This window comes from Brevundimonas sp. (assembly GCF_035561115.1).
Lineage (GTDB): Bacteria > Pseudomonadota > Alphaproteobacteria > Caulobacterales > Caulobacteraceae > Brevundimonas.
On the sequence record NZ_DATMYH010000059.1, the window covers coordinates 1 to 93356 of the forward strand.

General features: G+C 68.6%; 92 protein-coding genes, 1 pseudogene and 1 riboswitch. Of the genes and pseudogenes, 42 read left to right on the forward strand and 51 right to left on the reverse strand.

Annotated elements, in window-relative coordinates; genetic code table 11:
• Positions 1-416: DUF2239 family protein (locus tag VN378_RS07315; protein ID WP_325742405.1), on the reverse strand; the 416-nt coding region annotated here is incomplete at its 3' end.
• Between the two features lie 217 nt (positions 417-633).
• Complete coding sequence (locus VN378_RS07320) at positions 634-1326, reverse strand: TorF family putative porin (RefSeq protein WP_325742407.1); 693 nt, start codon at positions 1324-1326, stop codon at positions 634-636.
• A gap of 130 nt (positions 1327-1456) precedes the next feature.
• Here VN378_RS07320 and VN378_RS07325 point away from each other — a divergent pair, with 130 nt between their 5' ends.
• On the forward strand, positions 1457-3109 hold the full coding sequence (locus VN378_RS07325) for a sensor histidine kinase (protein ID WP_325742409.1): 1653 nt from the start codon (positions 1457-1459) through the stop codon (positions 3107-3109).
• Between the two features lie 127 nt (positions 3110-3236).
• Complete coding sequence (locus VN378_RS07330) at positions 3237-3524, forward strand: CsbD family protein (RefSeq protein ID WP_325742411.1); 288 nt, start codon at positions 3237-3239, stop codon at positions 3522-3524.
• 59 nt (positions 3525-3583) lie between these two features.
• Here the strand turns inward: VN378_RS07330 and clpA are convergent, their stop codons facing one another.
• A complete protein-coding gene (clpA, locus tag VN378_RS07335) occupies positions 3584-5896 on the reverse strand; it encodes an ATP-dependent Clp protease ATP-binding subunit ClpA (RefSeq protein ID WP_325742413.1) in 2313 nt (770 codons plus the stop codon).
• Positions 5897-5908: 12 nt separating this feature from the next.
• A complete protein-coding gene (gene clpS / locus VN378_RS07340; protein WP_055832546.1) occupies positions 5909-6244 on the reverse strand; it encodes an ATP-dependent Clp protease adapter ClpS in 336 nt (111 codons plus the stop codon).
• Between the two features lie 176 nt (positions 6245-6420).
• Between clpS and VN378_RS07345 the strand changes: the two genes are divergently transcribed.
• Positions 6421-6909, forward strand: coding sequence for a nuclear transport factor 2 family protein (locus tag VN378_RS07345; RefSeq protein WP_325742416.1), 489 nt, complete (start codon positions 6421-6423; stop codon positions 6907-6909).
• 67 nt (positions 6910-6976) lie between these two features.
• Here the strand turns inward: VN378_RS07345 and VN378_RS07350 are convergent, their stop codons facing one another.
• Positions 6977-7480 (reverse strand): TIGR01841 family phasin, encoded by a 504-nt coding sequence (locus VN378_RS07350; RefSeq protein ID WP_325742418.1) that lies wholly within the window; start codon positions 7478-7480, stop codon positions 6977-6979.
• 289 nt (positions 7481-7769) lie between these two features.
• Between VN378_RS07350 and VN378_RS07355 the strand changes: the two genes are divergently transcribed.
• The 7 genes from VN378_RS07355 to VN378_RS07385 all read left to right on the forward strand — a co-directional run bounded on the left by VN378_RS07355 (position 7770) and on the right by VN378_RS07385 (position 15677).
• Entirely contained in the window at positions 7770-9212 is a 1443-nt protein-coding gene (locus tag VN378_RS07355) for a serine hydrolase (RefSeq protein ID WP_325742420.1), read from the forward strand.
• Between the two features lie 206 nt (positions 9213-9418).
• Positions 9419-9808 carry a 30S ribosomal protein S6 gene (gene rpsF, locus VN378_RS07360; protein ID WP_056615127.1) on the forward strand — a complete coding sequence of 130 codons (390 nt, stop codon included), beginning with the start codon at positions 9419-9421 and terminating at the stop codon, positions 9806-9808.
• A gap of 12 nt (positions 9809-9820) precedes the next feature.
• Positions 9821-10096, forward strand: coding sequence for a 30S ribosomal protein S18 (rpsR, locus tag VN378_RS07365; RefSeq protein WP_325742423.1), 276 nt, complete (start codon positions 9821-9823; stop codon positions 10094-10096).
• A 1-nt stretch (position 10097) separates the two neighbouring features.
• The gene (gene rplI / locus VN378_RS07370) at positions 10098-10682 is read left to right on the forward strand and encodes a 50S ribosomal protein L9 (RefSeq protein WP_325742425.1); all 585 of its coding nucleotides are present in this window, start codon (positions 10098-10100) and stop codon (positions 10680-10682) included.
• A gap of 109 nt (positions 10683-10791) precedes the next feature.
• Positions 10792-10902, forward strand: a riboswitch (SAM riboswitch).
• 279 nt (positions 10903-11181) lie between these two features.
• Positions 11182-13596 (forward strand): TonB-dependent receptor, encoded by a 2415-nt coding sequence (locus VN378_RS07375; RefSeq protein ID WP_325742427.1) that lies wholly within the window; start codon positions 11182-11184, stop codon positions 13594-13596.
• 94 nt (positions 13597-13690) lie between these two features.
• Positions 13691-14068: a hypothetical protein gene (locus tag VN378_RS07380; protein ID WP_325742429.1), complete on the forward strand. Its 378-nt coding sequence runs from the start codon at positions 13691-13693 to the stop codon at positions 14066-14068.
• A gap of 118 nt (positions 14069-14186) precedes the next feature.
• Positions 14187-15677, forward strand: a complete 1491-nt coding sequence (locus VN378_RS07385; RefSeq protein WP_325742431.1) for a replicative DNA helicase — start codon at positions 14187-14189, stop codon at positions 15675-15677.
• Between the two features lie 4 nt (positions 15678-15681).
• Here the strand turns inward: VN378_RS07385 and VN378_RS07390 are convergent, their stop codons facing one another.
• The 7 genes from VN378_RS07390 to VN378_RS07420 all read right to left on the reverse strand — a co-directional run bounded on the left by VN378_RS07390 (position 15682) and on the right by VN378_RS07420 (position 27796).
• The gene (locus VN378_RS07390; protein WP_325742433.1) at positions 15682-18936 is read right to left on the reverse strand and encodes a discoidin domain-containing protein; all 3255 of its coding nucleotides are present in this window, start codon (positions 18934-18936) and stop codon (positions 15682-15684) included.
• On the reverse strand, positions 18933-19748 hold the full coding sequence (locus VN378_RS07395) for a carbohydrate ABC transporter permease (protein WP_325742435.1): 816 nt from the start codon (positions 19746-19748) through the stop codon (positions 18933-18935). The genes VN378_RS07390 and VN378_RS07395 overlap by 4 nt, the downstream gene beginning before the upstream one ends.
• The gene (locus tag VN378_RS07400; protein ID WP_325742437.1) at positions 19745-20680 is read right to left on the reverse strand and encodes a sugar ABC transporter permease; all 936 of its coding nucleotides are present in this window, start codon (positions 20678-20680) and stop codon (positions 19745-19747) included. The genes VN378_RS07395 and VN378_RS07400 overlap by 4 nt, the downstream gene beginning before the upstream one ends.
• A 163-nt stretch (positions 20681-20843) precedes the next feature.
• On the reverse strand, positions 20844-22115 hold the full coding sequence (locus tag VN378_RS07405) for an extracellular solute-binding protein (protein WP_325742439.1): 1272 nt from the start codon (positions 22113-22115) through the stop codon (positions 20844-20846).
• Positions 22112-23554 carry a glucoamylase family protein gene (locus VN378_RS07410; RefSeq protein WP_325742441.1) on the reverse strand — a complete coding sequence of 481 codons (1443 nt, stop codon included), beginning with the start codon at positions 23552-23554 and terminating at the stop codon, positions 22112-22114. Before VN378_RS07410 ends, VN378_RS07405 begins: the two co-directional genes overlap by 4 nt.
• 88 nt (positions 23555-23642) lie before the next feature.
• On the reverse strand, positions 23643-26723 hold the full coding sequence (locus VN378_RS07415; protein WP_325742443.1) for a TonB-dependent receptor: 3081 nt from the start codon (positions 26721-26723) through the stop codon (positions 23643-23645).
• Positions 26720-27796, reverse strand: a complete 1077-nt coding sequence (locus VN378_RS07420; protein ID WP_325742445.1) for a LacI family DNA-binding transcriptional regulator — start codon at positions 27794-27796, stop codon at positions 26720-26722. Before VN378_RS07420 ends, VN378_RS07415 begins: the two co-directional genes overlap by 4 nt.
• 256 nt (positions 27797-28052) lie before the next feature.
• Here VN378_RS07420 and VN378_RS07425 point away from each other — a divergent pair, with 256 nt between their 5' ends.
• Positions 28053-29423 carry a GH1 family beta-glucosidase gene (locus tag VN378_RS07425; protein WP_325742447.1) on the forward strand — a complete coding sequence of 457 codons (1371 nt, stop codon included), beginning with the start codon at positions 28053-28055 and terminating at the stop codon, positions 29421-29423.
• Positions 29420-29821 (forward strand): GFA family protein, encoded by a 402-nt coding sequence (locus tag VN378_RS07430; RefSeq protein WP_325742449.1) that lies wholly within the window; start codon positions 29420-29422, stop codon positions 29819-29821. Before VN378_RS07425 ends, VN378_RS07430 begins: the two co-directional genes overlap by 4 nt.
• 3 nt (positions 29822-29824) lie before the next feature.
• Here the strand turns inward: VN378_RS07430 and VN378_RS07435 are convergent, their stop codons facing one another.
• Positions 29825-31312 (reverse strand): carboxylesterase/lipase family protein, encoded by a 1488-nt coding sequence (locus VN378_RS07435; protein ID WP_325742451.1) that lies wholly within the window; start codon positions 31310-31312, stop codon positions 29825-29827.
• A gap of 185 nt (positions 31313-31497) precedes the next feature.
• Between VN378_RS07435 and VN378_RS07440 the strand changes: the two genes are divergently transcribed.
• Entirely contained in the window at positions 31498-31875 is a 378-nt protein-coding gene (locus VN378_RS07440) for a response regulator (protein WP_325742453.1), read from the forward strand.
• Between the two features lie 106 nt (positions 31876-31981).
• On the opposite strand, the gene VN378_RS07445 is transcribed toward VN378_RS07440, so the two are convergent.
• Positions 31982-33565 (reverse strand): NAD(P)/FAD-dependent oxidoreductase, encoded by a 1584-nt coding sequence (locus VN378_RS07445; protein ID WP_325742455.1) that lies wholly within the window; start codon positions 33563-33565, stop codon positions 31982-31984.
• Between the two features lie 163 nt (positions 33566-33728).
• Positions 33729-34586, reverse strand: coding sequence for a DUF817 domain-containing protein (locus tag VN378_RS07450; protein ID WP_325742457.1), 858 nt, complete (start codon positions 34584-34586; stop codon positions 33729-33731).
• 165 nt (positions 34587-34751) lie between these two features.
• On the opposite strand from VN378_RS07450, the gene VN378_RS07455 reads away from it, so the two are divergent.
• From VN378_RS07455 to VN378_RS07465, 3 genes are read left to right on the forward strand one after another with little or no spacing between them, the layout of a single operon-like run.
• Positions 34752-36899: a TonB-dependent siderophore receptor gene (locus VN378_RS07455; RefSeq protein ID WP_325742459.1), complete on the forward strand. Its 2148-nt coding sequence runs from the start codon at positions 34752-34754 to the stop codon at positions 36897-36899.
• Positions 36809-37993 carry a PepSY domain-containing protein gene (locus VN378_RS07460; RefSeq protein WP_325742461.1) on the forward strand — a complete coding sequence of 395 codons (1185 nt, stop codon included), beginning with the start codon at positions 36809-36811 and terminating at the stop codon, positions 37991-37993. The genes VN378_RS07455 and VN378_RS07460 overlap by 91 nt, the downstream gene beginning before the upstream one ends.
• Positions 37990-38190 (forward strand): hypothetical protein, encoded by a 201-nt coding sequence (locus tag VN378_RS07465; protein ID WP_325742463.1) that lies wholly within the window; start codon positions 37990-37992, stop codon positions 38188-38190. The genes VN378_RS07460 and VN378_RS07465 overlap by 4 nt, the downstream gene beginning before the upstream one ends.
• Before the next feature lies 1 nt (position 38191).
• On the opposite strand, the gene queF is transcribed toward VN378_RS07465, so the two are convergent.
• The gene (queF, locus tag VN378_RS07470) at positions 38192-38653 is read right to left on the reverse strand and encodes a preQ(1) synthase (RefSeq protein ID WP_325742464.1); all 462 of its coding nucleotides are present in this window, start codon (positions 38651-38653) and stop codon (positions 38192-38194) included.
• A 110-nt stretch (positions 38654-38763) separates the two neighbouring features.
• On the opposite strand from queF, the gene VN378_RS07475 reads away from it, so the two are divergent.
• From VN378_RS07475 to VN378_RS07505, 7 genes are all read left to right on the forward strand, one after another.
• On the forward strand, positions 38764-39690 hold the full coding sequence (locus tag VN378_RS07475) for a nitronate monooxygenase family protein (protein WP_325742465.1): 927 nt from the start codon (positions 38764-38766) through the stop codon (positions 39688-39690).
• Positions 39691-39720: 30 nt separating this feature from the next.
• Positions 39721-40419, forward strand: coding sequence for a TorF family putative porin (locus VN378_RS07480; RefSeq protein ID WP_325742467.1), 699 nt, complete (start codon positions 39721-39723; stop codon positions 40417-40419).
• Positions 40420-40457: 38 nt separating this feature from the next.
• The gene (locus VN378_RS07485; RefSeq protein ID WP_325742469.1) at positions 40458-40670 is read left to right on the forward strand and encodes a hypothetical protein; all 213 of its coding nucleotides are present in this window, start codon (positions 40458-40460) and stop codon (positions 40668-40670) included.
• 161 nt (positions 40671-40831) lie between these two features.
• Positions 40832-41044: a cold-shock protein gene (locus VN378_RS07490; RefSeq protein ID WP_055828888.1), complete on the forward strand. Its 213-nt coding sequence runs from the start codon at positions 40832-40834 to the stop codon at positions 41042-41044.
• Between the two features lie 252 nt (positions 41045-41296).
• Entirely contained in the window at positions 41297-41509 is a 213-nt protein-coding gene (locus VN378_RS07495) for a cold-shock protein (protein ID WP_055828885.1), read from the forward strand.
• Positions 41510-41609: 100 nt separating this feature from the next.
• Positions 41610-41882, forward strand: a complete 273-nt coding sequence (locus VN378_RS07500; protein WP_325742472.1) for a hypothetical protein — start codon at positions 41610-41612, stop codon at positions 41880-41882.
• A 78-nt stretch (positions 41883-41960) separates the two neighbouring features.
• Positions 41961-42479, forward strand: coding sequence for a hypothetical protein (locus tag VN378_RS07505; RefSeq protein ID WP_325742474.1), 519 nt, complete (start codon positions 41961-41963; stop codon positions 42477-42479).
• 3 nt (positions 42480-42482) lie between these two features.
• On the opposite strand, the gene VN378_RS07510 is transcribed toward VN378_RS07505, so the two are convergent.
• Together VN378_RS07510 and VN378_RS07515 are read right to left on the reverse strand one after the other, a co-directional pair.
• Entirely contained in the window at positions 42483-43646 is a 1164-nt protein-coding gene (locus tag VN378_RS07510; protein ID WP_325742476.1) for a cystathionine gamma-synthase, read from the reverse strand.
• A 4-nt stretch (positions 43647-43650) separates the two neighbouring features.
• Positions 43651-45054, reverse strand: coding sequence for a cystathionine beta-synthase (locus VN378_RS07515; protein WP_325742478.1), 1404 nt, complete (start codon positions 45052-45054; stop codon positions 43651-43653).
• Between the two features lie 110 nt (positions 45055-45164).
• Between VN378_RS07515 and rnr the strand changes: the two genes are divergently transcribed.
• The 3 genes from rnr (at position 45165) to VN378_RS07530 (ending at position 49079) form a co-directional block, all read left to right on the forward strand.
• Positions 45165-47480: a ribonuclease R gene (gene rnr, locus VN378_RS07520; protein ID WP_325742480.1), complete on the forward strand. Its 2316-nt coding sequence runs from the start codon at positions 45165-45167 to the stop codon at positions 47478-47480.
• 66 nt (positions 47481-47546) lie between these two features.
• On the forward strand, positions 47547-48281 hold the full coding sequence (locus tag VN378_RS07525; protein WP_325742482.1) for a hypothetical protein: 735 nt from the start codon (positions 47547-47549) through the stop codon (positions 48279-48281).
• A gap of 84 nt (positions 48282-48365) precedes the next feature.
• A complete protein-coding gene (locus tag VN378_RS07530) occupies positions 48366-49079 on the forward strand; it encodes an NUDIX hydrolase (protein WP_325742485.1) in 714 nt (237 codons plus the stop codon).
• A 151-nt stretch (positions 49080-49230) separates the two neighbouring features.
• On the opposite strand, the gene VN378_RS07535 is transcribed toward VN378_RS07530, so the two are convergent.
• The 6 genes from VN378_RS07535 to VN378_RS07560 all read right to left on the reverse strand — a co-directional run bounded on the left by VN378_RS07535 (position 49231) and on the right by VN378_RS07560 (position 53552).
• Positions 49231-49851: a glutathione S-transferase gene (locus VN378_RS07535; protein ID WP_325742487.1), complete on the reverse strand. Its 621-nt coding sequence runs from the start codon at positions 49849-49851 to the stop codon at positions 49231-49233.
• Between the two features lie 16 nt (positions 49852-49867).
• Entirely contained in the window at positions 49868-51139 is a 1272-nt protein-coding gene (locus VN378_RS07540; RefSeq protein ID WP_325742489.1) for a NupC/NupG family nucleoside CNT transporter, read from the reverse strand.
• Between the two features lie 63 nt (positions 51140-51202).
• On the reverse strand, positions 51203-51655 hold the full coding sequence (locus VN378_RS07545) for a DoxX family protein (RefSeq protein ID WP_325742491.1): 453 nt from the start codon (positions 51653-51655) through the stop codon (positions 51203-51205).
• Entirely contained in the window at positions 51652-52410 is a 759-nt protein-coding gene (locus VN378_RS07550) for a putative DNA-binding domain-containing protein (protein ID WP_325742492.1), read from the reverse strand. Before VN378_RS07550 ends, VN378_RS07545 begins: the two co-directional genes overlap by 4 nt.
• Entirely contained in the window at positions 52407-53252 is an 846-nt protein-coding gene (locus tag VN378_RS07555) for a DUF692 domain-containing protein (RefSeq protein WP_325742494.1), read from the reverse strand. The genes VN378_RS07550 and VN378_RS07555 overlap by 4 nt, the downstream gene beginning before the upstream one ends.
• Positions 53253-53258: 6 nt before the next feature.
• Complete coding sequence (locus VN378_RS07560) at positions 53259-53552, reverse strand: DUF2282 domain-containing protein (protein ID WP_325742496.1); 294 nt, start codon at positions 53550-53552, stop codon at positions 53259-53261.
• Between the two features lie 160 nt (positions 53553-53712).
• On the opposite strand from VN378_RS07560, the gene VN378_RS07565 reads away from it, so the two are divergent.
• Both VN378_RS07565 and VN378_RS07570 read left to right on the forward strand, forming a co-directional pair.
• On the forward strand, positions 53713-54255 hold the full coding sequence (locus VN378_RS07565; RefSeq protein ID WP_325742498.1) for a sigma-70 family RNA polymerase sigma factor: 543 nt from the start codon (positions 53713-53715) through the stop codon (positions 54253-54255).
• Entirely contained in the window at positions 54245-54877 is a 633-nt protein-coding gene (locus tag VN378_RS07570) for a DUF1109 domain-containing protein (protein ID WP_325742500.1), read from the forward strand. Before VN378_RS07565 ends, VN378_RS07570 begins: the two co-directional genes overlap by 11 nt.
• 4 nt (positions 54878-54881) lie before the next feature.
• Here VN378_RS07570 and VN378_RS07575 read toward each other — a convergent pair whose 3' ends face one another.
• Positions 54882-55757 carry a branched-chain amino acid aminotransferase gene (locus VN378_RS07575; RefSeq protein WP_325742502.1) on the reverse strand — a complete coding sequence of 292 codons (876 nt, stop codon included), beginning with the start codon at positions 55755-55757 and terminating at the stop codon, positions 54882-54884.
• Between the two features lie 88 nt (positions 55758-55845).
• Between VN378_RS07575 and VN378_RS07580 the strand changes: the two genes are divergently transcribed.
• From VN378_RS07580 to VN378_RS07590, 3 genes are all read left to right on the forward strand, one after another.
• The gene (locus VN378_RS07580; protein ID WP_055828846.1) at positions 55846-56577 is read left to right on the forward strand and encodes a response regulator; all 732 of its coding nucleotides are present in this window, start codon (positions 55846-55848) and stop codon (positions 56575-56577) included.
• A gap of 7 nt (positions 56578-56584) precedes the next feature.
• A complete protein-coding gene (locus tag VN378_RS07585) occupies positions 56585-57928 on the forward strand; it encodes an ATP-binding protein (protein WP_325742507.1) in 1344 nt (447 codons plus the stop codon).
• Positions 57929-58009: 81 nt separating this feature from the next.
• Entirely contained in the window at positions 58010-58504 is a 495-nt protein-coding gene (locus VN378_RS07590) for a hypothetical protein (protein WP_325742509.1), read from the forward strand.
• Here the strand turns inward: VN378_RS07590 and VN378_RS07595 are convergent.
• From VN378_RS07595 to VN378_RS07605, 3 genes are all read right to left on the reverse strand, one after another.
• Positions 58501-59301: a pyrroline-5-carboxylate reductase family protein gene (locus tag VN378_RS07595; RefSeq protein WP_325742511.1), complete on the reverse strand. Its 801-nt coding sequence runs from the start codon at positions 59299-59301 to the stop codon at positions 58501-58503. The two genes, VN378_RS07590 and VN378_RS07595, sit on opposite strands and share 4 nt — an antisense overlap.
• A gap of 5 nt (positions 59302-59306) precedes the next feature.
• On the reverse strand, positions 59307-59810 hold the full coding sequence (locus VN378_RS07600; protein ID WP_325742513.1) for a YbjN domain-containing protein: 504 nt from the start codon (positions 59808-59810) through the stop codon (positions 59307-59309).
• A 64-nt stretch (positions 59811-59874) separates the two neighbouring features.
• The gene (locus tag VN378_RS07605; RefSeq protein ID WP_325742515.1) at positions 59875-60162 is read right to left on the reverse strand and encodes an accessory factor UbiK family protein; all 288 of its coding nucleotides are present in this window, start codon (positions 60160-60162) and stop codon (positions 59875-59877) included.
• A gap of 190 nt (positions 60163-60352) precedes the next feature.
• On the opposite strand from VN378_RS07605, the gene lgt reads away from it, so the two are divergent.
• From lgt to pgeF, 3 genes are read left to right on the forward strand one after another with little or no spacing between them, the layout of a single operon-like run.
• Entirely contained in the window at positions 60353-61225 is an 873-nt protein-coding gene (gene lgt, locus VN378_RS07610; RefSeq protein ID WP_325742517.1) for a prolipoprotein diacylglyceryl transferase, read from the forward strand.
• A gap of 18 nt (positions 61226-61243) precedes the next feature.
• On the forward strand, positions 61244-62317 hold the full coding sequence (locus VN378_RS07615) for a class I SAM-dependent methyltransferase (protein WP_325742519.1): 1074 nt from the start codon (positions 61244-61246) through the stop codon (positions 62315-62317).
• Between the two features lie 2 nt (positions 62318-62319).
• A complete protein-coding gene (gene pgeF / locus VN378_RS07620; RefSeq protein ID WP_325742521.1) occupies positions 62320-63090 on the forward strand; it encodes a peptidoglycan editing factor PgeF in 771 nt (256 codons plus the stop codon).
• A gap of 185 nt (positions 63091-63275) precedes the next feature.
• Here pgeF and lpxC read toward each other — a convergent pair whose 3' ends face one another.
• From lpxC to VN378_RS07690, 14 genes are all read right to left on the reverse strand, one after another.
• On the reverse strand, positions 63276-64175 hold the full coding sequence (gene lpxC / locus VN378_RS07625) for a UDP-3-O-acyl-N-acetylglucosamine deacetylase (RefSeq protein ID WP_325742573.1): 900 nt from the start codon (positions 64173-64175) through the stop codon (positions 63276-63278).
• A 187-nt stretch (positions 64176-64362) separates the two neighbouring features.
• Complete coding sequence (ftsZ, locus tag VN378_RS07630) at positions 64363-65958, reverse strand: cell division protein FtsZ (RefSeq protein ID WP_325742522.1); 1596 nt, start codon at positions 65956-65958, stop codon at positions 64363-64365.
• A gap of 260 nt (positions 65959-66218) precedes the next feature.
• Positions 66219-69215 carry a TonB-dependent receptor plug domain-containing protein gene (locus tag VN378_RS07635; protein ID WP_325742523.1) on the reverse strand — a complete coding sequence of 999 codons (2997 nt, stop codon included), beginning with the start codon at positions 69213-69215 and terminating at the stop codon, positions 66219-66221.
• Between the two features lie 189 nt (positions 69216-69404).
• Complete coding sequence (gene ftsA, locus VN378_RS07640; RefSeq protein WP_414642225.1) at positions 69405-70733, reverse strand: cell division protein FtsA; 1329 nt, start codon at positions 70731-70733, stop codon at positions 69405-69407.
• 14 nt (positions 70734-70747) lie between these two features.
• Positions 70748-71635, reverse strand: a complete 888-nt coding sequence (locus VN378_RS07645) for a cell division protein FtsQ/DivIB (RefSeq protein ID WP_325742527.1) — start codon at positions 71633-71635, stop codon at positions 70748-70750.
• Complete coding sequence (locus VN378_RS07650; RefSeq protein ID WP_325742529.1) at positions 71623-72558, reverse strand: D-alanine--D-alanine ligase; 936 nt, start codon at positions 72556-72558, stop codon at positions 71623-71625. The genes VN378_RS07645 and VN378_RS07650 overlap by 13 nt, the downstream gene beginning before the upstream one ends.
• A gap of 12 nt (positions 72559-72570) precedes the next feature.
• On the reverse strand, positions 72571-73488 hold the full coding sequence (gene murB, locus VN378_RS07655; protein ID WP_325742531.1) for a UDP-N-acetylmuramate dehydrogenase: 918 nt from the start codon (positions 73486-73488) through the stop codon (positions 72571-72573).
• On the reverse strand, positions 73485-73970 hold the full coding sequence (locus tag VN378_RS07660) for a hypothetical protein (protein WP_325742533.1): 486 nt from the start codon (positions 73968-73970) through the stop codon (positions 73485-73487). The genes murB and VN378_RS07660 overlap by 4 nt, the downstream gene beginning before the upstream one ends.
• On the reverse strand, positions 73967-75397 hold the full coding sequence (gene murC / locus VN378_RS07665) for a UDP-N-acetylmuramate--L-alanine ligase (protein WP_325742535.1): 1431 nt from the start codon (positions 75395-75397) through the stop codon (positions 73967-73969). Before murC ends, VN378_RS07660 begins: the two co-directional genes overlap by 4 nt.
• Before the next feature lie 197 nt (positions 75398-75594).
• Positions 75595-76254 carry an SMC-Scp complex subunit ScpB gene (scpB, locus tag VN378_RS07670; RefSeq protein ID WP_325742537.1) on the reverse strand — a complete coding sequence of 220 codons (660 nt, stop codon included), beginning with the start codon at positions 76252-76254 and terminating at the stop codon, positions 75595-75597.
• A 144-nt stretch (positions 76255-76398) separates the two neighbouring features.
• Positions 76399-77217 (reverse strand): ScpA family protein, encoded by an 819-nt coding sequence (locus tag VN378_RS07675; protein WP_325742539.1) that lies wholly within the window; start codon positions 77215-77217, stop codon positions 76399-76401.
• Positions 77217-78266 carry a beta-N-acetylhexosaminidase gene (gene nagZ / locus VN378_RS07680; RefSeq protein ID WP_325742541.1) on the reverse strand — a complete coding sequence of 350 codons (1050 nt, stop codon included), beginning with the start codon at positions 78264-78266 and terminating at the stop codon, positions 77217-77219. Before nagZ ends, VN378_RS07675 begins: the two co-directional genes overlap by 1 nt.
• 7 nt (positions 78267-78273) lie before the next feature.
• Entirely contained in the window at positions 78274-79047 is a 774-nt protein-coding gene (locus tag VN378_RS07685; protein WP_325742543.1) for an SPOR domain-containing protein, read from the reverse strand.
• 130 nt (positions 79048-79177) lie between these two features.
• The gene (locus VN378_RS07690) at positions 79178-80371 is read right to left on the reverse strand and encodes a deoxyguanosinetriphosphate triphosphohydrolase (RefSeq protein WP_325742575.1); all 1194 of its coding nucleotides are present in this window, start codon (positions 80369-80371) and stop codon (positions 79178-79180) included.
• 45 nt (positions 80372-80416) lie between these two features.
• Here VN378_RS07690 and erpA point away from each other — a divergent pair, with 45 nt between their 5' ends.
• Positions 80417-80794, forward strand: a complete 378-nt coding sequence (erpA, locus tag VN378_RS07695) for an iron-sulfur cluster insertion protein ErpA (RefSeq protein WP_325742545.1) — start codon at positions 80417-80419, stop codon at positions 80792-80794.
• A 15-nt stretch (positions 80795-80809) separates the two neighbouring features.
• Here the strand turns inward: erpA and VN378_RS07700 are convergent, their stop codons facing one another.
• Genes VN378_RS07700 through VN378_RS07710 form a run of 3 tightly spaced genes read right to left on the reverse strand, consistent with a single transcriptional unit; the run spans position 80810 to position 83863 of the window.
• The gene (locus tag VN378_RS07700) at positions 80810-81541 is read right to left on the reverse strand and encodes a prephenate dehydrogenase (protein WP_325742547.1); all 732 of its coding nucleotides are present in this window, start codon (positions 81539-81541) and stop codon (positions 80810-80812) included.
• The gene (locus VN378_RS07705) at positions 81538-82872 is read right to left on the reverse strand and encodes a dihydroorotase (protein WP_325742549.1); all 1335 of its coding nucleotides are present in this window, start codon (positions 82870-82872) and stop codon (positions 81538-81540) included. Before VN378_RS07705 ends, VN378_RS07700 begins: the two co-directional genes overlap by 4 nt.
• 28 nt (positions 82873-82900) lie before the next feature.
• The gene (locus VN378_RS07710; RefSeq protein ID WP_325742551.1) at positions 82901-83863 is read right to left on the reverse strand and encodes a glycosyltransferase family 9 protein; all 963 of its coding nucleotides are present in this window, start codon (positions 83861-83863) and stop codon (positions 82901-82903) included.
• 84 nt (positions 83864-83947) lie between these two features.
• Between VN378_RS07710 and VN378_RS07715 the strand changes: the two genes are divergently transcribed.
• Positions 83948-84739, forward strand: coding sequence for a folate-binding protein (locus VN378_RS07715; RefSeq protein ID WP_325742553.1), 792 nt, complete (start codon positions 83948-83950; stop codon positions 84737-84739).
• On the opposite strand, the gene VN378_RS07720 is transcribed toward VN378_RS07715, so the two are convergent.
• A complete protein-coding gene (locus VN378_RS07720; protein ID WP_325742555.1) occupies positions 84736-85695 on the reverse strand; it encodes a GlxA family transcriptional regulator in 960 nt (319 codons plus the stop codon). The genes VN378_RS07715 and VN378_RS07720 overlap by 4 nt on opposite strands.
• Before the next feature lie 85 nt (positions 85696-85780).
• On the opposite strand from VN378_RS07720, the gene VN378_RS07725 reads away from it, so the two are divergent.
• Positions 85781-86806, forward strand: coding sequence for a DJ-1/PfpI family protein (locus VN378_RS07725; protein ID WP_325742557.1), 1026 nt, complete (start codon positions 85781-85783; stop codon positions 86804-86806).
• Positions 86807-86867: 61 nt separating this feature from the next.
• Positions 86868-87524, forward strand: coding sequence for a cyclase family protein (locus tag VN378_RS07730; protein WP_325742559.1), 657 nt, complete (start codon positions 86868-86870; stop codon positions 87522-87524).
• Positions 87525-87594: 70 nt separating this feature from the next.
• Here the strand turns inward: VN378_RS07730 and VN378_RS07735 are convergent, their stop codons facing one another.
• Entirely contained in the window at positions 87595-87876 is a 282-nt protein-coding gene (locus tag VN378_RS07735) for a DUF6289 family protein (RefSeq protein WP_325742561.1), read from the reverse strand.
• A 161-nt stretch (positions 87877-88037) separates the two neighbouring features.
• Here VN378_RS07735 and VN378_RS07740 point away from each other — a divergent pair, with 161 nt between their 5' ends.
• Positions 88038-88625, forward strand: coding sequence for a DNA-3-methyladenine glycosylase I (locus VN378_RS07740; RefSeq protein WP_325742563.1), 588 nt, complete (start codon positions 88038-88040; stop codon positions 88623-88625).
• 83 nt (positions 88626-88708) lie between these two features.
• Positions 88709-89308 carry a ribonuclease HII gene (locus tag VN378_RS07745; protein WP_325742577.1) on the forward strand — a complete coding sequence of 200 codons (600 nt, stop codon included), beginning with the start codon at positions 88709-88711 and terminating at the stop codon, positions 89306-89308.
• Here VN378_RS07745 and VN378_RS07750 read toward each other — a convergent pair.
• The 3 genes from VN378_RS07750 to pyk form a co-directional block, all read right to left on the reverse strand.
• Positions 89305-89559 carry a hypothetical protein gene (locus tag VN378_RS07750; RefSeq protein ID WP_325742564.1) on the reverse strand — a complete coding sequence of 85 codons (255 nt, stop codon included), beginning with the start codon at positions 89557-89559 and terminating at the stop codon, positions 89305-89307. The genes VN378_RS07745 and VN378_RS07750 overlap by 4 nt on opposite strands.
• 61 nt (positions 89560-89620) lie before the next feature.
• A complete protein-coding gene (locus VN378_RS07755) occupies positions 89621-90661 on the reverse strand; it encodes a DNA adenine methylase (RefSeq protein WP_325742566.1) in 1041 nt (346 codons plus the stop codon).
• A 15-nt stretch (positions 90662-90676) separates the two neighbouring features.
• A complete protein-coding gene (pyk, locus tag VN378_RS07760) occupies positions 90677-92116 on the reverse strand; it encodes a pyruvate kinase (protein WP_325742568.1) in 1440 nt (479 codons plus the stop codon).
• A 150-nt stretch (positions 92117-92266) separates the two neighbouring features.
• Here pyk and VN378_RS07765 point away from each other — a divergent pair, with 150 nt between their 5' ends.
• Positions 92267-92449, forward strand: coding sequence for a DUF3606 domain-containing protein (locus VN378_RS07765; RefSeq protein WP_055828753.1), 183 nt, complete (start codon positions 92267-92269; stop codon positions 92447-92449).
• A gap of 124 nt (positions 92450-92573) precedes the next feature.
• On the forward strand, positions 92574-92930 hold the full coding sequence (locus VN378_RS07770; protein ID WP_325742571.1) for a hypothetical protein: 357 nt from the start codon (positions 92574-92576) through the stop codon (positions 92928-92930).
• Positions 92931-92962: 32 nt separating this feature from the next.
• Here the strand turns inward: VN378_RS07770 and VN378_RS07775 are convergent.
• Positions 92963-93356 (reverse strand): annotated as a pseudogene (locus VN378_RS07775) (efflux transporter periplasmic adaptor subunit); the annotation flags it as partial.

Here is a 93356-nt window from a genome sequence, read left to right on the forward strand (position 1 = left end):
GTCATGAAGCGGTAGGTCGCGTCCTTCGCCTTGCGCGCCCGGTCCGGCCCCTCCGCCTCGCGCAAAGCCCCCTCGACCAGTTTGCGCAGGGCCACCGAGGCGCCGCCGGGCTGGGCGGACAGCCAGTCCCAGTGGCGGGGCAGCAGGGTCACCTCGCGCGCCGTGACGCCCAGCTTCGGCCGGCCCGGCCCGCGCTTCTCCGCCTCCGGCGCCGGGGTCAGCCGGGCCTTCGCCTCGTCCAGGGTCCCGCGCAGATCCAGATCCACGACCCGGCCGGTCGCCAGATCGACGACCAGCGGCGCCGCGTCGTCGGCGACCGCCGCCCGGACCTCCGCCAGCACCTCCCCCAGCGGCCCGCGGGCGATCAGACGATGGGACGAGAAGACGGCGACGGGCAGGTCTATCGAAGCGGACATGGCGGGACTCCGGGCCGGACGCGGTACGTCCGGTTCTGACGTAGGGGCGTCCTATCCTGCCGTCCGGGACAGGCCCGGACCGGAGACGCGGTGGATCGATTGCACTCTTCATGGAGCGGACGGAGCGGACTCTTCGGACTCTTCGGACTGTGTTTTTTCAACGCCGACACTATTTACCCGGATGATATCGCCCCGTCAATATCGCCCGGGTAAAATATCAGAAGCTGACGAACAGCCCCGCGACCGCCGCGCCCTCGTCGACGTCGCTGTCGACCCAGGCGAGGCTGATCTCGACCGGCCCCAGCGGCGCCCGCGCGCCCAGCGACCAGTCCGTCTTGCCGTCGGGCGCCCAGGCGCCCTCCTCCCGGCCCACCGTGGCCTCCAGCGCCACCGGCCAGGCCTCCGGCGCCAGGGCCGCCCCGGCCCAGACATAACGGTTGTCCTCATCCCCAAGCGCCGACTGCGCCGGGGCGAAGGCGGCGCCCAGGGTCCAGGTCCATGGGCCGACGGTACGCCCGGCCTGCACCGGTATCTCGACATAGGCCACCTCCGAGCCGCCGGGATACTGATAGGCCGCGACCCCCGCATCGACGTCGAAGCCCGCCAGCGCCCCGGCCCAGCCCCCGGTCAGGGTCACCTCGACCTCCGCCCCGTCGCCGTCCGCCCCGACGCCGTATTCCTCGATCGAGGAAACATAGACGTCGCCATAGAAGCCGCTCGCATGGCTGACGGTCGCCCCCGCCTGCAACGCAGGGTCGCCGCCCGACAGGGACGCGCCGCGCCAGCGATAGTCGGACACCACGCCCGCCATCGCCTCGACGGTCCAGCCCCTGTCCGCCGACTGCGCCAGCGCCGGCGCGCCGGACAGGGTCAGGGCGGCGAACAGAGTCGCCGGAATGATATAACGCATTGGAAGAGCTCCCCCTTTTGGAGCCCAATATGGGAGATGCGCCTTAAGCATCCGGGTCCAGATACGGTAAAGGAGAGGGTAACTACCTTCCGACACCGGACTTTATTGGTCCGCGGCGCAGCCTCGCATCATGTCGGGGAAGGTCACAACCACAGAGCGCAAGGACCTCAGGCGGATCGTCACGATCACGCTTGCGGCGCTCGCCATCGTGATCGCCGGCGCCGTTGGCCTGATGGCCTACGCCGCCGCCAGCGTCGACAGGGTGCAGACCGCCCGCGAGCAGCAGCTGGCCGAGGTCCGGGTCGCGCGCATGCTTGAGGACCTGACCGAGAACATCAACTCCTCGGCCATCTGGAACGACTCCGTCATCACCCTGGCGGGCGAGCCGGATCTGGAATGGCTGCAGATCAATTTCGGCGATTACTACGCCGACTTCATGGGTCACGCCGTGACCCTGGTCTACGACCGGCGCGGCGACCTGATCCTGGCCTCACGGGACAGCGAACCCGTCGCGCTGGCCAGCGAACAGGCGTTTGTCGATGCGGTCACGCCGCTGGTGGCCCAGGTGCGGCGCGAGTCGGACGCCAAACGCGACCGGCCCCGGGCGGCCTTCGAGGCCTCGGTCAACCGCACGGCCATCGTCCGCGCCGGCGCGGACATCTATCTGGTCGGCCTGGGCACGGTGGTGCCCGAAGACATGTCCACGCCCCGCCTGTCCACCGACCCGATCATCGTTTCCGCCAAGCCGATTTCCGTGCTGCTGGCCTCGCTGGAAAAGGATCTGGCGCTTCAGGCCCCGGCGCTCGCGGACGCCGACGCGCCCCGCGACGACCGCGGCGGCATCGTCCTGGAAGGCCCGGACGGCGCGCCCCTGACCCAGGTCCTGTGGACGCCTGCAGACCCCGGCCGGTCGGTGCTCCTCGGCGCGGCTCCGGTCATCGGGGCCGTCATCCTTCTGCTGGCCGCCGTCGCCGTCGCCCTGTTTTTCCGCATCAGCCGCATCGTCCGACGGCTGGAAGAAAACGAGGAGGCCCTGACCGATGCGCGCGACCGGGCCGAAGCCGCCAACGGCGCCAAGAGCCGCTTCCTGGCGGTCATGAGCCACGAGTTGCGCACGCCCCTGAACGGCGTCCTGGGCATGGCCCAGGTCCTGGCCATGGGGAACCTCGACGCCAAACAACGCAGCCAGCTCGGCGTGCTGCAGCAGTCCGGCGAAAGCCTGCTGGAACTGATCGAACGCATCCTGACCGTGGCCCGGCTGGAAAAGGGAGAACTGGTCTCCCAGCCTGCGGGCGTCGATGTCGGGGTTCTCATCGAAGCGATCGCGGCCGAACATCGGCCCGCCGCCGACGCGGCCGGTCTGGCGCTGGAAACGGTCGTCGACAGCGCCGTCAACGGGGTCTGGCGGCTGGATGGCGGCTACGTCCGGCAGGCGTTGAACCATCTGCTGGACAACGCCATCCGGCACACGTCTCGCGGCGCGATACGGCTTGAGTCCCGTGCGACCGGCAAGGGACTCGAGTTTCGCATCATCGACACCGGCGTCGGCATCGCGCCGGAGCGGCTGCCCGACCTGTTCGGCAAATTCGTCCAGGCGGACGACTCGTCCACCCGGTCCAAGGAAGGAGCCGGCGTCGGCCTGACCCTGGCCCGCGGGCTGGTCGAAGCCATGGGCGGGACCGTCCGCGCCATGAGCACGCCGGGCCTTGGTTCGACCTTCGTGATCGACCTGCCCGCCGAGCGGGTCCAGGTCCCGCGCCAGTCCGAGCGCCAGGCCGCCTGACGCATCCGTCCGATCCGAAAGATTGGCCTTGCGGCAGGAACCTGCGGCCCCGACATGCACTACCGCAGCAGGCCTCCCCGCCCAGTTCCCAGCCAAGGATTCCGCATCATGACCGACCAACGCATCGATGGCGCCGCCGACGCCGCAACCGGCCCAGGCCCAGGCCGGCCTGGGCCGGCTGACCGGCGACAGCAAGCTTCAGTTCGAGGGCCGGTTCAACGAGGTCAAGGGCAAGGCCAGGGACGCCTACGGCCGCGTCATCGACGGGCTGGACGGCCTGGTCGAGAAGGCGCCCGCCCAGTACCATGAGAGCGCCCGCAAGGGTCTGGACTTCGCCCGCCGCAAGCCGCTGCTGACCACCGGCATCGTCGCCGGCCTGGCCATCCTGCTGGGCGGCGTCGGCCGCCGCCGCTAGGCCACTTCGGCTTCAGACGGACAGAAGGCCCGGGCGTCGCCGCCCGGGCCTTCTGCGTGTCAGTCCGCGGCCTGGGCCTCGACCGCCTTGACCTGGGCGGCGTTGGGGCCGGCGATGTCGAAGGCGATCTTGCCGTCGGTCAGGGTCACCTTCACATGGCCGCCGCGGGTCAGGCGTCCGAACAGGATGTCGTCGGCCAGCGGCTTCTTGATGTGCTCCTGGATGACCCGGGCCAGGGGCCGCGCGCCATACAGTTCGTCGAAGCCGTTCTTGGCCAGCCAGTCGGCCGCCTCGTCGGTCAGTTCGATGGTGATGTTCCGGTCCGCCAGCTGGGCCTCCAGCTGGATGATGAATTTGGTCACCACCGACTTGATCGTCCCGGCGTCCAGCGCCTTGAAGGCGACGATGGCGTCCAGGCGGTTGCGGAACTCCGGCGCGAACAGGCGCTGAATGGCCTTTTCGTCCTCGCCCTCGACCTTGCCCCGGCCGAAGCCGATGGAGGCGCGGGCGTTGTCGGCCGCACCGGCGTTGGTGGTCATGATCAGGATGGTGTTCCTGAAATCGACCTTCTTGCCGACCGCGTCGGTCAGCATGCCGTTGTCCATCACCTGCAGCAGGATGTTGTAGACGTCGGGGTGGGCCTTCTCGATCTCGTCGAGCAGGACCACGGCGTGCGGATGCTGGTCGACGGCGTCGGTCAGCAGGCCGCCCTGGTCATGGCCGACATAGCCCGGAGGCGCGCCGATCAGACGGCTGACGGTGTGCCGCTCCATGTATTCCGACATGTCGAAACGCAGCATCTCGATGCCCAGGGTCGAGGCCAACTGTTTGGCCACCTCGGTCTTGCCGACGCCGGTCGGGCCGCTGAACAGGAAGGCGCCGATCGGCTTCTGCGGGTCGCGCAGGCCGGCGCGGGCCAGTTTCATGGCCGCCGAGACCTGTTCGATCGCCGATTGCTGGCCGAAGACGACGCGGTTCAGGTCGGTTTCGAGCTGGCGCAGGCCCTCGGTGTCGGACTTGGAGACCGACTTGGCCGGGATGCGGGCCATGCGGGCGATGACGACCTCGACCTCCTTCTGGCCGATGACCTTCTTGCGCTTCGACTCGGGCAGCAGCATCTGGCTGGCGCCCGCCTCGTCGATGACGTCGATCGCCTTGTCCGGCAGTTTGCGGTCGGTCATGTAGCGGGCCGACAGCTCGACCGCCGTGCGCAGGGCCGCATCGGTGTAGCGGACCTTGTGGTGGCCTTCGTAGGAGGTCTTGAGACCCTTGAGGATCTTGATCGTGTCCTCGACCGTCGGCTCGTTGACGTCGATCTTCTGGAAGCGGCGGGCCAGGGCCCGGTCCTTCTCGAAATGCTGGCGGTACTCCTTGTAGGTGGTGGAGCCCATGCAGCGCAGCGAGCCCGAGGCCAGGGCCGGCTTCAGCAGGTTGGAGGCGTCCATGGCCCCGCCCGAGGTGGCGCCGGCGCCGATCACCGTATGGATCTCGTCGATGAACAGGATGGCGTTGTCGTGCGTCTCCAGCTCCTTGACGACCTGTTTCAGCCGTTCCTCGAAGTCGCCGCGATAGCGGGTGCCGGCCAGCAGCGCCCCCATGTCGAGGCTGTAGATGGTGGCGCCTTCCAGCACCTCCGGGACTTCGTGGTTGACGATCTTGCGGGCCAGGCCCTCGGCGATGGCGGTCTTGCCGACGCCGGGGTCGCCAACCAGAAGGGGGTTGTTCTTGGTCCGGCGGCACAGGATCTGGATCGCCCGCTCGACCTCGGCGTGACGGCCGATCAGGGGGTCGATCTTGCCATTGCGCGACTTCTCGTTGAGGTCGACGCAATAGGCCTCCAGCGCCTCTCCACCGGTCTTGGCGGCGGCCGCGTCGTCGGCGTCCTCGGGGGACGCTCCGGTCTTGGCCGGACGCGTCTCGCCGGAGCCGCCGGCCTTCTTGGCGATGCCGTGGGCGATGTAGTTGACCGCGTCATAGCGGGTCATGTCCTGCTCCTGCAGGAAGTAGGCGGCGTGGCTTTCGCGCTCGCTGAAGATGGCGACCAGCACATTGGCGCCCGTGACCTCCTCGCGGCCCGAGCTCTGGACATGGATCACGGCGCGCTGGATCACGCGCTGGAAGCCGGCCGTGGGCTTGGCGTCCTCGCCGTCGCTGGTGGCGAGCGCCGCCAGGTCGGTGTCGACATACAGGGTCAGGGCGGCCTTGAGGTTCACAAGGTCGACGTTGCAGGCGGTCATCACATTGGCCGCGTCGGGGTCGTCTATGAGGGCCAGCAGCAGGTGCTCGAGCGTGGCGTACTCATGCCGGCGCTCGTTGGCGTAGTGCACCGCGCGGTGCAGGGTCTCTTCGAGAGGACGAGAAAACGAGGGCATGGACAGATCCTCTCAGTCTTTTTCCATCGTGCATTGCAGGGGGTGCTGGTGGCGGCGGGCGGTCTCGATCACCTGTGCGACCTTGGTTTCGGCCACCTCGTAGGTGAAGACGCCGCAGACCCCGACTCCATGCTGATGCACATGCAGCATGATGCGAGTCGCGGCCTCGCGGTCCTTCTGAAAGAACCGCTCCAGCACATAGACGACGAATTCCATCGGCGTGTAGTCGTCGTTCAGGATCAGAACCCGGTACAGCGAGGGCTTCTGAAGTTTCGGCTTGGTCTCGGTGACGGTGGCGGCGCCGAGGCCTCCATCGTTCTGTTCACCTGGCCTGCGTGACGGCGGCATTCGTGGTCCAGTTTGGGGAGTGGATCGAGTAGATGGGGAATGATGGGCTGATTTGTAGAGGCGTCCAGTCACAGCTTGCGTGACGGGGGCGGATGGCCAAAGATTCACGGGACTTGGGGTCTTCCGGGGCACAGGCTCGTCCTGACCGTCCGCGCGACGCCGGAACCGAAAGACCCATGACCCTTCCCGCCCTGCTGGCCGCTCTCGCCATCCTCCAGACGCCGGCCACCGTCATTCCGGACCAGCCCCTGCTGGACGAGACGATCGCCGCACGCGACACGGCCCTGTTCTCGGTGATGTTCGACCAGTGCGATCCGGCCGCGCTGGCTGACCTGGTCACCGACGATCTGGAATTCTATCACGACCAGGCCGGTCTGATAGCCACCCGCGCCGCCTTCGTGGAGGACTATCGGCGTGGCTGCGAAGCCCGGAAGACCCCCGACGCCTTCCGGTCACGGCGCGAGTTGGTGGCGGGATCGATGCGGGTCTACGCCATCCCCGGTATCGGCGCCGTCGAGGAAGGCAGCCACGTCTTCTATGAGCGTCAGGGTGACGGGCCGGAGAAACTGGTCGGCCGGGCCCGGTTCTCGGTGCTGTGGAAGCTGGACGACGGTGTCTGGCGTCTGTCCCGCGCGTTCAGCATCGACCACGCCGCGGCGGAATAGCGGACAGCAAAAAGGCCCCGGCGGAAACGCCGGGGCCTTTCGCTTACGCTTACTGTCGTTCAGGCGCTTAGCGGGCGGCCTGGAACTTTTCGACCGAGGCGGTGACGCGCTCGTTGATCGGCTTGAAGCTGTCCTTGACCGAGGCGGTCACGATGTCCGTGGCCTTGGTGACTTCGGCCAGCCAGGCTTCGCTCGCCGACTTGGCCCAGGTCGTCTGCAGCTCGAGCAGTTCCTGGATCGAACGGGCCTGCGACATCGACTGGGCGGCGGCGACGCCGTCTTCCCAGGACTTCTTGGTGAAGGCGGCGGTTTGGGCCGACAGGGTCTCGACGCCCTTCTGGGCGGCGGCGGCCGAGGCGACCAGGGCTTCCAGGTTCTGCTTGCCCTGGGCGTTCAGCTCGCTGAGGCCGGCGGCCGACTTGTCGGCGACTTCACGGAAGGCCTTGGCGCCGGCGGCTTGCGCCTGTTCGGCATTGGCCTGGAACGTGGCCTGGGCCTTCTCGGCCGAAGCCTTGACGGTGTTGGCGGCGGTTTCGACGGTCTTCTTCACGGTTTCGGCGCTGTCGGCCATGGTATCTCTCCTGAACCAGTCGCGGCTGGGCCGCTTTTATGATTTTTCCCGCGGCAGGCGATTCCACCGCGACGACGCTCATATGGTGCAAGTGCGAAGTCAGGTCAAGGGATTTTGTGCACTGCACAATAAGTTCACACGAGCCCGAAACCGCCTGACGCGCGAAGCCGCTTCACAAATCCGTTGACGGCTTGTTTACCCTCACGAAACCCCGATGACGCATGTTAGCCTTTCGTCAGCGTCGCGTGGTGGGGCCGCCGTCGCGCTAAAGTCTTTGTGAGGCCTGCCTTTGTCGATCTCCGCCCTGATCCGCCGTGGATGGCTGTCGCTGGTGCTGGTGGCCGCCCTGGCCCTGACGCCGACGACCGCCCCGCTGGTCGCCCAGTCCTCGGACAACGCCCGTTACGCCGCCATCGTCGTGGACGCGGAGTCCGGCGAGGTGCTGTTTTCCCGGTATGCCGACAGCCGCCGCTTTCCCGCCTCCATCACCAAGGTGATGACGCTGTATCTGACCTTCGAGGCCCTGAGCGAGGGCAAGGTCAAGCTGGACGACGTCCTGACCGTTTCCTCCCACGCCGCCAGCCAGCCGCCGTCCAAACTGGGCCTCGGCGCCGGCGAGACGATCAGCCTCGACAATGCCATGCGCGCCACCGCCGTACGCAGCGCCAATGACATGGCCGTCGCCATCGCCGAACATATCGGCGGCTCCGAGAGCCGGTTCGCCGCCCGGATGACGCAGAAGGCCCGCGAGCTGGGCATGACCCAGACCCAGTACGTCAACGCCAACGGCCTGCCGGACAGCCGGCAGATCACCTCGGCCCGCGACCTGGCCGTCCTGGCCCGCGCCGTGATGCGGGACTATCCGCAGTACTACCGCTATTTCGGCCTGCACGACTGGGCCTACAACGGCCGCGAATACCGCAACACCAACGGCCTGCTGCGCGGCGGCAATGGCTATGACGGCATGAAGACCGGCTACACCAACGCCTCGGGCTACAACCTCGCGGCCTCGTCCGTGCGCGACGGCAGGCGGCTGATCACCATCGTGCTGGGCGGCCGCTCGACCGCCAGCCGCAACGCCCATGTGGCCGCCCTGATGGACACCGGCTTCGACGTCGAACGCGCCCGCGCCCGCGGGGAGACCATCCAGATCGCCCAGACCTTCTTCGAGTCCCGCGGCTTCGGCATCGGCCAGGAGAATTCCGGACCGGTGGAATACGCCTCGGTCGCCGACAGCGAGGATGCCGAGGCGGGCGTGGGATCCAGCGCGTCGGCCCCGGGCGGCGTCGCCTATGTCTCCTTGCCCGCGACCCCGCCGACGCCGGCCCGGGTGACGCCCGCGCCTTCGGAACGCTCCGTCGCCACCCTGCTCCGGGCCGAGGCCGGGCCTGCCGATCTGACGGCTTCCCTGAACGGAGCCTCGGGTTCCACGCCCGCCCGCGCCGCGCCGCCGCCCGCCCGTGCAGCCGCCCGCCCGCCGGCGCGAACGCCTGCGGGAGCCTGGTCGGTGCAGGTCGGCGCCTTCCGCGACGAGGCGGTGGCCCGGGACTGGCTGACCGAGGTCAACCGCCGCTTCCGGACCCAGTTCACGGCCGCCGAACGGACGGTCCAGAACGCCGAGGGCTGGTACCGCTCGCGCTTCACCGGCATGACCGAACAGGCCGCCCAGGGCGCCTGCGCGGCCCTCGCCGAGCGCCGGGTCACCTGCATGGTCGTCCGTCCCCAGGGATAGGGCCGCCCGCCCCCGGCGCCCTGGCCAACGCGAGCCTTGCTCACCCGGCCCTTTTCCCCTATACGCGCCGCCTTTCCAGGGCTTCGGTCCCGGCTGCGGAGCTCCAAAGGGTTCGGGAAGTCATCCCGGCCGCCGCGCCAGGATCCATCGTGGGAGAGGACTTACCCGGTCCCCTCGCGCCGACGCCCTACAAGGGAGACTACCGCATGGCTCTTTACGAGCACACGGTCATGTCGCGCCAGGATATCAGCGCGCAACAGGCCGAAGCGCTGAACGACACCATCAAGGGCTTGATCGAAGCCGGCGGCGGCACCGTCGCCAAGATCGAGTACTGGGGTCTGCGCAACCTGACCTATCGGGTCAAGAAGAACCGCAAGGCGCACTATTCGCTGCTCGCCGTCGACTGCCCGCCTGCCGCCATGGCCGAGGTGGAACGTCAGCTGTCGATCAACGAGGACGTGCTGCGCTGGCTGACCGTCCGCGTCGAGGAACTCGACCTGGAGCTGTCGCCCCTGCTGGCCCGCCGCGAGCGCGAGCGCGAACGTGAACGCGAGCGTACGCCGCGTGACGACGCCGCCGCCGAAGCAACCTTCTAAAGGAACCGGAACATGACCGATACGACTGCCCCATCGCCGGGTGCGCCGGCCGGCTCCGGCCCGGCCCGCCGCCCCTTCTACCGCCGCCGCAAGGTGTGCCCGTTCTCCGGCCCCAATGCGCCGAAGATCGACTACAAGGACGTGAAACTGCTGCAACGCTACATCAGCGAACGCGGCAAGATCGTGCCTTCGCGCATCACGGCCGTTTCCCAGATCAAGCAACGCGAACTGGCCAAGGCCATCAAGCGCGCCCGCTATCTGGCCCTCCTGCCCTATGTGGTGAAGTAAGATGAAGGTCGTTCTGCTTGAACGCGTCGAGAATCTCGGCGCCATCGGCGACGTCGTGTCCGTCAAGGACGGCTTCGCCCGTAACTTCCTTCTGCCGCGCGACAAGGCCCGTCGGGCCACGTCGGCGAACCTGAAGGCGTTCGAACTCGACCGCGCCGCCATCGAGGCCCGCAACGAGAAGAACAAGGCCGACGCCGGCTCGATCGGCTCCAAGATCGACGGCCAGACCTATGTCATGATCCGGCAAGCCGGCGAGACGGGTCAGCTGTATGGTTCGGTCGCCGCGCGCGACATCGTCGAGGCCGTCACGGCCGAAGGCGGCAAGGTCGAGCGCAGCCAGATCGTGCTCAACACCCCGATCAAGACGCTGGGCGTTCACGAGATCACCGTGCGTCTGCACGCGGAAGTCTCGGCCACGGTGAAGATCAACATCGCCCGCTCGGCCGACGAAGCCGAACGTCAGGCGAAGGGCGAGGACGTGATCAAGGCCGCCTATGACGAGGACCGCGAACTGGCCCTCGAACAGGCCAAGGACATGGTCGCCGGCGGCGCCGGCCAGCAGGACGGTCTCGGTTCGGAAGCCTGAACCACCGACTGATGCCAGAAAGTCACGGCGGCGCAGGGGCGACCCTGCGCCGCCGAACTTTTTTCCGACACGGACTTGATCCGTTTATGCCGCATCGCAATATCGACACTGCTCATCGAGACCGGCTGAGGGATAGGCCCTTTGACGCCGGGGCAACCTGCGGATTTCCGTAAGGTGCCAACTCCTTCGGGACCCCTCCCCGGGTCGCGGCAGATGAGAGGACGGGCGGAGCCCGGACTCCCTTCATCTGTCACCGAAGCGGTTCCCGACAAGAGCGGGAGACGACCATGCGTGACCGCACGCCCTGCCCCCTGACCGCCCTCGCCGCCGGCCTGCGCGCGCGTTGCACCGGTCCGATGCGATGTCGACGTCCGCTGTAACCGGCTGATCGTCCCCCGGCCCCCGCGCCGGACCTGAAACTCCACAATCGCAAGATCCGACACCGGTGATCGCCGTGCGCGACGCCGTGCGGAAACCTGCGTCTCATCGAGAACCAGACATGACCCGAACCTCCTTCCGCCTCGCCCTCTCCGCGGCCGTCTCGGCCTCCGCCCTGCTCGCCGGCGCCGCCTCGGCCCAGACAGCGCCGCAACCCACGCCCCGCGACGACGTCAGCGTCATCGACGAGGTCGTCGTCACCGGCACCCGTACGCCCAACCGCTCGCGGCTGGACACGCTGTCGCCGGTCGATGTCGTGACCTCCGAAGACCTCCAGAACCGCGGCACGACCGAGCTCGCGGCCGCCCTGGCCCAGGCCGTCCCTTCGCTGACCTTCCAGCGGCCCTCCGTGGTCGACGGGACGGACTCCATCCGCCCGGCCACCCTGAGGGGCCTGTCGCCCGACCAGACGCTGGTGCTGGTCAATGGAACGCGCCGCCACGCCTCGGCGCTGGTCAACGTCAACGGCTCGGTCGGACGCGGCTCGGCCGCCGTGGATCTGAACACCATCCCGACCGGAGCGCTGGACCGCATCGAGGTGCTGCGCGACGGGGCCTCGGCCCAGTACGGCTCGGACGCCATCGCCGGGGTCGTCAACCTGCGCCTGCGCGAGGCCTCCAGCGGCGGCGGCGCCACCTTCACAGCCGGCCAGTACTACACCACCGTCGACACGGCGCGGGCGGGAGGCCGCGACGTGGAAGACGGAACCACGCTGACCGCTTCGGGCTGGCAGGGTTTCGGTCTGGGGGCGGACGGCTTCCTGACCCTCAGCGCCGAATATCTGCAGCGCGATCCGACCAACCGCGCCGACGTCGATCCACGCGTCACCCCCAACGCCGTCACCGCCCGCTTCGGCGATCCGGAGGTCGAGCAGTGGACGGTCTTCGCCAATGCCGGCCTGCCGCTCGGCCATGGCTGGGAGGCCTATGGCTGGGCGGGCTACCAGGACCGCGACAGCGAAAGCGCGGCCTTCCCGCGTCTGGCCAACAACACGAACAACGTCGCCGCCATTTATTCCAACGGCTTCCTGCCGAAGATCGCCATCAATTCCCGGGACCTGTCCCTGGCCGGCGGCGTGCGCGGCGACCTGGGCGGATGGCAGGCCGACGTCAACCTGGTGTACGGCCGCAACGCCCTGGATTTCCGCACCGAGGAATCCCTGAACGCGACCTATGGCGCGGCCTCCCCGACCAGTTTCGATTCCGGCTCCCTGATCTATGACCAGCTGGTCCTGGGCGTCGATTTCAGCCGTCAGTACGAGATCGGCCTGTACGCCCCCGTCAACGTCGCCGCCGGACTGGAGGCCCGCCGCGAGACCTATGAGATTCAGGCGGGTCAGCCGGAATCCTGGAATCGCGGGCCTCTGGGCGGGAACACGGCCCTCGCCGGGGGCGCCCAGGGCTTCGTGGGCTTCCAGCCGTCCAACGAGGTGGACGAGGACCGCACCGCCGTCGGGGTCTATCTGGACGTCGAGGCGCCGGTGACCGAACAGTTCACCGTCGCGGGCGCGGTCAGGTTCGAGGACTATTCCGACTTCGGAAACTCGACCACGGGCAAGGTTTCGGCCCGCTACGACTTCACCCCGGCCTTCGCCCTGCGCGGTTCGGTCTCGACCGGCTTCCGGGCGCCATCGCTGCAGCAGTCGTACTTCACCTCGACCGCCTCGGTGATCCAGAACGGCGCGGTGGTCGAGACCGGCACCTTCCCGGCCACCAGCCCCGTCGCCGTCGTGCTGGGCGCCCAGCCGCTGGATGCCGAGACCTCGACCAACTACACCCTCGGCGCCGTCATCCGGCTGGGCGATTTCGACCTGACGGTCGACGCCTACCAGATCGATATCGAGGACCAGATCGTCCTGTCCGAGAACATCAATCGCAGCTTCAGCCCCCAGGTCGCGTCGCTGCTGGATCCGCTCGGCATCCAGGCGGCGCGCTTCTTCCTGAACGGCGTCGACACCACCACGAAGGGCATCGACGTGGTCGGCCGCTATCGTCTGGGCACGGAAGCCTACGGGGATTTCAACTTCACCGTGGCGGCCAATTTCAACGACGTCGAGGTCACCCGGATCCCGACCTCGTCGTCGGTGCTCAACCCCGTGCCGCCGCTGTTCGCGCGCAGCCGGATCGAGACCATCCAGCAGGGCACGCCGGATACCAAGGTCTCGGGCAACGCCGACTGGAGCTACGGGAAATGGGGCCTGACGGCGCGGGCCACCTACTATGGCGACGTGCTGCAGCCTGGCTCGACCGCGGCTACGGACTACGCCACCGGCGAGAAGACGGTCTTCGACTTCGAAGGCCGGTTCCAGCCCAATGAGCGGGTCACGGTGGCGCTGGGCGTCGACAACGCCTTCGACGAATATCCCGACGCCGTGCCCGCCGCCCTGAACGCCAACGGGGTGCTGGGCTTCCCCTTCTATTCGCCGTTCGGCTTCAACGGGCGCTTCGTCTACGCCCGCATCGGCCTCAACTGGTGACCCCGGCGGCGCGGGCGGTTTCGCCGTCCGCGCCGGCGACCGTTGTTTCGCCACGAATTCCCGATCATTCTGCGTGTCTCGCGGAGGGGAAGACATGACACGCATCATCCTGATCGCCGGCCTCGCCCTGGTCATGGCGGCCGGTTCGGCGGCGGCCCAGTCGGGCATGACGCTGGACGCCTTCGTCACACGCGCGAACCGGATTCCGCTCAATCCAACGGCCATGCTGCGCCCCGACGCGCATCGCCTGAAGGGCGAGGCCGAACGGGCGTTTCGTACGGTCGGGAGCGAGATCGAGACGGCACGCACCGCAGGGCGGACTCCGCCGGCCTGTCCCCCCGCGCAGATCAATCTGAACGTGCGCCAGATGCTGGACTTCCTGAACGGCATCCCCCAGCCCCGCCGCCAGCGCATGACCGTCACCGACGGCATCCGCAGTTGGATGGCCTCGCGATATCCGTGCGGCGCCTGAGCCGTTAACTGATCCGGTTACGGAATTCGCCGTCGTCCACAGCGGCTCGAATCTGTCCCCGTCGAAGGCTACGTCCAAACGTGTCGTAGCCCGCGCGCATGGGTAAGACATGAGCCCCATGAACGCCTTCGCACCGCTCGCCTTCCCGGGTCCTTCCGACTCGGGGTCCATCCCGTCCATGCCGCACAACCTCGAGGCGGAGCAGGCCCTGCTGGGCTCGCTGATGTTCGACAATGCGGTGTTCGAACGGCTCAGCGACCGGCTGCGCGGCGGCCATTTCCATGAGCCCTTCCACCAGCGCCTGTACGAGGCGATCGAGGATCATATCCGTCAGGGCATGCTGGCCGAGCCGACCATACTGATGGAGCGGTTCAAACAGGACCCCGCCTTCCAGGAGTTCGGCGGCCTGCGCTATCTCGCCGACCTGGTCGACCGCGCCCCGCCGGCGGCCAACGCCCCCGACTACGCCCGCGTCGTCTACGACCTGGCCCTGCGCCGCGACCTGATCCGCATCGGCGGCGAGATCGTCCGCGAGGCGCCCCAGCCCGAAACCGCCGCCATCGACCAGATCGAACAGGCGGAGCAGCGGCTCTACACCCTGGCCGAAACGGGCAAGCCTTCGTCGGGCTTCGTCAGCTTCTCCAGCGCCCTGTCCGGCGCCGTGCAGATGGCGGCCGAGGCCTATCAGCGCGACGGCAAGCTGGCCGGTCTGGCCACCCATCTGGACGATCTGGACGCCAAGCTGGGCGGCCTGCACCCCTCCGACCTTCTGGTCCTGGCCGGCCGTCCGTCGATGGGCAAGACGGCGCTGGCGACCAACATCGCCTTCAACGTGGCCCGCAACTACCGCTGGGAGCCGACGCCGGAGGGCCGCAAGACCGTCAGCGGCGGCGTCGTGGCCTTCTACAGCCTGGAAATGAGCGCCGAACAGCTGGCGATGCGGATCCTGGCCGACGCATCGGGCGTGTCGTCGGACAAGCTGCGCAAGGGCGAGATCGACGCCGCCGACTTCGGCCGCATCCGCGAGGCGGCCATCGAAATCGGCGAAAGCCCGCTGTTCATCGACGCCACCGGCGGCCTGTCGATCTCCAAGCTGGCCGCGCGCGCGCGCCGCCTGAAGCGGCAGGAGCACGGGCTGGACCTGATCATCGTCGACTATCTTCAGCTGATCACCACGGGCGAGAGCAACAACCAGAAGAACCGGGTGCAGGAGGTGTCGGAAATCACCGGCGCCCTGAAGGCCCTGGCCAAGGAGCTGAGCGTGCCGATCCTGGCCCTGTCGCAGCTGTCGCGTCAGGTCGAGCAGCGCGAGGACAAGCGGCCCCAGCTGTCCGACCTGCGGGAATCCGGCTCGATCGAGCAGGACGCCGACTGCGTCATGTTCGTCTATCGCGAGAGCTACTACCTGGGCCGCGCCGAACCGCGCGAGGGCTCGCCCGAACACCTGCAGTGGCAGGAGGACATGGACCGCCTGGAGCACCAGGCCGAGGTCGTCATCGGCAAGCAGCGCCACGGCCCGATCGGCATCATCAAGCTGAGCTTCGACGCCAATACCACCAAGTTCGGCAATCTGGCCCAGGGGCAAAGGTACGACAACTACGGCGACTGACGAGTCAGCGCATCTCGACCCGTCGCGCTCCGGCGGGGATGGCCAGTTCATTGCCGGCCCACGCCGCCGCCCGCCCGTCGATGGTCACCCGCGCCGGCGGAGTCTCTCTGGCCGGCCACTGGACGACGAAGCCGCCCGGCGGATTGGCGCCCGGCGCGATGGTGAGCACATACGGCCGCGCGCCCCCGGCCTCGCGGAGGAATGAGTAGGTCAGCGGACCCCACGCCGTGCCGACGTTCTCAACGCCCACGCCATCGGGTCCGCCCGCGCGGTTGCCCATGACATAACCCTCGAGCCAGGCCGTCGGTATGCCCGCCGCCAGCACCAGCGCCTGGTCGCGGTCCCGCTCGTAGACCAGCAGGTCCATGGCCGAGCGGATGTAGTCCGAGCTGATCCATGCGTGAGGCATGTCGCCGATGAAGCGCGGCTCGCGCGCGTCGCGGCCCACCACCTCGGCCCATCCGCCCCAGGCGCGGGGCCGCATGTCCGAGAAGTAGAAGTCGAGCGCCCGCAGCGCGTCGTCGCGGCGGCCCAGCCGGACCAGGGCGCCGACGTTGCGCAGCTCATAGGGGGTGTAGTCCTTCCACGGCTGGCGGTTCTCCTGCCGGGCGGTGAAATTGTCCCACCATTTGTCGAACGTGCCCTTCAGCAGCGCGGGCGGCAGCTCGTCCTGCAGGCCGCCGGGCGACAGGGCGATGGTGGTCGAGGTGGCGTCGAAATCGCCCCGGTCCGCGGCGCCCGCGATCCAGTCGATGCCGTGCACCCGCGCCGCCGCCTCGATGGAGGCCATGATGTCGGCCTTGAACTCGGCCTCGGACGCGCGGAACCGTGCGGCGGCGGCCGCGTCGCCCAGGGTCTCGGCGATGAAGACGGCGTCGCGGTAGCCGCGCAGGCCCCAGAAGTCGTCCCAGTAGGAATACGCGATCTTGTCCGAATAGCCCTCATGGCTGATCGTGGGCGGCAACAGGCCGAACAGGTGCTGCTTGTCCGCCGCCTGGAATTCCGCCGTCCGGGTCGAGGCGCGCAGGCCGTCCATGTATCCGATGGCCGCCTGCACCTGCGGCCAGACCTCGCGCAGCAGGGCCTCGTCATGGGTGTAGCGATACGTCTCGGCGGCCAGGAAGACGAACTCGCCGTGGCTGTCGTTCTCGGGCACCGGATCGGCGCCCCGGCTGTCGGCGCAGCAGGGGACCTTGCCGTTGTCGAACACCAGCGGCGCGAACCAGCGCAGATATTCCGCCGACACGTCCTGATGCCCCAGCCGGTTCAAGCCCTCGGCCATCATGGCGCCGTCGCGGATCCAGCTGCGGTTATAGCTGCGCGTGCCCGGCTGCAGGATCGGTCCCTGCCGCGACATCAGCATATGGGCGAGGGAGGAACGCATCACATTCCCGATCTCCTGCGCCTCGCGGGGCAGGGTGACGTCGAACCGGTGCAGCTTGTCATACCAGTCCTGCGCGACCTGATCGTTCACGGCCTCGAACACCTCTTCGGGGGTTCCGGCGGGGATTTCCGGCGCGCCGCCCGAAAGCGGGACCATCACGACAAAGGTCCGGGTCTCGAAGCTGCGCAGCTCCATGTCGTAGAGCAGGCCGCCGGCCATGAGGCCGGTCCTGTCGGACTCCACATGCCGCTCTCCCGCGGCCAGCCGGCGACCGGCGGCGGCCAGCAGACTCTGGGGATCGGCGCCGGCGTAGAAGGTCGATACGGCGACCGCATCGGGCGTCACCAGCGGCCGGATGCGGATGGCGTCGTTCAGCACCAGCTCGCCGCCGGTCCAGTCGATCTGCTCAATGGGCCCCACCCCGCCCGGCGTGGTCAGGAACTGCACCGGCCCGTTGACCTGGAAGGGCCGCGCCATCAGGGCCAGGGTCAGGCGGCGCGGGCGGTTGGCCAGGTTGCGGACGGTGTACTGGACCCAGACCTGCGCCTGTTCCGGCGTTCCGGCGGCGACCGCCGTCTGGCTGAGCTCCACCGTACCGGTGTCCCAGTTCACGGTCGGTATGGGCACGCCAGCAGGGTGCGAAAACTGGGTGATCCTCGCGTCGGCCCAGCTCACGAGACGCCCGTTGTCCAGCAGGAAAGGCTCGATCGACGGCCCGCCGCGGCGCAGCTCGATGGCCCCGTCCTCGCCGACAAGCGCGCTCTCGCCGCCGCCGTTCACGCCCAGCAGCGTCCAGTAGGATTGTTCGCCGACGAAACCGCGGGGATACAGGCCGCGCCGGCTCTCGTCCGCCACGGCGCGCATGAAGGTCGTGGCCGTCTCGCCGAACGACAGGGGCTCGATCTCGAACGCGTTCAGGGCGTAGGCGTCGGCGCGGCGGGCGTTCAGCATCTGGCCGGCCCCGGCCTGGGTCGCATTGGCCGGGCCGTCGCCGGTCGGGGCCAGCAGGTCCAGCCGCAGCCAGCGGGCCGAGGCCTCGGGCGTACGCAGCCAGTCGACGCCGCCGTTTCCGTCACTCACCGCCGCCAGCTCGCGCCAGTCCCGGCGGTCCGACGACGCCATCAGCCGGTATCGCGACGCCGCCAGACCCTCGGCCCAGCGCAGGGTGACGCCGCCGAACTCGCGCTCATAGCCGAGGTCCAGGGTCAGGGTTTGCTCCCCTGCCCCGCCCGTGCGCCAGGCGGTTCCTGGATCATCGTCCACCGCGCGGGCGGCGACGTTCAGCCCGTCCTCGCTGCTGGCGTCGGCCAAGGGGCGCGGCGGCGCCGAGGGTTCGGGCGGCAGTTCGCGCAGCTCCAGCTGGTCGATCTCGATCCAGCCCCTGCCGCCCTCGCCCGCCGTAACGACGAATTCGATCCGCTCGGCGCCGCGGAAGGTGCGGTCGGGGTTGGGCCCCCAGGCCCAGATGATCTGGCGGCCCTTGATGGTGTAGCGCGTCCATCCGGCGTTGGCCCTGAAGCCCCGGATCTGGCGCCAGTGGACGTTGTCGCCCGAGCCGTCGACGAACTTTATCTCCAGCGTATTGGGCGCCATCTCGCCGCGCAGCCAGAAGCTGATCTCATAGTTGTCGGGGACGTCCAGATCGATGGCGCGGGCGGCGAAGGCGTAGCCGGACCGGCCGTTGAAATCATAGTCCAGCCGCATCGCCTTGCCGTCGTGGCCGGGCACGCTGGTGATCGTCGATGACACGTCGGTGGAGGCGTCGGCGGACCACGCGGTCAGGGTCTCGAACGGATCAAGCGCGCGCGGGGTCTGGGCCTGGGCGACGGTCGCCATCAGGGCGAACGCGCCCGCGAGAGCGGCGAGAATCCTCATCCCTTCACGCTGCCCGCCAGCATGCCGCGGATGTAGTAGCGCTGCAGGGCGAGGAAGAGGATCAGCACCGGCGCCACGGTGATGACCGCGCCGGCCATCATCAGCTCGATGTCCTGCACATGCTCGCGCGACAGTGCCGCCAGCGCCACGGGCAGAGTGTAGTTGGACTGGTCCGTCAGAATGATCAGCGGCCACAGGAAGTCGTTCCAGCTGCCCAGGAAGACGAACAGGGCCAGGGTCACGATGATCGGCTGCAGCGTCGGCAGGACGATGCGGCGGAAGATCTGCCCCTCGGAGGCGCCGTCGATGCGGGCGGCCTCCAGCATCTCGTCGGGGATGCTCAGCGAATATTGCCGCACCAGGAACAGGCCGAAGATCGAGGCCAGCCACGGCACCAGCGCCCCGGCGTAGGTGTTCACCAGTCCCATCCCCTTCAGCATCAGGAACAGCGGCAGGGTGCCGATCTGGGCCGGCACGACCAGGGCGGCGACCAGAATCTGGAACACCCTGTCCCGCCCCTTGAAGGCCAGTTTGGCGAAGGCGTAGCCGGCCGGCACGGTGAACAGCAGGGCCAGGCCGGTGGCCAGCGAGGCCAGGGCGAAGCTGTTCCACAGATAGCGGCCCATGCCCTGGGTCACGAACAGGTCGCGGTAGTGGTCCAGCGTCCACGTCTTCGGCAGCAGCGGCGGCGGGAAGGTCGCGGCCTCGCCCGTGGTCATGAAGCTGACCGACAGCATCCACAGCAGGGGAAACAGGACGATCAGGCCGATCAGCCCGACGGCGAGGTTCAGCAGGACGGCGCGCGGCTTCATTCGTACGCCCCCATCCGCTTCGCGACCGCCAGCTGCACCAGCGTCACCGCCAGGATGCAGAGGAACAGGATGAAGGCCACGGCGCTGGCGGAACCCAGGTTCCACCATTTGAAGCCCTCTTCGTACATGAAGTAGAGCACCGTCACGGTCGACTGGGCCGGCCCCCCTTGCGTCATCACATAAGGCTCGGCGAACAGCTGGAAGAAGCCGGCCACCGAGATGATCGACACCAGCAGCAGGGTCGGGGCGATGGCCGGCAGGGTGACGTGCCGGAACTGCTTCCAGGGACCCGCCCCGTCGATGCGCGCGGCCTCATACAGATCGTCCGGCACGGTCTGAAGAACCGCGAGGAAGATCAGCATGTTGTAGCCGAATATCTTCCAGACGACGAACATCAGGATGGCGGGAATCGAGGTCGAGGGCTGGCCCAGCCAGTCGACGGCGGGCAGGCCGATGCTCTGGATCGCCCAGTTGATGACGCCGTAACGGGTGTGCAGCAGATAGTTCCACAGCACCGCCGTGGCGACCAGGGTCGTGACATAGGGGGCGAAGAACATCACCCGCCAGATCGGCCGCCACTTGATGACCCGGGCGTTCAGAATCACGGCCGCCGCCAGTGAGGTCGCGATCGACACGGGCACCCCAATGAGGGCGAACAGGCCGGTGTTCCGCATCGCCCCCCAGAACAGCGGATTGCCGAGCAGCCGCTCATAGTTCTGCAGGCCGACGAAGCGGACGTTGCCGATGTCGGCCAGGGCGTAGATGTCGAAATCAGTCAGGCTCAGCAGCAGGGCCGAAAACACCGGAATGGCGAAGAAGACGCCGATCGCGATCAGCGCCGGAGCCACGAAACCCCACGCCGCGCGCTCTCGCGAGCGGGGCGTGCCGGCCTTGCGGGCCGGCTTCGCGATCAGGGTCGCGTCCATCGTCATGATCCTTCTCCCCTTGCGGGAGAAGGTGGCTCGCGAAGCGAGACGGATGAGGGGTGGGGTTCAGCAGGCATGCCGGCGCGGGATGAGCATGGGGCCGACAGCCCCCTCATCCGGCCCTTCGGGCCACCTTCTCCCCCGAGGGGAGAAGGGAAACGCGTCCGCTTCATACCGCCCTCCCCTGTTCGATCATCCAGCGGCGTTTTTCCAGCAGCCGGTCGGCGCGGCGGTCGATCTCGGCGGCGGCCGCGCGGGGCGTGAACTGGCCGCGCACCATGCGTTCGGCGACGATCTGCATCTCGGAGACAATCCGCTCCCACTCGGGCACCTTGGGTACGGCCTTCGCCCGCGACAGCTGGCCCTTGAAGGCGGCGATGTAGGGATCGTTGGCCACCGCCGGCGTCGCCCAGGCGCTCTGCCGCGCCGGCAGGTCGCCGGTGATGGTGTTGAAGCGCGCCTGCACCGCCGGATCGGCCAGATAGCGCACCAGTTTCCACGCCGCCTCCTGATGGGGCGAATGGCGATAGACGACCAGCGACGACCCGCCGGGCGCCGAGGCTCCCGGCCCGGTCGGCCCCGGCACGCCCGAGGTCATCCAGCGCGTCGTCGGCTTCAGCCGGTTCCTGAAGTCGCCGATGGTCCACGGCCCGGAGAAGTAGAAGCTGAACCATCCGCGCTCGAACTCGGTCCAGACGTTGGAGATCTGCGTCGACGACGCCACCGGGGCCAGACCCTCGTCGAACAGGCTCTTGTAGAACTCCAGGGCGGCGATGAAGGAGGCGCTGGAGAAATTGCCCCGCGTGTCACGGTCGCGCAGCAGCGCCTCGGTCCCCTGCAGGCCGAAGGTCAGCAGCTGTTCGAACTCGTTGACCGGCAGCAGGACCGCATAGGCGCCCGGTCCCGCCACGCGCTTGACCGCATGCATCGCCGCCTTCCAGCTCTCCCAGGTCTGCGGGACGCCGTCGTTGAAGCCCGCCTGCTTCAGCAGGTCGGCGCGGTAGTAGATCAGCCGGGTGTCGACATACCAGGGCACGCCGACCACCTGGCCGCCGATGCGGTTGGTCTCCAGCACCGCCGGAAACTGGTCGCTCAGCAGGTCCGAGGCGAAGGCCGGCAGGGCGCTGATCGCGCCGATCGCCGCCATTTCCGACACCCAGGTGTTGCCCACCTGGCTGAGGTCCGGCAGCGACGATCCGGCATAGGAGGTCAGCAGCTTGGAATGGGCCGCCGTCCACGGCAGGGCCTGGACCTCGACCTTGATCCCGGGATTGCGCCGTTCGAACTCGGGCAGGATCTGCGGGACGTTGGTCGCCTCGTTGCCCATGGCCCAGAAGCGCAGGCGGGTGACCCCGTCGTTGGCGCCGCAGCCGGCCAGACCCGTGGCCGCCCCGGCCAGAAGGCCGAGCGCTGTCCGCCGGTCCGGCCCCGCCACGGTCATGCGCGATCCAGCCAGCCGCCGGAGAAACCGGCCTGCTTCAGGCCGCGGATGATGTTGGGCTCGCCCCGCATCCGCTTCCACACCGCATCGGACCGATGGTTCTCGATCTGGATGACGATCGGGCCCTGGTCGATGCCCAGATAGTCGCCGTCGACCCAGCCCACGTTCGGCACGATGCGGCCGTGCTGCAGCCGTCCGTCGCGCTGCGTCAGCGTCGGGTTGAACGAGTCCAGGAAACCGAACTCGGTATAGATGCCGGCGCCGTAGCGCGCCTTCATCGCCTTCAGACAGGCGGTCACCTCGGCCGGGGCGAAGGGATAGGAGGCCATGGCCGCCGTCGGGGCGATGGTGCCGTCGTCGCGGTCGCCGGGGCCGCGCGCCGAATAGCTGAAGAACTCGCGCTCGCGCCCGTCGATGACCTGTCTGAAATCGCCCGGCCCGTCGCAGGCCGTCAGGCCCCAGACGTCTGCCGAATAGCCGGCCCAGCCCATCGGATTGTCGATGGCGTACCGGCGCTGCGCCTGCACCGCCCGGACGCTGTTGATCCGGTAGTCGAACTCCTCGCCCGTCTCGCGGATCTTCGCCCGTATCCACGGATCGTAGATGCTGCGGAAGTCGACGAACATGTGGCTGTACTGGTGGCCGAACAGCGGGGGGAAGGCCAGGTGGGCGGGACCCCAGCGGTCGGTCCAGCTCCAGTCGTAGACGCTGCACCATTCATCCCAGACGGCGGCCGGGACCGGATGGGTCGGGCTGCCGATGGCGAGCAGCAGCACCAGCATGCCTTCGTTATAGATGTGCCAGTCCGCCGGGATGAACCCGGTCTCGGGATGCCAGCCCATCGAGATGCGGTTGGGGCGGACCACCGCCCAGTCCCATTCGACCCGCTCATAGACGGCCTGGGCCAGCCGACGGATCTCGGCCTCGTCGGCATGGTCGCCGTCGAACCAGCGCGCCGCGAACAGCATGCCCGCGACCAGAAGCGTGGTGTCCACGGTCGACAGTTCGGTGCGGCCGAACCGGTGCCCGGTCTCCATGTCGAGGAAGTGGTAGAAGAAGCCCTTGTAGCCGCTCACGCCCGTGGCCTGCGGCCCCTGCGGCGCGTCGTGGAAGAAGCGGATGGTGGTCAGGGTGCGCTCGCGCGCCTCCTCGCGGCTCATCCAGCCGCGCTCGACTCCGATGGGCCAGCAGGTCAGGGCGAAGCCGACGGCGGCGACCGACGAGAAGGACTCCGTCGGCCAACGATCGGGCGTCAGGCCGTTCGCGCGGTTGGTGACGTGGGTGAACCATCTGAACGTACGCAGCTGCAGCTCGTCGATCTCGGGGTCGATCCGGCTGGTGGGACCGGGGAGGCCAAGACCGGCTCCGCCGCATCCGCCGACCGACAGGGCCGCGACGCCCGCGACCGTGGAGCCCATCAGAAACCGGCGGCGATCCATGGTCTCATCCTCTTACGCAAACTCGGGTCAGTCAAAAAATGGGCCGCCCCCCGGGGAATCGGGGAGCGGCCGCCAGGCTCAGGAGACGTTAGAAGCTGTAACGCATGCCCACCTGGAAGGTGCGCGTGGGGAACAGCACGGCCGAAGGCCGGCCGAAGTTCGGATTGGGGTTCGCCGCCGACCCTGTTCCGCCGTCGAAGTCCTTGAAGTTGTCGTGGTTGAAGACGTTGATCGCGTCGACGAACACCGACAGTTCCGAGCCGCCCCAGACCTGGAAATTCTTCGTCAGGCGAAGGTCCAGGTTCCGGTAGGCGAAGGCGTTCGGGAAGATGAAGTTGTAGACGTCCGGACGGCCGCCGTTGGGACGATAGACGAAGTTCGCGCCCCGCCCGTCGAACACGTCGAACGGCGTTCCCGAACCCAGCGTCAGGAGTCCCGAAAGCTGGAAGTCGAACGGCAGATCCACGATGCCGTTGGCGACGATGCGGTGACGCTCGTCATTGGAGGTCGGGCGGACCGGCGAGCTCTCGATGCTGAAGCAGTCGAAGCAGAAGTTGTCGTTGCCGCCGTTCTGCTCGGCTTCGGACAGGGTGTAGGCGATGTTCAGGCCCCAGCCGGAGTCGGCCGTGTAGTTCTTGTCCAGCTTGACATAGAGGGCCTTGAACTCGCGGGTCTTGTTGTGGTCCGACACCAGGTACGAGCGGTACGGGTTCGCGCCGCCCGGCGAGCAGAAGCCGCCGTTGTCGCCGAAGCCGCCGCCGTTATTGCCGCGTGTGGGTTCGCGGCAGCGGTTCAGATAGGCCCAGGTGAACTCGTTTTCGGTCTTGCCGTAGGCGAGGGTGAACTCGGTCTGCCAGTCGCCGAAGCGCTGACGGACGCCCAGGTTGAACTGGTCGGTCATCGGCGGTTCGAAGTCGTTGGCCAGCAGGAAGGCCTCGCCCTTGCCGGGGATGGCTGCAAGGACCGGATCCAGGCCCGCGGCAGTGGCGTAGGAGGGGTCCCACAGGATCGGATCGCCGGCGTCGCCGGGCAGATCGACGCCCGGACCCGGGTCGCGATCCTGACCGGCCGGCCGGCCGGTGGTGCTGAAGAAGGCGTTCTTGCGGATGTCGGACGGCTTGACCAGCTCGTCGTAGGAGAAGTTGAAGTTGACCCGGTCGTAGTAGCGACCGGCGCCGCCGAAGATCACCGTCGAGCGATCGCCGAACACGTCGTACGAGAAGCCGATCCGCGGCTGGAAGGCGCCCGCGAACGGATCGCGGTTGTCGCCGGTCGAGATGTAGTCATCCCTGTTGAACCAGCTCGGCGCATAACCCGCGGGCTTGCCGCCGTCGGTGGAGGCGATCCACTGGTCCAGGCCCGCGATGACGCTCGCCGGGGTCACATAGTCGTTGTTGTTGGCGTTGGTTTCATAGTCCCAGCGGATGCCGAGGTTCAGCTCCAGCTGGTCCGTGATCTGCCAGTCGTCCTGGACGTACAGGCCGATGACGGTGTTATCGAGATCGACCTCGGGGAAGGCCTGGCCCAGTTCGACGCGGTAGGGCACCGTGGTGCTGCCGCTCAGTTCGGGATGGCCATCGACGTCGTAGTAGAAGTTCGGGTTCCGGCCGAACTGCTTGTTCACCTCATAGTTCTGCAGCGACACCTTGGCGCCCAGCTTGATGGTGTGGAAGCCGTTCAGATCGATGTCGTCGAACGTCAGATCGTTGCGGAAGGTGACCGCGTTGTCGTGGATGTCCTGGGTGCTGTCCCGGCCGCCCAGGTTGATGATGGTCGCCCCCCCGAAGAAGTCGGGCTGGAAGCCCGGTGCGGGATTGGTGTCGTCGAACAGGCGGTAGGTCGCGCCGGCGTCGGTGAAGTTCGCGGCGCCGGGGTTGAAGTTGTAATCGCGATAATCGACCGCGAACTCGTTCAGGAAGGAGTCGGTCCGCCACTGATAGCGCAGGTTGCCCCTGAGGGTCGTCTGCTGCAGGTCGTTGGCGCGCTCGAACGAGTCGGCGCCGCCGAAGTCCCGCAGTTCCGATTCATCGCGGTAGGTGGCGCTCAATTCGATCAGATGGCCGTCGGCCGGCTGCCAGCTGAGCTTGCCGAACATCAGGTCTTCCTCGAACGGCGAGGCGAAGGTGCCGATGTACGGGGCGAACTGGGTCTGGAACCGGGGTATCCGGCCCCGATCCCCCAGGTTGACCACGCTGGCGCGGTTTTCCTGCTTGTGCTCGTAGGTGCCGAAGAAGTGCAGGGTGTCCTGGATGATCGGGCCGCCCAGGGCGAAGCCGTACTGCTGGACCTCAAGCGGGACCTTCTCGTCGCCGCGCTGCTCGGCGAAGGTGTCCTGGGCGATGAACTCCTGGTCACGATAGACGCCGAAGATCTCGCCGTGGAATTCGTTGGTGCCCGAACGGGTCACCGCGGTGATGATCGCCGACGAGGCCTGCTCGTACTCGGCCTTGAAGTTCTGGCTGACGACCCGGAATTCCTGGACGCCGGCCTGGGGGAACGGGTTCCCGCGGCTGTCGTCCTGGCCGATGATGCCGCCGGCGATGACGTTGGACTTCATGCTGGCGCCGTCGATGAAGGCGTTGACCGACTCCGCGCGCTGGCCGCCGGCGGTGATCTGCTGCTCCCGCTCATCCAGCCCCACCCGCACCCCGGGCGCCAGGGCCGCGAAGTTGAGGAAGTTGCGGTTGATCTGCGGCAGGGTGTTGATCTGCTGCGTCGTGACGTTGGTCGCATTCTCGGGCGTGCGCACCTCGGCCAGACGGCGGCCGGTGACGACCACGTCGCCCAGATCCGTGGCGTTCGGGTCGTCTGCGGTCACGACGGGCGCTCCGACCGCCAGGTCGAGGTCGCCGACCTGGCCGACGCCGATGGTGACGATGTCGGAAGCGGTTTCGCCATCGGCGGTGGTGACGGTGACCTCATAGGTGCCGGGGCGCAGGCCCGACAGCACATAGCCTCCGTTCGCATTGGCGGTGGACCGGGTGGTGAAGCCCGACGCGGTGTCGCGCGCCACGATCGTGGCGCCGGCCTCGGCGACGCCTTCGTCGGTCACCGAGCCGCGGATCGTGGACGTCGTGACCTGGGCCGAGACCCCGCCGGCGCAGGCCAGCGAAACAGCCAGGGCAAGGGCGGAAGCCGCCCCCATATAGTGGATGGATTTGCGGGTCATCGGGTATTCTCCCCCTTCAGAGATGGCGTGCCGGCGTCGGCGCGAAGACGCCCGCCGGATCTGGAGTTGTCGGACGTCGCCGGGTGGCTCGACGGGCGTACGACCAGTTCGGGTCGAACGACCTCGCAAGCGGTGTCGGCGACGGCTTCGCCCGCTGCGTTGATCAGGCGGACGAGACGCTCGAGCGCGCTGCGTCCGGTTTCTGCGATCTGGATTCGGAGGGTCGTCAGGGCGGGCCGGACCAGACTGGCGATCGGCACGTCGTCGAAGCCGACGATAGCGACGTCCTCAGGCACGCGCATGCCCGCGTCCTGCAGGGCCAGCATGGCTCCGACGGCCATGTTGTCGTTGCCGGCGAAGACCGCATCGGGTCGGTCGTCGGCCGCGGCCAGCGCTGCGCCGGCGTCATGGCCCGAGGCCTGGGTGAAGGCGCCCTCGACCACGGTCGTCGGCAGCCCGGCCCTGGCCATGGCCTCGAGATAGCCGGCCAGTCGGGTCTCGGCCTCCAGGTTGCCCGTCGGGCCCGAGATATGGGCGATGCGCCGGCGACCGGTCGCGATCAGGTGCTCGACCGCCTGGATCGCGCCGCCGTGGTTGTCGACCACGATCGAAGGCCGGCTGGCGTCCGCCCCGCCGTTCATGAGCAGGATCGGCGTCCGGCCCGCGAGGCCGGCGGCCAGGTTGGCGGCGTCCAGATGGGGCGACAGAACGATGAGACCGTCGACGCGGCCCCGCATCGACCGGATCGCCGCCGACGCCTCCTCGGCGTCGTCGTGCGAGCTGGAGACGATCAGGTGATAGCCGAGCGAGCGGGCGGCGACGTCCATGCCGCGGATCAGCTCGGAGAAGAACTCGCCATACAGGTCCGGCAGGATGACGCCGATCGTCTGGCTCTTGCTGGTCGACAGGCTGCGGGCGCCCGAATGCGGCACGTATTGCAGCGCCTCGGCCGCCTCGAGGACCTTGGCGCGAGTCGCTTCGGTGACCGGGCCGGCGCCGTTGAGGACGCGCGAAACCGACGCCACGGACACATCGGCCCGCTCGGCGACGTCGCGGATCGTGGCGGCCTTCACGCCGTCCCTCCCACGCAGGTTTGTCGGGTCGCCTTGAGCGTCAAATTGCATCCTCCCTGGGAATTTTCAGCCCCGGCCCGCTTGGCGCGGGTCCGTCCGAAAAAACCGTGTAACCGATTACATGACACACTAGTCAGGCGCCCCGCAAGTGCCCTAGTTTGGTCACATGGAGGTTGTGCCGGGGCCGCTACACGCGTACCGACCGCCGCCAACCTCTCTTTTCAGTTTGCGTTCCCGCTTGTCGAGGCCCTCCGAAATGACTTCAGAAAACACAGGCAACTATCGGTTTCCCGAGGGTTTTCTGTGGGGAGCCGCGACAGCGGCCTACCAGATTGAAGGCTCGTCCATGGCCGACGGCGCCGGCGCTTCGATCTGGGATCGATTCAGCCACACTCCCGGCATGATGCTGAACGGCGACACCGGCGACGTGGCTTGCGACCACTACAACCGGTGGCGCGAGGACATCGAGTTGATGACCCGCCTGAACCTCCAGGCCTACCGGTTCTCGGTCAGCTGGAGCCGGGTGATGCCCGAGGGCCGCGGAGCCATCAACGCCAGGGGTCTCGACTTCTACGACCGGCTGGTCGACGGCCTGCTCGAGAAGGGAATCGAGCCGCTCTGCACCCTCTATCACTGGGATCTGCCGGCGGCGCTGGACGACCGCGGGGGGTGGCTGAATCCCGACATCGCCGACTGGTTCGCCGACTACGGCCAGGTCCTGTTCGAGAAGTTCAAGGGCCGGGTGAAGACCTGGGGTACGATCAACGAACCGTGGGTCATCGTCGACGGCGGCTACCTGCACGGCGCCCTGGCGCCCGGCCACCGCTCGGCCTTCGAGGCGATGATCGCCGGCCACAACGTCCTGCGCGCCCACGGCGCCGCCGTGAAGCGCTTCCGCGAGGTGGGCGAAGGCCAGATCGGCATCGTTCTCAACATCGAGCCGAAATACCCCGCCTCCGACAAGCCCGAGGACGAGGCCGCCCGCCGCCGGGCCGAGGCCCAGATGAACCGCTGGTTCCTCGATCCCCTGATGGGCCGCGGCTATCCGGAAGAGCTGAAGGACGTCTACGGCGAGGCCTGGCGCGAGTTCCCGCAGGAAGACTTCGACCTGATCACCCAGCCGACCGACTGGATGGGCCTGAACTGGTACACCCGCGCCGTGCCCGAGAACGCGCCCGATGTCTGGCCGGTCCGCGCCCGCCCGGTGAAACAGGTCCAGCACGCCCACACCGAGACCGGCTGGGAGGTCTATCCCCCCGCCCTGACCGACACCCTCGTCTGGCTGCACGAGCAGACCGGCGGCAAGCTGCCGCTGATGGTCACCGAGAACGGCTCGGCCTGGTACGATCCGCCCCACGCCATCGAGGGCCGGATCCACGATCCGATGCGCGTCGACTACCTGAAGAACCACCTCAAGGCCCTGCATGACGCCATCGGCAAGGGCGTCGACATCCGCGGCTACATGGCCTGGTCGCTGCTCGACAATCTCGAATGGTCGTTGGGCTATTCCAAGCGGTTCGGCATCACCCATGTGAATTTCCTGACCCAGGAGCGGACCATCAAGGATTCGGGCCTGCTCTACGCCGAGGTCATCAAAACCCACGGCGCGGTGCTGGACACGCTGTGACCGTCGTCCGCGAAGCGTCTTGCCGATGCGGCGCGCTTCGGGCGCGCTGCGAGGGCGAGCCGGTCCGCATCTCGGTCTGCCACTGCCTCGCCTGCCAGCAGCGCACCGGCAGCGCCTTCGCCGCCCAGGCCCGGTTTCCGGCGGACCGGGTGGCGATCGTCGGCGAGGCCAGGGTCTGGACCCGCATCGCCGACAGCGGCCATGCCATCGACTACAGCTTCTGCCCGGCCTGCGGATCGACCGTCCACTACACGGGCGGCAACTTCCCTGACGCCATCGCCGTCCCGCTGGGAGCCTTCGCCGACCCCGGATTTCCACCTCCGGAATTCTCGGTCTGGGAAAGGCGGAAACATCCGTGGACGGTCGTGCTGGGCGACGACGTCGAGCACTCGGACTGAGCCTCAGCGGATCCGGTCGTAGTAGGCCTCGATCAGGTCCAGCCGATCCGCGAACGGGACGACCTTCGCTTCCGGTCCGGCATTGGTGAACTCCAGAAGGCGATCGCGTTCGGCGCCGAACTCGGGCCAGACGGGCCGGTCATCACCATTGGGATTTCCCTTGGCCGCGAACGTCGTCCAGTAGCCGGCCATAGCCTCCGCCGCCCGCTCGTCCCGCTCGCCCATCGGCCGCCCCACGGTGTGCAGGTTGTCGAACACATAGGGCCGCTCGGACGCATGGGTGGCTCCGCCGCTCGGCTCGGGATTGGAGTCGGGCACGACGTCGAAGCGGTACAGATACGTCGGGTGTCCGTTACGGGCGTGCAGCCGGGCCAGATGCCGGGCCGGTTCGTTGAAGGCCAGATCGCTGACTACATGGGCGCGATAGCCGTCCTCGCCGCCATAGGCCGCGTACAGATTGGCCCGTTCCTGCGACGTCAGGGCGTCGTCGATCGCGCCATAGGGGCTGATCTCCGAGGGCCGCATCCACCAGAACTCCGCACTGTTCGTGCCGACGATCAGCGGGACCGGCGCCTCCCGCCCGGCGGCGAAGGCGGCCTCGACGTCCTCGGTGACAAACTGGCCGTCTATGACCAGATTATCGCCGCCGTAGAAGTTCGGGGCGGGTCTCAGCAGGGCCTCCGCCGGAAGGGCCCGAAGGTCGGCCGCCAGGGTCGCGCCGACGGTCCGCGCGAAGGCCTCGCCCCGCGCCTGCAGCGAGGGCCCGCCGATGGCCGAGGGCCGGTCCAGCGGAACGCCCGTGTCCCGTCCCAGCCCCGACTGCGCCACCGCGCGGTGGAACAGGCCCCGCGCCTCCGGCGAGATCATCAGCCGGGTCACAGCCGCGGCGCCGGCCGATTCGCCGAAGACGGTGACGTTGCGGGCGTCGCCGCCGAACGCCGCCGCGTTGTCACGCACCCATTCCAGGGCGGCGACGATGTCCATCATGCCGTAGTTGCCGCCGGGTTCGTCCTCGGCCCGCTCGGCCGCCAGCGCCGGATGATCGAAGAATCCCAGCCGTCCGAGCCGGTAGTTGACGGTCACCACCACCACGCCGCGCTTCGCCAGGTTCGCGCCGTCGTACAGCGCCGCCGTGCCGGATCCGTTGTTGAAGCCGCCGCCGTGGATCCACACCATCACCGGCCGCGGTTCCGCCCGCTCCGCCGGCGTCCAGACGTTCAGCGTCAGACAGTCCTCGCTCATCGGCAGAGGACCGACGCCGGGGTCGCCCCCCGACGGCGGCTGGATGCAGATCGCGCCGACCTGTCCCGCGTCGCGGTCGCCATTCCACGGTGGGGCGGCCTGTGGCGCCCGCCACCGGAGCGGGCCGACCGGCGGCGCGGCGTAGGGCACGCCCTTGAAACTGGTCACCTCCCCGTCCCGCCGTCCGACCAGGACTCCCTGTTCGACCGCGATGCGGGGGTCCGGCGGCCCGGTCTCGGATGGACTCATGATCAGAACCGCTGCGAGGAAAATTGAAGCCAGGGACATGGACCGACACTAGCGCGGCCGACCGCGATGTCTCAAATGATGCCCCGCACATCGGCGCCGCTCTGGCGGGCGGGACCAAACTGGATTAGGCAAACAACGGTTTAAGTGCGGATTTTTCGATTCCGCTCGATCGCGGGACAGAATTCATGAGCGCACCCCTGACTGGCCGACGGGTTCTGGTCGTCGAGGACGAGTCCCTCGTCGCCATGCTGCTCGAGACCATTCTGGAGGACATGGGCTGCACCCCGGTCGGGCCCGCCGCCAACGTCGACGACGGCCTGGCCATGGCGACGGACGGCGAACGCCTCGACGCCGCCCTGCTGGACGTCAATGTCGCCGGCCGTCAGGTCTTCCCGGTCGCCGAAGCCCTGAAGGCGCGCGGCGTGCCATTCGTCTTCTCCACCGGCTATGGCGAGGGCGGCCTGCCCGAGGAATGGCGCGGCCAGGCCACGATCCAGAAGCCCTTCACCGAGGCCGCCGTCCGCGACGCCCTGATGAAGGCGATGGGCGTCGAACAGGTCTGAGCAGTGGGGTGAAAAGTGCTGGTGAGCGAGAAGTGAGCAAGCAGGTGGGCAACCGCGGCGCCCTCCGCTCACCCCTCGCTCACCAGCACTTTTCACCCCGCTGCAATCACCGCCCCAAATCCTTCAGCACGGCCTTCGCCGCATTGTGGCCCGGCGCGCCGGTGACGCCGCCCCCCGGATGGGCGCCTGAACCGCACAGATAGAGGCCGGGAACCGGCATGCGGTGATCGGCATGGCCCAGCACCGGCCGGGCGCTGAACAGCTGGTCCAGCGACAGCCGGCCGTGGAAGATGTCCCCGCCGACCAGTCCGAAGCGCCGCTCCAGATCGCGCGGCCCCAGCGCCAGCCGCCCCACCACCGACGCCTTGAACCCCGGCGCATGGGCGTCGACCGTGTCGATCATCAGATCGGCCACCGTGTCGCGGTGCTCGTCCGCCAGATCGGGTGAGACGTGCTGGCAGAACAGGCTGGCGACGTGCTGCCCCGGCGGGGCCAGGCTGTCGTCCAGTGTCGAGGGGATCAGCATCTCCACGATCGGCTTGCCCGACCAGCCGTTCAGCCGCGCCTCGGCATGCGCCCGGTCCATATAGGCCAACGACGGGGCGATGATGATGCCCGCGGTCAGATGGTCGCCCTTCCCGGGCAGGGCCGTGAAGTTCGGCAGCGCGGACAGCGCCACATTCATGCGGAAGGTGCCGGAACCGGACTGGTAGTTCCCGATCCGCTCGCGGAAGTCCGCCGGCGTGACCGCGTCGTCCACGAACCGTTCGAACAGCAGGCGCGGATGCAGGTTGGACACCACCGCCCGCGCCCGGACTACGTCGCCCGCCTCGGTCACCGCCCCGACGGCCCGGCCCTTTTCGGTCAGGACCGAGGCGATCGGCGTCTCCAGCCGCACATCGACCCCGGCCTCTGCGCAGGCCGCGGCCATGGCCTGGGTAATCGCCCCCATGCCGCCGATGGCGTGGCCCCAGACGCCCTTGCGCCCGTTCACCTCGCCGAAGACATGGTGCAGCAGCACATAGGCCGAGCCGGGCGTGTAGGGACTGGCGTAGTTGCCGACGACGCTGTCGAAGCCGAACAGGGCCTTGATCGGGTCGCTCTCGAACCAGCCGTCCAGCCAGTCGCCGGCCGACTTGGCGAACAGGTCCAGCAGGTCGCGCCGGCCCGTGACGTCCAGCCCCGCCGCCTGTCTGCCCAGCGACGCGCCCTTCAGCAGCTCCGGCAGCATGGCCATCCAGCCGCCTTCCACCATGTTGGGCGGCGCCTTCAGAATCCAGTCGCGCAGCACGGAGGCCACCACCTCCAGCCGCGCCTCATAGTCGGGCAGCCGCTCCGCATCCCGCGCCGAGAATTTCGCCAGTTCCCCCTGCGTCCGCCCCTCGCCCGCCAGGAAATGCCGCCCGTCGTCGAAGGGCAGGAAGTTGGAGACCTTGCGCTCGACCACCCGCAGGCCGTGCCGGGCCAGCTCGAGATCGGCGATGATCTTCGGGTTCAGCAGGCTGACAGTGTAGCTGGCGGTCGAGTTGCGGAAGCCGGGGTGGAATTCCTCGGTCACAGCCGCGCCGCCGACGACGTGCCGCCGCTCCAGCACCGTGACCTTCAGCCCGGCCTTCGCCAGATAGAAGGCGCACACCAGTCCGTTGTGGCCCCCGCCCAGGATGACGACGTCGGTTGTGGTGGTGGTCATCTTCTTCCTTCCTTCTCCCCTCGGGGGAGAAGGTGGCTCGCGGAGCGAGACGGATGAGGGGGCCGGGGGGCCGGGCTCATTGTCTGGCGCTCTGTGAGCGGAACCCTACCCCTCATCCGAGCGGCTACGCCGCCCACCTTCTCCCCCAAGGGGAGAAGGAATATCAAGCCTCCTCTTCTTCCGGCCGGTGCACCAGCGACACCAGCACCACGCTGATCATCATCAGCAGGAACCAGCTGCCCAGCTTGGCCAGCGAAACCGGGTGCCAGCCGCCGTCCTGCGACGGATAGATCCAGGCGTTCGCCCAGGTGCCGATGTTCTCGGCCAGCCAGATGAATACCGCCACCAGGAAGAAGCCCGGCAGGAACGGCATGCACCGCCGCTGCCGGTCGGGCGTGAAGTAGAACCAGCCGCGCCCGAACAGCACCGCCGTCGCCGCGAACAGGCCCAGCCGGACATCGGGCAGCCAGTGATGGGCGAAGAAGTTGACGTAGATCGCCGCCGCCAGGACCCAGGTCGTCCACAGCGGCGGATAGTGGCGAAAGCGGATGTCGAAGATGCGCCAGATGCGGGCGATATAGCTGCCCACCGCCGCATACATGAAGCCCGAGAACAGCGGCACCATGCCGATGCGCAGCAGGCTGTCCTCGGGATAGATCCATGAGCCGGCCTGGGTCTTGAACAGCTCCATGATCGTGCCGACCACATGGAAGACGAAGATCACCCTCGCCTCCTCCCAGCTCTCCAGCTTCAGCGCCAGCATGGCCGCCTGGATGGCGAGGGCGCCGATGACGAGGAAGTCGTAGCGGCTGACCGGCGCCCCGTCCGGCCACCACAGATGCGTCGCCAGCAGCAGGGTCAGCATCGCTCCGCCGAACAGGCAGGCCCAGCCCTGTTTGACGCCGAACATCAGGAATTCGAAGCCGTACCGGCTCCACGCCCGTCGGTCGGCCCGGATCTGCAGCCGCTCCAGCCAGTGGCGGCCCCGGATTTCGAGTGGAAGGCGGCGGGGTTCGGTCATCCGGCCAGACTAGGCGCAAGGTCGCCGGGCGGGCGTGGAAAATCGGTGCGGATGGGCCCCGCGAGGGGTCCTTTCCCACCCTTTGCGCACTCCCGGCGAGTCGCGCTTGAAGGCAGGACGGCCATCGTATATTGCGACGCGTTCTCATTCTCAGAAAGCCTCCCCATGTTCCGATCCCTCCTGCTGGCCTCCTGCGCCATGGTCCTCGCCGCCCCGGCCCTGGCCCAGGAGAGCGGACCGACCGAACTCGACGAGGTCATCGTCACGGGCTCGCAGGTGACCCTGACCTCGCCCTACGCCGGCGGTCAGGTGGCGCGAGGGGGCCGCGTGGGTCTGTTCGGCGCGCTCAACGTGATGGACACGCCCTTCGCCTCGACCAGCTACACCGAGGAACTGGCCCGCAACCAGCAGGCCCGCGGCGTCGGCGACGTGCTCCAGAACGATCCGGCCGTCCGGGTGTCCAAGGGGTTCGGCAACTTCCAGGAGCTGTACGTCATCCGCGGTTTTCCGGTCTATTCCGACGACATGACCTGGAACGGCCTCTACGGCATCCTGCCGCGCCAGTTCGTGGCGGCGGAGTTCCTTGAGCGGGTCGAGGTCTTCCACGGCGCCACGGCCTTCCTGAACGGGGCGGCCCCCGGCGGCAGCGGCGTCGGCGGCGCCTTCAACCTGACGCCCAAACGCGCGCCCGACGCGCCGCTGAACCGGCTGACGGCCGGCGTCGACGGCGAGAGCGAACTCTATCTGGCCGCCGACCTGGCCCGCCGCTTCGGCGCGGACGGCGAATGGGGCGGCCGCCTCAACATCGCCCGCCGCGACGGCGAGGCCGGCGTCGAGGGCGAGGACCGCCAGCTGACGGCGATCGGCCTCGGTCTGGACCGCCGCGGCGACCGCGTCCGCTTCTCGGCGGATTTCGGATATCAGGATCACCACATCGACGCGCCGCGGCCCACCGTCACCCCGGCCGGCGCCGTGCCCGCCGCCCCCCCGGCCGACGGCAATTTCGCCCAGCCCTGGACCTTCACGGACGAGGAACAGCTGTTCGGGGTCGCCCGCGGCGAGTTCGATCTGACCGATACGGTCTCCGCCTGGGCGGCCTTCGGCGGGCGTCAGGGCGAGGAAGCCAATGTGCTGGCCAACCCCAGGGCCCAGCCGCACGGAGCGCTCAGCGCCTACCGCTTCGACAATGCGCGCGAGGACACGGTGTGGTCGGCCGACGCCGGCGTCCGCGCCAGTCTGACCACCGGCCCCGTCGGACACCGGATCGTGGCCTCCGCCTCGCAGGTCCGGTCGAAGTCGCGCAACGCCTACGCCTTTTCGAACTTCGCCGGCTTCGCCAGCGACCTCTACGCCCCGGTCGCGGTTGCGCCGCCGGCCGCGACCTTCTTCGTCGGCGGCGACCTGTCCAACCCGAACGTCACCGAACGCGTCGACAACGCCAGCCTCGCCCTGGCCGACATGATGGCCTTCATGGACGGCCGGCTGCTGGTCACGGCCGGCGTCCGCTATCAGGAGATCGAGACGCGGTCGTATGACTACAACACCGGTGCGCCGGTCTCGTCCTACGAGGGGGATGCGGTCACGCCCGTCTTCGCCGTCGTCTACAGGCCGATCGGGCAGATCTCGCTCTACGCCAACTACGCCGAGGCCCTGATCCCCGGCCAGACGGCGCCCGCCCTCAGCGGCGGCGTGCCGGTGTCCAACGCCGGAGAGGTCCTGGCGCCCTTCCGCGGCGAACAGGTCGAGGTGGGCATGAAGTACGACGTGGGCCGGTTCGGCGGCGGCGTCAGCCTGTTCCGGTCCACCCTGCAGAGCGCCTTCGTCGAGAACGGCGTGTTCGGCGCCAATGGCGAGCAGGAAAACACCGGCCTGGAGATCGCCTTCTTCGGCGAGCCGCGCGACGGCCTGCGGGTCCTGGGCGGCTGGACCTGGCTGGACGCCGAGCTGACCCGCACCGCGGGCGGCGCCTTCGACGGAAACCGCCCCATCGGCACGCCGGAGGTGCAGGGCAATATCAATGTCGAGTGGGATGTGCCCCGGGCCTCCGGCCTGACCCTGGAAGGCCGCGTGGTCTACACGGGCGAACAGCCGGTCGACGCCGCCAACACCGTCCAACTTTCGTCCTGGACGCGGTTTGACGCCGGCGTCCGCTACGCCGCCGACATCGCCGGCCGCCCGGTCACCCTGCGCGCGCGGGTCGAGAACCTCGCCGACGAGGATCAATGGGTCGCCGTCGGCGGCTACCCCGGCGCCAACTATCTGACGCCGGGCGCGCCGCGGACCCTCAGACTGTCGCTGTCGACGGATTTCTGAGCCGGATGAAGACCCGCACCCTCCGCGTCTGGTCGTGGGTCCACAAATGGTCGAGCCTCGTCTCGACCGTCTTCCTGCTGATGCTCTGCCTCACCGGCCTGCCGCTGGTGTTCAGCCACGAGCTCAACCACGTCCTGCTCGACGAGGCCTGGGCCCCGGCCGATCCCGACGGCGAGGGTCTGAACCTGGATCAGATCCTCGCCACGGCCCTGTCGCGACATCCGGGCGACGCGCCCGCCTTCATGAGCTTCGATGAGGACCGGCCGGTGGTGAACGTCACCAGCCGCGCGCCCGACGCCCCCGCCGGCCAGTATAATTTCCAGCCCATCGACCAGACCAGCGGCGCCCCGGCCCCGCTGGTCGCGGGCCATCCGGTGATGGAGTTCCTGCTGCGGCTGCATACCGACCTGTTCCTCGGCCTGCCGGGCATGCTGTTCCTCGGCGCCATGGGCCTGCTGCTGATCGTGGCCGTGGTCTCCGGCGTGGTGCTCTACGCCCCCTTCATGCGGCGGCTGCCGTTCGGCACGCTGCGGCTGGAGAAGGCGGCTCGCACCCGCTGGCTGGACTGGCACAACCTGCTCGGCGTCGTGACCGTGGCCTGGGTGCTGGTGGTCGGCGCGACGGGGGTGGTCAACACCCTGGCCACGCCCATCCTGGCCTATTGGAAGGACACGGCGCTCGGCGATCTGACCGCCGCCCATGACGCACCGGCCGCCGTCGGCGAATGGGCCTCGCTGGATGGAGCCGTTGAGCGGGCCCGGGCCGCCCTGCCCGGCCGCACCCTGCAGTTCGTCGCCTTTCCGGGCACGGACTATTCGACGGATCACCACTATGCGGTCTTCTTCCACGGCGACACGCCGCTGACGACGCACCTGACCACGCCGGCCCTGATCGACGTCCGCACCGGCGAACTGGCCGCCGTGGCCCCGACGCCCTGGTATGTGAAGGCCCTGTCGCTGTCGCAGCCGCTGCATTTCGGCGACTACGGCGGCCTGGGGCTCAAGATCGTCTGGGCCCTGCTGGACCTCGCCGCCATCCTCATCCTCGGCTCGGGCCTCTATCTGTGGCTGGCGAAGAAGCGGCGGACGACGTGAAGCGCGATACCTTCCCGATCGGCGCCATCTTCGGCGCGCCCTTGGTGCTGTCGGCCCTCAGCCTGATCGGCCTCGTCGGCGCCCTGCTCGCCGACGGCCTGTGGGATGGGATCGGCGCCGGACTGCTGGCGACGACCGTCATCGCGATCGCCTGGGCGCGCTTCAGACGCCGCCGGCTTCTGGCCCGCCAGATCTGATCTACCCCCGCCCGCGATACGTCGGCACGCCCTGGTCCGGCAGCCACAGCCCCTCGGGCGCCGGGCCCGTCTGCCAGAAGACGTCGATCGGTATGCCGCCGCGCGGATACCAGTAGCCGCCGATTCTCAGCCATTTCGGCTGCAGCAGATCGGCGATCTTCTTGCCGATGGCCACGGTGCAGTCCTCGTGGAAGGCGCCGTGGTTGCGGAAACTGGTCAGGTACAGCTTCAGGCTCTTGGACTCGACCAGCCAGTCGCCCGGCGCATAGTCGATGACGATGTGGGCGAAATCCGGCTGGCCCGTCACCGGGCACAGGCTGGTGAACTCCGGCGCGGTGAAGCGCGTCAGATACAGGGTCCCGGCGTGGGGATTGGGCGCCCGCTCCAGCTCGGCCGTTTCCGGGCTTGTGGGCTGAATGGTGTGCTGGCCCAGCTGGTGCAGGCCTGAGGTGTCGGTGGTCATGGCGGGGATGTAGCCGGTTCGCCCGATCCCGTCATCATCGGGCTGAAGAAGCGTTGCCTTCCCCGGCGACACCCCGCTATCCGTAGCGAAAGACAACGGGGAACACCGCCATGGCCATTCCGGCATCGCTGCAAAAGGGCCTGAAGCTGCCGGTCATCGCGGCGCCGATGTTTCTGGTCTCCGGACCGGACCTGGTGGTCGAGGCCTGCAACGCGGGGGTGATCGGAACCTTCCCCTCGCTGAACGCCCGCACCACCGAGGGCTACAAGGACTGGATCCGCGACATCAAGGGCCGGCTGACGCCCGACGCCGCCGCCTTCGGGGTCAACCACATCGTCCACCCGACCAACCCCCGGCTGATGGCCGACATGATGGTGACGGTCGAGGAGAAGGTTCCGCTGGTCATCACCTCCCTGGGCGCCGTGCGCGACGTGGTCGAGGCGGTGCACGGCTACGGCGGCGTGGTCTTCCACGACATCGCCAACGTCCGCCACGCCCGCAAGGCGGCCCAGGCGGGCGTCGACGGCCTGATCCTGGTGGCCAACGGCGCGGGCGGCCACGCCGGGGTGGTCAATCCCTTCGCCCTCGTCGACGAGGTGCGCTCCTTCTTCGACGGGACCATCATCCTGTCCGGCTGCCTGTCGACCGGCGGCGACGTGGCCGCGGCCCTGATGATGGGCGCCGACTTCGCCTATATGGGCACCCGCTTCATCGCCACGACCGAAAGCGGCGCCCAGCCCCACTACAAGGAGATGATCGTCGAGGCCGGCTCGATGGACATCACCTACACCGCCGCCGTGTCCGGCATTCCCGCGAACTTCCTGACCCCGTCGCTGGTCGAGAACGGCATCGATCCGAAATCCCTGCCCGAGCACAAGCTGGACATGGGCGACGAAGCCAAGGCCTGGAAGACCGTCTGGTCGGCCGGTCAGGGCGCGGGGGCGGTGCGTGACATCCTGCCCACGGCGCAGCTTGTCGGTCGGCTGACGGACGAATTTTCGCAAGCCTGTGACAAATTCGACAAGAACCGTCTCTAGACCCCGCCTCGTTCAACGAGGCCGACTCACATGATCCGCACCCTGACGACCACCGCCACGGCCCTGCTGGCCTTCGCCGGTTCCGCCGCCGCCCAGGAGGCCGCGCCCGCCGCCGGAAGCTGGTCCTTCGCCTTCGGCGCGGCGACCGACAACCGCTCCAAGGACGCCTCCAAGTCGGACGGCGAGGCCTATGTCTGGGGCCAGGCGGAATGGGAAAGCGCGTCAGGCCTGTTCTACGGCGGGGCCGGCCTCGAAACGATCAAGAGCTCGATCGGCTCGGAGCTCGAAATGGAGATTGGCGCCGGCTACACGCCGCAGGTCGCCGGCTTCGACCTCGATCTCAACGCCACCTGGAAGCAGCAGATCGACGCCAATCCGGGCACGGACGACAACGCCTGGGAGTTCACGGCCGACGTCAAACGTTCCATCGGCCCCGCCAGCGGCCGCCTGCGCCTGCAGCACTCGCCCGACGGCACGGGCTCGACCCGGGCCTGGACCTGGTACGAGGCCCGCCTCGGCTGGGAGTTCACGCCCAAGCTGGAAGCCACCGCCTCCATCGGCCGGCGCGAGCAGGACAACAGCATCGACTACACCGGCTGGAACGCCGGCTTCACCTACGCCCTGACCGAAAATCTTGAGGCCGATATCCGCTATCACGCGACCGACGCCGACGTTCCGGGCGAACAATATGCCGACGCCCTCGTCGCCGGGATCAGCATCGCCTTCTGAAGCCTCGCTTTTTGCGGTGGAGCTCCTATCTAGGAGCGATGAGCAACCATCGTCCCACCACCCTCGAACGCGCCTATGAACTGGCGCGCGGCGGGGGATGCCGCACCGTAGGCGAGATCAAGACGACCCTCCAGGCCGAAGGCTTCGAGCGCATCCAGGACTCCCTGTACGGCCCCACCCTGACCGCCGCCCTGCGCAAGCTGTGCCAGGAACACTATGTCGCCGCGCCCGAGGGCGAGGCGGCTGAGTAGCCCACGGCTTGATTTTGCCGCGCCGACGCGTCAAAAGCGTTTTGTCGATCTCTCTGCGAAACGCCACCCTCTGCTTTCGCACTGAGGTCTAGCCGCTCCTTTCAGACCCGACAGGCTCCAGGGGCTCTTCCCTGAGGCCAACGCTAGCGGAGGTCCTGAAAATGGCTACCGGCACTGTTAAATGGTTCAACTCCACCAAGGGCTACGGCTTCATCCAGCCTGACGACGGCGGCAAGGACGTCTTCGTCCACATCTCGGCCGTCGAGCAGGCGGGCCTGCGCGGCCTGGATGAAAACCAGAAGGTTTCCTACGAAATCGAGCGCGACAAGCGTTCGGGCAAGGAATCGGCTGGTCAGCTGAAGACCGAAGGCTGAGTTCACGCGTCGGCCTGACCGACGCATGATTTCGACGGCGGCGCAGGCGAAGGCCCGCGCCGCCGTTTTGCCGTCTGGCGCAGCAACGCTTGCTATTGGGCCGGAAAGCGCCCATCTGGGGCTTCGTCGATCTCTTGCGAAACGCTGCTGCCCCTTTGCATCGCGCACCGAGGTCCAAAGCCGATCCCATTCAGACCCGACAGGCCGACCCGGAACCTCTTCCGGCGGTCAACGCCTAACGGAGGTCTCAAAATGGCTACCGGCACTGTAAAATGGTACAACTCCACCAAGGGCTATGGTTTCATCGCCCCCGATGACGGCGGCAAGGACGTTTTCGTCCACGCCTCGGCTGTCGAAACGTCCGACCTGGGCACGCTGAACGAAAACCAGAAGATTTCCTACGAAGTCGAACGCGACTCGCGTTCGGGCAAGGAATCGGCCGGTCGCCTCAAGGCCGCCGAATAGTTTCCGACAAGCGACCCTGCCGGGATTGATCCTGGCTGACGGAAGGGCCGGCCGCCGAACAGGCGCCGGCCCGACTGCTTTTCAACTCCAGGAGACTTCGATGACCCCGCTTGCCGACATGATCCCGACCATGAGCGACCCGGACCTGAAGGCCCTGCGCCTGAACGCCCTGCGCCTGTCCGCCTCGACCACCGCCTCGCCGACGCAGATCGCCTCCGCCGCCGACGTCATTCCCCTGATCGACGCCGAAGTCGCCCGTCGCGCCGCCGACAAGACGACCACCGCCGTCAAGAAGCCCCGCGCCCCGGCCAAGAAGAAGGTCGTCCCCGCCAGCGGCCACCAGACCGCCCTGCCGGACAGCAAGGCCGCCTGAGCCGCCTTCCGTTCCAAGCCCCGTCCTGCGATGATGCCGGTGACGACGCGAGCGCGTCGCGGACGATAGGGGCTGAGAATGATCCTGATGGCATTTGTCGTTCTGGCCATTACGGCGCTGACTGATCCCGATCCGCTTGCGCCAGCCCGTGATGGCCAAGTCCAGTGCTACACTCCTGATGTCGAACGGAAGACGTGCCGCGCCATCGGCTCATACCTCTTCGAGCCGGACGGCCGGATCATCAACGACGCGGAGAACATGCTCAACGAGGAGCCCTTTGTTATCTTGCGTGCCCGCAGTGCGGTGTATGTCCGGGACGGCGCGGTGTGCGCAACCGACGCCTTCGACGATCGCCACATCCGGACGATAGAGGTCAACGGCAACACGCTGGAAGGCGAGGCAATGTCCTCGGCGCGATCCGCGGTCGCCGCGAGCATGCGGGAAACCATCGGAACGGGCGAGTACTGTTCAACCTACCATCCCAAGCCCGACGGCTCACTTCGTGCTCTCGTCACGGTCAACGGCCTGCCCCGCCCCGACGCCGAAGACATGGTCCTCTGGATTCGGCGCGAAGACGGCTGGCGCGTCGCCCCGTAGGGCTCAGCCCAGCGCCTGATCCAGGTCCGCGATCAGGTCCGCGACCTCCTCCACGCCGACCGACAGCCGGATCAGGTTGTCGGTCACGCCGCCCGCCTCGCGCACCTCCTTGGGCACCGAGGCGTGGGTCATGATGGCCGGATGATTGACCAGGCTTTCGACCCCGCCCAGCGATTCCGCCAGGGTGAAGACCCGGACCCGTTCCAGCACCCGCTTGGTCCGCTCCAGATCGCCGTCGATCAGGACCGTGACCATGCCGCCGTACTGGCCGTTCATCTGCCGTGAGGCCAGCGCGTGCTGCGGGTGGCTGATCAGCCCCGGATAGATGACCTTCGCCACCCCTTTGCGGTCCTCCAGCCAGCGCGCCACGGCCATGGCGTTCTCATTGTGCGCCTTCATGCGCAGACCCAGGGTCTTCAGGCCCCGGTTGGCCAGGAAGGCGTCGAACGGCCCCATCACCCCGCCGACCGAATTCTGGAGGAACTTGATCTCCTTCGCCAGCTCGGGGTTCGCCGTCACCAGCGCCCCGCCGATGATGTCCGAGTGGCCGTTCAGATATTTGGTCGCCGAATGCATGACCACGTCGGCGCCCAGCTTGAGCGGCTGCTGGCTCCACGGCGTGGCGAAGGTGTTGTCGACGATCAGCAGCAGGCCGTGCTTCTTCGCGATGCGCGACAGGCCCTCGATGTCGGCCAGCTTCATCAGCGGATTGGTCGGGGTCTCGGCCCAGATCAGCTTCGTCTTCGGCGTGATCGCCGCCTCGACCTTCGCCAGGTCGCTGAGATCGACATAGGCGAAGTCCAGCCCCATCGACCGGCGCCGCACCCGCTCGAACAGCCGCCACGAGCCGCCGTACAGGTCGTCGCCGGTGACGATGTGCGATCCGGCGTCCAGCAGTTCCAGCGCGGTCGAGGTCGCCGCCATGCCGCTGGCGAAGCCGAAGCCGTGGGTCCCGCCCTCCAGATCCGCCAGACAGGCCTCGAACGCCTCGCGCGTCGGGTTCTTGCCGCGGGCGTATTCATAGCCCTTGTTCACGCCCGGGCTTTCCTGGGCGTAGGTCGAGGTGGCGTAGATCGGCGTCATCACCGCGCCCGTCGTCGGATCGGGCCGCTGACCGGCGTGGATGGCGCGGGTCGAGAAACCCTGGCTGTTCTTGAGGCTGGCCATGGCTCTATCGGTTCAGGCTGAGGTGGTTGATCAGGTCGGTGCGGGTGATCAGGCCGACGAATTTCTCGCCGTCCAGCACGATGGCCACGCGGTCGCGGTCGAACAGGGGAATCAGGGCGTCCAGGCTCTCGCCGACCTGAACCGTATCGAGGTCGCGCGTCATGACCGTGCCGACCGGCTTCTTGAACCGCTCCTGGCGGGTGATCTCGTCGGTGTTCATCACATGGACGATGTCGCTCTCGTCCAGGATCCCCACCAGCCGCCCGTCCTGGATGATCGGCAGCTGTGACACGTCCGCGCCGCGCATCCGCTTGAAGGCGGTGTCCAGCGTATCGTCCGGCCCGGCCACCACGACGTCGCCCTTCTCGTATTTGCGCGAGATCAGGTCCGAAAGGTCGCCATGAAGCGGTTGCCCGCCCAGCCCCTGATCGGCCAGCCAGGCGTCGTTGTAGACCTTGGACAGATATTTGGCCCCGGTGTCGCAGACGAAGGTCACGACCCGCTTCGGCTCCGTCTGCTCGCGGCACCAGCGCAGGGCGGCGGCGATCAGGGTGCCCGATGACGACCCGGCCAGCACGCCTTCCTTGAGTAACAGTTCGCGCACCGTCGCGATCGCCTCCGCGTCCGGGATCGAATAGGCCTTGTCGATCAGGCTCATATCGGCCGTGTCCGGCACGAAATTCTGGCCGATGCCCTCGACCGTGTAGCTGCCCTCCGGGCCCGGCACGCCCTCGTTGACGATGCCGGCCAGGGTCGAGCCGACCGGGTCGGCGAGGATGACCTTCGCCTTCGAGCCGACGCTCTTGAGGTAACGGGCGACGCCCGTGATGGTCCCGCCCGAGCCGATGCCGGCCACGAAGGCGTCGATGTCGCCGCCCATCTGCTGCCAGATCTCGGGCCCCGTGGTCTGGAAATGGGCCAGGGAGTTGGCGTCGTTGGCGAACTGGTTGACGTAGAATCCGCCCGGGATCTGCTGCGCCAGCCGCTCGGCCATGTCGGTGTAGTATTCGGGATGCCCGTGCGGCACGTCCGAACGCGTCAGGCGAACATCGGCGCCCATGGCCCTGAGATGCTGGATTTTTTCCTTGGACATCTTGTCCGGGATGACCAGAAGCACCTTATAGCCCTTGGCCTGACCCACCAGCGTCAGCGCCAGACCGGTGTTGCCGGCCGTCGCCTCGACGATGGTCCCGCCGGGCTTCAGAAACCCCTCCGCCTCGGCCGCTGCGATCATCGACAGGGCGATGCGGTCCTTGATCGACCCGCCCGGGTTCTGCGCCTCCAGCTTCAGGAACAGACGGCACGGGCCGGTGTCGATCTTCGTCACCTCCACCATCGGCGTCTTGCCGATCAGGTCCAGCAACGAGCCGGTCGGACCGGACAGGACGGGCGTGGCGGCCAACGACATTCAATCACTCCAGAGGTTTCGCGCCGGAAGCTAGGCGCAGCCCCTGTCCATCACAAGCCGCGCAAGATTTCGCCTCCGAAGAGGCCGGTCGTGCGTTATCAAGGATACAAATGAGCAAATCACCCCGCCGGCCCGTCGCCGGACTCCCCGACGAAGAAACGCTGATCGCCTTCCTCCGCGAAGCCGGATCAGCCGAGAAAACCGATATCGCGCGCCACTTCGGCCTGAAGGGCGGCGAGCGCCGCGCCCTGCGCGAAATGATCCGCGCCCTTGAGGAAGCCGGAAAGTTGGGCAAGCGCGGCCGCAAGGGCTTCGCCGAGGTCGGCGCCATGCCCGCCGTCGGCGTCGCCGACGTGGTCGAGCGCGACATGGACGGCGAACTCTACGTCCGTCTGGTCGAGGCCTCGGCCGACGCCCCGCGCGCCCTGCTGGTCCCCGACAACGACAAGCCCGGCCCCGCGCCCGGCATGGGCGACCGCGTCCTGGTCAAATTCATCCGCGGCGAGGATGGCTGGGAAGCCCGGCTGATCAAGACCCTCGACGCCGGCGCCAACAAGGTGCTGGGCGTCATCCGCAAGTCCAACAAGGAGGTCCGGGTCGAACCCGTCGACCGCAAGTCGAAAGACGTGCTGCTGGTCCCCCACGCCCAGGCCGAGGGTCTGCGCGACGGCGACCTGGTCCTGGCCGCCATCGAGAAGGGCGACCAGCGCTACGGCCCGAAACGCGGCAAGATCCTCGAGAAGATCGGGCATGAGGGCGACGCCCGCGCCGCCTCCCTGATCGCCATCGCCGCCCACAATGTGCCGATGGGCTTCTCGGAAGCCGTCGAGAAGGAGGCCGAGGACCAGGAGCTTCCGTCTCTGAAGGGCCGCGAGGACCTGCGCGACCTGCCGCTGATCACCATTGACCCCGCCGACGCCCGCGACCACGACGACGCCGTCTACGCCATGCGCGACGAGGACCCCAGGAACGCCGACGGCTGGGTCGTCTGGGTCGCCATCGCTGACGTCGCCGCCTATGTCCGGCCCAACACCCATCTCGACCGCGAGGCGCGCGACAAGGGCAACTCCACCTACTTCCCCGACCGCGTCGAGCCGATGCTGCCCGAGCGCCTGTCCAACGGCCTGTGCAGCCTCAAGGAGGGCGAGAACCGCGCCTGCATGGCCGTGCGCATGGTCTTCGACAAGGACGGCCGAAAGACGGGGCACAAGTTCGTCCGCGGCCTGATGCGGTCGCAGGCCAAGCTGTCCTACGAACAGGCCCAGGCCGCCATCGACGGCCAGGCCGACGATGCGACCGGCCCGATCATGGAGGCCATCCTCTATCCGCTGTGGAACGCCTACCGGACCATGCTGAAGGGCCGGATGAAGCGCAGCCCCCTGGCCATCGAAAGCCCGGAACGCCGCATTCGCATGAACGACCAGGGCCAGATCATCTCGATCGAGCCCCGCGTCAGCCTCGAGGCCCACCGGCTGATCGAGGAGATGATGATCCAGGCCAACGTCTGCGCCGCCGAAACGCTGGAGCAGAAGCGCACCCCCCTGCTCTATCGCGTCCACGACGCCCCCAGCCAGGAGAAGCTGTTCAACCTCGGCGACTTCCTCCAGACCATCGGCAAGCCCTGGACCAGGGGCGAGCCCGCCACGACCAAGCGGTTCAACAAGCTGCTGGACGAAACCCGCGGCGGCGACCACGCCGAGGTCGTCAACGAGGTCGTTCTGCGCAGCCAGATGCAGGCCATCTATTCGGCCGAGAACGTCGGCCACTTCGGCCTGAACCTCGACCGCTACGCCCACTTCACCTCGCCGATCCGGCGCTATTCCGACCTGATCGTCCACCGCGGCCTGATTCGCGCCCTGGGGCTCGGCAAGGACGGCCTGACCGAGCGAGAGGTCGTCGAACTGCCCGCCATCGCCGAACAGGTGACCATGACCGAGCGCCGCTCGATGGCCGCCGAGCGCGCCGCCATGGACCGCTACATGGCCGCCTTCCTGCAGGAGCGGGTGGGTGCCATCTTCCCGGGCCGCATCACTGGCGTGACCCGCTTCGGCCTGTTCGTGCGACTGGAGGAAACCGGCGCCGACGGCCTGGTGCCCGTCTCCTCGCTGGGCGGGGAATATTTCCACCACGATGAGAAGCAGCACGCCCTGATCGGCGAGCGCTCGGGTCAGCGCTGGACCCTGGGCCGCACGGTCGAGGTCAGGCTGAAGGAGGCCACCCCCATCACCGGCGGTCTGGTGTTCGAAATGCTGTCCGAACCCGCGCCGCGCGATCCCAACGCCCCCGCGGCCCGTCTGGGCGTGCGCGGCCGGGGCGGCGGCGACTTCCCCAAACGCGGCGGCGGCCGTCCCGGCGGACCCAAGCCGCCCAAGGGCGGCCGGCCCTCGGGCGGGCTGAAGGGCGTGCGCAAGGGCAAGCGGCGGTAGGCGATGCCAGCGCCCGGGCCCTCATCTTCGGAACCTCTCGACCGGCTCAATCCGGTCGAGCGCGAGTTGCTGATCCTGCTCGGGCGCGGCCACACCGCGAAGTCCATCGCCACGCTGAAGGGGCTCTCCGTCGCCGCCGTCAACGAGCGTTTCCGCAACGCCCGGCGCAAGACCGGCCGCGCCAGCAGCCGTGAGATCGCCCGCCTGCTGATCACACAAGAAAATCGTCACGAATTAATCGATCTGGCCTCCGACCCGGCCAGCCCGCCAGACCTCCGTCGTCCAGACGCGCCGCCCCTCCGCCGCGTGTCGCTTCTCAGACGATGGAGTCTTCCGATGATCGCCGCAGGCCTGATCGCCGTCGCTCTGCTCGCGCAGCAGACCGCCGCCCCGCCCGCCTCCGAACCGACCGGCCGAGGTCAGCCGTTGGTGGCCGACATCCTTTCGCAACAGCAGCAAGCGCCCGACATGGCCGCCCTGCACGCGGAAGCGTCAGGCGCGCGCGATCCGGCGTGGTCGCCCGCGACCGAGGCGCTTCTAACCCGGCGCTACAATGCGATTCTCGAACCCGCCGACGGCGTCGAATCTCTCGGCGTCAACTGCAGCGCGACCCTGTGCGAGGTGGCGGGCGCCACCCGCCTCGACGTGGCCGGCGACCGCGTCGCCGGACTGCTGACCCGGCTGCAGGACGTCGGGGCCAGAGAGGGAATCCCGGGCCTGGCCGCGCACCTCAGCCACTTTGGCTCCAGCCCTGCGCGCCCAGGCGAGTTCGTTTTCGTCATCTACTGGCGCAAGGCCTGAGCCCCTGGGTGAGGTGCGGAGGCGACGAGCCGGGTCAAACCGGGCGCCGCTAGGCTGGGCCGCCGCCCGTGCTAGAGACGGGCGATGCCTGCCTCAACCCCCTTCGACGCCGCCCAGGATCTCAGGGACGCCCCGCCCACCGGCGACCGCAAACGGCCTAAGGACGCCGCTACCCTGATCCTGACGCGCGTCCGCAAGGGGACGCCCGAGGTGCTGATGGGCCGCCGCGCGCCCGGCCACGTCTTCATGGCGGCGAAATGGGTCTTCCCCGGCGGCCGCATCGATAGGGCGGACTTCACGGCGGCCTCGGCCAGCGAACTGCCCCATGCCGAACTGGCGCGTCTGACCCGCGAGACGCCGACCCGCCGCGCCCGCGCTCTCGCCCTGACCGCCGTGCGCGAGACCTTCGAGGAGACCGGCCTGCTGCTGGCCGAGCCCGCGCCCGCCGCCTCGGTGGCCGGCCCGTGGCGCGAGTTCCGGGCCGCCGGCGCCCTGCCCGATCTGGCCGCCCTGTCCTATGTCGCCCGCGCCATCACCCCGCCGGGCCGCAGCCGCCGCTTCGACGCCCGCTTCTTCATGGCCGACGCCAGGGCCTTGCTGCATCCCGAGCCGACCGCCGGTTCGGGCGAGCTGGACGAGATCGCCTGGCTGCCGCTGGATGAGGCCCGCGCGGTCGACCTGCCCGCCATCACCCGCTTCGTGCTGGGCGAGGTGTCGGAGCGGCTGGCGCACCCCGCCCGCCCCCTGCCCTTCGTCCGCATGGTGCGCGGGCGGCATGTGGTCGAGCATCAGGACTGACGGTCCCACGTCCGAAACTGACGCAGGCGCATGCTTCATTGGCCGAAACCGTGTCGGTTCCGGTCTTTGACAATCGAATCCAGAAGCAGACAGGTCCGGACGAAGTGGACTCAGTGGACTCTTCGGACTCTTCGGACTGTGTTTTTTCGGCCTAGGCGCCCGCCTTCGCCGCCGGCCGCGCCCGGCAGGTTTCCAGCCATCGGGCCAGATGGGTCAACTCTTCCGGCGGGCGGTATTTGATCAGCCGCGCGAAATCCAGACCGACCACGGCGACGATGTCGGCGATGGTGAACCGGTCCTCGGCGAGGAATTCATGCTCGGCCAGACGGCGGTCCAGCGTCTTCATGAATTTCTCGGCCGCCACCCGGTTGTAGTCGGCCAGCTGCGGCATCTGCGCCGCTTCCAGGGCGGCCAGGGCCGGGTGCGAATGGCGGACGCTGAGCATGATCGGATTGGCGAGGTAGAATTCGCACCGCCGGGTCCACATCTCGATCACCGCCTGTTCGCGCGCATCGACGCCGAACAGGTTGGGCTCGGGGTACAGGGCCTCCAGATAGCGGCCGATGGCGATGGACTCCGAGATCGTCGTCCCGTCGTCCAGCTCCAGCGCCGGCACATGGGGAACGCCGACGCGGGCCCGGTATTCGGGCGTCTTGTGCTCGCCGACCATGATGTCGATCTCGACCAGATCGACATCCTCGATGCCCTTCTCGGCCATGACCCAGCGCACCCGTCTCGGATTGGGGGCGCGGTGCGAGGTGTAGAGCTTCATCGTGCGGTCTCCGGCGTCAGCGGAATATGGCGGCCGGCATCGCCCCCACAATGGCCGCGGTCATCAGCGTGGCCAGAAAGCCGGCGAACAGCCCCTTCCACACCAGACCCAGCACCTCCTCGCGTCGCTCGGGCATCAGCACGCTGAGGCCCGTCACCGTGATGCCGACCGAGCCGATGTTGGCGAAGCCGCACAGTGCGTAGGTCATCAGCATCCGCGTCCGCTCGCTCATCTCGGCCGCCGGAACCTTGCCCAGTTCGATGAAGGCCACGAACTCGGTCAGGGTCAGCTTGACCCCCAGCAGCCAGCCGGCCTTGCCCGCCTCGGACCACTCGACCCCGGTCAGCCAGGCCACGGGCATGAACAGCCAGCCCAGCAGTCGCTCGACCGTGACGTCGTCTCCGAACAGCCAGAAGCCGCCCAGCATGACATTGACCAGCGCCACCAGGGCCACGAACACGATCAGCACGGCCGAGATGTTCAGCACCACCATCAGCCCGTCGGCCGTGCCCTTGACGATGGCGTCGATGGCGCTGTCGTACTTCAGGGCGGACTCATAGTCGGCATGCGCCCCGCCCTCGCCCGGCGTCTCCGGGATCATGATGCGGGCCAGCAGCACGCCTGCCGGGGCGGATACGATCGAGGCCACCAGCACATGGCCCGCCGCGTTCTGCATGACGGGCGACAGGATCGCCGCATAGGCCACCATGGTCGAGCCGGCCACGGTCGCCAGCCCCACCACCATCATCAGGAACAGCTCGGACCGGGTCAGCTTGTCCAGATAGGCCCGGATCACGATCGGGCTCTCGATCATGCCCAGGAAGATGTTGGCCGCCAGCGCCAGGGCCGAGGCCCCGCCCAGTCCCATCGTCCGCTGGAACAGGATGCCGAAGCCGTGGGTGACCCACTTCAGGATCTTCCAGTGCCACAGCAGGGCCGACAGGGCCGAGATCACGAGGATCAGCGGCAGCACCTGGAAGGCGAAGGTGAACAGCGCCGGCTGATTGGTCACCGCATAGGGCTGGTCGCCTCCCGCCAGATAGCCGAACACGAACTGGGTCCCCCGCTGGGTCGCCGTGTTCAGGCCGTCCACCGCCCCGGTGATGGCCGCCAGGACGTTCTGCGAGCCTGGAATGGCGAACAGCGCCAGCACCAGCGCCGCCTGAATCGCGATGGCCCCCAAGGTCAGCCGCCACGGAAACGCGCGCCGGTTCTCGGACAGGGCCCAGCAAGCGGCGACGATGACGAACAGACCCAGCAGACTCTGCAGGTTCAGATGGCTGAACATCGATGGCTCCCGACTCCCTGCTCCCCTTCCTGTCGAAGGTTGGCGGGTCGCGCAAGCGCCACGTCAGTCCAGTTGGAACAGACGATCCAGACTGATCCGGCCGGGGCCGTGTGCGACCAGATACATCAGCGGCCCCAGCCACAGCAGGTGGGTCGGCCAGCCGCCCGGCACGACGAAGAGCTGGATCACCAGCGTCATGCCGATCAGGGCGAGGGCGGAGACCCGGGTGAACAGGCCGACGACAATCAGGACCGGGAACAGATGCTCGGCCCCCGCGGCCAGCCATGCCGCGAACTCCGGCGGCAGCACCGGCACGCGATACTCCTCGGCGAACAGGTAGACGGTGCTGTCGCTGAGCGCGAACAGCCCATCGACCTTGGTCCGCCCGGACAGGAAGAAGGGCGCGGCGATCCCGGCGCGCAGGACCAGCGCGACCAGGGGCGCGGGCGTGAGGGCGCCGAGGGCGGCGTTCACGCGGGCCAACCCGCCGCGGAAGGATGGAAGGACCAGGTTCATGGGCAAGACTCCGGCTCGGCGGGGATCAGGACCTCAAGGGCGAGGATGCGGGCGAACAGACCGGCCATGCCGGACAGGTTCCGGTCGGCGGCCAGGGCGGCGGCGGCCAGCGGCCGACCCCTGCGGCAGGCGTCAAGAAAGGCCCATGCCGCGCGATCGAGCGGTCGTGCGACCACGGCGTCATCCGGCCGATGGATCAACTGTCCCTGCGGTGCGACCCGCCAGTCCAGTCCCGCGGCCGGATCGTCGGGATAGCGGTGGGCCAGCCAGAGGGAAGGCGCGCTCCAGTCGAACCAGAACAGGCGCGCCGATGGATGCAGCGTCATGACCCGCCCGGCGAGACCGGCCCCGGCGGCGGCGGCGGCGCGTGCGTCAAGCCTCGGCGCGTCGGCCGCGAGATGCGCTTCGGTCCAGGCCCGGTCGAGACGCGCGCACGGCCCGAGGTAGGGCATGTCGCGGGCGGGATCGAACAGCCCCAGCCAGTCCGGGAAGCCTGCTCCATAGTCCGCCAGGACCGCTGATCCGCCAGGCTCCGCCGCGACATAGGCGGCTGCGGCGGCGCGAAACCAGTGCTCGCCGACCATCCGGACGATGGTGGGGAAATTGGCCTCCAGGGCGTCGATCCGTCCCTTGGCGGCGGTGTTGCGGTAAACAGCCATCGCCCCCGACGCCCGCCCATCCTGGACAAGGTGGGGCTCCAGCGACTCCAGGTCGCCATTCAGGGCGGCGGTGAAGGCGGCGTGAAAGGCCGTCATGCCGCGACCCCGGCCATGAGCACTCCAGCGGCCCGGGCCTGTTCGGCGAGCAGGACGTCGAAATCGGGAATGTCGCCGTCCCGCTCGACCAGCGTCGGGCGCGGACCGACGCGGCGGACAAGGCGCTCGTACAGGGACCACACCACTTCGGCGACGGGCGTATCGTGGCTGTCGATCAGCAGGCCGGCGCCCTGGACCGGATCAGGGCGATGACCGGCCAGATGCACCTCGCCGATCAGACCCGCTGGGACGGCGTCGAGCCAGACCTCGGCCGGAAAGCCCATGTTGCTGGCGCTGACATGGACGTTGTTGACGTCGACCAGCAGGCCGCAGCCGGTCCGCCGGGCGATCTCCGACAGGAATTCGACTTCGCCCCAGTCATGGTTCGCCAGGGCGAGATAGGCGGCGGGGTTCTCGATCAGCAGCGCCCGGCCCAGCGCGCTCTGGGCTTCGTCAATGTGGTCGCAGACGAGGCGCAACATTTCCGCCGTTCGGGGAATGGGCAGCAGGTCCGGGTGGTAGACGCCGCCCCGCCGCGACCAGGCGAGATGCTCCGACACCGCGAAGGGCTCGTAGCGATCGATCAGGGCGCGGAACCGGGCGAGGTGTGCGGGATCAGGTCGTTCGTCCCCGGCCAGAGATAGCCCCACGCCGTGCAGGGAAAGGGGGTGGGAGCCCCGCACGGCGTCCAGCCACGACAGCCGGGGGCCGCCGTCGACCATGTAGTTCTCGGGATGAACCTCGAACCAGAGCCCGGCCTGGGCTCCGACCGCCGGACAGGCCGCAGCCTCGGCATAGTGCTGCGGCTTGAGCCCCAGCCCGGCGATCGGAACACAGGTCACCGCGAATCAGCGGCCGGCGATCGGGGACAGCGACCCGCGGCCCGCGGGCGTGCGGATCGCGGTGCAGGTGCCCTTGGCCACCATTTTCCAGGCGTTGCCCTGATAGTCGCGGGTCGAGGTGCCGGCGCATGAGGTTCCGGGGCCGGCGGCGCAATCATTCTGGCCGGCCTTGGCCACGCCGTAGCATTTCTCCATCTCACCGCGAGCAGGAGCCTGGGGCTGCGACTGGGCAAGGGCCGAACTGGCGCCGAGGGCGAGCAGGGCGCCGGCGCCGAGAATGATCCGGGACTGGGTCTTCATGGGGAGTCTCTCCATCTTGGCCGGCTCCAGGAGGGCGCCGGGTGACAGGGAGTTCGACAGGGCGATCGCCGTGGTTACGCTTGCGCGACCGGATTTATTTTCGACGGCGGACGCCCTTGCGCTGTAACCTTCCGGCCTCGGCATACGTACGGGACAGGACGTGTTCGAACGGGAAGCTCATCTGAAGCAGTTGATGCTGCGCGGCCTCGACGGGGACGCGACGGCCTGGCGCGCCCTGCTGACCGAAGTCCGGGGCGCTCTGACCGCCTATTACAGACGCCGGATGATCGGCCACGAGGCCGACGTGGAGGACCTGGTGCAGGAGTGCCTGATCGCCATTCACGCCAAGCGGGCGACGTTCGACCGGACTCTGGCCTTCTCGGCCTGGGCCTATGCGATCGCGCGCTACAAGCTGATCGACCACCTGCGCCGGCAAGGCCGCGCCACCGTCGTGCCCCTGGAAGATCACGCGGTGCTGCTGGCTCCGCACACGGTCGAGGACGGAGTCGTGCGACGCGACCTGGGACGGGTGTTGTCGATCCTCCCCGCGCGCCAGCGGCGGCTGATCGAAGATGTGCGTCTCAGGGGCTTCAGCGTCGCCGAGGCCGCCGCCCGCAACGGCTGCACCGAAGGCGCCGCCAAGGTCAGCGTTCACCGTGGCATGAAGGCGCTGGGCGCCCGGGTCGCCGTCCATGAAGACTGACGAACTCATCGAAGCCCTCGCCGCCGGGATCGAGCCGGTCCGGCCGGCCCGGCCATCTCCCGCCCTGTTGCTGGCGGGCGCCGGCGCCGCGATCGCCGCGGTGGCCTTGTTTCTGGGCGTCCGCCCCGACCTTGTCGTCGCCCTTCAGGGGCCCGCACCCTGGCTCAAGGCCGGCTACACCCTGGCCCTGGCCGGAGCGGGTCTCTGGCTCCTGACCCGCCTTGGCCGCCCGGGCGCCCGGGCGCGCCCCGCCGCCTGGACGCTGGTCGGGATCGTCGGAATCGCCGGCCTTGCGGGCGTGGCCGAGATCGCGAGCCTGTCGGCGGACGCCCGGATGGCGGCCTGGCTGGGGTTTACATGGCGGGTCTGCCCCCCGAACATCCTGCTGATCTCGGCCTTCGCCGCGCCCCTGACCTTCCTGGCGGCGCGGCGTCTGGCCCCCACCCGGCCGATGGCGGCCGGCGCCGCCCTGGGCGTCCTGACCGGCGCCATGGCGGCGACCGCCTACGGTCTTCATTGTCCCGAGGCGACCCTGGCCTTCCTCGCCACCTGGTACACGCTCGGCGTGGCCGCAGCGGCGGTTGTGGGCGCCGCGGTCGGTCGCTTCGCCCTGCGCTGGTGAGCGCTCAGTTCCGCCGCACCAGCCGGCCGTAGTCTTCCATCAGGCCGAGGCTCAGGGCGCCGGGGGTGAACCGGTATTCGCCGATCTCGCTCACCGGCGTCACCTCGGCGGCGGTGCCGGTGACGAAGCATTCGCTGAAGGTGGCCAGCTCTTCGGGCCGGATGTGGCGCACGACCACTTCGATGCCCTTCGCCTTGGCCATCTCGATGATGGTCTGACGCGTGATGCCATCCAGGATGGCGTCGACCGGCGGCGTGTGCAGAACGCCGTCCTGCACGAAGAAGACGTTGGCCCCCGTCGCCTCGGCCACATAGCCGCGCCAGTCCAGCATCATGGCGTCGGCGTAGCCGCGCTTCTCGGCCGCCGTCTTGGACATGGTGCAGATCATGTACAGGCCCGCCGCCTTGGCGGCCGACGGGGCAGTCATCGGATCGGGCCGGCGCCATTTGGCCCACTCCATCCGGATGCCCTTCGCCTTGGTCTCGGCGTCGAAATAGCTGGGCCACTCCCAGACGGCGATGGCGACGTGGGTCTTGTTGTGCAGGGTCGAGACGCTGACCTGCTCCGGGCCGCGATAGGCGACGGGGCGGACATAACAGTCGGATAGCCCCATCTTCTCGCAGGTCGCCTTGCAGGCGGCGTCGATCTCGGCCACGCTGTACGGAAGGTCGAAATCGAGCAGGTTTGCAGAACGCTTCAGGCGTTCGCTATGCGGGGTCAGCTTGAAGATTTCGCCGCCGTACATACGCTCACCCTCGAACACCGACGAGCCGTAGTGAAGGGCATGGGTCAGAACGTGCGTTTTCGCTTCCCGCCAGGGCACGAAATCGCCGTCCATCCAGATCCAGCCGTCACGATCGTCGAAAGGAACGAAGGCCATTGAATAACGTCTCCCGCGAAGATCACCGGGTTAGAGCCCCCGGAACCGCTCAGGTCAACGCCCGGAACCGCGCCGGGGTCGCATCCGTATGAGCGACGTGCGTTCCCACGGACGGTCCGGCCCCATCGCCGGGCCCGGCGCCGGCCGCCACCTGCTGGTCGTCGACGACGACGACCGCATCCGCGAGCTGCTGAAGGAATTCCTCGCCCGCGAGGGCTATCGCGTCACCGGCGCCGCCCACGCGGCCGCGGCGAAGCGGATGATGGAGCTGATCGAGTTCGACCTCGTGGTGCTGGACGTGATGATGCCGGGGGAGAGCGGCTTCGACCTGACCACCTGGGTCCGCTCCAAGGCCGAGACCTCGAAGACGCCGGTTCTGCTGCTGACTGCGCGCGGCGACCCGGACGACCGGATCGAGGGCCTGTCGCGCGGCGCCGACGACTATATGTCCAAGCCCTTCGACCCGCGCGAACTGGCTCTGCGGGTCGACGCCATCCTGCGCCGCACGGGCGGCAAGCCCCTGACCCCGCGCGAGATCAAGCTGGGCCCGGCGGTGTTCGACATGGAGCGGCTCGAGCTGTCGAAGGACGGCAAGCCCCAGCGCCTGACCGAGGCCGAGGCGCAATTGCTGAAGACCCTGGCCATCCACGCCCATTCGGCCGTCGAGCGCATGAGCCTGTCGCCCGACACCGCCGACATCACCGGCCGCGCCGTGGACGTCCAGGTCACCCGCCTGCGCCGCAAGCTGGAGGCCGACCCCAAGAACCCGCGCTACCTCCAGACCGTGCGCGGCGTCGGCTATATGCTGGCCCCGGACTGATCCGGCGATGAGGCTGCTTCCCGCCAGCCTCTGGCCGCGATTCCTGAAGCGGCGGCTGCCGACCTCGCTGTGGGGCCGGTCGCTGCTGATCATCGTCCTGCCGGTGCTGGTCATGCAGGTGGCCGTCACCTGGGCCTTCTTCGACATGCACTGGCAGACGGTGACCGCCCGCCTGTCCGACGGCCTGGCCGGCGACATCGCCTGGGCGGCCGAAAGCTGGCGCGACGATCCCACGCCGCAAAACATGGCCGTCATCTCCGAGCGCGCCCAACGGTCGATGTCCCTGTCCATCGCCCTGCAGGACGGCGCGACCCTGCCCGACGAGAAGCGGCGCGGTCCCGTGGGCGTAGTCGACCGGACGCTGGAAAAGGCGCTGGCCGCACGGCTGGACCAGCCCTTCTGGTTCGACACCACCCGATACCCCGCCTATGTCGACATCCGGGTGCAGCAGCCGCAGGGCGTGCTGCGCATCATCGCCCCGCGCGAGCGCGCCGTCGCCACCCAGGCTCACATCTTCGTCCTGTGGCTGCTGATCGCGACCGTCCTGCTGATGGGCGTGGCCATCCTGTTCATCCGCAACCAGGTCCGCGCCATCGAACGTCTGGCCGAGGCGGCGGAGGCCTTCGGCCGGGGCGAGACCCACGAACGGTTCAAACCGCACGGCGCCCGCGAGGTCCGCGCCGCCGCCGTCGCCTTCCTGGCCATGCGCGAGCGGATCCAGCGTCACATCGACCAGCGCACCGCCCTGCTGGCCTCGGTCAGCCACGATCTGCGCACGCCCCTGACCCGGCTGCGGCTTGAACTGGCCCTCGCGCCTCCGTTCAAGCGCGCCGACGCCATGCGCGGCGACCTGGACGAGATGGAGCACATGATCGACGAATACCTCGCCTTCGCCCGCGGCGAGGCCGGCGAGGCGGCGCAACCCGTCGCCCTGTCCGATCTGCTGGCCGCCGCCGGAGAGGATGCGCGCCGGGCCGGCGCCGAGGTGGAGGTCGCCGTGCCGGACGGGCTGACGGCGTCGTTGCGCCCCCTCGCCTTCAAGCGCGCCCTGGCCAATCTGACCGGCAATGCGGCGGCCCATGGCGAGCACGTCAGGCTCAGCGCGCGCGACCTGCCCTCGGGCGGGCTCGAGATCGCGGTCGAGGACGACGGCCCGGGCATCCCCGAGGATATGCACGAAGAGGCCTTCCGCCCATTCTCCCGGCTCGACGCGTCGCGCAACCAGAACCACAAGGGCGTAGGTCTTGGGTTGGCCATCGCCCGTGACGTCGCGCGCGGACACGGCGGCGACATCACCCTGGAACGCAGCGACATGGGCGGGCTGAGAGCCTTGATCCGCCTCCCGGGCTGATTACATTTTCGGCGCCTGCCCACTGGCCAAGCGGAGCCGTAGAGCGCATCTTCGACCCCGACAGGGCCCTTGGAGAACATCATGCGTAAACTCGCCTTCCTTGCTCCGCTCGCCGCCGTCCTCGCGGTCGCCGCCACCCCGGCCCTGGCCGATCCCGTTTCCATCAACGTCACCATCGGTCCGGAGGTGCTCGAAAGCGCCGACGAACTTGGCCAGCGCGACATCCAGGAGCAGGCGTCGCGCCTCGCCGACGTCGTGCGTCAGACGCTGGCGCGCCACGGCGCACTCGATGGCGCCGAGATCAACCTGACCCTGACGGACCTGAGGCCCAACCGGCCGACGATGCAGCAGATGGTCGACCGGCCCCAACTTGACGGAATCCGCAGCATCTCGATCGGCGGCGCCGCCATCTCGGGCCACGTGACCACCGCGGACGGCCTGATCCATCCGGTCGAGTACGACTGGTACTCGACCAGCCTCGCGGACGTGTGGGGCTTCAGCACCTGGCAGGATGCAGAGCGCGCCTATCGCCGGCTGGCGGACAACCTGGCCGACGGCCGGTACGCCAGGCGCTAGAGCGTTCGGGCCCGTTGCGCGGCGGCCGTGACGGCCGCCGTCGCCGCGCGCTCCAGATCGCCGCTCGCCGCCATGGCGTCGAGGCCCGCGCGGGTCGTGCCGCCGGGCGAGGCGATACGGGCGATCAGCGCGTCCAGCGACTCATCCGTCCCGGCCCCGGCCCCGGCAGAACGCAGGGCGCCGCGGGCCAGCCGCTGCGCCGCCTCGGCCGACAGCCCATCCACCCGCCCCGCCTCGGCCAGAGCCTTGACGAAGGCGTAGATGAAGGCGGGGGCGGAACCCGCCACCGCGGTCGCCGTATCGATCCCCGCTTCGGTCTCCATGTCCACAACATCGGCCATGGGGGCGAACAGGCTGCGGGCGACCTCGCGCGTCTCCGCATCGGAAGACCACAGGGCGGCGACGCCGCGCCCCTGCGCCACCGCTGTCGTCGGCATCACCCGGGCGACCGGCCGCGCGGAGGCCTGGGCGATGTCGGCCGCCGGAACGCCCGCCATGACCGAAACCAGCCGGGTCTGCGGACCCAGATGAGCCGTCAGCGGAACGAGAGCGGCGCGCCACGACGCCGGCTTGACCGCCAGCACCAGCACCCGCGCGCCTTCCAGCTCAGCCAGCGGCGGATTGATCGTCGCGCCCGCGGCCCGCGCCGCCTCGGCGGCGGGCTTTTCCGAGGGGGTCACGATGGTCAGGTCGGAGGGCGAAACCGTCCCCGTCTTCAGCCAGCCTTCGACGATCGCCGAGCCCAGCCGACCGCAACCCACCAGAACGACGGGACCGGTTTGCGCGGAATGGATCATGGCCGTCAGGCCGTGCCGACGGTCTCGAACAGGCAGGCGTCGATCGCCTCCTGCGGCTTCTTCGACCCGCGGATCATGAAGTCGAAGGCCGGATAGTAGCGGTCCGCCGCCTCGACCGCCGCGTCGATCATGGACGCGGCCTGGGCCAGGGTCGGGCGCTCGCCCATCGGCAGGGCCAGCGAGTGGCGGAAGACGATCTCGCCATCCTCGGCCCAGACCTCGAAATGGCCCATCCAGGTACGCTGGTTGATCAGGCCGACCAGCTCATAGGCGGCGGCGCGGCGGGCCTTGGACGCCTGCAGATCGAGGGCGCAGCACAGCTGGAGGCAGTCGCCTTCCGGCCGCCAGGCGAACCACAGCTCATAGTCCTTCCAGTCGCCGGCAAGGGCGAAGGCCAGATCGCCCTCGTCGGTCCGGTCGAACGGCAGGTTTTCGGCCACCAGGACGTGTTCCACGACATCCAGCGGATCGTAGGGAACATCGACTTCTTCGGGCCGTACAGCGTCCATCAGGCACTCTCCGGGCGCGACTCACGCCCTGTCACGCGACGGTAGGCGGGTTCGCAGATTCGGCTCAACCGGCTGCGTCCTGAGGGGGAACCGACGCTGTGGACGTTCCCGCGGCAGGCTTTTTTCCGGCCTTTGCGGGGGCTTTCAGGGCCGCGATCTCGGCGCGCAGGGCGGCGATCTCGGCTTTCAGGGCGTCGAACTCGTCACGGCGGACCAGGTCCATCTCCGCCACGAGACGGTCCGTCTGGGCGCGGAAGGCGGTTTTGGCCTCCTCGCCCGCGGCCTGGGCCAGGCCCATCGCCCCGGTCGTCAGCTTGGCGAACTCGTCGAGGATGGGGTTGCGCGTCTGCATGGGGCGGGCTCCGGCTCGGAAAGGCGAGCGTCGTTAACGAAGGTTCACCCGATATGGTGAACGAAACCTTGCTGTCGATGCGACCTGTGGCCTGATTTGGGCGCCGATGGACGCCGTGTTGCGGAAATTTCGGGGACGCGCCCCGCGACGCTTGCTAAACCGCCATGAAGAACCGCCGACAGGAGCGCCCGTGCAATTTCCCGAGTTCGATCCGGTGCTGCTCAGCATCGGCCCGCTGGATATCCGCTGGTATGCGCTGGCCTATGTCGCCGGCATCGTTCTGGGCTGGTGGTACGCCGCCCGCCTGGTGAAGGCCAACGCCCTGTGGCAGCCGGGGAAGCCGCCCGTCACGACCGTCCAGCTGGACGACCTGGTCCTCTGGCTCACCCTCGGCATTATCCTCGGCGGACGTCTGGGATTCGCCCTCTTCTATCAGCCGTCGCTGTACGGCCGTCTGTTCACCGGCGCGGACCTGGGCGAGCGGCTGTCGCTGTTCCGGCTGTGGGACGGCGGCATGTCCTTCCACGGCGGCCTTATCGGGGTGTCGCTGGCGATCGTCTGGTTCGCCTGGCGGCACAAGATCCGGCTGCTGAGCCTCGGCGACCTGGTCGCGCCCGCCGTGCCGATCGGCCTGTTCTTCGGCCGGCTCGCCAACTTCATCAACGGCGAACTGTGGGGCCGCGAGACGACCGTTCCGTGGGCCGTTCGCTTCTGCAACGACCGCATCTTCCAGCTCTACAACGGCTGCCCCGCCGGCGATGTGCCGCGCCACCCCAGCCAGCTGTACGAGGCCGGGCTGGAGGGGCTGCTGCTGTTCGCCGTCCTGTGGTTCGCCGTGCACAGGGCGAAGCTGCTGGCCAAGCCCGGCTATGTGACGGGGATCTTCCTGTTCGGTTACGGCCTGGTCCGCGCCTCGCTGGAGAATGTGCGGCAGCCCGATGCGGGCAAGCTGTCCGAACTGCCGCTGGGTCTGACCATGGGCATGATGCTGTCGGTGCCGATGATGCTGATCGGGGCCGTATTGATCTGGCGCGCGTGGAACCGGCCGCCCGCCGCCGGCTGACGGGAGCGCTGCCCGCCGATGTCGCTTCGGAATAGACTGGCGCGCGAGATCGCCCTGACCGGGCCGATGACGGTGGCCGACTATGTCGCCCGCTGCCTGCACGATCCCGAGGGCGGCTACTACGCCACCCGGCCCGCCATCGGCGCGACCGGCGACTTCGTCACCGCGCCGATGATCAGCCAGATGTTCGGCGAACTGATCGGCCTGTGGGCGGTCGAACTGTGGCGGCGACTGGGCGCGCCCGAACGGGTGCGGCTGGTCGAGGTCGGGCCGGGCGATGGAACCCTGATGGCCGACGCCCTGCGCGCCGCCCGGCTGGCGCCGGACTTTCTCGAAGCGGTCGACCTGGTCCTGATCGAGCCCAGCCCGCCCCTTCGCGCGGCCCAGGCGCGGATGCTGAACGACAGCGACGTCCACCCCCGCTGGGTGGCCGACCTGAACCGGGTCGAGACCGACGCCCCCGTCATCCTGGTCGCCAACGAGGTGCTGGACTGTCTGCCCGCGCGCCAGTTCGTGAAGACGGAGGACGGCTGGGCCGAGCGCCGCGTCGGCGTCACCGACGACGGCGGTCTGACCTTCGGACTGGTGCGGATCACCGGCGGCTTCACCCGACCGCCTTTCCCGGTCGAACCCGGGCAAACGGTCGAAATTTCGGACCAGCAGGCCGCGTTCGGCCGCGATCTGGCGACCCTGATCAGGGAGGCGTCTGGCGCGGCGCTGCTGATCGACTACGGCCGCGCCCGGCCCGGGGCGGGCGACACGCTTCAGGCCTTGCGGCGGCATCAGAAGGTCGATCCGCTGGAGACGCCGGGCGAGGCCGACCTGACCCAGTGGGTCGATTTCCCGACGGTGCTGGAAGCCGCGGTCCGCGCCGGTGCTGACGTGACCGGCGCCCTGGGCCAAGGCGAATTCCTCCGGCTGCTCGGGATCGAAGCCCGCGCCGACCGGTTGAAGACGGGACGGCCGGATGCGGCGCCCGTCATCGAGCGCCAGCTGGCCCGACTGACCGCGGACGATCAGATGGGGACCCTGTTCAAGGCCTGTGCGATCTTCTCGCCGCACACCCTGGTGGTTCCGGGCTTCGAGAGCTGAGCATGACGCTGACCCCCCTCACCCACCCGTTGCTGGACAAGGCCGGCGTCCGCCACGGCTTCTTCACCCGCCGGGGCGGCGTTTCCGCCGGCATTCATGACAGCCTGAACACCGGCCTCGGCTCCACTGACGCCGCCGCCGCCGTGGCCGAGAACCGGAGACGGGTGGCCGCACACATGGGCGGCGCCCCTGATGATTTCGCCGCCTGCTACCAGATCCATTCCAGCCTCGCCCGGGTCGCCGAGACCGGCTGGAAGGGCGATCGGCCCGAGGGCGACGCCACGGTCACCGCCGCGCCCGGCGTGATCTGCGCCGTCCTGACCGCCGACTGCGCGCCGGTTCTGCTGGCCGATCCCGAAGCCGGGATCGTCGGCGCCGCCCACGCGGGCTGGAAGGGCGCGCTGGACGGCATCGTCCACTCCACGGTCGCGGCGATGCAGGCGCTGGGCGCCGAGCCCCGCCGGATCGTGGCGGTGATCGGCCCCTGCATCGCCCAGGCATCCTACGAGGTCGGCGCGGACTTCGAGGACCGGTTCGAGCACCATGATCCGGGCAGCGGCCGCTTCTTCGTCCCCGGAGAAACCCCGGACAAGCGGTTGTTCGACCTGCCCGGCTTCGTCCTGTGGCGGCTGGAGCAGGCCGGCGTCGGCGAAGCGGCCTGGACCGGACACGACACGCGCGTGGATGAGACGCAGTTCTTCTCGAACCGCCGCGCCCACCTGAACGGGGAGCCGGACTTCGGCCGGTTGATGAGCGCGATCAGCCTGTTCTGAACGCTTTACGTCGCATGCGGTCTCGCGCCCCCGCCTTCGCGGGGATGCACGGTGTTTCAATGCCAGATCCACGGGAGAAACCGGCCGAAGACGCGGGAGTCGTCGCCGTCTCTGAAGTCCTCGGATCCGGTATTCGAAATCCCGCGGAATCCGTCTTCGAATTCCCCGTCGTCCAGAGGCCGGATTTAACCCGCCATCGCCAATTCGGGGACCCGCGTCACCTCGCGCCAGGCCTGCGGATTGGCCAGCAGCTCGCGGACCAGCAGGTTGTTGATGGCGTGGCCCGCCTTGACGCCCTCGTAGCGGCCCAGCAGGGGCGCGCCCAGCACGTACAGGTCGCCGATGGCGTCCAGCGCCTTGTGCTTGACGAACTCGCGTTCCATCCGCAGGCCGCCGGGGTTCAGGATCTGGTCACCGTCGATGACCACGGCGTTTTCCAGCGAACCGCCGCGGGCCAGGCCGGCGCGGCGCAGGGCCTCGACCTCATGGGCGAATCCGAAGGTCCGGGCGGCCATGATCTCGTTGCGGAAGGTTTCCTCGTCGACGACGAAGTCCACCACCTGGTTACCGATCACCGGCGTGTCGAAGTCGATCTCGAACCGCATCTCATAGCGGTCGCACGGCAGCAGGGCGGCGGTCTTGTCGCCATCCTGGACCCGAATCGGTTCGAGGATTTCGATATAGCGGACCGGAGCTTCCTGACGGCGGAAGCCGGCCCGGTCCAGCAGCTGGACGAACTGCAGCGCCGAACCGTCGAGGATCGGCAGCTCGGGCCCGTCCACCTCGACCACGGCGTTCGAAATGCCCAGGGCGGCGAAGGCGGCCATCAGGTGTTCGATGGTCGACAGGCGCACGCCGGCGGCGTTCTCGATCATGGTGTTCAGGCGGGCGTCGACGACGGCCTCGCCCGAGACCGGAATGCGGTTATCGCGGTCCTTGATGTCGGTGCGCACGAAGACGATGCCGGCGCCGACCGGCGCCGGACGCACGGCCAGACGCACGCGGTCGCCCGTGTGCACGCCCACGCCCGCGATGATCGCGGGGGCGACGGTCGTCCTCTGGCGATGGTCGTAGCTGACCGGCAAGCTCAAACTCTCTAATAATTACAGCGTCCGCCACGCGTGCGGACTACGCCCCAGCAACCGTCTAACGGCGCCGTCACAAGAGCGAAATGAAAGTCGGGTTTCCGATTGTTTCGGTTTTGGTAACCGTCCCTGACGTGGAAAAGCCCCGGAGCGCAGGCTCCGGGGCTCTCCAATCAGTCAACGCGCCTCAGTTGGCGAGGCGGCGCAGGAAGGACGGGATTTCCAGATCGTCTTCCGCCTGGTTCAGGTCCGGCTCGGGCGCCGGCTGGGCCTGGGTGGTCGGGCGCATCTCGGTCATGCGGGACTCGGTCTGCCGCGACTGCGGATAGGTCGGCTGCGCCGGCTGGCGCTTTCCGCGGCCGAACAGGCTCCAGCCCGACTTGCGATGATCGCGGTCATCGTACTCGTCATAGGCCGGCTCTTCGCGGCGCGGTTCCGGCTGCGGCGCGCGATCGGCCGAGCGGTCCATATACAGGTCGCCCTGGGCGACCGGCGCGGTCGTCTCGGCGGCCGTACGGGCACGCGGCGAGGATTCATATTCCTCGACCCAGGGATCGACGATCGGCTCGAGGGTGCGGTCCTCGGCGACATGGATCACGGGTTCCGGCCGCGGCTCGGGAGCGCGGGCCGCAGTCCCGAAGGTCGGCTGGCCGGGCTGAAAGGTGGGGACGATCGGCGCGGGTTCGGGCGCGCGCGGCGCTTCAGCCCGTACGGGCTCGTGACGCACCGGCTCGGCGCGCGAGGCCGCGTATGCAGGCGCCGGGCGTCGGGTGTCGAAGGCCGAGGTTCCGGCCGAGGGCGCGCCCTTGGCGGCGGCCAGATCTTCCATGCCGGTGGCCACGACCGAGACGCGGATCTTGCCGTCCAGGGCCGGGTCGAAGGCGGCGCCGAAGATGATGTTGGCGTCGGCGTCCACCTCGCCGGCGATAGCGTTGGCGGCCTCGTCGACTTCCAGCAGGGTCATGTCCATGCCGCCGGTGATGTTCACCAGCACGGCCTTGGCGCCCTTCAGCGAGGTCTCGTCCAGCAGGGGGTTGGCGATGGCGTTCTGGGCCGCCATCAGGGCGCGGTCGTCGCCCGAGGCCTCGCCCGTGCCCATCATCGCCTTGCCCATCTCGGACATGACGGCGCGGACGTCGGCGAAGTCGAGGTTGATCAGGCCGGGCAGGATCATCAGGTCGGTGATCGAACGCACGCCCGAGTGCAGCACCTGGTCGGCCATGCCGAAGGCGTCGGCGAAGGTCGTGCGCTCGTTGGCGACCCGGAACAGGTTCTGGTTCGGAATGACGATCAGGGTGTCGACGTAGCGCTGCAGCTCGGCGATGCCCGCATCGGCCAGACGCATGCGGTGGCGGCCCTCGAAGGTGAAGGGCTTGGTCACGACGCCGACCGTCAGGATGCCGCGGTCGCGGGCGCATTTGGCGATGACGGGCGCGGCGCCGGTGCCGGTGCCGCCGCCCATGCCGGCGGTGATGAAGACCATATGGGCGCCGTCCAGGTGCCCGTAGATTTCCTCGGCCGATTCCTCGGCGGCGTTCATGCCGACCTCGGGGTGTGCGCCGGCGCCCAGGCCCTGGGTGATGGTCTCGCCCAGCTGCACGCGGCGGTCGGTCTTGGCGAACGACAGATGCTGCGCGTCGGTGTTGGCGACGACGAACTCGACGCCCTCCAGACCCGCATCGATCATGTTGTTGACGGCGTTCCCGCCTGCTCCGCCCACGCCGAAGACGACGATCCGGGGCTTCAGTTCCGTATGTTGCGGACGCACCAGCGAGAGAGACATATTCTTATCCGACCTTATCCGACCCTGCCCTAGCCTTGCCCCGATGCGAAACCCCGCCGATTCGCATTGGTTATGAGCGCGTTAAGGAAACACCTGAACTGCTTAAGGGAGTGTTACCCGTTAGGCTGAGTCGGGCCGGGGGCCACGGATTTCGTTAACCTTCGCCGCAGTTTTCCTCCTGTGGGACAACGAAAAGGGGCGGCTCTTGCGAGCCGCCCCCGGTTCGTTCTGGAAGGAACTCCAGGCTGAAGCAGCCCGGTTTAGAAGTTCACGCCCAGGCGCAGCGACAGACGACGACCGCGCATGTCGTAGGCGTTGAGCGCGGCGTTACCCAGGCGGAAGAGGCCCACGCCGCCGAGGGGCGGAGCTTCATCCCAGAGGTTCTGGATGCCGATCGAGGCGTTCCAGCGGTCGTTGCGGTAGCGGATCGACGCCGAGTGGGTCTGGTAGAACGGAGTTTCGAAGTTGTAACGGACGCAGTAGTTGCCCGCCGCCTGGCAGTTCGAACTGCCGATGCCGTTCAGAAGATCGGCGTATTTGGCGTTCGCCAAGATGGTCGAGCCGCCCTGTTCCTCGGTGTCCGAGCCCTGACCGATCATGTCGATGCCGTAGAAGTACGAGAAGTCGCCGCGCGTCAGGGTGACGTACAGGTTGCCCGCATAGGCCGGACCACCGAAGTTGAAGGTGTCGCCCAGGAACGAGGTGGTGTCGCTCTCGACGGTTTCGGTGTCTTCCAGCTTGAAGTTGTGGGCGGTTTCGATCGTCAGCCGGCCGAAGGAATACTCCTCGGACCAACGGACCTGCAGATCGACGCCGCGGTTGGTCTGCTCAGCCACGTTGGTATAGGCGTTGTCGACCGTCGCCAGCTTGCCGATACCGGCGGGGTCGCCGGCGCGGACGCGGGTGAAGAGGCTGCAGAACTCTGTCTGCCCGCGATAGCAGCGCGTGATGATCTCGTTCGCGCCGAGCTGGCTGACCGCATCGCGGATTTCGAACTCGTAATAGTCCACCGCCACGCTGACCGGCATGTCGCGGGGCGTCAGGACGAAGCCGAGCGTCCAGCTGTCGGCCGTTTCAGCCTCGAGCAGATCCCGTCCGCCAACCGAAGAGATAGCCACGCTCGAACCGCCCGTCGTCGTGGACGCGGCGTCCGCGATACAGGCAGCCAGGATCGCAGGCTCGATGTCGGTGTTGTTGGTGTAGTCATAGCAGGGATCGATGGTCTGACCGCTGTATCCGACCTGGGCGCCGAGGAACTGTTCGTACAGGGCCGGGGCCCGGAACGAGGTGCCGTAGCTGGTGCGGGCGCGCACTTCCGGCGTGAACGCCCAGTTCAGACCGGCCTTGTAGGTCGAGCTGCGGCCATAGGATTCATAGTTCGACAGGCGGCCCGAGACGTTGAGGCTGACCTCGTGCGCCATCGGCATATCCCTGAGCAGGGGCATGTCGAGCTCGGCGAAGGACTCCAGGATGGTGTCCGAACCGGCGGTGCGGCCGGCCGTGGTGAACAGCGCCGTGTTCCGCAGAAGCGCCTGCGGACCAGGCGTGTCGTCAAGCTCTTCGCGACGGATCTGGGCGCCGAAGGCGGCGCCGACGTCACCGGCCGGAAGAGCGAACAGCGAGTTGGTGCTGATCACGCCTTCGAGATAGGCATGCTCATAGGTGGTGGTGGCGTCCTCGGTGAAGAACAGGAAGTCGCGCTCGGCGTCGGTGAAGCCGCCGCTGAGCACCCGCTCGGTTGTCCAGGGAATGCCGCCCGGCAGGTCGGCGCAATCGAAGTTCGAGACGTTGCCGCCAGCCGGGGTGTTGGTGCAGGCCACGCCGGGGCTGTTGAGAGCCAGGAAGCGGTCCAGGTAGATGCGCGGGCCGTTGTTGTAGGTGGCGTCCGACAGGGAGTACTGGCCGTAGACATCCCAGTCCCAGTCGCCGGCCGTGCCGCGAAGGCCGACCACGCCGCGGAGATATTCGACTTCCTGGAACGAGCTCGACTCGTAGGAGATGACGGTCAGGACGTTCTGGCCGAAGGGGTTGTTGGGGTTGGTCGCGTGCAGGGCGTTGGCCGCCCCGTTGACGATGTTCCGTTGCGCGAAGCTCTGGAAGATCTGGGCCGCGCCGCGTTGGGCCGACTGACGGTTGCTGTAGAGGAACTCCCCGTAAAGTTCGACATCCGGGGCGATTTCATAACCCACGTTGAGGTTCACGGAATAGCGTTCGGACGGGCTGATGACCGACGAATTCTGCCAGGCCTCGTTATCGCTGGGCGTGTAGAGGTGGGTCCCTGGGTAGCCATTGCGGCCCCAGCGCGCCCATTCGCCAGCGAACGCGCCCGGCACGTTATTGCCTTGGGCCGCGGTCGGATAGGTGTATCCGGGAACCTGGCGGACGATATTCATGCCCGAACCCAACAACGCGACGTAGTTGGTGTTCTGGTTGTAGCACTTGTACTTGCCGGTGAACGGATCGACGTAATCGACGTACTCGCCGGTGGTCGGATTGCGGAGATTGTCGTTGGTGCAGCTCGTGTAGTCGCGGTCGCGGCGGCGCAGGATCGACGTATCCGAATATTCGGCGGCGACGTTGAAGAAGCCGCGGTCCCAGGTCTGGCCGAAGGCGCCGTCAACCCGCAGCTGCTCGCCGCCCTCTTCGAAGGGCTGGCTGTAGAAGACGTTCATCGCGCCGCCGTCGAGGTCGCGCTTGGTGATGATGTTGATCACGCCCGCGACCGCGTCCGAACCGTAGATGGACGAGGCGCCGTCCTTCAGGATTTCGGTGCGCTCGACCTGCGAACCCGGGATGACGCCCAGATCGAAGGCCTGAACCTGGCCGCGCGTGCCGGCCGGACCGGCGCGACGGCCGTTCAACAGGGTCAGGGTGCGCTGGGGTCCCGCGCCGCGCAGGGCGACGGACTGGGTGCCGCCGCCGCCGGCGGTGACGAAGCCGGTCAGCTGATCGTTCAGCTGGAAGGAGCTGATCGCGAGGGGCGAATTCAGCAGCGCCTGGGCCACGTCAGGAATGCCGCGCAAATCCGTCTGGTCCGACGTGATCACCGAAACCGGAGAAGCGGCGGTATACTCCGGATTGCGGATGCGCGTGCCGGTGACGACCACGTCGTCGAGACGCGCGGCGTCGCTCGGCGGCGGCGGCGTCTGGGCCGGCGGAGTCTGCGTGGCGGGCGTTTGCGCCAGGGCGGCCGAAGAGAGGGCCAGAGCCCCCGCAAGGACGGTCGTCCCAAAAAGGTGCTTGCGCTGAATAAGCATGGAGGCCCCCTCAAATCGAAAAAAGACAGGCGCTGGAGTGCGCCGGTTGTCGCCAATCTGTAACGCCCGATCTCCCCCGCACAAGGCAATGTGGCTGATTTGTGCCGACGGAGGCCCGGATGTAACAATCTGGACACACTTCCGCCTTGAGGGGCACAAGGTTTCACATCCGGCGGACCCGCCCGGAAACTAGAGATTTTCGCGCAGCCAGCCCGCAGCCCTGGCCACCAGGCCGCCCTGATGCATGCGCGGAGCGTCGGCGGCGGTGATCTGTCGCGACATCAGCTTGCGAGCCGACACTGCTTCTCGCGGGCCATAGGCGGCGCGGAGCAGCACCCCGGCGGCCGAACAGAAGGCCGGCCCCGAAGCTGCGTCGGCCAGGTGGGGCGCGCGTTGCGGCTTGCCCAGACGCACGGGCCGGTCGAACACCCGGATCGCCAGCTCACGCACGCCGTTCAGCTGGCTGGCCCCGCCGGTCAGCACCAGACCGGCCCCGGGCTCCAGCCCCACGCCGGCGTTGCGCAGCCGGTCGCGCAGCAGCTCCAGCGTCTCTTCAACCCGCGGGGCGATGACGGTCTTGAGCATGGCGCGCTGGACGAAGATCGGACCGGCCGAGGCGTCCTCGCCCCGCGGCGGCGCCTCAAGCATCTCGCGGTCTTCGTGTGCATCGGCCATGGCCGAGCCGTGCAGGGTCTTCAGGCGCTCGGCGCCCGCCCGCGAGGTCGACAAACCGCGGGCGATGTCCGCGGTGACGTGATCGCCGCCCACATTCAGGGATTCGATATGCAGCAGGGAACGTCCGCCCCAGACCGCGGCCGATGTCGAGCCGCCGCCCATGTCGATGCAGACGCAGCCCAGATCCATCTCGTCGTCCTCGAGCGCCGCCAGCGACGACACCACCGGAGCAGCCGCTACGCCCTGCAGATCCAGATGGGCGAGCTCGAGGCAGTGGCTCAGGCCGTTGAAGGCCCCCTCGGCCATGGAGACCACCAGCAGATCGAGCCCCAGTGAATGCCCCTTCATCGAGCGGGGGTCATGCACGCCGCGCGCGCCGTCCACCGACCAGGCGATCGGCAGGACGTGGATCGGACGACGGTTCGGCAGGCGGATTTGCGCCAGCGCCATGGCGATGGCGCGCGCCAGATCGGCGTCGCCGACGGGCGTGGCGCCGAGAGACACGCGAGCCTGCACCCGGTGGCTCGCCATCTGGCCGATGGCCGTGGTGACGACGACGCCGGAGACGGGCGAGCCCGCGGCGCGTTCGGCGCGCTCGACCGCATGGCCAATGGCCTGGGCCGCCTCGTCCATGTTGACGATGCCGCCGCCGCGCACGCCGCGCGACTGGACGTGCCCCGCCCCCGCGACGCGGATGGTGCGGTCGGCGTGGCGCACGCCCTCGGGCTTCATGATGAAGCAGGCGACCTTGGACTGGCCCAGATCCAGCGCGGCCACGACAGGCGCGCGTCCGGCCGCGCCCTTGGCGCCGTCCACAGTTTTATCCACAGACCGTCCGGCCATAAGCGTCCCCTACCCTACGCGGCGCCGGCGGAGGGCCGGACGGCGACCTCCCCCGGCGTTCTCAGATCAATGCGGTCGAATCCCAGCTCCAGCAGCCGCTCGCGCTGATCCAGCGCGTCCAGCTGGATCAGGGCGGCGTCCTGGTCGGTGGCGGGCAGCTGGATCAGGCTGCCGTCCTTGAGCCTCAGGTCCCAGCGGCGCTCGTCGACACGGACCAGCGCCTCGACCCGCGCCTGCAGGCCGGGCCGCTGGGCGATCAGCGGCAGGACCTCGGAGGCGGCCTGTTCGGCGCCCTTGCCGACGACCAGCGGAAGATCGGGGTAGCGGCCGGCGTCGGCGCCGGCGATGACCTGGCCATGGCTGTCGATGACCATGTTGCGGCCTCCGGCTTGCCAGACGGCCAGCCGGTCATGCTCGGTGACATGGACGATCAGGGTGTTGGGCAGCAGGCGGACCACGCGCGCGCCCTTGACCCAGCCGACCTGTTCGACCCGGCGACGCACCGCGTCCAGGTCTATCGCGGTCATCGGCTGGTCTGCGTACAGCTGCAGGGCCCGTTGAATGGTCGCGGTCGCCTCCGGCGACTCGCCCTCGATGAAGACCTTCTCGAGCTTCAGCCCCATGCCGGCCGCAGCGCCGTCGACGCCGTGGCTGATCGAGGCGCCGATCCGCTCGGCGCGGGCGCCGGTCGCGAGCACGCCCGCCAGAACGACGACGCCGGCGAAGATCGAAATGATTACTGCGCGGGGAGACAGGTCGAGGCGACCGAGCGCCGCCATCTTGCCCGGCGTGGCCGGAGCGTTGCGAGGCGCACGTCCGCGCCCCTGCGATTTGGGAGCAGCGCCGCGTTTTGCAGGCTGGTTCGAACTCTGTCGCCGACCGCCGCGAACTACCGCGGGCATGAGGCGTCCTCCACCATCCACCGCACCAAGGCTTTATAGTCCATCCCGACATGGGCGGCCTGCTCGGGACTGAGCGAGGTCGGCGTCATGCCCGGCTGGGTATTGACCTCCAGAAGGACCAGATCGTCCTTAATATCGTCATAACGGAAGTCCGATCGCGACACGCCGCGACAGCCCATGGCCGTGTGCGCCAGCTCGGATTCCCGCAGCGCCTTCTCGAACACATGCGGCGGCAGAACGGCGGGCAGCACATGACTGGAGCCGCCAGGCGCGTATTTGGCTTCGTAGTCGTAGAAGCCCTTGGTCGGAGTGATGTCGGTGATCGTGAGAGCCCGGGGCCCGGACTTCTCCCCCAGCACCGTGACCGCCAGCTCCTTGCCCGAGATGAAGGGCTCGACCATCACCTGCTCGCCATAGGTCCAGGAGGCCTCGCCGGGCGCGGCGCAAGGGCCCTCGCCCTCGCGCACCAGATAGACGCCGACCGAAGAGCCCTCGGCGTTGGGCTTGATGACATAGGGCGGAGCGATCACGTGGCGGCGCGCCACCTCGTGCCGGTCGAACAGGCCACCGCCGGGAACGACGACGCCGGCGGCGCGGAGCACGGCCTTTGACTTGTCCTTGTCCATGGCCAGGGCCGAGGCGAGGACGCCCGAGTGGGTATAGGGGATGGCCAGCGTCTCCAGCACGCCCTGGACGCAGCCGTCCTCGCCCCATTCGCCATGCAGGGCGTTGAAGACGACGTCGGGCTTCAGCGCGGCCAGCACCTGGGCCAGGTCGCGCCCGGCGTCGACGCGGGTGACCTTGCGGACCTGCCCTTCCAGGGCGTCGGCGCACATGCCGCCCGAGCTCAGGGACACCTCCCGTTCGGACGACAGTCCGCCCATCAGGACGGCGACGTGCAGGTCTGCGAACGGGCGGGTCATAGGGGGATCAACTCAGAGCGGGCGGCCGATCCTCTTGATCTCCCATTCGAGGTTTACGTTCAGTTTACTTTGAACGTCGGCGCGCACCGCGTCGCCCAATCCTTCGATATCGGCGGCGGTCGCCTCTCCGGGGTTGATCATGAAATTGGAGTGGAGTTCGCTGAACATGGCTCCGCCCCCGCCCTTGCCGTCCGGGGCCTTGAACAGCTTGCCGCGCCAACCGGCCTCGTCGACCAGTTTCCAGGACGAATGGCCGGGCGGGTTCTTGAAGGTCGAGCCGCCGGTCTTTTCGCGGATCGGCTGGGTCAGTTCGCGGCGCGAGGTGATTTCGGCGATCTTCGCCGACACGGCCTCGGGATCGGCGGGCGTTCCGCGATAGGTCGCTTCCAGCCAGATGATGTCAGCCGGCGCCTCGGAGTGGCGGTAGGTGTAGCCGAAGTCGGCCAGCGCATATTCGACCCGCTCGCCCGCCCGCGTCACGCCGCGGGCCGAGACGAGGATGTCCTTGGTCTCCGCGCCATAGCAACCGGCGTTCATGGTAAGGGCGCCGCCGATGGTGCCGGGGATGCCGGCGTAGAATTCCAGGCCGGTCAGGCCCGCTTTCGCGGAGGCCTTGGCCACCATCGAGTCCAGCGCGCCGGCGCCGGCGGTGATCGTGTCGCCCTCGGTCGTTATCCCGGCGAAGGGCCGCCCGGCCAGCCGAACCACAACGCCCTCTACGCCGCCGTCGCGGACGATGACGTTGGAGCCCACGCCAAGCACCGTCACCGGCACGTCAGGGTCCAGCGCCTTGAGGAAGTCGGCCAGATCACCGGCGTCGGCCGGGATGAACAGGGCGTCCGCCTTCCCGCCCACCCGGAACCAGGTGAACGGCCCGAGCGGCTCATCGCGCAGCAGCTTCCCGCGAACGAGGGGGAGAGTGTCGATCAATCCTCTGGTCCTTCAGAGAAAAATTCTTTCGTCTGACGAAGCCTCTCGGCGTTCCGTTCGGACTGCCGCTGTCGCCATGCCGGATCGAGGTTGCCTAGAAGCTCTTCCTGGATGCGAGAGAGTTGGAGGCGATAGTTGATCGCCTGATCGCGATCGGACTCCGACAACTGCGCCTGTCGCCGCTCCTCGCTCGCGTCGTAAAGCGGCAGGCCGTCGGCGATGGCGGCAATCGCTATGCCAGCGGTCACTTCTATGAACACCCGCTCCATCAACACGGCTGCGTCCGGACTGGCGGCGACCACGTCGGGAACACCCCTCTCGCTGTAGACGAACACATAGGAGCCATCAGACCCAGTTGTGACGTGATACCCGGCTGCAGATGTCGCTCCGCAGTGCGGCATCTGTTCGCTAGAGACTTCAATTGCGGCTCCTAGCCGCTGCATCTCAGCGCAGAAATCGTCCAACGACCCGATCTCGATCAAACCAGCGCCTCCAGCTGCCCCGGCAGGGCGTAGGCCCAGGCGGTGATGTCCCCCGCCCCCAGCAGCACCACCAGATCGCCGTCCTTCGCCTCGGCCGCGATCACGCCCGGCAAGGCCTCGACGCTGTCCAGCGGCTGGACCGAGCGGTGGCCGAAGCGGCGGACGCCGTCGACCAGCGCATGCTTGTCGACGCCCTCTATCGGAACCTCGCCCGCCGCATAGACGTCGGCGACGAACACCGCGTCGGCGTCCGAGAAGCAGGTCGAGAACTCCTCCATCAGGGAGTCCAGCCGGGTGAAGCGATGCGGCTGGACCACGGCGATGACGCGGCCCTCGGCGACCTGACGCGCGGCCTTCAGCACGGCGGCGATCTCGACCGGATGGTGGCCGTAGTCGTCGACGATGCGCACCCCGCCGACCACGCCCGTGGTGGTGAAGCGACGGCGCACGCCGCCGAAACCGGCCAAACCCGCCTTGATCGCCTCGTCCGAGACGTCGAGCTCGCGCGCCACGGCGATGGCGGCCAGCGCATTGGAGACATTGTGCCAGCCGGCCATGGGCAGGTGCAGGCCCTCGATCCGGATCGGTTCGTCGAGGGCGGCGAGGCCCTGCTTCTGGATCACCACGTCGAAGCGGCAGCCGTCGGGCGCCATCTGGCAGTTGTCGGCGCGCACCATGGCCTGGGGGTTGATGCCGTAGGTCACCAGCCGCCGGTTATCGATCGAGGCCACCAGCCGCTGCACCTCGGGATGGTCGAGGCAGACGGCGGCGAAGCCGTAGAAGGGGATGTTCTCGACGAAGTCCACGAACGCCTTCCGCACCCCGTCGAAGTCGCCGTAGTGATCGAGGTGCTCGGGGTCGATGTTGGTGACGATGGCCACGGTCGACTTCAGGCGCAGGAAGCTGCCGTCGCTCTCGTCGGCCTCGACCACGATCCAGTCGCCGTCGCCGACCTTGGCGTTGGTGCCATAGGCGTTGATGATGCCGCCGTTGACCACCGTCGGATCCAGCCCGCCGGCGTCGAGAATGGCCGCGACCATGGAGGTGGTGGTGGTCTTGCCGTGGGTGCCCCCGACCGCGATCGAGAACTGCAGCCGCATCAGCTCGGCCAGCATCTCGGCCCGGCGCACCAGCGGGATGCGGCGTTCGCGGGCCGCGATCCACTCGGGGTTGGTCGGCTTGACCGCCGTCGAATAGACCACCGCCGAGACGCCGTCTCCGATGTGGGCGGCGTCATGGCCGATGAAGATGCGTGCGCCCAGCCGCTCCAGCCGCTCCGTGTTGGCGCTGGCCCTGGCGTCCGAGCCCTGAACCGAATAGCCGATCTTGAGCATGATCTCGGCGATCCCGCTCATCCCGATGCCGCCTATGCCCACGAAATGGACGGGGCCGAGGTCGAACGGTACAGGGCGAAGGCGAGCGATCATCCCAGCGGATTAGCAAGGGTTGGAAGCGAATGCATCACCGATCCGCAGTTCCTTTTCGTCGTTCGGACATGGCGACGGCGATGTCCGAGTCCGCCGGATTTTTTGGCGGACTCGCGGACTCAGCGGACTCTGATTTGCGTCGTCGACGATCATGGCCGCACCTTCGCACGGGCCTGCGTCAGAATCGGTCGCAGGGATCAGTCCTCGGCCACGAAATCCTGGGCGAACTCGGGCGCGTCCTCGTCGCCGGGCAGGAGGGGCGCGTCGTCATCGTCCACAGGCCGCGACGGATCCGGCACCTCGAAGCCGACGGGGATGGACAGGTCCAGCAGACCCGCCGCCTTCATCTCCTGCACGCCGGGAAGGTCGTACAGGCTGGCGAGGCTGAAATGTTCGAGGAATTTGTCGGCCGTGGCGTAGGTGACCGGGCGCCCCGGCGTGCGGCGGCGGCCCTTCAGCCTGACGAACCCCATCTCCAGCAGCAGGTCCAGCGTGCCCTTGGACAGGGAAACGCCGCGGACGCTCTCGATCTCGGCCCGGGTGCAGGGCTGGTGATAGGCGATAATGGCCAGGGTCTCGAGCGCGGCCCTGGACAACCGGCGCGGCTCCTCGCGCTCCTCGGTCATCAGGAAGCCAAGGTCGGCGGCCGTGCGAAAGCGCCAGCGATCGGCGACGCACTCCAGTTCGACGCCCCGGCCCTGATACCGTTCGCGCAGCGCCGAAATGGCGGCGCCCACATCGGCTCCCTCCGGCAGGCGGCGTGCGATCTCGGCCGCCGACAGCGGGCCGGCCGCGGCGAACAGCAGGGCCTCGACGCGGCGCTCGATCTCTCCGTGATCGGGGGCGAACTGGATCATTTTACAGCCCGCTCATCCCCGCGAAGGCGGGGACCCAGGCTTGAGCTCCAAACACAGCACGCGGATCATCAATAGCTCTCCCCGGCATGGGCGGAGCGGCCAAGACCTGGGTCCCCGCCTTCGCGGGGATGCACGGAAAAATGTTCACGGCATCAACTCCAGCGGCTGACCGCGTCCGCGCCGCTTCAGATACAGCTCGGCGAAGGCCTCGGCCTGTTTCACATCCATCGCCCCCTCCTTCACCAGTTCCAGACTGGCCGACAGGGTCGAGGCGGTGAAGCTGGCCTGGGTCGGCCCTTCCGCTTCGCTGCGCGCGGGCGCGACCCGCTCCAGCGGCGTCCACTGTTCCAGCCGGGGCAGGATGTCCCGCAGCCAGTCCCGCGCCGCCTCAAGACCGAAGGCCTCGACTCGCTGGCCGGGATTGTATTGCCGCTGCCCCTCGCGCCGGCGCTGGGTCACATAGGCGGCCATCAGCTCGTACAGACTGGCGTCGATCCGGTCGGAGGGCACGATCACCGTCGCCTCGGGATCGCCGCGGGTGAAAACGTCTCTCTTGAGCCGGGGCCGGGCGGTGATGGCCTCGACCGCCCTGCGCATGGCTTCCAGCTTCTGCAGCCGGAAGGCCAGGGCGGCCGCCATCTCCTCGGCAGGCGGTTCGTCGCCCTTCTTGTCGGTGCGCGGCAGCAGCAGGCGCGACTTCAGATAGGCCAGCCATGAGGCCATCACGAGATAGTCGGCCGCCAGCGAGAAATTGCGCCGCCGCGCCTCGTGGACGAAGGCCAGATACTGTTCCGCCAGTCTGGTGATCGAGAGCTTGAGCAGATCGACCTTCTGCGTTCGGGCCAGAGCCAGAAGAACGTGCAACGGCCCTTCATACCCCTCCAGATCGACCACGAACGCTTCGCGCTCGTCGACCTGTTCGGCGGCGGTGAAGTCCAGATTGGGCTGGAAGGCGTCGGTCATCAGGCTTGCGCCTCGCCGACGTCCGGTCCGCGCGCCGCGTCCAGTCGTCCTTCCAGCAGGGCCGCGAACCGGGTCCGGGCTTCGGGCTCGTCCAGCGGTTCGGGCGCATGGACGATGCGCGCCATGGCGGCCCCGGCCCGTTTCGCCGCCCGACCCTTGAGCTTGCCGGTCCCCTCGGCGACCGAGCGCATCTCGTCCAGATCGCCGTTGCAGTGCAGGACCACGTCGCAGCCCGCCCTGAACGAGGCCTCGGCCCGCTCGCGCAGGCTGCCGGACAGAGCCTTCATCGACAGGTCGTCGGTCATGATCAACCCGCCGAAGCCCAGATGATCCCGCATCAGACGCACGGCCTTCTTCGAGGTGGTGGCCGGACGTTTCGGATCGATCGCGTCGAACACCACATGGGCGGTCATGGCCAGCGGCATGTCGGACAGGGCCTTGAACGGGGCGAAGTCCCAGCCGTCCAGGGTTTCGAAATCCGCGTGGACGACCGGAAGGTCATGGTGGCTGTCGGCGAAGGCGCGGCCGTGGCCTGGCATATGCTTGATCACGGGCAGGACCCCGCCGGCCAGAAACCCTTCCGCAGCCGCCCGTCCCATCAGCGCCACCGTCGCCGGATCATGGGCCCAGGCCCGGTCGCCGATGATGTCGTGGGCGCCGGGCACAGGCACGTCCAGGACCGGCGCACAGTCGACATTGACCCCGACGGCGCGCAGGTCATGCGCGATCAGCCGCGCGCCCAGTCGCGCCAGCTCGCGCGCCATCAGCGGATCGTTGGCGGCCTTCAGATAGGCCTCGCCCGGCGGGTATTTCCGCCAGTGTGGCGGCCCCATCCGCTGCACCCGGCCGCCCTCCTGGTCGATCAGGATCGGGCAGCGGGGGTCGCCGATGCAATCCCTGAGCTCGCCCGTCAGCGCCCGCATCTGCTCGGGGCTGTCGACATTGCGGCGGAACAGGATGAAACCCCAGGGCCGGACCTCGGCGAAGAAGGCCTTCTCCGCCTCCGTCAGCCGATGGCCGCTGCAGCCGTAGATCGCGGCGGTGGTCACCGGTCGATCACCGCACGAAGCAATCGCCGCCGCCGGCCTTGATCGCATTGCAGAGACCCGTCGCCTGTTCGCGGCTCAGGCCGGTGACGGTGGTGCGATAGACGGTCGCGCCGCTGGAGGCCGTCACCTCCTGCACGCGCTTGTCAGCGCCGCTGGTGAACTGCGGATAGCGGGCGATGACGGCGGCGAACTCGCGGTCCGCCAGACCGGGGGTCGAGAAGGCGCCGATCTGGACGCCCGAGGTTCCGCCGGCGGCGGGTGCGGGGTCCGCCTTCGGGGCCGGCACGACGGCGGGGCCGCCGACCGTCGGCGGGACGCGAGCGGGCCTTGGCAGGGGTTCGCCCTGCACCGGCGCGGGCGCGGGCGCCGGGCGCGGCTGAACCGCCTCGGGCGGCGGCGTGAAGGTGGGGGCGGCCGTCGGGGCTTCAGCGGCGGAATAGACATCGATACCGGCTTCCGGATCGACCGGCTGGGCGTCCACCGGAGCCTCGGCCTTCATCTCGCCGACGGGCGTGCCCACGGCGGGCGGGGCGTCGTTCGAGGAGCGGGGGCCGGCGCGGTAGTAGACGACCACGGCGATGATCAGCAGGACGAGCACCACGCCGGAAATAATCAGGGTCATCGGCGGCGCCTTGGCCCCGCCGCCTCCGCCGCCTCCCCGGCGCGGATCATAGCCGCCGCGGTTGAACGGCAGGTCGTCGTCGGTTGGCGGCGTATAGGCGCCGCGGTCGTGGCCGGGATCACGACCCGGATTCGGACGATAGGGATCTTCGTGAGACATGACCGCGCCTTCCACCCGGGCCGCGCGAATCGGCGCGCCCGACGAACACTCTATCCCGGTCCGAGTCCTTTTTCAGGCCGACTCCACCATCCCCCTGCCGTCAGCCTCGAGGTTGACGGTGCATGGGCGGCTACAAGTCGAGGGCGAGGTCGAGGCTGAACAGCTTCCTGTGTTCCTCAATGGCGTAGCGATCGGTCATGCCGGCGATGTAGTCGCACACCGCCCGCGCCCGCTTCGCCTGATCCGCCACGCCCGCCTTGCCCGACCATTCCGGCGGCAGGGTCGCGGGTTCGGCCATGAAAAGCTGGAACATCTCGGCCAGGATGCGCCGCGCCTGGCTGCGCGTCCTGTTGACGCGATAGTGGCGGTACATCCGCTCGAACAGGAACTGCCTCAACACGCCGAGATCGGCCAGCATGGCGGGCGAGAAGGCCACCAGCATCCGGTCAGCCATGCGCACGTCCTCGGACGAGCGGATGTTCGCGGCCTCGATCCGGCGTTCGGTCTCGGCCAGCACGTCCTCGACCATGACCCCGATCATGCGCCGCACGGCCTCGATGCGGATCATCCGTTCGTCGATATCCGGCCAGTCCTTGCGCACCCCGTGCAGCACCGGCCCGATCAGCGGCACCTGGGCCAGATCCTCGAGGGTGAACAGGCCCGCCTGCACCCCGTCGTCGACGTCGTGATTGTTGTAGGCGATGTCGTCGGCGATGGCGGCGGCCTGCGCCTCCAACGAGGCGAAGGTGCCCAGCCGCAGGTCCCAGCCCGGCGCATAGTCGGCGATGGCCTTCCATGCCGGCTCGTCCAGACGGTGCGACACCGGACCATTGTGCTTGACCACGCCCTCGACGGTTTCCCAGCTCAGGTTCAACCCCTCGAACTGGGGATAGCGGTGCTCCAGCCGGGTCACGACGCGGAAGGTCTGGACGTTGTGGTCGAAGCCGCCCCACGGCTCCATCTGCGCCTGCAGTTCGTCCTCGCCGGCGTGGCCGAACGGCGGATGGCCGAGATCGTGGGCCAGCGCCACGGTCTCGGCCAGATCGGTGTCCAGCCGCAGGGCGTGGGCCAGGGAGCGCGCGATCTGGGCCACCTCCAGGCTGTGGGTCAGGCGGGTGCGGTAATGGTCGCCCTCATGCGCCACGAAGACCTGGGTCTTCTCCTTCAAGCGGCGGAAGGCGGTGGCGTGGATGATCCGGTCGCGGTCCCGGGCGTAGGCGTTGCGCGTGCGGCTGATCGGCTCTGGAGTCAGCCGGCCGCGGCTGTGCTCCGGGTATTCGGCCCAGGGTGCGCGCTCGGGTATCAACGTCGGGGGCTCATTCAGTTGCGGGCCTTTGCGATCGGCCACCCGCGCCTCATATAGGCCCCTGTGAGCACCGTCCAATCAGCCCCGACCTTCCAGATATCGCCCTCATCCGGCGGCCATGGCCTGACCCTGTCGGAAACCGCCGCCCGGCGGCTGGAAAAACTGGGCCGGGACGAGGGCCATCCCGTCATGCTGCGCGTCGCCGTGGACGGCGGCGGCTGCTCGGGCTTCCAGTACCGGTTCGAACTGGTCGAGGCGGCCGAGGCCGACGACATCCGCATCGAGGCCGACGGTCAGGCGGCGGTGGTGGACGCCGTCTCCCTGCCCTTCCTCAAGGGCTCGGAGATCGCCTTCGTCGACGATCTGGCCGGGGCCCAGTTCGTGGTCCGCAACCCGAACGCCGCCTCCAGCTGCGGCTGCGGCGTCAGCTTTTCGATCTAGGCAGGCCGGCGGACGCTAGTCCTCAAGGTCGGCGCGAGCCTGTTCGGCGAGGTCGAAGAACTGCTCGCGCACAGCGGCGGCGAAGGGATTGTCGCGCTCGATGGCCCGAAACACCGCCGGAGAATCGTGGCGCACCAGGTCCACCGCCTGCATCAGCCGCTCGAAGCTGACGGTGGTCATGCGCGCCGGCAGCGGCTCCATCGCCATCAGGACGCGGGCGATCAGGTGGGTCAGCCCCTGCACCGTCGCGGCCTCGCGGTCGTGATCCTCGGGCGAGACGAGAAACACCTTCAGGCCGAGAGCCGCACGGCAGAAGGCGGCGACCCGGCGGGCGGCGGGCGCGCCCCGAACCGCGCAAACGGCGATGCGCAGACCGGCGATGCCGTCCTTCCCGCTCTGGGGCCCGAACAGGGGATGGGTTCCGACGATCTGCACCGACGGCGGCAGGCCCCCGGCCATGATCCCCGCCGGCTTCACCTTCACCGATCCGACATCCAGCACCAGGGCGCCGGGCGTGACATGCGGAGCGATGGCGGCGACCGTCGCTTCCAGCGCCTCGACCGGGACCGCAAGAACGACCACCGGACAGGCGGCCGCCTCGGCCAGATCCGTCAGCCGGACGAGATCGTCCGGATCATCGGTCGCGGCAGGGTCATAGGCGAGGATCTCGAAATGCGGAATCAGATGTCGGGCCGTCAGCCGGCCGAAGGCCCCGAAGCCGATCAGACCGAGACGTTCCTTCTTCACGCCCCCAGCGTCTCCTGAAACCGCACCGGTCGGCCGTGGGCCGCGCCGATCAGTTCGCCGTCCTTCATCACCACCCGGCCGCGCACGATGGTGGCCGCCGCCCTGCCCGTGGCCTCGAATCCGTCGAAGGGCGTCCAGCCGGCGCGCGTGGCCATGTCGGCGTGGCGGATGACGTGTTTCGCCTTCAGGTCGACGAGGGTCAGGTCGGCGTCATAGCCCTCGGCCATACGGCCCTTGCCGGCGATGCCGAAGACCCGATTGGCGCCGTGAGACGTCAGGTCGATGAACCGATCCAGAGTCATTCGGCCGTTGGCCACATGGGTCAGCATCACCGGCACCAGGGTCTGCACCCCCGGCATGCCCGAGGGCGAAGCCGGATAGGGCCGGGCCTTCTCCTCGATCGTGTGCGGCGCGTGGTCCGAACCCAGGACGTCGAACACCCCCTGCTCGATCCCGGTCCACAGGCCGGCGATGTGCGGCGCATTGCGGATCGGCGGGTTCATCTGGGCGTAGCCCTTGAGCCGCGCGTAGGCCTCGTCCCCGTCCAGCGTCAGGTGCTGGGGCGTCACCTCGGCGGTGGCGACGTCCTTGTGGTCGGCCAGGAAACGGACCTCCTCAGCGGTCGAGACGTGCAGCACATGGATGCGGGCCCCGACCTCGCGCGCCAGCCGGACGAGGCGGCGGGTCGACATGATGGCGCTCTCGGCGTCGCGCACCTCGGGGTGGCTCGTCCAGTCGCCGGTGCGGGCCAGAGGACGGCGCTCGACCAGCCGGTATTCGTCCTCGGAGTGGAAGGTGGCGCGGCGTTTCACATGGCGCAGCACCTCGCGCACGCCGTCGTCGTCGGCCACAAGAAGCGTTCCGGTCGAGGCCCCCATGAAGACCTTGACCCCGCAGCAGCCCGGCAGCCGCTCCAGCTCCGCGAGGTGTTTCGCGTTCTCGTGGGTTCCGCCCATGTAGAAGGCGTGGTCGGTCCACATGCGGTCGCGGGCGCGGACCAGCTTGTCGGCCAGGGCGTCGGGGTCGGTGGTCGAGGGCTCGGTGTTCGGCATCTCGAACACGGCGGTGACTCCGCCGAGGGCTGCGGCGCGGCTGCCGGTCTCGAGGTCTTCCTTCCACTCCAGCCCCGGCTCGCGGAAATGGACCTGGGTGTCGATGACGCCGGGCAGGACGGTCAGGCCGGTCGCGTCCACGACCTCGCCGGCGCTGGCCTGCGACAGGTCGCCGACGAAGACGATCCGGCCGTCGGTCACGCCGACATCGGCCAAGCCGCGCCCGGCGTGGTTAGCCACCTCGCCGCCGCGGACGATCAGGTCATAGGTCTGGGTCATGGGCGTCCCTTAAACCCGCGCGGCGCGCCTATCCAGCCGTCGCGCGTTCGGCCAGCAGCTTCGTCGCCGCGCGCAGCACCCGGTCGGCCGGCAGGTCGTTCATGTGCAGGATGGCCTGGTTCAGGTTCGGGTCGATCTTGCGGAACTCGTCGACGGTGCGCGGGCCGCGCACCGCGACCCCGCCCCACGGCCCGCGCTCGATGTCGTCCGAGGGGCCGAACGCGGCCACCACCGGCGCGCCCGCCGCGGTCGCCAGCTGGGTCCACAGGGAGTCCGCGCCCAGATACAGGGTCGCGCGCCGCAGGGCCGCAGCGGTCTGCAGCGGGGTCAGCCTGCCCTGCAATTCGATGACCCGGTCGCGCTTGACCGCGAACCGGACCGTATGCGCCGCGTCGCGGTCGCCCTCGTCGCCGACGATCATCAGCCGTCCGCCCGCCAGCGGCCCGTCCTGGGCCAGCAGCGCGGTGGCCACCTTGGCGAACCGCTCGGGCGGCCATTGCTTGCCCATCCAGTCCGCCCCCGGGGCCACGGCCAGGACCGGGCCGTCCGCCAAGGGGATCAGCGCATCCACGGCGGCCATGGTCGCATCTGACAGGAACAGCCGGGGCGCCGGAATATCGTCCAGCTGCAGCACCCGCGCCGCCAGTTCGACGGCATGGACTCCCGCCTCGCCCTCGCCGCGCACCGCCCGCTTCTGCCGCTTCAGCTTGCCGGACAGGGCCGAGCCGCGCATGTCCACGACCAGTCCCCATCCGATGGATCGCACCTGGTTCCACAGCGCCAGCCATTCCAGCCGGCCGTCGCGCTCCAGCACAAGCGTCCGGTCCAGCCGCGGGGTGTCGGCGAACAGGGGCGCGCTCACCGGCGATCCAACCACGGTGAAGGACGCCGTCGGCATGGCCTCGACCAGATACGCCAGCACGCCGGAAGACATCAGCGCGTCTTCGGGATCGGCCTCGGCGACGTACAGAATAGGGAACCGGCTCGCCATGGATCGACCGTATACGGATTCTCTCGTGGCAGCAGGCTTGTCACAGGTGTGGTCCACAGGCCCGACCAGCCCTATCTAGGCGCCATGACCACCCGCATCGCCCGCCTCGACAGCCGCGCCCTGATCCGCGTCACGGGGCCGGACGCCCGCCCCTTCCTGCACAATCTGCTGACCCAGGACGTCGAGACCCTGGCGCCGGGACAGCTGCGGTTCGGCGGCCTCCTGTCGCCGCCGGGGCGGCTGTTGTTCGACCTGTTCCTGCTGGGTCTCGAGGACGGCGTCCTGCTGGACGTCGCCGCCGATCGTCGCGACGCCCTGCTGCAGCGGCTGGCGATGTACCGGCTTCGGGCCCAGGTGACGGTCGAGGCCGACGGCGGCGCCGTCTTCGCGGCCTGGGACGGAGAGGCCCCGGGCTTCATACCCGACCCGCGCACGCCCGGGCTCGGCGGCCGACGCTATGGCTATGGCGACGTCGGGACAAACGCCGCCGAGGACGACTGGCAGGCTCACCGCCTCGCAGTCGGCGTTCCCGATCCGGCAGCCGACGCCTTCCCGGACAAGACCTACCCGATCGAGGCCGATTTCGACCTGCTGAACGGCATCGACTTCCAGAAGGGCTGTTTCGTTGGCCAGGAAACCACCTCGCGCATGAAGCGACGCGGAGCAATCAGGAACCGCATGCTGCCGCTCGCCTTCGACGGCCCGGCCCCGGCCTTCGGCGCCGAGGTGCTGAACGGCGAGTTGCGCGCCGGCGAGGTGCTGAGCGGACGCGACGGCGCGGCCATGGCGCTGATGCGGCTGGACAGGATCGAGGGCGACCTGACCGTCGACGGACGGCCGGTCACCGTCAGGCGGCCGGACTGGGCCCCGCTCTAGCGCGAGAAGGGCGCCGGCCGCTCCGGGTTCGCCGCCCGCCGCAGCGCCTGCGGAGGCAGGCCGAAGGCGCGCAGGAAGGCCCGTCGCATGGTCCCCGGATCGCCGAACCCGGCCCTCTCGGCGATGCGGTCCAGCGGCGCCCGGCTGGTTTCGATCTCCGTGCGGGCCAGCTCCAGCCGCAGGCGTTCCACCGCCCTGGCGGGGGTGGCGCCGGTCTCGGCCGTGAAGACCCGGGCGAAATTGCGCGGGCTCATGGCGGCCTGATCGGCCAGCCGTTCGACGGTCAGCGGCTCGGCGAGGCGTCCGCGCATCCAGTCGATCAGGTCCGCGAACCGTCCCGTCCTGCCGCCCAGATCGACCAGGGCTGAGAACTGCGACTGGCCGCCGGGCCGGCGCTGATGGACAACCAGCTGCTGGGCCGTTCGCCGCGCCACATGCGGTCCCAGATCGTCCTCGATCAGGTCCAGCGCCATGTCGATGCCGGCCGATATGCCCGCCGAGGTCCAGACGTCGCCGTCGCGGATGAAGATCCGCTCCGCGTCGACCGTCACCTTGGGGTAGCGGCGCGCGAACCGGTCCGTGCTGTCCCAGTGGGTCGTGGCGCGACGGCCGTTCAGCAGCCCGGCCTCGGCCAGCAGAAAGGCGCCCGAGCAGACGCTGGCGACCCGCCGCGCGGGCGTCCGCCGCAGCCAGGCGACAATCTCATGCGCCGCGGGAAGGGCCCGGTCTATGTCGCCGCCCGACACCACGATCGTGTCGAACGGCCCCTCGTGCAGCGGCCGGGCCGACAAGCTCAGCCCTGACGAGCTCTCCACCTCGCCTCCGCCCGGCGCGAGCAGGGTCAGCTCATAACTGCAGGGTCGGAACCGGTCCGCGACCTCGAACGCCGTCGACGGCCCGGCCGCATCCAGCAGCTGGAAGCCCGGGAATATCACGATGGCGACGACGCGAGACATGGCAGGATTTGCCCGATTTATGTCATTCCAGACAGGATGAGGCAGGCGCAAAGTCTCCGTCAAGAGATCGGATCAGGAGGCTCTCGTGATCATTCGTCTGGCCGCCGGCCTCGCCGTCGCGCTGTTTCTGGCCACCAGCGCAGCCGCCAAACCCTTCGTGGTGATCCTGGCCGACGCCCGGGGAACCGTGGCCACCGACCTGATGGCTCCCTATGCGATCCTGGCCGAAAGCGGTGCGGTCGAGGTCAAGGTCGTGTCCGCCACGGCCGGGCCCGCGCGGCTGACCCCGGGCATGGCCTGGGTCAAGCCGCAGATGACGCTGGCCCAGCTGGCGCGGGAGCGGCCCCAGGGGCCCGATGTCGTTGTCGTTCCGGCCTTCAGCCACGACGACGATCCGACCCGCGCCGCCTGGCTGCGGGAGCAGATGCGCCGCGGCGCCCGGGTCATGTCGATCTGCAACGGCGCCAGGGCGCTGGCCTCGGCGGGCCTGCTCGACGGACGTCAGGCCACCGTCCACTGGTACAGCAAGGGCAGGGTGACGAAGAAATATCCGGACGTGAACTGGCGCTATGACCGGCGCTGGGTCGTCGACGGGCCGATCACCACCACGGCCGGGATCAGCGCCTCCGAGCCCGCCACCCTGGACCTGCTGCGCCAGCTGGCCGGCGAAGCCGTCATGCGCGACACGGCTCGGCGTCTGCGCCTGCCTCTGCCCGACCCGCGCCATGACGGAGGAGACTACCGCCTGACCCTGCGCGGCATGAGCGTTGTCGTCGGCAACAGAATCGCCTTTTGGAACCGCGAGACCGTGGCCCTGCCGCTGACGAACGGCTTCGACGAGATCGCCTTCGGCACGTCGCTGGATGCGTGGTCGCGCACATACCGCTCGACGGCATGGGCGGTCGGCGCCCCCGGCGCCACCTCGCGGCACGGGCTGACGGTCTATCGTGCGCAGACCCTGCCGAAGCGGTTCGACCGCACCGTGGATCTGCCCGCCCCCGACGTGATGGACTCCACCTTCGCCCAGGTCCGCAGCGCCTATGGCGAGAACACGGCCCGGTTCGTGGCCCTGCAGTTCGAGCACCCGTGGGGAGCCGTCTCCGCCTGGTGAGGCTTTGACCCCGGGCGACGACCCGATCATCATCCCGGCCTCGCCAACGGGAGCCCGCCGAATGCCGCTGATCGACCTCAGCCACACGATCGAGGAGGGCATGGTCACCTACAAGGGCCTGCCCGCGCCGCTGATCTGCGACCACCTGAGCCGCGAGGCCTCGCGCGCCAGCTACGAGGCTGGCACTGAATTCCAGATCGGCCGCATAGAGATGGTCGGCAACACCGGCACCTATCTGGACACGCCCTTCCACCGCTATGCCGACGGCGAGGATCTGAGCGACGTCGGCCTCGACCGCGTCGCCGCCCTGCCCGGGCTCGTCGTCCGCGTTCCCGACATTCAGGCGGTCGACGCCGACCGGTTCAAGGATCTCGACGTACGCGGCAAGGCCGTGCTGGTCCACACCGGCTGGGCCCGCCACTGGCGCACCGACGCCTATTTCGAGGACCATCCATTCCTGACCGAAGCCGCGGCCGCCCTGCTGGTTGAAGCCGGCGCGGCCCTGGTCGGCATCGACTCCCACAACATCGACGATACCCGCACCCGCGCCCGCCCGGCCCACACCCTGCTGCTGGGCGCCGGCATCCCGATCTGCGAGCACATGCGCGGGCTGGAGTTGCTGCCGGACAGCGGCTTCCGCTTCACGGCGGCGCCGCCGAAGGTGAAGGCGTTCGGGACGTTTCCGGTCAGGGCGTTCGCGGAGATCGGACAAGCTTGACGGCTGGCCGACCGGATCCAGAAAAGCGGGCCCGTTCCACAGGAGACGGGCCCGAACTCCAGGTTTCAGATCACCATTCGACGGGCGGATCGTTCCAGCCCGGGAATGGCGGATCCCGTTCGCATTTTTCGCCCTGGACGAACCTGGCGTATTCGGTCTGAACGCCCCACCGGCCGCCGTTGCCGGAGCATGAGATCGTCCGCCCGCCGACAATCTCGGTATAGGTCGCGTCGCTGTAGTACTCCCAGTTGATCTCGTAATTGGGCAGGGCGGCGGCCGGACCGCTTGCGAGGATAGCGCCCAGCGCGAGAGCTGCGGCGGCGAGCTTGCCTCCAGGAATTCGTCTTTGCATATCTCTCCTCCGGTTGTGGTGGCCACTACCTTGAGAAGAAGTCCGGGAGCCATTCAAGTAACGATCGCGTGTGGCGGACGGCAATCTGAACGATAGGGTTGGCCATTTAATGCGAAAGCCCGCCCTCCTTGCGCACAGCCAAAAAGCGCTAACCTCCTGTCATGTCCGACTCACTCCGCCGCTGCGCCTGGTGCGGGACCGATCCGCTGTACGTCGCCTATCACGACGAGGAATGGGGCGTGCCCGAGTACGACGCCCGCGCCCTGTGGGAGAAGCTGGTGCTGGACGGCTTCCAGGCCGGGCTGGCCTGGATCACCATCCTGAGGAAGCGCGAAGGCATGCGCGACGCCTTTGACGGCTTCGATCCGGAGGTCATCGCCGGCTACGGCGAAGCCGACATCGAACGGCTGCTGGGCGACGCCCGCATCATCCGGTCCCGGGCCAAGATCAACTCGGCCATCAAGGGCGCGAAGGTCTGGCTGGAGATGCGCGACAACGGCGAGGACTTCAGCGCATGGCTGTGGTCGTTCGTCGGCGGGGCGCCGATCCAGAACACATGGTCCGACGGCGCCGGACGGCCGGTGAAGACGCCTGACTCCGAGGCCATGGCGAAGGCGCTGAAGAAGCGCGGCTTCAACTTCTGCGGCCCCGTCATCGTGTACGCCTTCATGCAGGCTGTGGGTATGGTCAACGATCACGGCGTCGAATGCTTCCGTCATCCGCAGGTTCGTGCGATGGCCGGGTCGTGAAGACCCCGTCGAAATCCCCGCCAAAGGCGAAGCTCAAGGCAAGGGCCGGCGTCGCGCCGAAGGTCGCGCGCTTATTTCCGACGCTGGGGCTTGAGCTGCTGCTGATCCAGTCCAGCGGCGGGCCGGTGTGCGGGGTCGACGAGGCGGGGCGCGGACCCTGGGCCGGACCGGTGTCGGCGGGAGCGGTGATCCTGAACCCCGACGACCTGCCCGAAGGCATCGACGACTCCAAGGCCTTGACCCACGCCCGGCGCGAGGCGCTGGAGATCGAGATCAAGGCCCGGGCCATCGCCTGGGGCGTCGGCTTCGCCTCGGTCGAGGAGATCGCCGAACTGAACATCCTGCACGCTACGGGACTGGCCATGTGCCGGGCGATCGAGACCCTGTCGATCCAGCCGGTCGCGGCGCTGGTGGACGGCAACTACCGATTCAAACTGCCCTGCGACGTTCAGACGGTCGTCGGTGGGGACGGGCTGTCGCTGTCGATCGCGGCCGCCTCGATCCTGGCCAAGACGGCGCGGGACCGGCTGATGGTGGCCCTGGACGCGGAATATCCGGGCTACGGCTTCGCTGGCCACAAGGGCTACAATGCGCCGGTGCATCAGCAGGCGCTGAAGACGCTGGGCCCCTGCCCGGCTCATCGCCGCGGCTGGGCCCCGATCCGGGCATTGCTCGAAATCTAGACCTGAAGGGCCCCGCCCAGAAGGGCGCCGAGAAGCGCCGCGACGGCGCCGCCGGCGACGATGGTGAACCAGGCGGGCAATCCCTCTGCCATTTCCCTGAGTGTCGGTTCGCCGCGTTCGGAGCTGTAACCGTCATTGGCCGGACGCGGATCGAACCGGTGGGCCACAGGTGGACGCCAGGCCACGGTTTCGAAGGCATCCGCCGTGCGGCCATAGGCCTGGTGCGCGTACTGACGGCGGGCGGGGGTCATCGACAGCTCTTCCATGCCGCCCTAACGGCCCGGGAGTCCCGGATGTTCCGTACGGCGCCGTTCATGCCGCGTCGGCCAGGCTGACCGGCTGTTCGGTGACCACGAAAAGGTATTCGACGTTGCGCAGCCGCCCCACCGCCCCGACCTTCTCGCCCTTTGGATTGTGGATGCCGATGCGGGCCCCGACGTAGCGGGGGCGGGCGATCTCGATGACCTGCACCTCGCCGCGCCCGGACAGCATTCCGACCAGTTGGTCGCGGTCCAGATAGCCCTCGTCGTTGAACGAGACGATCAGATTGGGCGCCTTGAGCCCCCCGATCACCGCCTGCAGCGCGGGGGCGATGCCGGGCCTGCTGTTGAAGGCGCTCTTGCGGGTGCGGACGTCGATCCGCTTGTTGGCGATCCCGTAGGTTTCGGGCCGGTCCCACAGGATCAGGCTTTCCCAGCAGTGGTAGTTCCCGAGATAGGAATGCTGGTTGTAGGGCGGGTCCAGATAGACGAGGTCCGCCTCGACCTGCGGGGCAAGTTCGACCGCGTCGGCATGGGTCGCCCTGCACGGCCCGGCCGCGACCCCCGGCAGGAGATCGGGCATACGCAGTTCCAGCGGTTTCAGCGCCCGCGCGGCCCACTGCTTCATATAGGCCATCTGCAGACCGGCCGTGGAATCCACCCGGTCAGCCGCCTCCATCAGGCTGACCAGGGCGATGGCCTCCAGCTCCGGCTCCAGCGCCATGGCCGCGATCCGGTCGCGGGTGGCGTCGATGACAGCGCCATTCGCGGGCGTGAAATAGCGGGCGTCCTCGCAGAAGGTCCTGGTGAACCAGCCGGCTTCCGGCGTCACGGTCCGCAACTCGGCCAGCAGGGCATCGGCCCTGTCCAGCCAGCGCTCCCGGTCCGCCTGCACATAGGCGGTCGCCAAGACATGGGCGTAGGCGTTGTGGTCGTTCGACCAGACCCGGAACCCCTCGCGCTTCAGGGCGTGACCCACCCGCGCGCTGCCGGAGAACAGGTCGCACACCGTGCCTCCGTCGGGCAGGCCGGCGCGGACCGCGGTCGCGATCTGCGTCAGCAAAGCCCGCTTCGACCCGATGTATTTGATCATGCCGACCCCTGAGGATCAGGCGCGCGACTTGCCGCCCTTGGCCGGAGCATGGGCCAGTCTCAGCAGATTCGCAGCCCCCGGCGCGCCGAAGGGCGTTCCGGCCAGGATCAGGATGCGCTGGCCGGGTTCGGCCAGTTCATATTCGACCGCGCTGTTGACCGCGTCCTCGGTCACATCCTCGAGTGACGCCGGCTCCTTGCCCAGCCGCGTCTCCAGCCCCCAGACCAGGGCCAGACGTCGCGCCGTGTCGGGATTGGGCGTCAGGGCCAGCACCGGCTGCAGCGGCCGCTCGCGCGCCATTCGCCGCGCCGTTCCGCCCAGAGTGGTGAACACCACGATACAGGCCGTCGACTGGGCCTCGGCCGCCTTGCGCGCCGCAGCCACCAGGGCGTCGGCGTCGATGTCGTCCATGCCGGCATGCTCGGCGTCCATCAGGCTGGGCCACATCGGATCGCGTTCGACGCGCTCGATGATCCGGCTCATCACCCCGACCGATTCCAGCGGATAGTCGCCCGAAGCCGTCTCGGCCGACAACATCAGGGCGTCGGCGCCCTCATAGGCGGCGTTGGCGACGTCCGAGGCCTCGGCCCGCGTCGGCGCCGGCGACGACGTCATCGACTCCAGCATCTGGGTGGCCACGATCACCGGCACGCCGCGCTGGCGGGCGGCGCGGATGATCTGCTTCTGGGCCACCGGCACCTCTTCGGGGTCCAGCTCGACGCCCAGGTCGCCGCGGGCGACCATGACCCCGTCGCAGTAGTCGAGGATGCTTTCAAGCTGGCTCAGCGCCTGCGGCTTCTCGATCTTGGCCAGGCAGGCGGCGCGGCCCTTCACAATCTGCTTCAGCTCGGCCATGTCCTCGGCCTTCTGCACGAAGCTCAGCGCCACCCAGTCGACGCCGATGCGCAGGGCGAAGGCCAGATCCTCGCGGTCCTTGGGGGTCAGGGCCGAGACCGGCACCACCGCCTCGGGCACGGCCACGCCCTTGCGGTCGGACAGTTTGGAGCCGCTCTCGACGGTGACGTCGGCCCATTTGTCGGTGCGCTCGCCGACCCGCAGCCGCACCCGCCCGTCGTCGAGCAGCAGCAGCATGCCGGTCCGCAGCGCCTTGAAGATCTCCGGATGCGGCATCTGCACCCGCGTCTCGTCGCCCGGCGTCGGGTCGAGGTCGAAACGCATCCTGTGGCCAGGCTTGACGTCGATCTCGACGTCCGCGAACCGGCCCAGCCGCAGCTTCGGTCCCTGCAGGTCGGCCAGCACGCCCAGCGGGCGTTTCAGCGCCAGTTCGGCGCCGCGCACCGCCTTCAGAGCCGCCGCGTGATCCTCATGCGAACCGTGGCTGAAATTCAGGCGGAAGACGTCGACGCCGGCCTGGGCCAGGGCCTTGACCATGCCGGGCGCCCGGCTGGCGGGTCCCAGGGTCGCGACGATTCGGGCGCGCCGGGCTCTTTTCATCGAATATCCATAGGGCCTGAGGGGCGATCGCCCCTTGTGCCCATGAAAGCGCGCCGGGTTAAGGGCGGTTCTTTGCGAGAAACACGAAGTTATGGGTGGTCGCGCGCCGCTTCATTTCGCGCTACCTCACGCGCAGCAACGGAGCGGACCATGGCGGGCCTCAAGGACAAGCGCGGTTTCATCGACAAGGACCGGCTCGACCTGTCCGAGCGTCAGGCCGTCGAACACTGGATGAAGCGCTGGGGCGTGACCCGGGAGCAGCTGACCGCCGCCCACCGCAAGGCCGGCCGCAACGTCAAGGACATCGCCGCCGAACTGGGCAAGAAGCGATAGCCGTCTTCCGCATCTGAAATCTTTCCCGGTTCATCCGTTTGGATGACGCCGGCCCGATCCCGGTCCGGCTAGGTCTCCGCGGGAAGACCGGCGCGGGACGCCGGCGGCTGCGGGGATACGAACCATGAAGACCCTTTTTCGCTGCGTCCTGTCGTTCGGCGCCGTCGTCGCCCTTTCCGGCTGCTCGTCCGACCTGGTCACGGGCGGCCCCCTGATCCGCCCGGGCGAACCGCAGGGCGTCATCCGCGTCATCAACGCCACCAGCGACCAGCTTCACGCCGTGCTGATCTCGAGTTGCAGCGCCTCGACCTACGGCCTCAACCGTTTGCCCAATGGCATGGCGATCCCCTCCGGCGGCGCCTACAGCTTCACCGTTTCGGCGGGCTGCTGGGACATCGCGGGGGGCACCCTGGGCGTCGGCGATGCGCGGGGAAGACTCCAGGTCCGCCCGGGCCAGACATCCTCGATCCGGATCCAGTAAGCCGGCCGCCGTCGGCAAGCCGGACCGCTCGCTCACCGCGACCGCGGTCGAACGCGCGCGCCATCGGAGACCGACTGATTCGGATAGAGCACCACCTGCTCGCCGGGCCTCAGCCCCGCGCGAACCTCGGCCAGGACGCCGTCGTTCTGTCCAATCTCGACCGGCCTGAGCCGGGCCCGGCCACCTTCGACCGTCAACACCGCCCAACGTCCCTGATCCCGGAAGAGCGCCGCCACGGGCGTCCGGACGACGGCGTCAGCCCGCCAGACGGTGACCGCGACCTCGACCCGGTAGCCGTGGCCGACCGCCGTCCAGGCGGCGGGCGGATCGACCGGGTCGATGATCACATTGACCCGCTGTTCCTCCACGCCGAGGGCAGAAACCTTGAGGAAGCCATAGGGCTCGACCTGCCGGACCCGCCCCCGG

Coding starts and splice junctions, on each gene's coding strand:
- VN378_RS07535 (WP_325742487.1), bottom strand. CDS start 49,851: ATGAAGCTCTACACCTCGCACCGCGCCCCCAATCCGAGACGGGTGCGC.
- pgeF (WP_325742521.1), top strand. CDS start 62,320: ATGACGCTGACCCCCCTCACCCACCCGTTGCTGGACAAGGCCGGCGTC.
- VN378_RS07480 (WP_325742467.1), top strand. CDS start 39,721: ATGATCCGCACCCTGACGACCACCGCCACGGCCCTGCTGGCCTTCGCC.
- VN378_RS07570 (WP_325742500.1), top strand. CDS start 54,245: ATGAAGACTGACGAACTCATCGAAGCCCTCGCCGCCGGGATCGAGCCG.
- VN378_RS07485 (WP_325742469.1), top strand. CDS start 40,458: ATGAGCAACCATCGTCCCACCACCCTCGAACGCGCCTATGAACTGGCG.
- VN378_RS07395 (WP_325742435.1), bottom strand. CDS start 19,748: ATGAAGCCGCGCGCCGTCCTGCTGAACCTCGCCGTCGGGCTGATCGGC.
- rplI (WP_325742425.1), top strand. CDS start 10,098: ATGAAGGTCGTTCTGCTTGAACGCGTCGAGAATCTCGGCGCCATCGGC.
- VN378_RS07375 (WP_325742427.1), top strand. CDS start 11,182: ATGACCCGAACCTCCTTCCGCCTCGCCCTCTCCGCGGCCGTCTCGGCC.
- VN378_RS07445 (WP_325742455.1), bottom strand. CDS start 33,565: ATGACCACCACCACAACCGACGTCGTCATCCTGGGCGGGGGCCACAAC.
- VN378_RS07750 (WP_325742564.1), bottom strand. CDS start 89,559: ATGACCCCCGCCCGCCGTCAGTACGCGCACCAGGCCTATGGCCGCACG.
- VN378_RS07440 (WP_325742453.1), top strand. CDS start 31,498: ATGAGCGCACCCCTGACTGGCCGACGGGTTCTGGTCGTCGAGGACGAG.
- VN378_RS07500 (WP_325742472.1), top strand. CDS start 41,610: ATGACCCCGCTTGCCGACATGATCCCGACCATGAGCGACCCGGACCTG.
- VN378_RS07710 (WP_325742551.1), bottom strand. CDS start 83,863: ATGGCGAGCCGGTTCCCTATTCTGTACGTCGCCGAGGCCGATCCCGAA.
- VN378_RS07770 (WP_325742571.1), top strand. CDS start 92,574: ATGAAGACCCTTTTTCGCTGCGTCCTGTCGTTCGGCGCCGTCGTCGCC.
- VN378_RS07455 (WP_325742459.1), top strand. CDS start 34,752: ATGTTCCGATCCCTCCTGCTGGCCTCCTGCGCCATGGTCCTCGCCGCC.
- VN378_RS07650 (WP_325742529.1), bottom strand. CDS start 72,558: ATGACCCGCCCGTTCGCAGACCTGCACGTCGCCGTCCTGATGGGCGGA.
- VN378_RS07675 (WP_325742539.1), bottom strand. CDS start 77,217: ATGACCGACGCCTTCCAGCCCAATCTGGACTTCACCGCCGCCGAACAG.
- rpsF (WP_056615127.1), top strand. CDS start 9,419: ATGGCTCTTTACGAGCACACGGTCATGTCGCGCCAGGATATCAGCGCG.
- VN378_RS07705 (WP_325742549.1), bottom strand. CDS start 82,872: ATGACCCAGACCTATGACCTGATCGTCCGCGGCGGCGAGGTGGCTAAC.
- VN378_RS07475 (WP_325742465.1), top strand. CDS start 38,764: ATGGCCATTCCGGCATCGCTGCAAAAGGGCCTGAAGCTGCCGGTCATC.
- VN378_RS07765 (WP_055828753.1), top strand. CDS start 92,267: ATGGCGGGCCTCAAGGACAAGCGCGGTTTCATCGACAAGGACCGGCTC.
- VN378_RS07580 (WP_055828846.1), top strand. CDS start 55,846: ATGAGCGACGTGCGTTCCCACGGACGGTCCGGCCCCATCGCCGGGCCC.
- VN378_RS07415 (WP_325742443.1), bottom strand. CDS start 26,723: ATGACCCGCAAATCCATCCACTATATGGGGGCGGCTTCCGCCCTTGCC.
- VN378_RS07490 (WP_055828888.1), top strand. CDS start 40,832: ATGGCTACCGGCACTGTTAAATGGTTCAACTCCACCAAGGGCTACGGC.
- rpsR (WP_325742423.1), top strand. CDS start 9,821: ATGACCGATACGACTGCCCCATCGCCGGGTGCGCCGGCCGGCTCCGGC.
- VN378_RS07540 (WP_325742489.1), bottom strand. CDS start 51,139: ATGTTCAGCCATCTGAACCTGCAGAGTCTGCTGGGTCTGTTCGTCATC.
- VN378_RS07545 (WP_325742491.1), bottom strand. CDS start 51,655: ATGAACCTGGTCCTTCCATCCTTCCGCGGCGGGTTGGCCCGCGTGAAC.
- VN378_RS07385 (WP_325742431.1), top strand. CDS start 14,187: ATGAACGCCTTCGCACCGCTCGCCTTCCCGGGTCCTTCCGACTCGGGG.
- VN378_RS07325 (WP_325742409.1), top strand. CDS start 1,457: ATGTCGGGGAAGGTCACAACCACAGAGCGCAAGGACCTCAGGCGGATC.
- pyk (WP_325742568.1), bottom strand. CDS start 92,116: ATGAAAAGAGCCCGGCGCGCCCGAATCGTCGCGACCCTGGGACCCGCC.
- VN378_RS07595 (WP_325742511.1), bottom strand. CDS start 59,301: ATGATCCATTCCGCGCAAACCGGTCCCGTCGTTCTGGTGGGTTGCGGT.
- VN378_RS07715 (WP_325742553.1), top strand. CDS start 83,948: ATGACCACCCGCATCGCCCGCCTCGACAGCCGCGCCCTGATCCGCGTC.
- VN378_RS07460 (WP_325742461.1), top strand. CDS start 36,809: ATGGGTCGCCGTCGGCGGCTACCCCGGCGCCAACTATCTGACGCCGGG.
- VN378_RS07685 (WP_325742543.1), bottom strand. CDS start 79,047: ATGTCTCACGAAGATCCCTATCGTCCGAATCCGGGTCGTGATCCCGGC.
- clpS (WP_055832546.1), bottom strand. CDS start 6,244: ATGCCGCCGTCACGCAGGCCAGGTGAACAGAACGATGGAGGCCTCGGC.
- rnr (WP_325742480.1), top strand. CDS start 45,165: ATGAGCAAATCACCCCGCCGGCCCGTCGCCGGACTCCCCGACGAAGAA.
- VN378_RS07585 (WP_325742507.1), top strand. CDS start 56,585: ATGAGGCTGCTTCCCGCCAGCCTCTGGCCGCGATTCCTGAAGCGGCGG.
- VN378_RS07425 (WP_325742447.1), top strand. CDS start 28,053: ATGACTTCAGAAAACACAGGCAACTATCGGTTTCCCGAGGGTTTTCTG.
- VN378_RS07450 (WP_325742457.1), bottom strand. CDS start 34,586: ATGACCGAACCCCGCCGCCTTCCACTCGAAATCCGGGGCCGCCACTGG.
- VN378_RS07735 (WP_325742561.1), bottom strand. CDS start 87,876: ATGCAAAGACGAATTCCTGGAGGCAAGCTCGCCGCCGCAGCTCTCGCG.
- VN378_RS07390 (WP_325742433.1), bottom strand. CDS start 18,936: ATGAGGATTCTCGCCGCTCTCGCGGGCGCGTTCGCCCTGATGGCGACC.
- VN378_RS07405 (WP_325742439.1), bottom strand. CDS start 22,115: ATGACCGTGGCGGGGCCGGACCGGCGGACAGCGCTCGGCCTTCTGGCC.
- VN378_RS07730 (WP_325742559.1), top strand. CDS start 86,868: ATGCCGCTGATCGACCTCAGCCACACGATCGAGGAGGGCATGGTCACC.
- VN378_RS07330 (WP_325742411.1), top strand. CDS start 3,237: ATGGCGCCGCCGACGCCGCAACCGGCCCAGGCCCAGGCCGGCCTGGGC.
- VN378_RS07615 (WP_325742519.1), top strand. CDS start 61,244: ATGTCGCTTCGGAATAGACTGGCGCGCGAGATCGCCCTGACCGGGCCG.
- VN378_RS07350 (WP_325742418.1), bottom strand. CDS start 7,480: ATGGCCGACAGCGCCGAAACCGTGAAGAAGACCGTCGAAACCGCCGCC.
- VN378_RS07755 (WP_325742566.1), bottom strand. CDS start 90,661: ATGATCAAATACATCGGGTCGAAGCGGGCTTTGCTGACGCAGATCGCG.
- VN378_RS07410 (WP_325742441.1), bottom strand. CDS start 23,554: ATGGATCGCCGCCGGTTTCTGATGGGCTCCACGGTCGCGGGCGTCGCG.
- VN378_RS07550 (WP_325742492.1), bottom strand. CDS start 52,410: ATGACGGCCTTTCACGCCGCCTTCACCGCCGCCCTGAATGGCGACCTG.
- VN378_RS07605 (WP_325742515.1), bottom strand. CDS start 60,162: ATGCAGACGCGCAACCCCATCCTCGACGAGTTCGCCAAGCTGACGACC.
- VN378_RS07515 (WP_325742478.1), bottom strand. CDS start 45,054: ATGTCGTTGGCCGCCACGCCCGTCCTGTCCGGTCCGACCGGCTCGTTG.
- VN378_RS07590 (WP_325742509.1), top strand. CDS start 58,010: ATGCGTAAACTCGCCTTCCTTGCTCCGCTCGCCGCCGTCCTCGCGGTC.
- VN378_RS07505 (WP_325742474.1), top strand. CDS start 41,961: ATGATCCTGATGGCATTTGTCGTTCTGGCCATTACGGCGCTGACTGAT.
- ftsZ (WP_325742522.1), bottom strand. CDS start 65,958: ATGTCTCTCTCGCTGGTGCGTCCGCAACATACGGAACTGAAGCCCCGG.
- murC (WP_325742535.1), bottom strand. CDS start 75,397: ATGATCGCTCGCCTTCGCCCTGTACCGTTCGACCTCGGCCCCGTCCAT.
- VN378_RS07600 (WP_325742513.1), bottom strand. CDS start 59,810: ATGGACGCTGTACGGCCCGAAGAAGTCGATGTTCCCTACGATCCGCTG.
- VN378_RS07320 (WP_325742407.1), bottom strand. CDS start 1,326: ATGCGTTATATCATTCCGGCGACTCTGTTCGCCGCCCTGACCCTGTCC.
- VN378_RS07530 (WP_325742485.1), top strand. CDS start 48,366: ATGCCTGCCTCAACCCCCTTCGACGCCGCCCAGGATCTCAGGGACGCC.
- ftsA (WP_414642225.1), bottom strand. CDS start 70,733: ATGGCCGGACGGTCTGTGGATAAAACTGTGGACGGCGCCAAGGGCGCG.
- VN378_RS07575 (WP_325742502.1), bottom strand. CDS start 55,757: ATGGCCTTCGTTCCTTTCGACGATCGTGACGGCTGGATCTGGATGGAC.
- scpB (WP_325742537.1), bottom strand. CDS start 76,254: ATGATCCAGTTCGCCCCCGATCACGGAGAGATCGAGCGCCGCGTCGAG.
- VN378_RS07345 (WP_325742416.1), top strand. CDS start 6,421: ATGACCCTTCCCGCCCTGCTGGCCGCTCTCGCCATCCTCCAGACGCCG.
- VN378_RS07495 (WP_055828885.1), top strand. CDS start 41,297: ATGGCTACCGGCACTGTAAAATGGTACAACTCCACCAAGGGCTATGGT.
- VN378_RS07380 (WP_325742429.1), top strand. CDS start 13,691: ATGACACGCATCATCCTGATCGCCGGCCTCGCCCTGGTCATGGCGGCC.
- VN378_RS07510 (WP_325742476.1), bottom strand. CDS start 43,646: ATGGCCAGCCTCAAGAACAGCCAGGGTTTCTCGACCCGCGCCATCCAC.
- VN378_RS07635 (WP_325742523.1), bottom strand. CDS start 69,215: ATGCTTATTCAGCGCAAGCACCTTTTTGGGACGACCGTCCTTGCGGGG.
- VN378_RS07435 (WP_325742451.1), bottom strand. CDS start 31,312: ATGAGTCCATCCGAGACCGGGCCGCCGGACCCCCGCATCGCGGTCGAA.
- VN378_RS07645 (WP_325742527.1), bottom strand. CDS start 71,635: ATGCCCGCGGTAGTTCGCGGCGGTCGGCGACAGAGTTCGAACCAGCCT.
- VN378_RS07560 (WP_325742496.1), bottom strand. CDS start 53,552: ATGAAGACCCAGTCCCGGATCATTCTCGGCGCCGGCGCCCTGCTCGCC.
- queF (WP_325742464.1), bottom strand. CDS start 38,653: ATGACCACCGACACCTCAGGCCTGCACCAGCTGGGCCAGCACACCATT.
- clpA (WP_325742413.1), bottom strand. CDS start 5,896: ATGCCCTCGTTTTCTCGTCCTCTCGAAGAGACCCTGCACCGCGCGGTG.
- VN378_RS07740 (WP_325742563.1), top strand. CDS start 88,038: ATGTCCGACTCACTCCGCCGCTGCGCCTGGTGCGGGACCGATCCGCTG.
- VN378_RS07720 (WP_325742555.1), bottom strand. CDS start 85,695: ATGTCTCGCGTCGTCGCCATCGTGATATTCCCGGGCTTCCAGCTGCTG.
- VN378_RS07400 (WP_325742437.1), bottom strand. CDS start 20,680: ATGACGATGGACGCGACCCTGATCGCGAAGCCGGCCCGCAAGGCCGGC.